Here is a 114,393-nt window from a genome sequence, read left to right on the forward strand (position 1 = left end):
GGTGATGAAGCGCTTCGCAATCGCTCCATCCTCGCCATGCCCGGGCTTGCCCCGGGGCATCCATGTACTTTGACCCGACCCAAGAACGTGGATGGCCGGGACAAGCCCGGCCATGACGAAAGATAAGGATCAGCGTCAGAGGCGACCGACGCCAGCAGCCTACCGCGACGACGGCTTGTTGGCCGAGGCCTGCGCGTCCAGGTAGCAGGGCTTGTACATGGCCTGGAGCTGCTTGCCCTTCAGGAAGAGCATGTGCGGCGTGAGGCCGCCGCGCTGACTGATCCAGCGCTTCACCTGCGACGGATACATCGCATAGAGCATCTGGGTCGCCTCGGAGTTGGTGACGGCGCGGCCGTTGCTGCCGAAATCCCAGGCGGCGTGGAAGCCGAGCGTTGCGTGCGAGGTCACACAGATGCGGTCGTGCGGGATGGCGCCGAGGACGATGGTGCAGGCCGAAGCGCACAGGCCGTCGATGATGACGGTATCGCCTGATTGTCGCAGGTCCTGGTATTTGTCGACGTAGGTTCCGATTCGGCCGCCGCGGTCATCCGCGATCCGAACCACTGCGTGAGAAGCCCCCATGCCCGCGATCAGGAGAACCGCCGCAAGCAACCCCGTCAGAAACTTCATTGTCCCCCGCCCCAGTCGAATTCGAATCTGCGTGTCAGGTGGTGATGCATGCGTAGCGTCGGTCCAATCCGCGATTTTGTCTAGGCAGGCCGGCTCGCTCAAAACAAATTCAAATCCAGTGTTGCGTCGGCGCTGCACCCGGACGGACTTCATCCCAAAGTGGAACAAGTTAACGATGTCTTACGCGCCAAACCCTTGATCTCAGCTGCAACCGCTGGCTTCAATCCCGGTCAACTACAGGGGGAACTCATGAGTGAGCAGGCGGACGTCATCGTCGTCGGTGCAGGACTGTCAGGACTGGTGGCGGCGACCGAAATCGCCGACGCCGGCAAGCGCGTGATCGTGGTCGACCAGGAGGGCGAGCAGTCGCTCGGCGGTCAGGCGTTCTGGTCGTTCGGCGGATTGTTCCTGGTGAATTCGCCGGAGCAGCGCCGGCTCGGCATCAAGGATTCCTTCGACCTCGCGATGCAGGACTGGCTCGGCACCGCCGGCTTCGACCGCGACGAGGATTTCTGGCCGCGGCAATGGGCCGAGGCCTATGTGGCGTTTGCGGCGGGCGAAAAACGCGACTGGCTGCGTGCGATGGGCCATCGCATCTTCCCCGTGGTCGGCTGGGCCGAGCGCGGCGGCTATGACGCGATGGGCCACGGCAATTCTGTGCCGCGCTTCCACGTCACCTGGGGAACCGGGCCGGGCATCGTCGAGCCGTTCGAGCGCCGCGCACGCGAAGCCATGAAGAGCGGCCGCCTCACCTTCAAGTTCCGCCATCGCGTCGATGCACTCTCCATCACCAACGGCACCGTGGATGGCATCAGCGGCGCGATCCTGGCGCCTGATCATGTCGAGCGCGGCAAGAGTTCATCGCGCAAACTGGTTGGCGAGTTCGCGCTGAAGGCGCAGGCCGTGATCGTGGCGTCCGGCGGCATCGGCGGCAACCATGATCTGGTGCGGCAGAACTGGCCGGAGCGGCTGGGCACACCGCCGAAATTCATGATCTCCGGCGTCCCCGAGCACGTCGACGGCCGCATGATCGGGATCACCGAGGCATCAGGTGCGCGGCTGATCAACCGCGACCGCATGTGGCATTATGTCGAGGGCATCCAGAACTGGTCACCGATCTGGCCGCGCCACGGCATCCGCATCCTGCCCGGCCCCTCCTCGATGTGGTTCGACGCCACGGGCACGCGCCTGCCGGCGCCGCTCTTCCCCGGCTCAGACACGCTCGGCCAGCTCAAATACATCATGTCCACTGGCTATGATTATTCCTGGTTCGTCCTGACCCAGAGCATCATCAAGAAGGAATTTGCCCTGTCGGGTTCGGAGCAGAATCCTGATCTGACCGGCAAGAGCTGGCGCATGACGATCAAGCGCGCCACCAACAAGGGCGCGCCGGCACCGGTCGAGGCGTTCAAAAGCCATGGTGTCGACTTCATCGTACGGGACAAGATCGAGGATCTCGTCGCAGCCATGAACAAGCTCGCCGGCAGCGACCTCCTCAAGCTCGAGCACGTCAGGATGCAGATCGAGGCGCGCGACCGCGAGATTGCCAACCCTTACGTCAAGGATGCGCAGGTGATGAACATCCACAATGCGCGGCGCTATATCGGCGACAGACTGATCCGCACCGCCGCGCCGCACCGCATTCTCGATCCCGCGCAGGGGCCGCTGATCGCGGTCAAGCTGAACATCCTCACCCGCAAGACTCTGGGCGGCTTCGAGACCGATCTCGACTCCCGCGTGTTCGGCGCCGAGGGCAGCGTCATTCCCGGACTCTATGCGGTCGGCGAAGCCGCCGGCTTCGGCGGCGGCGGCGTGCACGGCTATCGTTCGCTCGAAGGAACCTTCCTCGGCGGCTGCCTGTTCTCGGGACGCAACGCGGGGCGCGCCGCAGCAAAGGCAGTGGGATAGATCATGTGGCGGTGGATGCAGTTCGGGGTGTGTCTTGCGGCATTGGCCGCGACCTCGGCCGCATCCGCCGATACGATCGACGTCGACGGCGCTAAGCGCTCCTACACCGCGCAGCTGCCGGCGAAGCGGCTGGTGCCGCTCGTGGTCGTGCTGCACGGCAAGACCCAGCGCGGCGCCGACATGGTGGCGCGGACGGCATGGCCGCAGGTCGCCAAGCGCGAAGGCTTTGCCGTGGTGTTTCCTGACGGCCTCAACCATGCCTGGGCCGATGCGCGGACCAAGGCGGGACCCGCGTTGCGTGGCCCGCCGCCGGGCACGGACGACGTCGCCTTCATCGCCAAGCTCGTCGAGAAGCTGGTGACGAACGGCACGGCCGACCCCAAGCGCGTCTATGTCGCCGGCATCTCCAATGGCGGCGCCATGGCGATGACGCTGGTTTGCGCCCGCGCCGATCTGTTCGCGGCTGGCGCGAGCGTGATCATGAACCTCACCGATGAAGCGGCCGTCACCTGCCATCCCTCGCGGCCGCTGCCGATGCTGCTCATGAACGGCACCGCCGATGCGCTGGTGCCTTACGAGGGCGGACGCGGATCGAGCTATTTTGCCGCGGACGGATTCTGGTCGACCGGGGAGACGCTGGCCTTCTGGCGTAAGCTCAACGGCTGCGAGGCCGACGACGCCGAAATGACCGAGCTGCCCGACAAGGCGCCCGCAGACCAGTCCACGGTCACGCGCATTTCTTCGCGCTGTCCGAGAGGGCACGACGTCGTGCTCTATCGCATCAACCATGGCGGCCACCGCATGCCGGGATTTTCGCCGGATGCCCGCTTTCCGAAGGTCGCAACCAGCCTGCTCGGACCGCAGAATAACGACATCGACGGCGCCGAGACGATCTGGTCGTTTTTCAGCCAGTTTCCGTAAAGCCCGCATGCATCGCGGGCAACACATGCGTGCGGGCAACGCATGCGTGCCGGGGGTGGCACAGCGCAAAGCGCTGGGCTAGACAGGGCCGCCATTCCAGCAGGAGATCCCCAATGAGCATTCAGCGTTTTGAAACCGGCCCGCGCATGAGCCAGGCCGTCGTGCACGGCAACACCGTCTATCTCGCCGGCGTCGTCGCCAACAACGCGGCCGGCGAAAGCGTGACCAAGCAGACCCAGGACATCCTGAAGACCATCGACAGCCACCTCGCCAAGGCCGGCACCGACAAGTCGAAATTGCTCTCCGCCACGATCTACATCACTGACATGAAAACCTTCAGCGAGATGAACGCCGTGTGGGACGCCTGGGTCTCGCCCGGCAACACCCCCGCGCGTGCCACCGTCGAGGCCAAGCTGGCGGCGGCGCAGTACACCGTCGAGATCATGGTCACCGCGGCGAAGTAAGTCGCGCTGAAATTGTCGAGAGCCTCCGAAGCGCGATGAGATCATCATCGCGCTTCATTTTTTGTTGCGCATGACGTCCGAGGTAATCGATCTGCGCGCGCAATCCTTCGATCATTGGGACAGCCGAACACGGCGCCATCGAAGGAGAGCACCATGACCGACCATGTCACCATCGCCCGCCGCTACATCGAGCTCTGGAACGAGCGCGCGAGCGGCCGCCGCCGCGAGCTGCTCAGCGAGAACTGGACGGCGGATGCGAGCTACGTCGATCCCCTGATGAAGGGCGACGGCCCTGATGGCATCGACGCGCTGATATCAGGCGTGCAGCAGCGATTTCCCGACTTCAAGTTCAAGCTGATCGGCGAGCCCAACGGCTACGGCGACCATGTGCGTTTTTCGTGGGAGCTTGGCCCTGACGGTGTCGACAGCCCGATCAAAGGGACGGATTTCGCGGTGCTGAAGGACGGGCGGATCAGGAGCATCACGGGATTCCTGGACCAGGTGCCCGCGGGCGCGTGAGAGGCGAAGAGTGCCAGCAGCACAAACAAAAAGGGCGGCCTCGCGGCCGCCCTTTCGTATTTCAACCGATCCGAACTTACTCTGCCGCGAGCTTCACGTCCGGCGCGGCGGCACGCACCTCGGCATCGACCTGGGCTTCGAACTTGGCAAAATTCTTCTGGAACATGCCGACCAGCGCACGCGCAGTCTTGTCGAACTCGTCCTTGTCCTTCCAGGTGTTGACCGGGTTGAGGATCTCGGCCGGAACGCCCGGCAGCGCGGTCGGGACCGCGAAGCCAAAGTACTTGTCGGTGCGGAATTCAACGTTGCGAAGCGAGCCGTCGAGCGCGGCAGTCAGCAGCGCGCGCGTCACCTTGATCGGCATGCGCGAGCCCGTGCCGTACTTGCCGCCGGTCCAGCCGGTGTTGACCAGCCAGCAGTCCACATTGTGCTGGGCGATCAGGTCACGCAGCATGTTGCCGTAGACGGAGGGGTCGAGCGGCAGGAAAGGCGAGCCGAAGCAGGTCGAGAATTCCGGCTGCGGCTCGTTGCCGAGACCGCGCTCGGTACCCGCAACCTTGGCGGTGTAGCCGGAGAGGAAGTGATACATCGCCTGCGCCGGTGACAGTTTTGCGATCGGCGGCAGCACGCCGAAGGCGTCGGCGGCGAGCATCACCACGTTCTTCGGCTGCGGCGCGCGGCCGGTGCGCGAAGCGTTCGGGATGAAGTCGAGCGGATAGGCCGACCGCGTGTTCTCGGTCTTGGAGCCGTCGTCGAAATCCACCACGCGGGTGTCTTCGTCGAGCACGCAGTTCTCGAGCACCGCGCCGAAGCGGGTCGAGGCTGCGTAGATCTCGGGCTCGGCTTCCTGCGACAGCTTGATGCACTTGGCGTAGCAGCCGCCTTCGAAATTGAAGACGCCGTTCGGGCCCCAACCGTGCTCGTCGTCACCGATCAGCGTGCGGTTCGGATCGGCCGACAGCGTGGTCTTGCCGGTGCCGGATAGCCCGAAGAAGATCGCGGTGTCGCCGTTCGCGCCGACATTGGCCGAGCAGTGCATCGGCATCACGCCGCGCTCGGGCAGATAGTAGTTCAGCGTGGTGAACACCGACTTCTTCATCTCGCCGGCATAATAGGAGCCGGCAATCAGCACGATCTTGCGGGCGAAGTCGATGGCGACGACGTTCTCGGACTTGCAGCCATGGCGCTTCGGATCGGCGCGGAAGCTCGGCATGTCGATGATGGTGAGCTCGGGCGTGAAGCTCGACAGCTCGACCGCCTCGGGGCGGATCAGCAGCGTGCGGATGAACAGGGAGTGCCAGGCGAGCTCGGTGAAAACGCGGGTCTTGATCCGGTAGGCCGGATCGGCGCCACCATAGAGGTCCTGCGCGAACAGGCTCTTGCCTTCGGCATGCTTGAGGAAGTCCTGGTACAGCGTCTCGAACTGCTCCGCGGTGATCGACTGGTTGCCGGCCCACCACATCTTCTTGTCGGTGGTGGCATCGCGCACCGTGAACTTGTCCTTCGGGCTGCGGCCGGTGAACTCGCCGGTGTCGGCGCAGAGCGAACCGTCAGCCGACAGCACCGCTTCGCCCGCGGAGAGCGAGTATTGATAGAGTTGCGGCGCGCCGAGGTTCCAGTGAACCTGTTTGAGATTCTTTAAGCCGAATTTGTCGGCGCCGAAGGCACCGTTGCGCACGCCCGTCTCTTGCACGAAAAATCCTCCTAGAACCCGCGACACTCAGCGCGACCAAGCTTTGGCGCCATCGCGGTCACCGTGAATTACAGGCCGTCCGGCCTCGGTTGGACGACCTAATAATGGTGAACGCTGGCGTTGCCAAGCCGATCCCGCAGGATTTGGTTTATTCAAGGACCGCGCCAAACGTCGCGCATGTCAGCCTTGAATGGGCGCATCGGAAAAACGCGAATGATCGCGCAACCAAATGCGCGATTCGGCGTTTCCTGGGGTTGTTGCGACGCACAATCCGTGTGGCGGTCTATCGTACCTCTCCCTCGCCGATCAACGCGAACGGTCCCCACATCGCGGGATAGGCGTTGCGCGGCGACGAGGTGTCGTCAACGTAGGTCAACATCGCGCGGCGCAAAGCTTCGGCACGACCGATTTTTGGTTCGTTTTTGAGCAACTCGAAAGTCGTCGTGGTCAAGCGGGTGGCAGCCTCCGAATCCACGGCCCAATGCGAGACCAAAAGCGCGCGGGCACCGGCATAGAAGAACGAGCGCGCCAATCCCGACAACGCCTCCGCGCCGGGCTTGTCGCCTGCGATGGTGTTGCAGGCCGACAGCACGACCCAATCCGCGTTGAGTTTGAGCTGGGCAACTTCGCTGGCCGTGAGCAGGCCGTCATCAAGGTCCGTGGGCTGGTCGGGGATGGAGAGCGCGAGCGATGGCTCGCCCAGTCCCTTGATATCGCCGGCAACGAGGCCGTGCGTGGCAAAGTAGATGATGCTGTATTGAGCAAGCGCTGCGCGCTTCAGCGTCGTTTCACTGGCATCGCGGCCGAGATGGATATCGGCATCGGCGGCGCCGACATCCTTGGCCACCGCGCTCAGCTCGTCGGCCGTATCGGGCAGTTGCGGCAGCGCTTGCGCCAGCCGCGCGCGGTCGACGCCGGCGCCACGCCAGAAGTCGGTATAGGCAATGGTCGCGATGCTGCGCGCCGCCACCTTGCCGCGCGCGGCGCGACGATCGGCCGGTCCTTCCAGCGCGGGATTGAACACGGGGTCGCCAAAGCCGGTCATCGGCTTCACGCCCTGATCCCGGCGCGCAAAGGCGCGCAGCGATTTTAGGCTGACCACCGAGGGCAGCACCGAGACGGCTTGACGCCGCAACAGCCAGGCGGCGCTGCGATAGCCTTCAAGCGTGTCCGGGATCGCAGCTTGCGGCGCCTCCGTGACGAGCAGATGAAACGGCAACGCCGTCAGCGCGGCCGAGGGCACCACCAGCAAATTGCGCTTGTCCTTGGTCAGCGCTTCGACCGGGCCGAGCAGCGCGGCATAGAGCTCGTTGGCGAGGGCGAGATCGAACAATCCCGATTTGCCGGAGGCATCGCGCGCCTTGCCGACATCGAGCCCCTTGCGGAAGGCCGTCACCTTCTGCGCCAGCGCATCCGCACCGAGCGGGATCGCTCTCCAGTCGGCGCCCTCGCGCGTGATCGCGATGACGTAGCTCTGCTTGTCGACGACGGAATAGAGCACCATCGCCTCATCGGCCGACAGCAGCGGCTGGATGTCCCTCACGGCCAGCGGCAGCGGGTTGGAGAGCGAGGCGTAGTCGGGAAATTCGACGGCGAGCGTCTTCTGCAAGCCGGCGCGCTCGCTTGCGATCGCCGTGATCCGCGCGCGGCTGCGCCGTTCGGCCGCGAGATCGCGCTGGGCCGATTGCCTGGACACCGCCGTGATGATCGCCTTGTCGAGCGCCTCGGACTCGGCGGCAAGATCCTGCTCCTTGCGCACGAGTTCGGCGAGCCTGTCGCTGCCGGCGGCGAGCCGCACCGCGAGCTTGTTCACGGCAGAGGCGGCGGAAGATTGCGTACCGCGCTGGATTGCGGCCAATGCTTCGTCGAGCGCCTTGTCGTCCGGCAGGAGATGCTGCTGCCGCGCGGAGAACAGGACCGGTAGCACCACACGCAGCTGCGTGCGGCCGCTGCGAAGCGTTCGCTCGGCAAGCGGCAGCGCATCGGCGGTGCGGCCGGAGACGTAGAGGAAATAGGTGAGATTGCTGGTCGAGGTCACCACGTCGGGGTGATCCGGCCCGAGCGCACTTTCGCGGATCGACAGCGCACGGCGGTAGAGCGGCTCGGCATCGGCATAGCGCTGCTGGTGCTCGTAGAGACCGGCGAGATTGTTCAGCGAGCGCGCAACGTCGGGATGATCCGCTCCAAGCACCTTTTCGCGGATCGCGAGCGAGCGCTTGATCGGCGCCTCGGCGTCCGCATCGCGCTTGAGATCGCGATTGACCTGACCGATGTTGTTCAGGACCGTGGCGACCGCGGGATGCTCCGGCCCGGCGGCCTTTTGATAGATCGCGAGTGCGCGCTGGAACAGCGGCGCGGCCTCGGCCTGCCGTTCCTGCTTGACGTAGAGCGTGGCGAGATTGTTGAGGGCACGGCCGACATCGGGATGCTCGCGCGACAGGCCCTTTTCACTCACGGCCAGTGCACGCTTGAACAGCGGCTCGGCCTCGGTGAAGCGGCCCTGTCTCTGATACAGCGCGGCGAGATTGGTCAGTTCGGCCGAAACCAGCGGCGTGTCGAGACCGAGCGACTTTTCCATCAATGCGATCGAGCGCTTGTAGAGCGGCTCGGCCAGATCGTCGCGGCCTTGGCCGGCATGGACCTGGCCGAGATTGTTCAGCGCGGCGGCGAGTTCGCGACCATTGTCCTTCTCCAGGCTCGCGACCATCGCCTGTGCGAGCGGCAGCGCTTCCGAATATTTGCCGGCGGTCATGAGCGCGTTGATCCGCGCGCTCTCCGCCGCGAGTCCTTTCTGGGCAACACCGGGCGTGGCCCATGATGCCGTGATCGCGAGCGCCAAACCCGCAACCAGTGTCAAACGACGGCGTGTCATGAACCCTCTCGCTGCGCACTTTGAGACCATTACGGTCTTGGGTCGCAGCGATCGGCGGCAGCGTTCAAAGGCTTGCGCCCTGGTCCACCCTGGTGCGCGCTTCGCCAGCGAGGCGGACCAGCATCTTGCGCAGCGCCGTACCGTTGGTGACCCGCTCCGGGAAGTCGAGCCGAAGTGCGGTCTGGCCATCCTGCATATCGAGGCCTTCAGGGTCGCAGCCGGTACAGCGCCAGTCTCCTTCGGCCGCGCCGAGGAGCCTGGTCGCATAGAGGCCCATGGCATCGCGGTGATCGGCATTCATGTGCTCGACCGCCCCCTCCTCCGCCGCCAGCAAATCCTCGGCGCCGCCGAGGTCGGTGAGGAATTGCCCGGGCTCGAGGTCGACGATGCGGCCAAAGCCGGCGACCAGATGGGTTCCCGTGGCCCGGATCCGAAAGAAAGAAAAATCCTTAAACGAAACAAAGGCTTCGGCCGACGGATGGGCATTGAGATACCTCCGCTGGAGGAGATCCTTGTCGGCCTCGGCCTGCTCGGCCCGGCCGGACAGCATGATCCGGGCGCCCTCCAGCGGGTCCCCCGCGGCGCGCTCGTCCAGCATCAGCGAGACCCGGTTATCGGCCAGGATGTTCCTGGTGTGCACGGCCAGACCGGAGATCAGCAGGATCGGCGACCCGTCGGGGTGACTGGCCAGATTGACCAGGGAACAATAGGGATCGCCGGAGCCCACCTTCAGCGTCGCCAGCGCCCCCTGGCGCGAGCGCCGCAGCAGCGATTTGGCAAGCTTTCCGGGGTCGAAATCGGGGGTCGGTTGCATCGGCTTTCTCGGGTCAGGTGGTTGCATGGAGGGTCTTATTTCGGGTAAACGGGGGTCAGGTTATGGGTCGAAACGCGGCGAATCTGCCGTGTTTCGTGGAACTTGGTCACACTTCAGCCCAGCTTGCATTGCTCGGTGACAAGGTTCGAACGCCAACTTCGGCACCCATCTATGCGGCGCATCAGTGGATTGCTCGCCGTTTAACCACGACCCAAACGGACAGCAGAAAGCAGAGGCTCATGCCCACAATCGCTTTGGTCGACGACGACCGCAACATTCTCACATCCGTCTCGATCGCGCTGGAAGCCGAAGGCTACCGCATCATGACCTACACCGACGGCGCCTCCGCGCTTGACGGTTTCCGCACGACCCAGCCCGATCTTGCCATCCTCGACATCAAGATGCCGCGCATGGACGGCATGGAGACGCTGCGCCGCCTCAGGCAGAAATCCGACCTGCCGGTGATCTTCCTGACCTCCAAGGACGAAGAGATCGACGAGCTGTTCGGCCTGAAGATGGGCGCCGACGATTTCATCCGCAAACCGTTCTCGCAGCGCCTGCTGGTCGAACGCGTCAAGGCGGTGCTGCGCCGCTCGGCGCCGAAGGACCCGACCGTCGCGCCGAAGGAAAACGACGCCAAGGCGCTCGACCGCGGCCTGCTGCGCATGGATCCGGAGCGGCATACCTGCACCTGGAAGAACGAGCCGGTGACGCTGACCGTCACTGAATTCCTGATCCTTCAGGCGCTCGCGACCCGGCCCGGCGTGGTGAAGAGCCGCAACGCGCTGATGGACGCCGCCTATGACGACCAGGTCTATGTCGACGACCGCACCATCGACAGCCACATCAAGCGGCTGCGCAAGAAGTTCAAGGTCACCGACAACGAGTTCGAGATGATCGAGACGCTCTACGGCGTCGGCTACCGCTTCAAGGAAGCCTGAGGCGCAAGGCGTCTTCGCCAAAGTCGCCTTCACGAAAGACTGGGAGCATCGCCGGTTCTCGTTCCATCGGGACCGGGATGGCTCTAGGATGCGGGGACCCTTCGCACGAGATGTCCTAACGCGGGCGTAAGCATTGCTTGACCGAACGCAGCCTGACGAGAACCAGAACGCCGGCGACATCGCGTCCGACGGCGTTCCGGAGCACGTTGAAGACAAGCCAGCCAAGCAGGGCTGGCGGCCGCTGTCGTGGCTGACGCGCGCCGGTCAGTATTTCTTTGCGCTGTCCTTCTCGAGCCTGACCCGCCGCATCGTCTCGCTCAACCTCGCGGGCCTCGTCGCGCTGGTCGCGAGCATTCTCTATCTCTCGCAGTTCCGCGCTGGCCTGATCGACGCCCGCGCGCAGAGCCTGCTGGTGCAGGCCGAGATCATCGCCGGTGCGATCGGCGCCTCGGCGACGGTGCAGACCAACGCGATCACGGTCGATCCCGACCGGCTGCTCGATCTGAAGCTGGGCGACAGCTACGGCGAAAACGACGATTATTCGGCGCTGAACTTCCCGATCAGCCCTGAGCGCGTGGCCCCCGTGCTGCGTACCCTGATTTCGCCGACCAAGACCCGCGCGCGGATCTTCGACCCCAACGGGACGGTGCTGCTCGACAGCCGCGACCTCGAGAACGTGCTGATCTTCCCGTTGCCGCCGCCATCGTCGAAGCCCGGCGTGATCGAGCGCGGCTTGACCTCGGTGCGCCTCTGGATCAACCGCGGTGACCTGCCTTTGTATCGCGAGCTCGGTCGCGAGAACGGCAACGGCTATGCGGAAGTCGCCGATGCGCTCCAGGGCCAGAAGCGATCGATGGTGCGGGTCAATTCGCGCGGCGAGGTGATCGTCTCGGTCGCGGTGCCCGTGCTGCGCTCGCGCGCCATCCACGGCGCGCTGATGCTGTCGACACAGGGCGACGACATCGACCAGATGGTCACCGCCGAGCGCCTCGCCATCCTGAAGGTCGGCGGCGTCGCGGCCGCCGTCATGATCATGCTATCACTGCTGCTGGCGAGCACGATCGCGGGTCCCGTGCGCCGGCTCGCCGACAGCGCCGAGCGCATCCGTCGCCGCATCAAGACTCGCGTCGAGATTCCCGACTTCACCCGTCGTCGCGACGAGATCGGTCACCTCTCCGGCGCGCTGCGCGACATGACCAGCGCGCTCTACAGCCGGATCGAGGCGATCGAGATGTTCGCCGCCGACGTCGCGCATGAACTGAAGAACCCGCTGACTTCGCTGCGCTCCGCGGTCGAGACGCTGCCGCTGGCGCGCAACGAAACCAGCCGCGCCCGCCTGCTCGAGGTGATCGAGCACGACGTCAAGCGGCTCGACCGCCTGATCACTGATATCTCCGACGCCAGTCGCCTCGATGCCGAATTGCAGCGCCAGGACGCGATCCCGGTCGATCTGCGCCGCCTGCTGACGACGCTGGTCTCCGTCGCCAACGAAACCAAGCTCGGCCACGACGTCGCGGTCGAGCCCCGCTTCGAGGGCCGCGGCCCGAACGACACATTGTCTGTGACCGGCCACGATTCACGGCTCGGTCAGGTGGTATCCAACCTGCTCTCCAACGCGCAGTCTTTCTCCGAGCCCGGCAGCAAGGTGCGCCTCATTTGCCGCCGCGTCCGCTCCGAAATCGAGATCGTGGTCGACGACGATGGCCCCGGCATCCGCGACGACGCCCTGGAACGCATCTTCGAGCGCTTCTACACCGACCGTCCGCATCAGGGCTTTGGCCAGAACTCCGGCCTCGGCCTGTCGATCTCGAAGCAAATCATCGATGCCCATGGCGGACGAATCTGGGCCGAGAACCGCGCAGGTCCGCCGGACGATGAGGGCGTCCCGACTGTATCGGGCGCGCGCTTCGTGGTGAGGCTGCCGGCGCTATGAGCCAAGGCGGCTTGAACGAAGGCAGCCTGAACGAGGGCAGCTTGAACGAAGGCGGGCCCAGCGTTCACGCCTCAGCGGTCAAGGTGGGAAATCTGGCGGTGCTGATCCGCGGGCCCTCGGGCTCCGGCAAGTCGCGCCTTGCCTTCGATTTGATCATGGCGGGACGCACGGGGGTGGTCGAGAGCGCCGTTCTGGTCGGGGATGACCGTGTCCATCTGGCGACAGTCGGCGATGAAATTCAGGTTCGTCCTGCCCGCATGCTGACCGGCCTGATCGAGATCAGGGGCCTCGGAATCCGCCGCTGCGACTTCGTGGAGCATGCGACCGTCGGCCTCGTGGTCGATCTGGACGCAGCGGACGCGGAACGCCTGCCTGCGACAGAATCGCTGAAAACAAGCATTTCCGGTGTCGAAATACCGAGAATCCCTGTCGGTTGCGGCTATTCGCCCCTCCCATTGGTTGTCGCGGCCTTGACCACTACCAAGAGTTAACCTCCGACTAACCCTTGAGGCAATTGTTTGAAGGGAAATGGTAACCATATGAACCCCACTATCGCGACCGAATAGACCGGCGCAGCTCCCCTTATCCATCCGTCTAGATTCAGGGAGATACGCAACATCCCCCCTTGCGCGGGGGCTCTGGATGGTCAAAGTGGCGCGTTCGTGCGGTGCACCAAAAGCGCCCGCGGGAGTTTTCCGATGATTGGTCTAGTACTTGTGACCCACGGGCGCCTTGCCGACGAATTCAAGGCAGCGCTTGAACATGTCATGGGCCCACAAAAGCAAATCGAAGCGATCACGATCGGCGCCGAAGACGATTCCGATCTCTGCCGAAGCGACATCATCGAGGCGGTTAACCGCGTCGATTCCGGCGATGGCGTTGCGATTCTCACCGACATGTTCGGCGGCACGCCGTCGAACCTTGCGATTTCCTGCATGAGCCGGCCGAAGGTCGAGGTGCTCGCGGGCATCAACCTTCCCATGCTGGTGAAGCTCGCCAAGGTGCGCGAGGAGCGTCCGCTGCCCGACGCGATCGCAATGGCCCAGGAAGCGGGCCGCAAATACGTCACCATCGCCAGCCGCGTGCTCGCCGGCAAATGAGCGACGACGCGCCGCAAGCCGGGTCTGGCGTGCCCGCGGGCGCGATCTCCAAGGATCTCCTCATCATCAACAAGCGCGGCCTGCATGCGCGGGCCTCGGCGAAATTCGTCCAGGCGGTCGAGCGCTTCAATGCGCAGGTCTGGGTGACGCGCGGCGGCGAGACCGTCGGCGGCACCTCGATCATGGGCCTGATGATGCTCGCCGCAGGACCGGGCACGACGATCACCGTCGCCGCTGCCGGCGATGAAGCGCAAGCCGCGCTCGCGGCGATCACCGAACTCGTTGAAAGCAAGTTCAACGAGGAGGGGATTTAGTTTCTCCAGGCGCTGAGTGCCGTAGGGTGGGCAAAGCGAAGCATGCCCACGTCTTTCTCGCGAATAGCGAGAGATGGTGGGCACGGCGCTTCGCACCTTTGCCCACCCTACGAGATCTGCAACTCCGCGATCACTTCGCCGGCGGCGCGATGTAGATGTTCCAGCTCATCGCCGGGCCGGCCTTGCCGTGGATGAAGCGGCGCGTCGTCATGACGATGCGCTCGGCGTTCGGCGCGGTCTCCGACACCCATTTCTCGAACGCCGGCAAACGACCGTCGGTCGGATCGAACACGCCGATGAAGCCGTATTTTTTGGCGTCGTCGCGCGAGGTCAGCCCGGAATCCCAGGCCTCCAACGGCATCAATGCGGCCGGATGATCCGGGCTGTAGAACACCAGCGGCTGGATCGACTCCATGGTGCCGGCGACGACGGCCCAGCGCGAGGCAAAACGCGTGTGCCAGGCCTGAGTCAATTCGTGCGCCAGTTCCGAGCGCGCGCCGTAGGTCGCGGTGTTGCCGGCATTGGCCGCCATCTCGCGCGCGGCGATCCAGGGTGAGGCGGCCAGCGTCGCGGCGCTGAGCACCAGCCAGATCGCGGCGATGTTGAACAGCACCGCGCTCTGCACCCGCAGCGCCGGAATTGCGACCAGCGCGAGCGGCACCAGGAAGAACAGCGAGATGCCCCAATCGGTCTTCATGTAGATGCTGAAGGCCAGCGCGCCGAGCGGCGGGCCGACCGCAACGATGATCTGGATGATCCAGACATTGCGCGCCTGCGAAGCATTGACGCCGGGATTGGGACCACGCGCCCAGTCACGTGTGACGATGCGTAACGGCGCGCGCAGGAGCAGCGTGAACCAGGGCGGCACCAGCGCCATGGCGAGCGCGGCCAGCGCCACCGGCAGCGCCAGCAGTGCAAAATTATGCAAGGCATAGCCTGCGACGAGCTGATGCACGAGGCCGGCGTCCTCGAGGCTGTAGGTGTCGCCGGCATAGGCCAGCGGCACGAAATGCACGCCTGCCAGCCACACGATATGCGGGATCATCGCCACCACCATCGTCACGATCGCCACCCACGGCGCCGGCGACAACAGGAAGCGCAGCCGCTCCGGATGGATCAGCGCGGCAAGACCGATGGCGCCGATCATGGTCAGCACCCAGTATTTGGTCATCAGCGCCAGCGCGCCGGCAAGCCCGAACCAGATCCCGGATTGCCAGCTGCGCTTCTCGAGAGCATTGAGATAGGCGAGCACGAGCAGCGGCAGCGTGACCAATTGGAGCAGGTCCGGGTTGTACTTGAAACCCTTGAAATTGAAGATCGGGTAGAGCGCGATCATCACCACGACCAGGAACGCGCGGCGCGCATCGACGACGCGCAACGCGAGCAGCCAGCAGATCACCATGCCGACGCCGATGGTCGCCATCGCCAGCGCATAGGTCGCCCAGTCCGTCGCCGGGAACGCTGTGAACCAGAGGCCCGCGACCCAGCCCGACAAAGGCGGATGCTTGCCGTAGCCCCACAGGAATTTCTGGCCCCAGCCATAGGCTTCTGCGACGTCCATGTGAACGTCCTGCGCCGCCTTCAGATTGATCAGGATGAAGGTCCAGAGCACGGCGTGCAGGATGGCGAGCTGGATCACCAGCCACAGCCGCGCCTCCGGCCGGGTCGCACTGGCGACCAGCCAGGCCCGGAAGCGGTCAAAGCTCACCCGGGGTTTTACGCGTGTTCGGGCGGAGGGGATCGAGGTGGTGGACATCGGCCTGGACATGGGGCGTTGCGTAGCGCGTTTTGGCCGCTCGTGGAATCAGCTTGGCGTGAACAAAGGCCCTGAAAATACAGCAATAAGGTTGCCGCACGGGGGTGTGAGTGGTATCCCGCGCCCATGACGACCGTCCCCATTTCCAACATCCGCAATTTCTCCATCGTCGCCCATATCGACCATGGCAAATCGACGCTGGCCGACCGTCTGATCCAGATGACCGGCGGCCTCTCCGACCGCGAAATGGCGGGCAAGGAGCAGGTGCTCGATTCCATGGACATCGAGCGCGAGCGCGGCATCACCATCAAGGCGCAGACGGTCCGCCTTGCGTACAAGGCCAAGGACGGCAAGGACTACATCTTCAACCTGATGGACACGCCCGGCCATGTCGACTTCGCCTACGAAGTCTCGCGGTCGCTGGCGGCCTGCGAAGGTTCCCTGCTGGTGGTCGACGCCAGCCAGGGCGTCGAGGCGCAGACGCTCGCCAATGTCTACCAGGCGCTCGACAACAATCACGAGATCGTCCCGGTCCTGAACAAGGTCGACCTTCCCGCGGCCGAGCCCGAGAAGATCAAGCAGCAGATCGAGGACGTCATCGGCATCGACGCCTCCGACGCGGTGATGATCTCGGCCAAGACCGGCCTCGGCGTTCCCGACGTGTTAGAGGCCATCGTCACCCGCCTGCCGCCGCCGAAGGGCGACCGCGATGCCACCTTGAAGGCGCTGCTGGTCGACAGCTGGTACGACGTCTATCTCGGCGTCGTCGTCCTGATCCGCGTCGTCGACGGCGTCATGAAGAAGGGCAGCCGCGTCCGCATGATGGGCACGGGTGCGGCCTACGACGTCGAGCGCGTCGGCTTCTTCACGCCGAAGATGACACAGGTCGACGAGCTCGGCCCCGGCGAGATCGGCTTCATCACCGCCGCGATCAAGGAAGTCGCCGACACCCGCGTCGGCGACACCATCACCGACGACAGGAAGCCTGTCACGGAAATGCTGGCGGGCTTCAAGCCTGCGATCCCCGTGGTGTTCTGCGGCCTGTTCCCGGTCGACGCCGACGACTTCGAAACGCTGCGCGGCGCCATGGGCAAGCTGCGCCTCAACGACGCCAGCTTCTCGTTCGAGATGGAGACCTCGGCCGCACTCGGCTTCGGCTTCCGCTGCGGCTTCCTCGGCCTGCTGCACCTCGAAATCATCCAGGAGCGGCTGTCGCGCGAGTTCGACCTCAATTTGATCGCGACCGCGCCGAGCGTCATCTACAAGATGAAGCTCAACGACGGCTCCGAGATCGAGATCCACAATCCCGTCGACATGCCCGACGTCGTCAAGATCGCCGAGATCCAGGAGCCCTGGATCGAGGCGACGATCATGACGCCCGACGAATATCTCGGCAGCGTGCTGAAGCTGTGCCAGGACCGCCGCGGCTCGCAGAAGGAGCTGACCTATGTCGGCTCGCGCGCGATGGTGAAATACGATTTGCCGCTCAACGAGGTCGTGTTCGACTTCTACGACCGGCTGAAGTCGGTCTCCAAGGGCTACGCCTCGTTCGACTATCATCTCACCGACTACAAGCCGGCGGATCTCGTCAAGATGCAGATCCTGGTCAACGCCGAGCCGGTCGACGCGCTCTCGATGCTGGTTCACCGCACCCGCGCGGAAGGGCGCGGCCGCGCCATGGTCGAGAAGATGAAGGAGCTGATCCCGCCGCACATGTTCCAGATCCCGATCCAGGCGGCGATCGGCGGCAAGGTGATCGCGCGCGAAACCGTACGCGCCCTGCGCAAGGACGTCACCGCGAAGTGCTACGGCGGCGACATCACCCGTAAGCGCAAACTTCTGGAGAAGCAGAAGGAAGGCAAGAAGAAGATGCGGCAGTTCGGCAAGGTCGACATCCCGCAGGAAGCTTTCATTGCCGCGCTGAAGGTGGATAACTGAGGCGAGGCCGGCTTGTTGCCGGCCTGCTTGGAGCGATGCGAGCCCCGCCTCGAACAAAAATTGCGAAAACAACCCCATGCACAGTAGCCACCCCGTTGGCGGCGTGCGATTTTCGTTTTTTACGAATCCGGTTTGACTCGTCGGGCAAAACAGGGGTATGGTGGCATCATCGCAGGGTGCGTGATGCAGGCATCCTCCCACCGTTGACCGATCACAGCTTCTGCTTCGTCTCGACGTAGCGCGCGAAATTGTCGAGGATCGCCTGCCAGCCGCCTTGCTGCTGCTCGACTGAATGCGTGTCTTCGCCATCGAAGACGACGCGGACGACAACGCCCTTCGGACCGGGCACGAATTCGACCTTGGCCTTGCGATCGCCGAACGCATATTCGATGAGCTTGTGTTCAACGATGGTCGTGTAGGTGCCGGCGAAGTCAAAGCCCATGCTGCCGTCCTTGGCTTCCATCCGCGACGAGAATGCACCGCCTTCCCGCAGATCGACCGTGGCCTTGGTCGTATGCCAGTCGTCGGACGCAGCATTCCACTTCACGATGTCGGCAGGATTCGTATAGGCGCGCCAGACCTGATCGATGGGGGCTGCGACGCTGGTTTCGACGGTGATCCTCATGGGCATTGCTCCAGTTCGATTTTGGAAGTCAAGGTGACGACATCGCTTCCTATTGCGGGCCACCCACGGCGCGTTCGGGAAGTCGCCAACCAAGGACGAACGGGATCAGTCCATACCGACATGACAAGCCGTTAAAATTTGGAAAGATTTGCGGTCGGAATAGTTCGCAGGATAGGCCACCATCCCTTCCGCGCGCTGCGCAAGGACGTCACCGCGAACTGCTACGGCGGCGACATCACGCGTAAGCGCAAACTTCTCGAGAAGCAAGAAAAAGGCAAGAAGAAGATGCGGCAGTTCGGCAAGGTCGACATCCCGCAGGAGTCGTCTCATTGAGGAGTGCCGCCGGTAGGGGTAGCGGTCAGTAGAGATTGCGTATTCGCGCCCGACGTAAGAGACGTCGTTGATGTTTGGCTCTTGCATGGTAAGCCGTCACTATGCGGCCCGTCGCGAGGACCAGACGCTTGCCCCGCATCAGCCTCACGCGTGTGAGAAAGGATCTAAGTATCCGCTCTATTTCCTGATAGTCGCGGTCGCGCACCAGATATCCACCCTCCACTTCCGTTCCCCACATCGCAATTAGTTCAGCGTCGCTCAAGGTGACGGCCCGTTGCGCCATACGTAACGCGCCATGGCCAGTCGGCACAATTGCGCTCACCTTATCGCCTCCTTTTTCTTACGCGACGAATTCTCTCTCAGAGTTTCCAAGAATTCCCTCTCTTTTTCTCGGACCCAATCAGCGCGGGCAGAAGAATCATGCGAATCGAAGAGTTGATCCGGCATCTCCTTTAACGACACAACACCTTGGATAATCCTCCTCGCAAGTAGTTCATCACCTCCCACAAAGCGCGCAGCTTCTTCGGCGCACACGACGTAACCAGGAAAATCAATTGAAGAGAAATCTTGAAACTCTATCACTTCGCTAAAGTCATCTGCCAAGCGCTCTAGAAATCTCGCAAAGGGATTTTCAATCCCGTCGTGTCTATAGGAGGCAAAGCCCGGATCCTCTAAAAAATACCCCCACAAATCCTGTTGCTCGATAGATTCTCTTTCCGCTCTGATTTTCTCGTCTAGGTTTCCGGCATCCGATTCGCACATGTGCTCGAGAGATTTCTCGCTAACTCGGACGGCTTGGCGCGCGACCTCCAAGTCCTGGAGGCGTTTTCGACGATCTCTAAGACTTGCCTCGGCGGCCCAACAAAAAAGAAACGGCGCGAACTCTACTACTTGCCAAGGACGAACGTGATAACGCTCATAGATAAGATAGAGCGCGTTCCAAGTAGATGAACTGATTTGCATGGCTGAACGAAAAGTTGTCGGAGCTTGCCGCCTGTTCTCGGGTATCGGCGCATCCCCCGTCAATACAGCTTGCTCAACGCCGAGCGCTCGAGCGATCTGCCGAATGGTGCGCGGGTGAGTGCTATTTTGTTTGCCGCGCTCCAATCTTGAGATTGTCCGCTTATCGATCTTTGGATACCGGTCAAACTTTGTTTCGTTAGCCAACTCGTCTTGTGTCCAACCCTTAGCTTCGCGCAACTGTTTGAGCCTGGCAGGATCAATCTTGAGCATCGACGCCTCCTCTATGGAGGAAACAATGTCGTATGATTTCGTGGGGAGAAATAGACAAGTTGCCTGCATCTACTCCGACTGCCCTATTGAGGAGGGCTGCAGTGAGACATTTTGTGGACAATCGACAGAAATGCCGTGTTGCCGATGGAGGGAATTTCTTGGAAGAAAAAGCGAAAAGGCGCGGCAGAAAAACTTCGTTTCTGCCTACGACAGATCGTCAGAATTCCCGCTCAATTCCGTCCAAGCAGATACAGAAAAATAGCAGCTTAGCAGACAACGCCGCAAAAACCTCGCTTGCGTATCAAGCGTGAATGACCGGACCTTGCTAGTCGCTGGGAGAGCCGTCACCGGGTTTCCGAAAATTCTGCGCATCCGCGGCGATCAACCGCCTCACTTGTTGGCGCGCCAACAAGAAGTTCTCCAAGCAATCGTTTAGCTCAGCAGGCGTAAGCAAGTCGTAGTCTCCCCGCCGCCACACCTCCGCCTCGCGGTCCAGCGTTCCATCGCCAACCTTGGGGAAGAACAATATTTCCGCAGGCGAGTTCTGATAGTCGGTCAACGAAAAGAATGCGTCTTCATACATGGTCATAAGCAGCCGCCGCTGAAGCAACGACAACGACAACGAACTCCAGCCACACATGAAGATCGGCACAAATTTTCCTCGCTCCCGTATTACGGAGACAGGGGAAATTGGGACCACGATTTCTCTAGAAACACGAAAATACTCGACATCGAATCCAATAGGATTCTGAGCAGCAAACCTTCTCTGCTCATCATATTCTAAGAACGCTCGAATGAGAGCCTCATTGTGTGGGCGGCCGAGCGGCGCGCCTCTAGCCACAGCAACTCGAATGGCCGCCTCAGCCGGAATTCCCAGCTCGATTCGGTCTCGTACGGCCTTGTAAGCTTGGAGATAGTTGAAGGGCGGAAGCCCCTTAATGAACGACATTACCGCTTTGGCGGTGCGAATCGGGTCATCGTGGATGAAGCGCGCAAAATTCGGCCCACCTGGCGGGCGATCCAATTTTCGTAACAACCTCATATGCTTGTCGACCATTAGTGCCTCGCAGCCGCTTTATGCCACGCCAAAATCAGGTCATCACTAATACGCATCGATGGTTGTGTAACTGTACCATGATTCCAAATTTGGTCCCACGGTCCTCCCGGAACATGGGACATTGAGACCAACGTACTCGCAGAAAAGCGAACGTAACGCCGAATCATCGGCTCAAGAAACGATTGCTCCAGCTCTGACAGCTCGCAATTGCAGGTCTCCGAATTTCCAGTTTCAACACTTATTCGCTGAGCACGCCCCGAGATCGCTCTTTCGCCGTACTTCTTGAACTCGCGATAGAGCTCACGAAACACAGGCCCATATTCCCAAGCTTCAATCTTGGCGGAAACAAGCGGTTTGCCGAATTCAACAAGGTAGTTGCTGTGTAGAAAGTAAACGATCTTGTTGATGCTTAAGTTTGATACCGGCCGCCCCTCAACGTCGGCAACATCAAGAACGAAATTCGAGATTGAACGGACGTCATAAGCCATCGCGACCTCCGTACGGACCAATTGCAATCCCGGACAAATATTCGCTCTGGCCCCCTGAATCCAGTCAACACTTCTGTGGCAGGCAAGGAACGGTGGAAAAGAGATGAAACGCTGTTCGTGGGATACAACTCACAATTTGCTGCCTTGCACGAAAGAGGACCGCTCATCTTCTTGCCCCCGCTCCGCGGATAGGCCACCATTCCCACGCGCACCACGAACAAGACCAAAAGCGCGAGGAAACGCATGAGCAAGCAGTCCCGCTTCGACTATGGCTGGGTCGTGGTCGCCGCGGGTGCGCTGATGACCTGCGTCGGGTTCGGCACGATGCTGTCGCTGGCGGTGTTTTTGCAACCGATTTCGGAAGCGATGGGATGGTCGCGGGCCGGTGTGTCGGCGGCGGCGACGCTTGATTTCCTCTGCATGGGCGTGGCCGCGTTCCTGTGGGGCACGCTGTCGGACCGGTTCGGCACCCGCATCGTGGTTCTCTCGGGAAGCGTCCTGCTGGGACTTGGCCTCGTGACGGCGAGCCAGGCGCAAAGCCTGTGGCAGTTCCAGCTGTTCTTCGGTGTGCTGATCGGCGTCGCCGCCGGCAGCTTCTACGCGCCGATGATGGCGCTTGCGAGCGCGTGGATCGAGAAGAATCGCAGCCTCGCGGTGGCGCTGGTCTCCGCCGGCATGGGCGTGTCGCCGGTGACGATCGCGCCGACCGCAAGCTGGCTGATCACGGCCTATGACTGGCGTACCGCGATGCTGGTGATCGGCATCGCCGCATGGGCGCTGCTGATCCCCGCCTGCTTCCTGGTGCGGCCGGCGCCGCACGCGACGGGCGCTGCAAATGCGGACGCAGCACCGGACGTCGAGTTGACCGCATCACAGGCGTTGCGCACGCCGCAATTCATCGCGCTCGCAGCAGCGCATTTCGCCTGCTGCGCCGCGCATTCCGGCCCGATCTTCCACATGGTGTCCTATGCAATGGTGTGCGGCATCGCCCCGATCACGGCGGTGACGGTCTACAGCCTCGCCGGCGTGTCCGGTCTCGGTGGACGCCTGGTGCTCGGTACGCTTGCCGATCGCATCGGCGCCAAGCCGGTACTGGTCGGCGGCCTGTTCGTGCAGGCGATGTGCATCGCGACTTATCTGGCGGTGGCCCAGCTCGGCGAGTTCTACGCGCTCTCGGTCGTGTTCGGCCTCGCCTATGGCGGCGTGATGCCGCTCTATGCGGTGCTGGTCCGCGAATATTTCGGCGCGCGCATCATGGGGACGGTGTTCGGCGCGGTGTCGGCCTTTGCCAGCCTCGGCATGGCGCTCGGGCCCTGGGCCGGCGGGCTCGTGTACGACAATTTCCATCAATATACCTGGCTGCATGCCGGCTCCTTCGCGATCGGACTTGCCGCCGTCGCGGTGGCGCTGAGTTTTCCGAACCGGCGCAGGACATCTCTCGCCCTTGGCCGCGCGGCGGCCTGACGAGGTGGCGCATGAACACGCCGCAAGTTTTCGATCAAGGCCCTGACCTCGTCGAACGTGCCCGTGCCGTCGCGCCACTCATCGCGGGCGAGGCTGACGAGATCGAACGCACCCGGCGGCTGACGCCGGCCGTCGTCAACGCGCTGATCGAGAACGGGCTCTACCGCGCGCTGCTGCCGCAAAGCCTCGGCGGTGCTGAAGCCCCGATCGAAACCTTCATGCAGATGCAGGAGGAGATCGCGAAGGCGGATGCCTCGACCGCCTGGTGTCTCGGCCAATGCTCGGTCTGCGCGATGATCGCGGCCTCGCTCGACCACGAAACCGCGCACGAGATCTTCAACACGGCGCCCGGCATTCTCGCCTGGGGTGCGATCGCGCATGAGGCGCGCGCGGTCGAGGGCGGCTATCGCGTCACGGCGCGCTGGGATTTTGCTTCGGGCTCACGGCAGGCGAGCTGGCTGGGAGCGCATGTGCGCATCCTCAATGCCGATGGCACGCCGCGCAAAAATGCCGACGGCTCGCCGGAGGTGCGCACCATCCTGTTTCCGGCCGCGAGCGCGACGTTGCACGACGTGTGGCAGGCGATCGGGCTCGCCGGCACCGGTACGGATTCGTATGAGGTGGCCGACCTCTTCATCCCCGAACGGTTCACGGCGTTCCGCGACGTACCGCATGCGCTGATCGAGAAGGCGCCGCTCTACAAGATCGGCACGGGCTCGACCTTCAGCCTCGGCTTCGCCGCGGTCTCGCTCGGTGTCGCGCGCGCGACGCTGGATGCTGCCATCGCACTGGCGCGTGGAAAGCACCAGTCGCTGACGGTGAACGCCATGCGCGACAACCAGGCGGTCCAGGGCCTGATCGGCCGCACCGAGGGCGATTTGCGCGCCGCGCGCGCCTACCTCTATGCGACTGCGAATGCGATGTGGCGCGACCTCGTCGCGACCGGCGAGTTCAGCGCGGCGCATCGCAGCGCCGTCAGGCTCGCCGCGACCTGGACCATCCATCAATCCGCAAAAGTGGTCGACACCGCCTATCACATGGCCGGTGCGACGGCCGTGTTCCGAAAGCATCCGTTCGAGCGGCGGTTTCGCGACATGCACGCCATCGCCCAGCAGATCCAGGCGCGGGATACGCATTACGAGGATGTGGGGAAGGCGATTTTGGCCGGCAAATGAGCGGTGGCCGCGACCGCAGCTGCGCTCCCTCGCCCCGCCCTTCGCGGGGAGAGGGTTGGGGTGAGGGGCTGCCTCCACAATCACGGAAACAGTTGGGTTCGCGGAGAGAGGCCCCTCACCCCCACCCTCTCCCCGTAAGAACGGGGCGAGGGAGTGAGAGAGACGACGTCCCTCACATCGGGATCCGCAAACGGCCAGTCCGCCTCACGCCACCAGCGCCGCTTGCTCGCCGCCGTCGATGCCGCGCTGCGCCGCCAGCAGGCTGATGATCTCGAGATTCGGCCGGGCCTTGCTGAACAGGAAGCCCTGGCCCTCGTCGCAGCCCTCGGCACGGAGGCAGCTCAACTCGGCTTCGGTCTCGACGCCTTCGGCGGTGATGGTGACGCCAAGACCTTTGCCGAGGCTGACGATGGAGCGGATGATGGCCTGGGCCTCGCGGTTGGCGCCGAGATCGCGCACGAAGGACTGGTCGATCTTGATCTTGTCGAACGGGAAGCTGCGGAGATAGCTGAGGCTGGAATAGCCGGTGCCGAAATCGTCCATCGAGATGCGGACGCCGAGCGCGCGCAGCGCATGCAGGGTCGCCAGCACCTGCGCGCTCTTCTCCAGCAGCAGCGTCTCGGTGATCTCGAGCTCGAGCCGGCGCGGCGGCAGGCCTGAATGTTTCAGCGCGTCCGTCACCACCGACAGCAGATTGCCGCTGCGGAATTGAAGTGGCGACAGATTGACGGCGACGCGAACGTCGTCCGGCCAGGTCGCAGCATCCAGGCAGGCCCGGCGCAGCATCAGCCCGCCGAGCGGATTGATCAGGCCGGTTTCCTCGGCAACCGGGATGAACTCGGCCGGCGAGACCATGCCGCGCTCGGCATGCGGCCAGCGCACCAGCGCCTCGAAGCCTGTGATGCGGCCGCTCTGGAGGTCGATCAACGGCTGATAGTAAGGACGCAGCACGTCGTTCTGGATCGCATCGCGCAGCTCGACCTCGATCTTGCGCCGGCTCTGCGCTTTCGCATCGAGCGCGGCCTCGAAAAATGCAAAAGTGCCGCGCGCATCCAGCTTGGCGCGCGACAGCGCCATGTCGGCGTTCTTGAGCAGCTTTTCGGAATCATCGCCGTCGCCGGGCGCCATCGCGATGCCGATGGAAGCACCGATCACCACGGAATGGCCGTCGAGCAGATAGGGATCGGCGATGGCTTCCAGCAGGCGTTTGGCCAGCAGCACGGCGTCCTCGGGACGCATCAGCCCGCTCTGCACGATCGCGAACTCGTCGGAATTGAGCCGCGCCAGCGCGTCGTCCTCGCGCAAGGTCGAGCGCAGCCGCTTGGCGACGCCGCGGAGCAGCTTGTCGCCGATCGCATGTCCCAAGGTGTCGTTGACCGCCTTGAAATTGTCGAGCCCCAGCATCAGCAGCGCGACCTTGTCGGAGCTGCGCCGCATATGCAGCAGCATCTCGTCGACCTGCTGGCGCAGCAGATTGCGGTTGGGAAGGCCGGTCAGCCCGTCATGCTGCGCCATGAAGGCGAGCCGCGCCTCGGCGCGCTTGCGCTCGGTGATGTCCATCAGCGCGAGCAGCACCGCGGGCCGCTCGGCATAGGTCAATTCGCGCGAATAGATCGCAAGATCAATCAGCGCGCCGTCGGCCTTGACGTGCTTCCAGGTCCGCGCGGCCTGCTCCTCGCTGGATCGGTCGGTGGTCCAGGGCGGCTCGCTGTCGAAGGCCTGCAACGAGCGGATCTTCAGCTTCTCGAATTCGGCGCGGCTATAGCCGTAATGCGCGATCGCGGCATCGTTGACGCCGAGGATGCGCTCGTCGTCCAGCGCGCAGACGATCATGGGGACGGGATTGCCGTCGAACAGCAGGCGGAACGAAGCCTCGCGCTGCTTCAGCTCGGTGATATCGACGCGCAGGCCGACGACGCCGCCATCATCGGTGCGGCGCTCCTCGATCAGGATGACGCGGCCGTCCGACAATGTCTGCTCGTGGCGCTTGCCGGGCTCGTGGAGCTTCTTCAGCCGCTGCGCGATCCATTCTTCCTCGTGGCCGGCGGCCTCCGGATAATCGCCGCGGGCGACGCCGATGCGCAGCGTGTCCTCCAGGCGCGCGCCTTCGGCGAACAGATCGGCGGTCTTGCTGTAGATTTCCGAATATTGCTTGTTCCAGAGAACGTAGCGGCCTTCGGGGTCGAGGATCACGATGCCCTGCGGCAGCAGGTCCACGGCCTGGCGCAGCCGCTCATGCGATTTGCGCGCGTCGGCGATGGCGGCTTCGGCTTCCGCGCGGCTCTGCACGAGCTGGTCGCGTTCGACAGGATGAGGCGCGCGCGCGAAGCGCGGCTTGCGCGGCGCTCGGCCGGCCCGCCCGGGCACGCTGTTGTTTCGCTTTCCTGGTTTTCGAGACCCCAAACTCAACTTCACTCGTCCTCGCTGCGCCCAGCGGCTGCGAGTTTTGGGGCAAGTGTCTGAAAAAAAAGTAATCTTGGGCGGGCTCGTCGTCCGGCGCCGCGCCTTGCGACGCCGTGAGCCCGGCCGTTCTGCCTGTTTGAGAGGCGCAGATTGTATCAACCCGCGCGCCAAACCCGTTGCCTCGCCGCAATCGGCGCGAGTGGTGCTGTAAAACGCGCGCTCTCCATGAATCAATTCCGGACGCGCATCCGCTTGCATGCAGGACCGAAGCCAAACCCGCGCCGCGCACGAATTTTGGTCAATGCAGGACACGGTTATCGCGCCGTTAAAAACGCGGCCGATCCCCGGTAAAATCTACGACTTTCGGAGGAGTTGGCTGGAGATGCGAATCGTCGTGTTCCGCGCGGTCCCCAACGTCGCGGCGGCGGCTGTCAAGACGACGTGAGTTTGCCGCCGGCTCACAGCCTAATTCTTAACCCTGATGCGGCGTTGGGTTATAAGGATGCAGCATGAGTCCCCGCCGCATCGCCCCTCTCCTGCTCGTCATGACGCTCGCCGTCATAAAAATCCTGGCCGCCGGCGACGCGCTGGCTCAGGACAAGGGCAGCGTGAACGCAAAACCGCTGCCGCCGCTGGCCAATCCCAACGATCCCACGATCGGCGCCAGGGAGCTGTTCGCGCGAAAACTGCTGCCCTCGAAGGGATCGGCCCATGTCATCGGCTCCTACACCAGGGGCTGCATCGGCGGCGCGGATCAGATGCCGCTCAACGGCGACAATTGGCAGGTGATGCGGCTGTCGCGCAATCGCAGCTACGGCCACCCCGACATGATCGCGCTGATCAAGCGCCTTGCGGCCAGGGCGCGCAAGGACGCGGGATGGCCGGGCATTCTGGTTGGCGACATCGCCCAGCCGCGCGGCGGGCCGGCGCTGTCGGGCCATGCCAGCCACCAGATCGGTCTCGACGCCGACATCTGGCTGACGCCGATGCCGGACCGACGTCTGTCGCGCGAGGAGCGCGAGGAGATGTCGGCGGTGATGATGGTGCGGCAGGACCGTCTCGACATCGATCCCAAGGTGTTCACGCCCGCCCATGTGCTGGTGCTGCGCGATGCGGCACAGGAGCCGGCGGTGCAGCGCATCTTCGTCAACGCCGCGATCAAGAAGGCGCTGTGCCGCGAGGCCAAAGGCGACCGTTCCTGGCTGTCGAAGATCAGGCCGTGGTGGGGCCACGATTATCACTTCCATATCCGCATGCGCTGCCCGGCGGGCGCGGGCGAATGCGAGGGCCAGCCGTCGCAATCCGAGGACGAGGGCTGCAAGCCCGCCGATCTCGCCTACTGGTTCTCCGACGGCGTGCTGCACCCCAAACCGCCGCCGGAGCCGCCCAAGCCGAAACCGCCGATGACGCTGGCCCAGATGCCCGCCGCCTGCAAAGCGGTGCTGCACGCGGGCGATGCGAAGCCGTAAGGCGTGCTGCAGCCTATTAACGTACGGTGCCGCCTCACCCACCGCTGTCGTCCCGGGGCGCGAAGCGAGCCCGGGACCCATAGCCACAGGGAGTGGTTGTGGCGCGAAGCAGGTCACTCCGGGTCTTCGCCAAATTTCTCTCTGTGGTTATGGATCCCGGGCTCGCGCTACGCGCGCCCCGGGATGACGAACTAGTTGTTTGGTTCGCACCACCCAAATGCGCTAGGATTGCCTTGCCGCCAGGCCGTAAGCCCGCGGCGTCCCGGGACGCGCATCCCGTCGTTCAAAAAAGCCCAACCGCAAGCCCCGCGTCTTCCGCGTGGCCAACGATGAGATTTGACATGCGCGTCCTCACCTTCCTCGCTGTGCTCTCGCTCGGCGCGACCTCCGCTCTCGCCGCCGAGGAGCCGAGCGGCTGCGATAAGTTCAAATGGCCGATCGAGCGCGAGCGCGCCGCGCTCACGGCGCCGGATCGCGCGAAGCTTGCATCCGGGAGCGAACAGGCAGCCCTGCCCTCGTCCGCCATCACGCTGGGTCTGGTCGCACCCGCGGACGCAAAGCTGCCGACGCCGCCGGAACGGGCCCCGAAGGACGGCACCTTTGCCGGCTTCACCGGCATCAAGGCGCCGAAGGCGGGCCTCTACACGATCAGCCTGTCCAGCGGGGCCTGGGTGGACGTGGTCCAGGACGGGCATGTCCTCAAGCCGGTGGCCTTCAGCGGCGCCACCGATTGCGACGGCATCCGCAAGACCATGAAATACGAGCTGTCGGACAAAGCGTTCGTGGTTCAGGTCAGCGGGGCCAGGGACAATTCGCTCTCGATCGCGATCCTGCCGGCGCAATAGGCCGATCTGGCGGGGCAAACGGCCGCCTTTGACCTGAGGCGCCGGCCTGCTATCTTCGCAATTGCGATATCCCTGCCGGCCGTAAGCCGTCGCAGGGACCCGTGGAACAGCGCGTCCGCCCGTCGCGACCTGACTTAACCCAACGCCAGATTTGCGTGTGCATTTGTACGCGCGAGCTCGCACGGAGCGCTATCTCATGATTCGTATTGCCGGACTTTTCACCGCCTTCGTGATCCTCGCGGGCGCGAGCCTTTCGCCCGCCGCCGCCGAGGACAAGACCATCACCGTGTTCGCTGCGGCGTCGATGAAGAACGCACTCGACGAGGTCGACGCCGCCTACACCGCCAAGACCGGAATCAAGTTCAGCGTCAGCTATGCCGCGAGCTCGGTCTTGGCAAAACAGATCGAGCAGGGCGCGCCGGCCGACGTGTTCGTCTCCGCCGACACCGACTGGATGGACTACGCGGCGAGCAAGAAGACCATCAACGAGCCTTCCAGAGTCAATCTGCTCGGCAACAGCATCGTGCTGATCGCCCCGAAGGATTCCAAGATCGACAGCGTCACCATCGCGCAGGGCTTCGACCTCGCAAAACTCGCCGGCGACGGCAGGATTGCGACCGGCGACGTCAAGTCGGTTCCCGTTGGCAAGTATGCCAAGGCGGCACTGGAGAAGCTCGGCGCCTGGCAGGCGGCCGAGCCGAAATTCGCGATGGCCGAGAGCGTGCGCGCCGCTCTGACGCTGGTCGCGCGTGGCGAGGCCAATCTCGGCATCGTCTATTCGACCGACGCCAAGGTCGAGCCGGGCGTGAAGATCGTCGGCACGTTCCCGGCGGAATCGCATCCCGCGATCATCTACCCCGTCGCGGCGACCACGACCGCGAAGCCCGAGACCAACGACTATCTCACCTTCCTGCGCTCGACCGCAGCCAAGACCATTCTGGAAAAATACGGCTTCAAGTTCCTGGTGAGCCCCACGACTTAATTTTTGCAACCTGAATTTTCGTGTTCGACATCTCTCCCGCCGAATGGACGGCGATCCTGCTCTCGCTCAGGGTCGCTGTCATTGCAACCCTGGTCGCAACGCCGTTCGGCATTGCGCTGGCGTGGCTGCTCGCCCGCAAGAATTTCTGGGGCAAGTCGGTGCTCGACGCCGTCGTGCATCTGCCGCTGGTGCTGCCGCCCGTCGTCACCGGCTATCTCCTGCTGCTCACCTTCGGCCGTCGCGGCCTCGTCGGCGGCTTCCTCGCTGACACTCTCGGCATTGTCTTCGCGTTCCGCTGGACCGGTGCAGCACTCGCCTGCGGCATCATGTCGTTTCCGCTGCTGGTGCGTCCGATGCGGCTGTCGATCGAGGCGATCGACCGCCGGCTCGAGCAGGCCGCCGAGACGCTCGGCGCCGCTCCCTGGAAAGTGTTCTTCACGGTGACCTTGCCGCTGGCGCTGCCCGGCGTCCTCGCCGGCATGGTGCTCGGCTTTGCCAAGGCGATCGGCGAGTTCGGCGCCACCATCACCTTCGTCTCCAACATCCCCGGCGAGACCCAGACGATTTCGTCGGCGATCTATTCGCTGATCCAGACGCCTGATGGCGACAGGGCTGCAGGGCGGCTCGTGATCGTCTCGGTCGTGCTCGCGATCGGCGCGTTGATATCAGCCGAATGGTTCGCCCGCCGCGCCACGCAACGCCTGCACGGGAACTGACCATGCTGCGCGTCGACATCGAGAAACAGCTCGGCGAGTTTTCGCTGTCTGCCTCCTTCACCAGCGAGGGACGCGTCATCGGCCTGTTCGGTGCATCCGGTGCGGGCAAGAGCTCGCTGGTCAACATGATCGCCGGCCTGCTGCGGCCCGATCGCGGCACCATCGTGATCGACGGCGAGACGGTCGACGACACCGCGGCCGGCATTCACGTTCCGACCTTTCGCCGCCGCATCGGCTATGTGTTCCAGGACGCGCGGCTGTTTCCGCATCTCAACGTCGCGCAGAACCTCGACTACGGCCGCCGCATGAACGGCCTCGCGACCGATCCTGCCCAGCACAAGCGCGTCATCGATTTGCTCGACATCGGCGCACTGCTGGACCGCCGCCCCGGAAAACTCTCCGGCGGCGAACGCCAGCGCGTCGCGCTTGGCCGCGCGCTGCTGTCGAAGCCGCGCCTGCTGCTGCTCGACGAGCCGCTCGGCGCGCTCGACGAGGGCCGCAAGCTGGAGATTTTGCCGTACCTGGTGCGGCTGCGCGACGAGGCCAATGTCCCCATGGTCTATGTCAGCCACGACGTCGCCGAGCTGCGCCAGCTCGCGACGCAGATCGTGATGCTGAAGCAGGGGCGGGTGACGTCGTTCGGCGGGGTGAAGGTGCTGACGTGAGGGGTCTGTAGCCCACCACCGCTGTCATGCCCCGCGAAGGCGGGGCATCCAGTACGCCGCACCGTCTCGACTCTAACATGACTGCCTCTGGAATACTGGATCGCCCGCCTCCGCGGGCGATGACACCGAGATTGTGGCGGCGGCTCGCAAACGAGCCTCTCTCAAACCCCCGCCACCGACGTCCACACCTCGGCAAGCTTCTTCCGCAGCGCCTGGCGGCGCGTCAGCGGGGCCGGCGTCTCGTCGTCTTCCGGCAGGCGGAGGCCGACGACGCTGACGCGGCCGCCGGAGATGTTGCGCGCGACCAAAACGATCTCGTCCAGCGGCAGCTCGGCACCCTCTTTGGGCGCGCGGTCGAGATGGACGTCGAACCAATCCGCCAACGTCAATACACTCTCGTCCTCGCTCACCTTCACGCCGTAGATCCCGGCGAGTTCGGCAAGCGTGTGCTCGGCGGAGACCATGAAGTCGCCGAGCAGATGCGGATCCGGCGCCGAGCTCGGCTGCATATCGACGAAGAAGCGATCCAGCGCCTCGGCCTTTTCCGGCGGTGCCAGCAGATAGATGTAGTCGCCCGGCGCGATCGGATCGGCCTCGGTGGGCGTCAAGATGTTCTCGTTGCGGATCACCAGCGTCGGCTTGGACCAGGACGGGATCAGGCCACGGCGGAAGTACAGGCTCTTCGGCCGCACCGGATAGCCGACGAGCTGCTGCTCGAGCTGGCCGGGCAGATCCAATTCGACACGCCGCGGGCCGCGCTCGGCGCGCGGCAATGCGACGTGCAGCTTGCGCGCGGCCGGCGCCAGCGTCCAGCCTTGCAGCAGCAGCGAGATGATGACGACGACGAAGGCGACGTCGAAATAGAGATAGGCCTTCGACAGGCCGACCAGCATCGGAATCGAGGCCAGGAAGATCGCAACGGCACCGCGCAGGCCCGTCCAGGCGATGAAGATCTTCTCGCGCCAGTTGAAGCGGAACGGCGCCAGGCACACGAACACCGCGATCGGCCGCGCGACCAGCATCAGCACGAATGAGACCCCGACCGCCGGCAGAATGCTGGCGCCGAGCCGGCTCGGCGAGACCAGCAGGCCAAGCAGCACGAACATCACGATCTGCGCCAGCCAGGTCGCTGCATCGAGGAAGGCCACCACCGAATTATGCGCGCGCGTCGGCCGGTTGCCGATGATGATGCCGGCGAGATAGACCGCGAGGAATCCCGACGCGTGCATGATCTGCGAGCCGCCGAAGATCACGAGCGCGGCCGTGGTCACAAACGGCGCGTGCAGGCCTTGCGGCAGCGCGACCTGGTTGAGGGCGATGACGACGAGGCGCCCGCCGAGGAAGCCGACGGCGGCGCCCAGCACCGCCTCCTGGATGAACTCCATCGCCACGTGGCCGGCCGAGCTCGATCCCAGCGAGATGTATTCGACCAGCATCAGGGTGAGGAAGATCGCGAAGGGATCGTTGGTGCCGGATTCGGCCTCCAGCGTCGCACCGACGCGCGGGCGCAGGCGCAAGCCCTGGGTATGCACCAGCAGGAACACTGCGGCGGCATCGGTCGAGGCGATGACGGCGCCGACCAGCAGCGATTCCGTCCAGTTGAGGTCGAGCGCGTATTTGGCGAACGGCGCCGTGATCAGCGCGGTCAGCAGCACGCCGACGGTCGCGAGCACCACGGAGGGGGCGAGCACGGTGCGGATGCTGGCAAAGCGCGTCTTCAGGCCGCCGTCGAACAGGATCAGGGCCAATGCCACCGAGCCGACCAGATAGGTGGTGCGGACGTCGTCGAACTGGAGCTGCCCGGGACCGGAATCGCCCGCGAGCATGCCGATCGCAAGGAAGACCAGCAGCAGGGGTGCGCCGAAGCGCAGCGCGAGCAGGCTCGACAGGATACCGGCCATGACGAGGACGGCGCCGAGCAATATGGCGAGGCTGACAGAGTCGAGGGAAGCCATCCACCTTCCGGGTCAAATTTGCTGGATAAGCATCCTTATCGTCGGCAGACTCCCGCGCCAACCCATTTTCTCCAGTTCGCGGCAATCTGCCCGTATTTTGCGGCCTTAACGCGCTTCACTTCGCGGTGTATCGGTGGCCCGGCCGCGGCCTTTGTGGGATTCTGCGGCTCCCTCGAATCAATTCCTCCCGCCCGCTTCCCCGACGAGACCGACAGACATGGACCTCAAAGACTTCATGGAGTTCGTGCAGACCACCGCACGCAGCGTCGGGGCGGAAATCTCCTCACCCTGGTTCTACCTGCAATTCGGCCTGATCCTGGCCGCGGCCGGCATCGCCTATGCCGCCGAGACCGCCGTTCGCAACCGCATCGACATGAGTTCGCTGGCGATGCGCTGGCCGCTGCCGCTTCGGCACTTCGCCCGGGTGATGGTGACCAGCGCCTCCACGGCGGTGTTCACGCTGCTCGTGATCGTCTCCCGCGTGGTGATGTACCATGCGACCTGGCCGAGCCGCTCCTACCTGCTGATGGTTGCCGCCAAACTGGGACTGGCCTGGCTCGCGATCCGGCTCGTGACCTCGGTGCTGCGCAATGCCTCCATCGTCAAGCTGGTGTCGATCACGGCGTGGTTCGTCGCCGCGCTGTCCATCCTCGGCCAGCTCGATGCGACGGTGGATCTGCTCGATTCCTTCGCCATCGTGCTCGGCGGATTGCGGCTGACGCCGCTGCTGGTGATCAAGGCCGGCGTGCTGCTGCTCATCGCGCTCTGGGCCACCAACATCGCCAGCAATTTCGCCGAGAGCCGGATCAATTCGACCACCGACCTGACGCCGTCGGTGCAGGTGCTGCTGGTCAAGATCATCCGTATCGGGCTGCTGGCCATCGCAATCGTCATTGCGCTGGGCGCGGTCGGCATCGACCTCTCCGCGCTCGCCGTGTTCTCCGGCGCGGTCGGCGTCGGCATCGGCATCGGCCTGCAGAAGATCGTCGCCAATTTCATCTCGGGGATCATCCTGCTCGCCGACAAATCGGTGAAGCCCGGCGATCTCGTCACCATCGGTGACAACACCGGCCGCATCAGCGCGATGAAGACGCGCTATATTTCCGTCGCCGCCGGCGACGGCCGCGAATTCCTGGTGCCGAACGAGGATCTGGTGACGCAGAAGGTCGTCAACTGGACCTACACCGACAAGAACACGCTGGTGAAGATCTCCTTCGGCACCAATTACGACGCCGACCCCAGGCTCGTCTGCAAGCTCGCGGCCGAGACCGCGGCCGCCCATCCGCGTGCACAAAAGGGCAAGCCGCCGAACAGCATCCTGACCGAGTTCGCGGAAGCCGGAATGAAGTTCTCGCTGACCTTCTGGATCGCGGATCCCGACGGCATGGACGGCGTCAAGAGCGACGTCATGCTGGCGCTGTGGGACGCCTTCAAGCGCGAGGGCATCCGGGTTCCCTACCCCGTCCGCGAGATCCGCGTCCGTGGCGGCGCCCTGCCGGTGGAAACCACCGTGGAAGTCCCGAATTAGGCCCGCTTTCGGGCCCAACGGGCTCGCTCCGGGCACGCTTTGCTTGCATGACAGCCCGCGATCATTAGATTAGGGCCTCAAATCAAGCCTTTTCCGCCGACATCGAGCCCGCAAAGACCTGACACGCATGAGCTACGTCGAAGCCTCCGATACCTCCCTGCGCAAGACCGGACAGATCAAGCTGCATGGGCCGAGCGCCTTTGCCGGCATGCGCAAGGCCGGCGCGCTGGTGGCGAAGTGCCTTGACGAGCTCACCGACATCGTCGGGCCCGGCGTGCCGACCGATCGCATCGACGAGTTCGTCCGCGACTTCGCCTTCAGCCACGGCGCCTATCCGGCGACGCTGATGTATCGCGGCTATCGCTATTCGACCTGCACCTCGCTCAACCACGTGGTCTGCCACGGCATGCCCGGCGACCGCCCGCTGAAGGACGGCGACATCGTCAATATCGACGTCACCTTCATCGTCGACGGCTGGTACGGCGATTCCAGCCGGATGTATGCGGTCGGCCCGATCGCGCGCAAGGCGGAGCGGCTGATCGAGGTGACGTATGAGGCGATGATGCGTGGCATCGCCGCCGTCAAGCCCGGCGCCACCACCGGCGACATCGGCCACGCCATCCAGAGTTTTGTCGAGCCGCAGGCCATGAGCGTGGTGCGCGATTTCTGCGGCCATGGTTTGGGCCGCATGTTCCACGACGAGCCGAACATCATCCATATCGGCCGGCCTGGCGAGGGCGTTCAGCTCAAGCCCGGCATGTTCTTCACCATCGAGCCGATGATCAATCTCGGCAAGCCGCATGTGAAGATCCTCTCCGACGGCTGGACCGCGGTGACCCGTGACCGCTCGCTGTCGGCGCAGTTCGAGCACTCGGTCGGCGTGACCGCGACGGGCGTCGAGATCTTCACGCTGTCGGAACGGCACGGCGAGAAACAGATCGGGTGATCATTACCACCTGATCTAAATTGGATTTGCCGCCGCAATTGACGGTTGCAAAAGCAGGGTTCCCCGGCAATGCTGGCGGCCGATGCCCGCCAAGCCCGACCACGACAAGAACAAGCCTGACGACGCGCCGCATTATCTCGGCCATCGCGAACGGCTGCGCGAGCGCTTCTACAGCGCCGGCGCCGATGCGCTCAGCGATTACGAACTGCTCGAGATGGCGCTGTTTCCGGCGCTGCCGCGGCGCGATACCAAGCCGCTGGCGAAGATGCTGATCAAGATTTTTGGTTCATTCGCCGAAGTGGTGCACGCGCCGGTGGCGCGCCTGCGCGAGATCGACGGCGTCGGCGAAGCCACGATCAACCAGCTCAAGCTGATCGCAGCCGCTGCAAGCCGGGTGACAAAGGGCGAGGTCAACAGCCGCAACGCGCTGTCGTCCTGGAACGAGGTGATCGACTATTGCCGCTCCAGCATGGCCTTTGCTGAGAAGGAGCAATTCCGCCTGCTCTTCCTCGACAAGCGCAACCAGCTGATCGCCGACGAGGTGCAGCAGACCGGCACCGTCGACCACACCCCGGTCTATCCGCGCGAGGTGATCAAGCGCGCGCTGGAATTATCCGCGACCGCGCTGATCCTGGTGCACAACCACCCCTCCGGCGATCCCTCGCCCTCGCAGGCCGACATCCAGATGACGAAGGCGATCATCGACATCGCCAAGCCGCTGGGCATCGCCGTGCATGATCACATTATTGTGGGCAAGAGCGGGCATGCGAGTTTGCGCGGAATGCGGCTGATCTAAAGCGCGATCAGATTCGGACGAATCGTCATCGCGCTTTAGGTTGTTGTTTGAGCATGATCTTTTCGAAAAACCGCTTCGCACTTTTCCGGATCATGCTTTTGCGACTGGCCGCGCAATCTGCCTAACGCGCGGTCTGGCCATCCCGCTTGATGGGATCGCTGCAAATCCATGCAGCCCCCTGCATCGCGCGATCGATCGCATCACCGGATGCGAACATGCATTGATCAAACGCCCGTCAAGGCGGCGCGCTGCTTCGCGCGGAAGGGATCGTAATTCCACCGGAATGTTGGTGCATCCTGGCGATGCATGTTTCGTCATGTTCGCTTCACGACCGTGACGCAATTGTCGAAACGGCAACTCTCATTGTGCAAATCTCAGGAAGTTGATCAATGTCCGGCGGCATACCTCTGCGTTTTGGTGAACGTGTATTCAACGTGAAGGATTTTGGAGCGATCGGCGATGGACTGGCGCATCCATTGAGTGCGTTTTTTGCCAATCTTGCTGCGGCTCAAGCCGTGTATCCGCGGGCGACAGCCCTCACGGAATCGATCGAGTGGCATGCTCATCAATTGGCCATCGATACGGCGACGACCGCCGGCGGCGGCATCATCTATTCACCGGCCGGCACCTACATCATGTCGGCTGCGACGGCCACAGCTCCGGGTTCACTCAAGTTTCCTCTTCGCATCGACAATGCCACGACTGCTCCGGGCGTAAACAATGCGCAGGTCCACTGGATGGGTGACGGCGATATCATCACTCAACTTCAATGGACCTTGGACATGGGCTCATCGCCCGGGACTGCGTATGCCGTCATGTGCGGGCAGCAAGCCGGAAGTCCGAGCAACACGACCGACTCACGCTACTTGGCGACCAACTTCGCAACCAGCGCTGCCTGGTTTCGCGACCTGTGCCTGATCGGACCGGCCGTCAGCATAAATACGATTGGCGCGACCGGGTGCAATGTGAGCGGAATCTGCTGGGCGGCCCATCGCATGCTGACCAATGTTCGAATTTCGGGGTTCTATGCCGGCCTCGATATCGTCGGCGATCACACCGCATTCAGGCATGTGCAGGTCGATCGCTGTTACTATGGCTGGTACATCAATCAGAATTCGCCGTACCTCTATGGAGACCTTGCTGTCGACGGCAAATGTTCGATCGGCAACTGTCGAATGGCATGCATCGGTTTTGCGTATGGCGGCGCCATGGGCACCTGGCAAATATCCGGCCGCATGTTCATGGGCACGTCCCCGTTCGGCTTTTTCAAGGAAGCGACGCCGGCTTCCCCCCCCCATGACGCCCGCCGGGACGTTCCTTTCAGGAATTGCGTTCGATGCGTTGTTCGTCGAGGCCTTGGGCAATGCCTTCATCTGGGACGACAACCAGCGGGCCAATGGCAATACCAACGCCACGACTCTGGATCGATGCGTCTTCCGCAATTTGACCCTGCCGGGCTGGAATGACGCGCTCCGTCTGCCAGGTTACGACCGGTGCCATATTCTGATCGGCAACATGAATGGCTGCCGGTTCGAGAACGTCACCAAACTGGATGCGAACGGATGCACCCGCCCTCTCATCGATGTTCAGGGATCGATGTATGGTGAGAGCGTTCTCACGGGAGACATTGAGGCGATTATCACCAGTTGCGGTGCCGTCGGCGGCCAGGGTATCTATTCCGCCGTTACGGTCGCAACCGGAGGCTCGAATTATGCCGTTGGCGACCTCATCGTGCTGGCTGGCGGCACTCTGGTCGGCAGCGCAAATGCCGCGATCCTGCGTGTCGCCACCGTCACGGGGACCGCGATCGCATCAGTCACAATTTGGGGTACCGGCCTTTATTCGACACTGCCGACGACCGCGACGCAGGCGTCAACAAGTGGTTCGGGTTCGGGCGCAACCTTCACGATCGGAGGAACCGCCGGGTCTACGCCCCTCTTGTTCAGGGCGGTCGACATTGCCTGCAAGCGTATGGCGGTCGAGCATACGCATGGAGATGGCGCACTCGGTTGTTACAAGGGACATGTGTGGGCAGTTTACAACGGCCACGCGGTCACAGCGCAGCAGGCCGTCTGCAACCTGTTTTACGGCGTTCAACCGGCGACAGATACGGCTGTGGGGGCGTTCATCGGATTGGCGCGAACAAGCTGCTCATTTTCGGGAGGCAATGTGATCGTGGCCGAGGAAGGCGACGACATTCCCTATCTTGCGACGGGCACGAATACGGGCCAGACCCTCAAGAAGCTGACCTCGACCGCCGGCGCGGTGACAGATGCGACCGGCATTTCCGACGGACGCGTCGTCGGGTTCGCCAATTTTTCCAGCAAGATGCAGCTCTTCAAGAGACGAAACTAGGCTGAACCCGCTCCGCGGAAGGACGGATTACCGGGGGGCATTTCGCGTGCGCCGCATCGTCGTCGGCGAGATCGGCGATGCGGCTGATCTCGCCACCCCAAATCACGTAGCAAGAGCGGCATGTGAGCGACTGGCTGCACAATCTGCCGGTGCCTGTGATGGCGCTGGCGATCTTCGGATTCACCTATCTCCTCGCCGCGGCGATCTTCGCGGGCACCGAGCCCGTGGCCCCGTCAGTTCAACGCGAGACAGTGACGTCCGGGAGCATGATGCCCCGCGAACCCGGCAACGCCTACTGACGCAGCATGATCAGGGGATCGGCGGTGTCGGGGACGCGCCGCCATTGCGCGTTGTCGTCGGCCTCGAACTGCCAGACGTCGCCTGATTTCGACATCAGGATGATCTGGCCGCGCTCGAGGCGCCATTGCGTCGGGTTGAACTGCGCGATGGTCGCGTCGCATTTCGGCTTGAGGAAGACCTGGAAATTGTCGGGCCCGGCCTCGGTGTTGGTCAGCGTCAGCCCGCACACCGGCTGGCCGTTGCCGCGCACCATCGACCAGTCGCCGATCATCTGGTCCATCGACTTGGCCATCGAGCGGGCCGCGGCGAGATCCTGGAGGATGTAGACGCCTTCGCCCTGCCGCAGGCCTTCGAAGATGCCGGCCTCGACCTCGGTGAAGTCGATCACCGATTCACCGGTCGCATCCTGCAAACGGACGATGTCGAGCCCCCTGACGCTCCAGGCCACGATGTCCTTGGTGAAGGGCAGCGCGGTCTTGCAGGCCGGCTCCAGCTCCAGCTTGAAGGCCTGGCCCGCGGCGTCGCCTTTCATCGTGACGACGCAGGTCTTGCTGCGCTCGGTGGTCGAGAGCTCCCACTGCCCGAGCATCTCCTTCTTCAGGGTCGTCGCATCCTGTGCATGCGCGATGCCGATCGCGGCCACGCAGGCCGCGATCGCGAATGCGACGCCCCGAAGAAGGTTCATCAGCGCCCCTTGAACGGCGTTTCGGCAACCGGCGTCAGCGGCGCCTTGCCTGAGAACCAGGACTTGAGGTTGTCGACCACGAGCTGATCCATCGCGTTGCGCGTGACGACCGACGCCGAGCCGATATGCGGCAACAGCACGACGTTCTGCATGGTCTTGAGCTCGTCCGGCACGTTCGGCTCGGCCGCGAACACGTCGAGGCCGGCGGCCAGGATGGTGCCGGACTTGAGCGCCTGCACCAGCGCCGCCTCGTCAACGACGGAGCCGCGCGCCACGTTGACCAGCACGCCGCGCGGGCCGAGCGCCTTGAACACCTCCGCATTGATCATCTTGTTGGTCGAGGCTCCGCCGGGGACGATCACCATCAGCGTGTCCACCGCCTTCGCCATCTCGATCAGGTCGGGATAGTGCTTGTAGGAGACGTCCTTCGAGGGATTGCGGGAGTGGTAGACCACCGGCACCAGCGAGGCATCGAGCCGGCGCGCAATGGCCTGGCCGATCCGGCCCATGCCGACGATGCCGACCTTGCGGTCGCGCAGCGAGCCGACGCTGAGCGGGTAGTTCTGGGTCTGCCACAGGCCGGAGCGCACATAGCGATCGGCCTTGATGAACTCACGCACGGTGGAGATCAGGAGGCCCATCGCGACGTCGGCGACCTCCTCGGTCAGCACGTCGGGCGTGTTGGTGACGATGATGTTGTGCTCGGCCGCGTATTTGGCGTCGACGTGGTCGTAGCCGACGCCGAAGCTCGCCACCATCTCGATCTTGGGCAGCTGCGACAGCGATTCCTTGTTGGCGTGGACCGTGTGATAGGTCACCGCCACGCCGCGGATCTTGTCGCGGACCGCCGGCGTCAGCCGCTCGAGGTCGCCGCGCGTCTCGGCCTTGTGCACGACGAAATGATCGGAAAACCCGTTCTCGAGGATCGGCCGCACCGGACCATAAATCAGAAGGTCGATCTTTTCGGACGAAATCGAACCGGTAGACATCAGTTTTCCTTTCCAAGCGCGCTTTCGTGCCAGCGCCGTAAAACGAGGTGGGAAACTAACGCCAGCACCCCATAGATGACAATCCCGGCCAGCGACAACAAAAGCAGCGCTGCGAACATGCGGGGTATGTTCAATCGATAGCCGGATTCGGCGATCCGGTAGGCAAGCCCGGAGCCCGCACCGGCCGTTCCCGCCGCGATTTCGGCCACGACCGCGCCGATCAAGGACAGGCCGCCTGCAATGCGCAGGCCCCCGAGAATATAGGGCAACGCCGCCGGCAGCTTCAGAAAGCGCAGCGTCTGCGGCGGCGAGGCGCCATAGAGCTGGAACAGGCCCGCAAGGTTGCGATCGACCGAATTGAGCCCGAGCGTGGTGTTCGACAGCACCGGGAAAAAGGCGACGATGAAGGCGCAGACGACGACTGCGGTCTGCTGCTCCAGATAGATCAGCAGGAGCGGCGCAATCGCGATCACCGGCGTCACCTGGAGCACGATTGCATAGGGGAAGAGCGAATATTCGACCCATTTCGACTGGTTGAACAGCAGCGCCAGCGCGATGCCGCCGATGCTGGCGGCGACGAAGCCTTCCAGTGTCGTCAGAAGCGTGGCCGCGAGCGATTGTGACAGCACCGCCCAGTCCTTGATCAGTGTCAGGACGATGACCGAGGGCGCCGGCAGCACGTAAGGCGGGATGTCCTTGATGCGGACCAGCAGTTCCCAGGCGAGCAGTCCCGCCGCGAACACGATGACGGGCAGCACGAAGGGCATCGCGCGCTGCACGCCTGACGGCCTTGCGGTGACGGCGGCTTGCGGGTTCATAGCGTCGACTGCTCCGAATAGGCCGGCGCCAGCGCGGCCGACACGCGCCGGCAATAATCGGAATAGGCGGCCGAGGTGCGAAACGCCTCGCCGCGCGGCTCGACCGTCTCGATGCGGATGTCGGCCTGGATGCGGCCGGGCCGCGCCGTCATGACCACGACGCGCTGCGACAGATAAACGGACTCGAACACCGAATGGGTGACGAAGATGACGGTCTTGCCAAGGCTGCGCCACAGCGCCAGCAGATCGTTGTTGAGACGGAAGCGCGTGATCTCGTCGAGCGCGGCGAACGGCTCATCCATCAGGAGGATATCGGGATCGGTGACGAGCGCGCGCGCCAGCGATACCCGCATCTTCATGCCGCCGGAGAGCTCGCGCGGGTAGGCATCGGCGAAATCGGCAAGGCCCACGCTGGCCAGCACCCGATCGGCCCGCGCACGCGCGTCCGCCTTCGGCACGCCGGCGAGCTTCAGCGGCAGCCGCACGTTCTCGCGCACGCTGGTCCAGGGCATCAGGGTCGGCTCCTGAAACACGAAGCCGATGCCGTGCCCCGGTTGCGGCGCGCCCTCGTGGCGCGCCACCCGCACGATGCCTGACGACGGCGCACTGAGCTCTGCAATGATGCGCAGCGCCGTCGACTTGCCGCAACCGGACGGGCCCAAAAGCGAAATAAACTCGCCTTTGCGCACGGCAAGATCGAACGGACCGAGCGCCGTGACGCCATTGTCATACGCCTTCGTCACGCCACGCAGGCTGACGGCCACGGCCGTCAGGCCGGTCTCGACACCGGAGGTTTTGGCTGACGACATCGACCTTGCGCTACGGCTTGCTCGGGCGCAGCTCGACGCCGACGCCCTTGTTGACGAAGCGCAGCGTGTAGGACTTGCGGAAGTCGAGATCAGGCTTCACGACGCCGGCCTTCACCATCTTGTTGAAGAAGGAGGTGTAGCGATCGTCGCTCATCGCGCCGATGCCGTTCCTCAAGGACTCGCCGGAATCGACGATGCCGTATTCCTTCATCTTGGCGACGGAGTATTTCAGCAGCTCGTCGGTCATCTCCGGATTGAGCTTCTTGATCAGGGCATTGCCGGCGGAATTGTCGCGGTAGATGTAATTGTACCAGCCGATCATGGAGGCATCGACGAAGCGCTGCACCAGGTCCGGCTTCTTCTCGACGACATCGCGCCGGGTCTCGATCAGGGTCGAATAGGTGTTGAAGCCGGAATCGGCGAGCAGCAGCACGTTGGGCTTGAAGCCGGCGGCCTTCTCGACCGCGAAAGGCTCCGACGTCACGTAGCCCTGCATCGCGCTCTTCGGGTTGGCAATGAAGGGCTGCGGATTGAAATTGTAGGGGCGGACGTTCTTCTCGTTGAAGCCGTATTCCGACTTCAGCCACTGGAAATAGCTGGTCATGCCCTCCTTGGACACGAACAGCGTCAGCGGCTTGAGATCCTCGATCTTCGCGACCTTCGCGTCCGGCTGCGTCAGCATCACCTGCGGATCCTTCTGGAACACCGCGGCGATGGTCACGACGGGAACGTTGTTGGCGACCGCGTCGAACGACATCAGCGTGTTCGCGGCCATGAAGAAATCGATCTTGCCGGCAATCAGCAGCATCCGGTTGTTCTCGTTCGGACCGCCGGGAACGATGGTGACGTCGAGGCCGTATTTCTTGTAGGTGCCGTCGGCGACTGCCTGGAAGAACCCGCCATGCTCGGCCTCGGCGACCCAGTTGGTGCCGAAGGTGACCTTGTCCAGCGTCTCGGCGCGCGCCGCTACAACCGAGACCAGAGCGGCCATCAGGCCCGCCGCAAGTGCTCGCCGCAGATGAGAGGGGGTCATAATGGCACTCCGTCGATCGCTTCCAGCCCAATCGCGTCTGGCTCACGTGAGCGCAACGCGATAGAACCGCATGAAGTTCGGGGACGCGAGCCGGCCTGGCCCGCGTCCCCTCATACACCCAAAATACGTGACAAATTCGGGCAAAGAAACCTCGATGATGCCTTCCCGCGACTGGTCCGATATCCGCTGGGCCGAGACCGCCCTTTCGGATGCGTCGCGCTGGATCGCGGTGCTGCCTCTTGCGGCGACCGAGCAGCATGGCCCGCATCTGCCACTGACCACCGACGTGCTGATCGCGGACGCGTATCTTGCGCGTGTGCGCGAGCTCTTGCCCGATACCATTCCGGCGACGTTCCTGCCGGTCGAACCGATCGGGATTTCCACCGAGCATATCGACTATCCGGGCACGCAGACGCTGCCGACCGACATCGCGCTGAAGCGATGGACTGCAATCGGCGAGGACGTCGCGCGGCGCGGCGTGAAGAAGCTCGTCATCATCACCAGCCATGGCGGCAACAGCGCGGCCATGATGCTGATTGCGCAGGATCTGCGCGCCCATCGAAAAATGTTCGTGGTGACGACGTCGTGGTCGCGGCTGTCGGGTGCGGACAGGCTGTTCGCGGCGGATGAAGTGCGGCACGGCATTCATGGCGGCGCGGTCGAGACGTCGATCATGCTGGCACGCTATCCCGATCAGGTGCGCAGGGAGGCGATCGCGGATTTTCCCGCGAGCAGCATCGCGCTGGAAAAACAATATCGCTGGCTGTCGACGCAGCGTCCCGCGCCGTTCGCCTGGCAGGCGCAGGATCTCAACGCCTCCGGCGCAGTCGGCAATGCGACGCTCGGCGTGGCTGCGAAGGGCGAGCAGTTGCTCGACCAGGGAGCGACGGCCTTCTGCGAGCTTTTGGCCGAGGTCGATAACTTCGACGTGAACAGGCTCGCCAAAGGCCCTCTCGGCTAGCACCCATCATCCTGGAATTATTCAGGAAAAGGCCGAACTTCACGGCCGCTTTTCGCGCATTCGAACCCGACGCGAGGAGCCTCCGTCCAACTGAGCACGCGGGCCACAACGGACCGCCTCAACCCGGATGGAGTTTCACATGTCGATCAAGACCAAGATTGCCGCCGTCGCTCTCGCGACCCTCGCCGTCACCGGCAGCATCGTGTCCACCACCTCTTCGGCCGAAGCCAAGCAGCCCGGCTGGGTCTGGGGTGTGGGTGCCGGCATCGCCACCGCCGCCGTCATCGGCTCCGCGGTCGCCGCCAGCAACGACCCCTATTACAACGGCTATCACCGCTGCGGCTGGGTCGCCCAGTACAACGCCTTCGGCCAGTACGTCGGCCGCGTTCGCAGCTGCTACTGATTTGAGTACCTGAGGCCGATCTCACGTGGATCCTGCGTCCGACACGGGCGCCTCATCCACCCCGTGTCGTGCCCCGACCCCGCCCGGCTGTCCCCCCGGGCGGGGTCATCTATTTTGGGCCCTGCGAATTTGTTGCAGCTCCGTCACACAAGGGTGCCAACCATCATCAGCGGTCACCCGGATTAGTTGCTATTGCGAATTAATCGCAATAAACTTTGGAACAAGCAGAGGGGCTTGGGAAGAAATCTCGTCGAATCGGCATCGTCTGGGTCTGGCCGGTCAGCACCCAAGACCTGATGACAGGGGCGCCGCGAATCAGCAGGGATATCGCGGCGGGTGACATTTCGCGTTTGGGGGCGTGCGTTTTGAAGTTGAGCGGTCATCGACACCGGTACATGCGGACGGCCGCGGCGATCGCCTCGGGCGTGCTGGCCCTGCCAGGCGCGAGCCTTGCGGCAGATCTCCCGCTCAAGGCGCGGACGGCAAAAACCCTCTACAACTGGACCGGCTTCTATGCCGGCGGCCATTTCGGCTACGGCGATTCAAGCTTCGGACCCGGCACCCATTCGCTGCCGCTGCAAGGCGTGATCCTGCCGCCCAGCGCCACCGGCTTCAACGGCGGCTATCAACTCGGCTACAATCGCCAACTCGCGAACCGTATCGTGCTCGGCATCGAGGCGGACGCCACGTTCACCGGTGCGCGCGATATCGTCGCGCATGAGCGGTCGCCAACTCCGTTCAACACCACGCTTGATTACGTCGGCACCGTGCGTGGCCGCATCGGTTATGCCTTCGACCGCTTCTTGCCCTTCGTCACCGGAGGGTTTGCCTGGGGCCATACGCACATCAACGTCAACGATGCCGATGGAGTCTCCGAGCTGTTTCCGGTCGGAAAGTACCAGGCCGGCTGGACGGCGGGACTCGGCCTCGAATTCGCGGTCAGCGGCAACTGGACCGCAAAGGCCGAGTACGATTACGTCGCGCTGTCGCGCCGAACCTATGATCTCAGCGGGTTTGGCCTCGCCAATGTCGATGTCGAGCCGCGCGTTCACCTGTTCAAGCTCGGCCTCAACTACCAGTTTGGCGATACGCCCTGGATGCCTGTTATCAACGGCAAGACCAAGCTGCCAGAATCCGCTGACTGGAACGTTCACGCCCAGACGACCGTGCTGCCGCAGGGCTATGGGCCGATCCGCTCGCCCTATGCGAGCCCGCAAAGCCTGCCCGGCAGCGGCCAGTTTCAGGCGACATGGACCACGACCGCGTTCCTCGGCGCGCGGCTATGGGACGGCGGCGAGTTCTATTTCAATCCTGAGCTGGCGCAGGGCTTCGGCATCAACGGCACGCTCGGACTTGCCGGCTTCTCCAACGGCGAGGCGCAGAAAGCCGGCGCCCCGTTCCCGAAAATCCGCGCGCAGCGCTACTATTTCAAGCAGACGTTCGGCCTCGGCGGCGAGCAGGAAGAGGTGCCCGACGCGCCGAACCAGCTTGCCGGCAAGCGTGATATCGACCGGGTCACGCTGATCGTCGGCCGTTTTGCCGTCGGCGATTTCTTCGACGGCAACTCCTACGCCAAGGATCCGCGCGCAGACTTCATGAACTGGGCGATGTGGTCGTCGGGGGCGTACGATTTCCCCGCCGATCTGCCCGGCTACACGCGCGGCGCCGTGGTCGAGCTCAATCGCAAGGATTGGGCCGTGCGCGGCGGCCTGTTCCAGGTGCCCGATGCGCCCAACAGCGATACGCTGGTCTACAAGAAGGGCGGCGCGGTCCTGGAATTCGAGGAGCGCCATGCGATCTTCGAGCAGCCCGGCAAGCTGCGCGTCGGCGTCTTCGCCAATGAGGGCAACACCGCGAACTACAACGAAGTTGTTGCGCAGGCCGCCGCGAACCCCGCACTCGACATCAACGACATCGCGGTCGCGAACCGGCGTACCCGCTCCAAATACGGCTTCTACGTCAATCTCGAGCAGCAGCTCGTCACCGATGTCGGTCTGTTCGCGCGCGCGAGCTGGAACGACGGCCAGAACCAGATCCTGTCCTTCACCGACATCGACCGCAGCGTTTCAGCCGGCCTGTCGATCAAGGGCAGCCGCTGGGGCCGGCCGGACGACACGATCGGCATCGGCGGCGCCATCAACGGCCTGTCGGCCGCGCATCGCGACTTCCTCGCAGCCGGCGGCGTCGGCCTCCTGATCGGCGACGGCCGTCTCAACTACAGCAACGAGCGGATCCTCGAAGCGTATTACGCCTACTCGGTGATCAAGGGCGTCACTCTCACCGCCGATTATCAACTCATCACCAATCCGGCCTACAATGCCGATCGCGGGCCGGTCTCGATCTTCTCGGGACGTCTGCACGCCGAGTTCTGACCGGCATAACCGGGGTTCCGCTGCGACAATTTGGGGCGGAACCGGGCATATCGCGCATGGAGTTCATATATAAAGGCCTCGGCCCGGCGTCCGCCGGGCTCGATATCCCTCTCCATTGCGCAAAATGTTGTCCGTCGAAATCATCATCGTCGTCGTCCTGATCGTCATCAACGGCCTTCTCTCCATGTCCGAGCTGGCCGTGGTCTCGTCCCGCCCGGGCCGGCTGTCGCTGCTTGCGGCCAAGGGCGTCCGCGGCGCCGAGCGGGCGCTGACGCTCGCGGCCGATCCCGGCAAATTCCTCTCGACGGTGCAGATCGGCATCACGCTGGTCGGCGTGCTCTCGGGCGCCTTCTCCGGCGCGACGCTCGGGCAGCGGCTGACGCAATGGCTGGTCGAGGTCGGCCTGTCCTCGGGCGTCGCCGACATCGTCGGCGTCGGACTCGTCGTCACGATGATCACCTATGCGACGCTGATCGTCGGCGAGCTGGTGCCGAAGCAGGTGGCGCTGCGCGACCCCGAAAGCATCGCGGTGAAGGTTGCGCCGGCGATGCACTTGCTGGCGAAGGTCTCGCTGCCGCTGGTCTTCCTGCTCGATCTCTCCGGCAAGCTGATCCTCACTTTGCTCGGCCAGGGCGGCAAGTCCGAAGAGAAGGTATCGGAAGACGAGATTCATCATCTCGTCACCGAGGCCGAGAACGCGGGCGTGCTGGAGTCGGGCGAAAAGGAGATGATCGCCGGAGTGATGCGGCTCGGCGACCGTCCGGTCGGCGCGATCATGACGCCGCGCACGGAGGTCAACGAGATCGACCTGCGAGATACGCCGGAAGCCATTCACGAGACCATCGTCAAGAGCCCGCATTCGCGCTTTCCCGTCTCGGACGGCGATCGCGACAAGCCGATCGGCGTGCTCCAGGCCAAGGATCTGCTGATCGCCTATATGAGCGAACGCACGCCGGATCTGCGCGCGCTGGTGCGCGAAGCGCCCGGCATCCCGGCCTCGGCGGACGCCCGCGATGTGCTCGCCATCCTGAAAGCCGCGCCGGTTCACATCGGTCTCGTCTACGACGAATACGGTGCCTTCGAAGGCATGGTGACGACGGCCGACATCCTCGAATCGATCGTCGGCGCCTTCCATTCCGAGGAAGGACCGCCGGAGCCGGCCTATGTCAGGCGCGACGACGATTCGCTGCTGATCTCCGGCTGGATGCCGGTCGACGAGTTCGGCGAGCTGCTCGGCATCGCGCTGCCGCCGCACCGCTACAACACGGTGGCGGGCCTCGTGCTGCAACAATTCAACATGCTGCCCAATGTCGGCGATGCCTTCGACTTCGCCGGCTGGCACATCGAGGTGATCGATCTCGACGGGCGGCGAATCGACAAGATTCTGGCCAGCCGGCTGAGCGAGGTGGAGACGGGTTAGTTCGAGCGATAGAGCGAGCCTCAATTACCGCTGTCGTCCCGGACAAGCGTAGCGCAGCGGAGCGCTGATCCGGGACCCATAACCACAGGATTGAATTTGGTGAAGACTCGGAGTTGCCAGCTTGCGCGGCAACTCCTCCCTGGGGTTATGGGTCCCGCATCTGCGCTTCGCTTGTCCGGGACGACAGTGGCGTTTGTTGCGTGAGTTTGCGCAACACTAAGACCTCACCCGAACCTCACCCCGATCCGCTTCTCCTTGCGCCAGACCACGGTGCAGGCGAGATGCGTTCCATCGGCCTGGATGAACAAGGTGAAGTGCTCGGGAATTCCGACCGGACTGGTAACGTCGAGGGCAGCGCCGGTGTCGGAGAAATTGCGGACGGTGCAGGAGATCGCGCCGCCGCCGAACTCGATCGTTCCGGCTTTCAGCACGCGATGCCTGGCTTTGTCACGCCGCTCGTCCATCGGGTCAATTTACACCCGAAGCTGACGCAGACGTTAAAACACAACCTGGTCCAAGCTGAATTTTTGCCGCCGCGAAAAAGCGGCGGTATCATGCGGTGGAATAGCCCTTACAGCGCCGGCTGGAACGTCGCCGCCTGCGCCATCCGCCAGGCATCGCGGAAGCGCGGGTCCTCGGTGCCTTCGAGCAGCTCGCCGGGGCGCAGCGCCGGATAGAGCTGCGCAAAGGTCTGCACCTGGGTCGTCGACGTCCGCTGGCTGAAGTGGATCGGGCGCAGCTGCTGCGGATGTTCGAGGCCGGCGGCGGCGATCAGCTCGGTCAGCGAGTGCAGCGTCGCGTGATGATAATTGTGCACGCGGTCGATCTTGAGCGGCACATAGAGCGCGCGCGCCCGCGTCGGGTCCTGCGTGGCGACGCCGGTCGGGCAGCGGTCGGTGTGGCAGCTCAGCGACTGGATGCAGCCGAGCGAGAACATGAAGCCCCGCGCCGCATTGCAATAGTCGGCGCCGATCGCCATCGCCCGCGCCATGTCGAAGGCGGTCGCGATCTTGCCGGACGCGCCGATCCTGATGCGGTCGCGGGCGTTGATGCCGATCAGGGCGTTGTGCACGAAATTGACGCCCTCGCGCATCGGCATGCCCAGATGGTCCATGAACTCCAGCGGCGCGGCGCCGGTGCCGCCTTCATTGCCGTCGACGACGATGAAATCGGGATAGATGCCGGTCTCCAGCATCGCCTTGCAGATCGCCAGAAACTCCCAGGGATGACCGATGCAGAGCTTGAAGCCGGCCGGCTTGCCGCCGGAGAGCTTTCGCATCTCGGCGATGAACTGCATCATGCCTGTTGGCGTGGAGAAGGCGCGATGCGAGGCCGGCGAGATGCAATCCTCGCCCATGGCAACGCCGCGGATTTTCGAGATTTCCTCCGAGACCTTCGCCGCCGGCAGCACGCCGCCATGTCCGGGCTTGGCGCCCTGGCTGATCTTGAGCTCGACCATCTTGATCTGATCCTGGCCTGCGACGCGTGCGAATGCCTCTGGATCGAACGTGCCGTCGAGATGGCGGCAACCGAAATAGCCGGAGCCGATTTCCCAGATGATGTCGCCGCCCATCTCGCGGTGATAGGGGCTGAAACCGCCCTCGCCGGTGTCGTGCGCGAAGCCGCCCTTCTTCGCGCCGGCATTGAGCGCACGCACGGCGTTCGGGCTCAGCGCGCCGAAGCTCATCGCCGAAATGTTGAACACCGAGGCGGAATAGGGCTGCTTGCAATCGGGGCCGCCGATGGCGATGCGGAATTTGTCCTCCGCATGCGACTTGGGCGAGACCGAATGATGCATCCACTCATAGCCCTCGCGATAGACGTCCTCCTGGGTGCCGAACGGGCGCTTGTCGAGCTCCATCTTGGCGCGCTGATAGACCAGCGAACGGGTGTCGCGCGAGAACGGCATGCCGTCCTTCTCGCTCTCGAAGAAATACTGCCGCATCTCGGGGCGGATCTCTTCGAGCAGGAAGCGGATATGCGCGGAGATCGGGTAGTTGCGCAGCACCGCGTGGCTCTTCTGCAGAAGGTCGCGCACGCCGAGCAAAGTGAGCGCGCCAAAGATCAGGATCGGGATCAGCAGGATGTCGAAAATCTTGCCATCGGCGAAGCCGATGCCGGTCAGGAGCGCGGTGACCACCGCGCAGATCGTCAGCACGATGAAGCGCGGCGAGAACGGCAGGAGCAGCGTCTCCATCAGCCCTTCGGGCGAAGCTTGCGTCTTGTTATCGTTGGCCACGACCACATCCCTCTCGTCAGAATGACGGGGTAAGATACGCCCGCGCCACGTCCATGGATATGACGAGGAGCTGGCTTGAGGCTACCGAATCCGGATGCCGCAAATCAATCCGTTCGGAGGCGTGCTTTTGCAGTGCAATAGATTCAAATGAGGTGACAAATCAGTGACCATGAGGCTGCGCCTCGTGCGGAATCACGCCGTGCTGCTCGAGGCCGCCTTGCGCCAGCCAGGCGTCGGTGCTGGCGACCGCGCGCTCGATATGGTCGTCGGTGCGCGAGAAATCATAGGGCGAGCCGACCAGCGGACAGAGCGGCGGCACCACGACATATTCGATGTCCGAGGAGAGCCCTTCGAGCTCGGCCACCAGTTGCCGCGCGATCAGCAGCGTCAGCGCATGCAGCGCATTTGCGACCGCGCCGACCGGCGGATCCTTTACCGCGCAGGCATGCCCGGTCGGCAGCACCACCAGCCGCTTGGCGCCTTTCTGGATCGCGACCCGGACCGGCGTGTTCGAGGAGAGCGCGCCATCGGCGAGGAACCGATTGCGGTAATGGACCGGCGTGAACGCGCCGGGAATCGCAGTGGACGCCAGGATCGCTTCCACCGTCGACCCCTCCGACAGCACCACGCTCTCGCCGGAGACGAAATCGGTGGTGACGATGTGCACGGGCAGCGCAGCATCCTCGAGCTTGCGATAGGGGATGTGGTCCTCGACCAGCTTGCGGATGCCGTCATGGGGAATCAGGAAATCGCGCCGCCACATGAATCCGGCAAGGCTCTTCCAGGTGACCGGGAAGACATCATGACGCTTCAGGCCGCGCCAGACCGCCTCAAGCCCGAGCACGCCCTTGAGCGAGGGATCGCCGGCATAATAGGCACCGTTGATCGCGCCCACGCTGGAGCCGACCACGAGATCGGCGACGACCCCGTGCCGCGCCAGCGAATGCATCATCCCGACCTGGATCGCCCCGAAACTGCCGCCGCCCGCCAGCACGAAGGCGGTCGGTTTCGGCGGGCCATGATCAATCACGGACAAGATGTGCGCAGCTCCCCCCGTTCTCGCGTTGCAACATCAAGGCGAGATTTTGGCGGGAGCATATAGCAGCGTTCAGTGACGCCGCGCCAATAACAAAGTCGGGGGAGGATGGTGAGAGGACGCGTGGTGTGAGGCGAGATGCCGGTCACACCACCAGTGTCGTCCCCGCGTAAGCGGGGACCCATAACCACAGGGAGATATTATTGCGCGAGCTGGTAACCACGCGTCTTCCCCAAACCACTTCCTGTGGTTATGGGTCCCGGATCGGCGCTCCGCTTCGCTGCGCTTGTCCGGGACGACACCTGTGGTGTGGTAAAGGCCGAGCGGCGCTTACCTCTCGACGAACGCCTTCTCGATCACGAAGTGGCCGGGCTTGTTGCCGCTTCCTTCGATGAAATCGCGGCCCTCGAACATCACCTTCAGCTCTTCGAGCATCGCGGGGCTGCCGCACATCATGACGCGGTCGGTCTCGATGTTGAGGGGGCCCTGGCCGATGTCGTTGAAGATCTGCTCGGAGTTGATGAGGTCGGTGATGCGGCCGCGGTTCTTGAACGGCTCGCGGGTCACGGTCGGATAATAGATCAGCTTGTCCGCGAGCAGCTCGCCGAACAGCTCGTCCTCGCGCAAACTGGCGACGAGCTTCTCGCCATAGGCGAGCTCGGAGACCTGGCGGCAACCGTGCACCAGCACGATGCTGTCGAACTGGTCATAGACCTCGGGGTCCTTGATCAGGCTGGCGAAGGGGGCAAGGCCGGTGCCGGTCGAGAGCAGCATCAGCCGCTTGCCGGGGATGAGGTTGTCGGTGATCAGCGTGCCGGTCGCCTTGCGGCCGACCAGGATGGTGTCGCCTTCCTTGATCTTCTGGAGGCGCGAGGTCAGCGGGCCGTCCTGAACCTTGATCGAGAAGAACTCGAGCTCTTCCTCGTGGTTGGCGCTCGCCATGCTGTAGGCGCGCAGCAAGGGACGGCCGTCGATCTCGAGGCCGATCATGGCGAACTGGCCGTTCTGGAAGCGGAAGCCGGTGTCGCGCGTGGCGCGGAAGCTGAACAGCGTGTCGGTCCAGTGCTGGACGGACAGAACCTTCTCTCGGTAAAACGCGCTCATGATTTTCGATATTCCGAATAATTGCGGTTTTAGGGCAAAAGCGTTGCCCGGCCCTGAAAACGGGCGGACACCATTGCCATGGCGGAGGATTTCGCGTGTGTGATCTACGCCATTGAGACCAATAATCAACCTCGTTCCGGGTGCAATTGATGCCGGGCTATCAGGCATTTGCCCCCGAACTGGCCGCATCATTAACGGATGTGCTGTCCCGACAGCCTCAAGGGCAATTTCTTTTCCCATTCGGGGTCGAATGCAGCACTTAATTTCCGTGGTGCTCGCGATAATTTCATTAAGAATAGCTCTGATTTTCACTTCGGCTTGGCGCCGATTCCCGCATTTTTGCGGCTTTTGACGCCAGGAACGATCGAGACCCCATGGCAAGCAGTGAACGGACATTCGTGCAGGCCATCAGGCGCTATGGCGCACGCCATGGCATCGACGTCGATGTCCGCGCCGGTGGATGGCTGATCGCGATGCGGCGAGGGAATGAGCACCGCTTCGCGTTCGGCTACGATATCGGCCTCAACAGCGCCATCGCGCACCGCCTCGCCAACGACAAATCGGCCACCGCCGAAGCGCTGACGCTGGCGGGCGTGCCCTGCATTGCTCATCACCTCTTCCTCAATCCGAAGCTGGGCGCGCATGTCGTCGGCTCCATTTGGCGAGAGGACATGCTCGCGCTGCTTGCCGATCATCCGCAAGGTGTCGTGGTGAAGCCGAACGAGGGCACATCGGGTCGATCTGTCTTCAAGGTGACGACGGAGGCGCAACTCGACCACGCGGTTGTCGAGGTCTTTTCGATGAGCGCCGGGCTCGTGATCTCGCCCTACGTCGCGATCGAGGACGAGGTCCGTGTGATCCTGCTCGATGACGTGCCTCTCGTCGTCTACAGCAAGCAACGCGGCACAGATTGGCGACACAATCTCGATGCCGGCGCAAAACCGGTGTTGCTGGAGAACGGCGAGGTCCGCGCGGCTTGCGTGAAGCTCGCGATCGACGCTGCGCGCGCGATCGGCATCGCCTTCGCGTCGATTGACCTGGTGCGCGTCGACGGTCAGTGGCGCGTGCTCGAGATCAATTCCGGCGTGATGATGGAAGCGCTGGCGAAGCTGCATCCGGAGCTGGTGCAGGCGACCTATGACGCCGCGCTGGATCGGGTGTTCGGGGAAACGCACTGAGCGCCCCGATCTATCGCCGTCACCCTGAGGTGCCGAAGCGCAGCGGAGGACTCGAAGGGCGACGGCCCGGCTGCACCAGCGGGGCCGCTCATCCTTCGAGGCTCGCCCAACGGTGCTATGCACCGCCGGGCTCGCACCTCAGGATGACGGAACAGCGGCCTAATTATTCGCGCTGGCGGAATCGTCCATCGCCTTGAAAGCTTCTTCCAGTTGCAGCGAGATCGGCACGTTCAGGCGTTCGCCGGTCGGAAGCCGCGCGGTGAACCATTTGTTGTAGAGCGGGACCAGATCGCGATTGGAGCCGAGCTTGCGGAAGGCGCGCTCGACCACGGCCGCGAGTTGCGGCTCGCCCTTCCTGAACATGATGCCGTAGGGATCGTAGGACAAATAATCGCCGGTGACGCGATACTTGTCCTGCGCCTTGTGGCGCGCGATCAGGCCCGACAAGAGGATGTCGTCGGTGGCAAAGGCATCGGCCTTGCCGTCGACGAGCATCTGGTAGGACTGCTCGTGGTCGGCACCGACGGCGATGTTCAGCGCGAGCGACAACTTCTTGTCGGCGGTCTGGATCGCCTGCTCGTTGGTGGTGCCTTTGGTCACCACGACGGTCTTACCCTTCAGATCGGCGAGCTGTTGGACGGGGGAGGCCTTCGGCACCATCAGCTTGGTGCCGGCGACGAACATCAGCGGCGAGAACGCGACGCGCTTGCCGCGCTCGGCATTGGCCGTGGTCGAGCCGCACTCCAGGTCGATCTTGTTCTGGACCACCGCGTCGATGCGGTCGTCGGAGGTGACCTTGACGTAGTCGATCTTCAGACTGACATCGTCGACCTCGATGCCGATCTCCTCGACGATGGCCTCGCAGAGCTCGAGGCTGTAGCCGATCGGGCGATTGGACTGATCGAGGAAGGAGAACGGCGGCGAGCTCTCGCGATAGCCGAGCCGCACGGTGTGCGCTTTCTTGATGGCCGACAGCGTCGGGCTGAGCCCTTCGCTGCTGGTCTGGGCGAACGCCGCGGTCGCGAGCAACGATGCCGCGAGCCACACGCAACCGCGGCTCAATGACCTCGCCAACGACTTGTCCATGGTGCGCTCCTAACCATGGCCGGCCATCGCGGGCACTTCGCCGGGCACCATATCGCCCGGCACAGCGTCGTCGGGGCCGAGCTCATGCTCGGGCCCCAGCTCGCCTTCCCACTTCGCCACGACCGAGGTCGCAAGCGTGTTGCCGATCACGTTGGTGGCGCTGCGGCCCATGTCGAGGAAGGTGTCGATGCCCATGATCATCAACAAGCCCGCCTCGGGGATGCCGAACTGCGACAGCGTCGAGGCGATCACCACGAGGGAGGCACGGGGCACGCCGGCGACGCCCTTCGAGGTGATCATCAGGGTTGCCAGCATCGCGAGCTGGGTGCCGAGCGGCATGTCGATGTGATAGCTCTGCGCGATGAAGACGGCTGCGAAGGTGCAGTACATCATCGTGCCGTCGAGGTTGAAGGAATAGCCGAGCGGCAGCACGAAGCTCGAAATCCGCGACGAGGCGCCGAACTTGTTCAGCGCCTCCAGCGTCTTCGGATAGGCCGCTTCCGAGCTCGCGGTCGAGAAGGCGATCATCAAGGGCTCGCGCACCAGCTTCAACAGATGGCCATAGCGCGGGCCGATCACGATGAAGCCGACGACCACCAGGATGCCCCACAGAATCGCGAGCGAGAGGTAGAAGCCGCCCATGAAGACGATGAGCTTCCAGAGCACCAGCAGGCCGTTCTTCGCGACCGTCGCGGTGATGGCAGCCCACACCGCGATCGGCGCAAACAGCATCACATAGCCCGTGACTTTGAGCATGATGTGACCGATGTCGTCGATCAGCGCCAGGATCGGCTTGGAGCGCTCGGGCATCGATCCCATCGCCACCGAAAAGAACACGGCGAAGATAACGATCTGCAAAATCTCATTTTGCGCCATCGCGTCCGCGATCGAGGTCGGGATCAAATGGGTCAGGAATTTTTCGATCGAGAAGGCCGAGACCGGCAGACCGGTCGATTGTCCCGCCTGCGGCAGCGTACCGGGGAAGTTGGCGCCGGGCTGCAGCAGATTGACCATGATCAGGCCGAGCAGCAGCGACACGAAGGAGGCGCTGATGAACCAGCCCATGGTCTTGGCGAAGATACGGCCGAGCTTGGAGCCCGAGCCCATGTGCGCGATGCCGCCGACCAGGGTCGCGAACACCAGCGGCGCGATGATCATCTTGATCAGGCGCAGGAACATCATGGCGATCAGGTTGATGGATGAGGCCCAGTCTCCGCGCGTCTCGGGCAGGAAGTTGTAGATCGCGGAGCCCATGACGATGCCCAGCACCATCGCGGCCAGAATGTATTGCGTAAACCTGTTCGACATTGAAAGGACCCCCACGCTACCGGCCGCTTCATGATGTCGCAGATATGACAGCGACGCAACACGCTTTGCGTGCATTCGTGTTGCGAGATGTTCCCGTTGCGAAACCAACGCGCGCGCTCTAGCCTTCACGCAGCGCACAACGAATGCGGCTTGCACGTTTTGTTTGCGGCACCTGCATCAATAATCGTCAAAACACACGAAGAGGAAACGTCATGAGCGGCAGCGTCAATCGCCAGATTCTTCTGGTGGAAAAGCCCAGCGGCAAGCTCGGCGCCGAGCACTTCAAGATGGTCGATGGTGCAATGCCGGAGGCGAAGGACGGCGAGGCGTTGCTGCGAGTGCGTTACATCTCGCTCGACGCCGCCAACCGGGCCTGGATGCACGGCGCGACGTATCGTTCGGCCGTCGAAGCCAACAGCGTGATGGCCGGCGGCGGCATCGCCGAAATCGTCAGCTCGAAGGCCGAGGGGCTTGCGCCGGGCGACATCGTGTTCGGCGATACGGGCTGGCAGGAATATGCGGCGGTGCCCGCAAAGCATTTGACGAAAATGCCGAAGCTCGAACCGATGACGCATCTGCTCAGCGTGTTCGGCATCGCCGGTCTCACCGCCTATTTCGGCCTGCTCGAGGTTGGCAAGCCCAGGGAGGGCGAGACGGTCGTGGTGTCGGCGGCCGCAGGTTCGGTCGGCTCGATCGTCGGGCAGATCGCCAAAATCAAGGGATGCCGCGTGGTCGGCATCGCCGGCGGCGCCGACAAGTGCAACTGGCTGACCTCCGAGCTCGGCTTCGATGCCGCCGTCGACTACAAGGACGGCGCGGTGTTCAAGGCTTTGCGCGCTGCGGCGCCCAAAGGCATCGACGTCTATTTCGACAATGTCGGCGGCGACATACTGGAAGCCTGCATTCCCCAGATGAACAATTACGGCCGGATCGCCTGTTGCGGCGCGATCTCGCAATATGACGGCGCGCCCTCCGCGCACGGACCGCGCGGCGTGCCCGGACTGATCGTGGTGAAGCGGCTCGTCATGCAGGGCTTCATCGTGATGGACTACATGAAGGACAGCCAGCGCGCGCTCGCCGAGCTTCAGGCCTGGGTGAAATCCGGCAAGCTGAAGGTGCAGGAAGACATCATCGACGGATTGCAGAACACGCCGCAAGCTTTGATTGGATTGCTTGCGGGCGAGAACCGCGGCAAGCGCATGATCAAACTTTGACGACGTAGTTACGTCGCAATTGCCGAGGTAATATCTACTTGCGGTAGTGGCCAAAGCGGCCAATGATGCCGCACGCGGCATCACCCGCGGCGATTGCTTGCATCACATTCAATTTAAAAAATCGTCGGCGTTATCGACAGGGCAGGAATTCACTCAAATGTTCAACACGTTGAAACATGCTTCAACGCGTAGCGCGTTGCTTGCCGCAACTCTCTTCGCAACTGCAACAGGCGCATTGGCGCAAGCACCGACCGAGGCGCAGAAGAGCGCCATCCGTTCCGCCTGCCGCTCGGACTTCATGGCGCACTGCGCGAGCGTGACGCCCGGCGGCGTAGAAGCGTATCAATGCCTCCAGAAGAACATGTCCAGCCTGTCGTCGGGATGCCAGACCGCAGTTCGCGCCGTCGAGCCCGCTGCGGCGCCGAAGACTGAAGCTGCTCCTGCCAAATCTGAGCCAGCAAAAACGGAAGCCGCGCCGGCCGCCGAGGCGAAGCCGGCTGCTGCAGCTGCTCCGAAAGCGGCCGCCGCAAAGCAGCCGAGCAGCGCGCAGGTCGCTGCGGTCAAGAGCGCGTGCCGTGCCGATTATCCCAAAGTGTGCGCCAGCGTGCCGCCGGGCGGTGCCCCCGCGCTGCAATGCCTGGAGAAGAACAAGGCCAAGGTTTCGCCGGCCTGTGAGAAGGCCGTGACCGCTGCGGTTGGCGGCGGCGGCGCAGCAGCGACGGCAGCGCCCGCGGGCGCTGCTCCTGCCGCGGCAGCACCGGCGGCGGCGCCGACCGTGATCGTTCTGCGTCCCTTACGGCCGCGCGAAGAACTGTTCATCGTGCGCTCGGCATGCGGTGCCGACGTCCGCACGCTCTGCGCTGGCGTCCCGCCCGGCGGCGGCCGCATCATTCAGTGCATCAGCAGCAACGCTGCATCGCTGTCGCCCGCCTGCAAGGACGTGCTGGCGCCCTTCGCGGCGCGATAGCCGGGGCGCACCTGGACGACGATGAATTGCGGCGTGCGCGAATGAATTTTCGCACGCCTGCCGCGACAAACGATTTGCCGACATCCGATTTCAATCACGACAAGACCTCACGACAAAGACCCCATTCAAGATCTGGAGAAAGCCATGCGTTCATTGCTGCTCATCGCTTCCGCGCTCCTCGCTTTCGGGGCGACCATGACCTTTGAGGCCACCGACGCCAACGCGGTGGTCTGCGCCCGCGGCGTCTATCGCGCCGGTTGCGCCGGACCGAATGCCGCCGTCGTGGTCCGCAAGCCGGTTCCGGTGGTCCGCTGCACGCGGGTACTGGTGAACGGGGTCTACGTGAAGCGTTGCGTCTGACGCGCGAATAGCCAAGCCGCCGCGGTTTGGCTATGCTTCGCAACGTCACTGCTTCGGACACGTATCAAACATGTGTCCGGGGATGGGTTTCGGTGGGCCTCGCGCTGTGCCGATAATTCCGCTGGCGCGGGAAGCCGGAGCCCATTAGTCTACCCCTAGATAGTAAGTATACTGTCAATTAGGGAGGCAGACGTTGCGGATCGCCGTGATTGGCGGGGGGCCCGGTGGGCTCTACTTCGCCTATCTCTGGAAGAAGCGTCACCCCGAGGATCAAGTCGACCTGTTCGAACAGAACCCGGCCGACGCGACCTGGGGCTTTGGCGTCGTGTTTTCCGACCAGGCCCTGGAATTTCTGCGCGCCGACGACCCCGAGACGGTCGACGCAATCGCGCCGCACATGGAGAGCTGGGAGAACATCACGCTGAACCTCGGCGGCGACAGCGTCGCCATCGACGGCGTCGGCTTCTCCTCGATCGGCCGGCTGGAGCTGTTGCAATTTCTTCAGCAGCGCGCGCTCGACGTCGGCGTCACGCCGCGCTTCGACACCCAGATCCACGCGATCGACCAGCTCAACGGCCACGATCTGATCGTCGCCGCCGACGGGTTGAACTCGCTGGTGCGCCGCGCCTTCGAGGGCGATTTCGGCACGTCGCTGTCCTACTCCTCCAACAAATTCGTCTGGTACGGCACCTCGAAGCGCTTCGACACGCTGTCGCAGACCTTCGTGAAGACCGATCGCGGCGCCTTCAACGCCCACCACTATCGCTACTCGCCGACCATGAGCACCTTCCTGGTCGAATGCGATCACGCGACGTGGCAGGCCTATGGCTTCGCCTACAAGGACTCCGAACAATCCAAGGGCGTCTGCGAGGAAGTGTTCTCGGACACGCTCGGCGGCCGCTCGCTGGTCTCGAACAAATCGGTCTGGCGCAATTTTCCCTGGGTCTGGAACGAGCACTGGTCGTTCAAGAACATGGTGCTGATCGGCGACGCCTTGCACTCGGCACATTTCTCGATCGGCTCGGGCACGCGGCTCGCGATCGAGGACGCCATCGCACTGGTGAAGGCGCTGGAATCGGACGCGCATCTGTCGACCGCGCTGCATCGCTACCAGGCCGCGCGCAAGCCCGTGGTGCAGAAGCTCGTCAATGCCGCACGCACCTCGGCCTTCTGGTACGAGCATTTTGCCCAGCACATGCATCTCGACCTCATGGATTTCGCCTACAGCTACATCACCCGCTCGGGCCGCATCGACGATGCACGCCTGCGCCACATGTCGCCGGCCTTCATGGCGCGCTACGAGGCCGCCAAGACCAGTGGAGACAGCGGCGGAGACGCGGCATGAGCAACGAGATTCGCGACCAGGTGCCCGCCGACGGCGTGGGGGCACGGGAGATCGGCTTTGCGATTCCCGATATCTACAACGCCAGCCGCGTGCTGTTCGACAATCTCGGCAAGGGGCGTGGCGACAGGCTCGCACTGATCGGCCCGGCCGGCACACGAACCTATGCCGAGCTCTGTGCGGAGGCCTGCCGCTGGGGCAACGGTTTCGCGTCGCTCGGCCTCAACCGCGGCGACCGCGTGCTGCTGTTCCTGGACGATACGCCGGCCTATCCGGCCGCCTTCTTCGGCGCGGTGCGCGCCGGCTTCGTGCCGCTGCTGATCAACACGCTGACGCCGCCGGATCTGCTGCAATTCTATCTCGCCGATTCCGGCGCGCGTGTTGCGGTGGCGGATGCCGAGTTTGGCGCGCGCTTCAACGCCGAAGCCTGCAAGGACACGCGCCTGCATACGCTGATCGTCGTGAACGGGACGGCAGGCGAGCACGCCGCACCGAATGCCGTGGCCGCCACAAGCTGGCTGACGCAATTCCCGGCCGAGCTCCCGGAAACCCCGACGCATCGCAACGAGATGGCGTTCTGGATGTACTCGTCCGGCTCGACCGGCCGGCCCAAGGGCATCGTGCATCTCCAGCACGACATGGCCTATAGCGAGGCCGCCTTTGCGCAAAATGTCTTGAAGCTGACGCCTGATGACATCTGCTTCTCAGTGCCGAAGATCTTCTTCGCCTATGGTTTTGGGAATTCCGTCACCTTCCCGTTCTCGGCCGGTGCGGCGGCGCTGCTGCTGCCGGGCCAGCCGAAGCCCGCGTCGATCTTCGCTGCCATCGGGCAGTACAAGCCGACGCTCTTCTTCGGCCTGCCGACGCTCTACACATCGCTGACCAAGGCCGAGGGCGCGGGCAAAACGAACTTTTCGTCGCTGCGCCTGGCGCTCTCCGCGGCCGAGGTGCTCTCGGCCGAGGTCTTCAACGGCTGGAAGACGCTCACGGGCCTGGACATCGTCGAAGGCCTCGGCTCGACCGAGGTGTTGCACATCTATCTCTCGAACCGCCCCGGGCAGACAAAGCTCGGCGCGGCGGGCCTGCGCGTGCCCGGCTACGAAGTCGCGCTGCGCGACAAGGACGGACGCGAGGTCGGCGACAACGAGGAAGGCATTTTGTGGGTGCGCGGCGATTCCAATACGCCGCTTTACTGGAACAGGCCGGATAAATCCGCCGAGACGATCCGCGAGGGCGGCTGGATCTACACCGGCGACCGTTTCGTCAGGGATGCCGACGGCTTCCACTTCTTCCGCGGCCGTGCCGACGATCTCATCAAGATCTCGGGCCAGTGGGTGTACCCGCTCGAGGTCGAGCTGTGTCTCGCCGATCACCCCGACATCCGCGAATGCGCGGTGTTCGCCGCCGAGCTGCCGGACCGGCGCATGACGCTGAAGGCGGTGGTGGTGATGAACAGCCACACCGCCGACCAGCACGAGGCGACGCGGCGGCTGCAGGATTACGTCAAGGGCAAGCTGCTGCCCTACAAATATCCGCGCGAGGTGATTTTCATCGACGAGCTGCCGAAGACGGGCACGGGGAAGATCGACCGGCAGGCGTTGTTGCGGATGTGAGTGGCCGCTGCCGCCATACCCTCGCTGTCGTCCCGGCGAAGGCCGGGACCCATACGCCGCAGCAATCGTTGTTGCGCGAGATGGTCATTGCCTGTCTTCGCCAAACTATTGCTGCGGCGTATGGGTCCCGGATCTGCGCTTCGCTTGTCCGGGACGACGGCGGTGTATGACGCCCCGCCCTCACCCGCCCTTCCCCAGATGCTCCAGCGCATCCTCTGCCCGCAGCGGCACGCGTGACGCCTCGTTGTTGAGGTCGACCAGCTGTGCCATCAGCCCCATCAGCGCCCTGCGGTCCGCGGGCTTCAGCGGCTCCAGCATCCGCGCCTGGGCGCGTTCGACGGCGGGGATGATCTCGCGCAGGATGGCCGCACCGGATTTGGTCAGATAGAGCAGCTTGATCCGCTTGTCCTCGGGCGCCGGCTTGCGCTCGACGAACTCCTTGGCCTGGAGCCGCTCGATCACGCTGCCGAGCGTGGAGCGGTCGAAAGCGATCACCGCCGACAGCCGCGTCGCGTCGATGCCAGGATGGGTGTGGATCGCGATCAGCGCCGCATATTGCACCGGCGTGAGGTCGAACGCCTTGCACTCCTCCATGAAGATCGAGACCGCGATCTGCTGCATGCGCCGGAACAGATAGCCCGGCGCGGCATAGACCGCGTCGATCGTAATCGGAGCAGGCTTACTCGGCATCGGGCTGCTTCTCCGGGGCGGCGCCAGCGAAGGCCGGCAGCGCTTTCGCCGCAGCTTCCGCCTTGAGCAGGCGCGGATAGGCCGAGACATCGACGCCGAAGCGTCGCGCGTTCGCAAGCTGCGGCACGAGACAGAGATCGGCGAGCGTCGGCGTATCACCGAAGCAAAATGGCCCGGGCTCATTCCTGATCAGGGTCTCGCAGGCCGACAGCCCCTCGCGGTTGACCCACGCGGCCCAGTCCTGGACCTTTTCTTCGGCAAGGCCGAGCTCGCGCAGCCGCGCCAGCACTTTCAGATTCTGAACCGGATGGGTGTCGCAGGCGATCGCCAGCGCGAACGCCCTCACCTTGGCGCGTTGCAACACATCCTTCGGCAGCAGCGGCGGGTTGGGATGCGTCTCGTCGAGCCATTCGATGATCGCGACCGATTGGGTCAGCACCGTGCCGCCGTCGTTCTCCAGCGCCGGCACCAGGCCCTGCGGGTTGATGGCGAGATAGGCGGGCGCGCATTGCTCGCCCTTGCGAAGATGATGCGGCAGGTGCTCGGCACCGAGGCCCTTGAGGTTGAGCGCGATCCGCACGCGATAGGCGGCACTGGAACGGAAATAGCCGTGCAGCTTCATCGGAACCCTCCCATTGTTTTCTGTCATTCCGGGGCTCGCGAAGCGAGAGCCCGGAATCCATACTCCCGATCGTGGTTATGGATTCTCAGGTGCGCAATTGCGCACCATAGCTCGACGCTGGCGCGTCGCCCCGGAATGACGACGACCTTGTATGCTGTTCGTCACGTTGACGCTACCTAGATCGTCAGTATACTGTCAATCAACAAAATGACGGGAGCAGCGACCATGGAAGCCGTGACCAAGACGCCGGAACGCGAGGCCTTCTACAAGAAGATCGACGGCGAAAATCTCACCGCGCTGTGGACGGTGATGAGCGATCTGATCACGCCGGAGCCGAAGAGCGCCTGCCGCCCGCACCTCTGGAAATTCGATGTCATCCGCGACTACATGACCGAGGCGGGCAAGCTGATCACCGCCAAGGAAGCCGAGCGGCGCGTGCTGGTGCTGGAGAATCCGGGCCTGCGCGGACAATCCAAGATCACGACCTCGCTCTATGCCGGCGTGCAGATGGTGGTGCCCGGCGACGTCGCGCCCGCACACCGGCACAGCCAGTCGGCGCTGCGCTTCGTGCTCGAAGGCAAGGGCGCCCATACCGCCGTCGACGGCGAGCGCACCGCGATGGCGCCTGGTGACTTCATCATCACGCCGTCGATGACCTGGCACGATCATTCCAACGAAACCGATGAGCCGATGTTCTGGCTCGACGGGCTCGACATCCCGCTGGTGCAGTTCTTCGACTGCTCCTTCGCGGAGGGCTCGAAGGAAGACCAGCAGAAGATCACGAGGCCCGCCGGCGACAGCTTTGCACGCTACGGCCACAATCTCTTGCCGGTCGACGTCAAGCGGTCGTCGAAGACCTCGCCGATCTTCAGCTATCCCTATGCCTATACCCGCGAGGCACTGGAGAAGGCGCGCACGAGCCAGGAGTGGGATGCCTGCCACGGGCTGAAGCTGAAGTTCAGCAACCCTGAAACCGGCGACTTCGCGATGCCGACCATCGGCACCTTCATCCAGTTGCTGCCGAAGGGGTTCAAGACCGCGCGTTATCGGTCAACCGATGCAACGGTGTTCTGCCCGATCGAGGGCCGCGGCCGCAGCCGCATCGGGGACGCCGTTTTCGAATGGGGCCCGCGCGATCTGTTCGTGGTGCCGAGCTGGCAATGGGTGACGCACGAGGCGGATGACGACGCCGTGCTGTTCAGCTTCTCGGATCGGCCGGTGCAGCAGAAGCTGGATTTGTTTCGCGAGGACAGGGGCAACGCGTGATGGCCTCGTAGGGTGGATTAGCCGAAGGCGTAATCCACCTCTTTCATCTCCGCGGCGACAGAAGTGGTGGATTACGCCCGCGGATCGCGCTTCGCGCGACCGCGAGCTAATCCACCCTACGGCAGCGGTGATTGCGGCTAGCGCCAGTGCAACAGCCGAACCTCGAGCCAACCGATCACCTTGCCGACCACCAGCCCGAACACCGATAGGATCACCACGCCCGCGAGCAGCTGATCCGTCTGCATCAGATTGCCCGCTTGCAGCACGAACGCGCCGATGCCGTATTGCGCGCCGATCATCTCGGCGCTGACGACGAGCAGCAGCGCAACCGACGCCGTGATGCGGAAGCCGGCGAGGATCGCGGGCAGCGCACCCGGCCAGATCACCTTGCGCACGATGGTGGCGAAGGGAACGTTGAAGCTTTGCGCCATGCGGATGAGGTTGCGCGGCACCGCATCGACGCCGCTATAGACCGAGATCGCGGTCGAGAAGAACACGCCCAGCGCGATGGTCGCGATCTTCGGCTCTTCGCCGATGCCGAGCCAGAGGATCAAGAGCGGCAACAGCGCGATCTTCGGAATCGGAAACAGCGCCGAGATGAAGGTGATGCCGACGCTGCGCGCAAGCCGTGACAGGCCGATGGCAAAGCCAACGGCGATTCCGGCCGCGGTCCCAAGCAGCCAGCCGACGCCGATGCGCAGCAGCGACGCCGACAAATGCTGCCACAGCGCGCCCGACACCGCGAGCTGATAGATCGCGCGCGCGATCGCCAACGGCGGCGGCAGAAACAGCGGATTGACGAGGCCCGCACTGCCGGCCGCCTGCCAGATCGCAATGACGAGCGCGAGCGCAATCCAGCCGCCGAAGCGACTACTCGCAGGCACGAAGCCCGCGCCGCGGAAGCGAACGCGCCGCGTCGCCTCGTCCTTTACAGACCCACCCGCGCGGTCAAGCATGCTGAACCTCGCGCTCGGCATCGATCGCCTCGTTGCGGATCAGCGACCAGATCTGATTCTGAAGCGCGAGCAGCTTCTCACGCGCAGCCGGTTCGCCGCGCGCGGCCCGCGTCATCGGCACGCTCACGACTTCGCGAATACGGCCCGGCCGCCGCGACAGCACCACGATGCGGTCGGCAAGGCGCGCAGCTTCTTCGAGATTATGGGTGACATAGACCGCGCCCATGCCGCCGTCGGCGAGCAGGCGAACGAAATCCTCCATCAGCAGTTCGCGGGTCTGCGAATCCAGTGCCGACAGCGGCTCGTCCATCAGGAGAATGGCGGGCTTGACCGCAAGCGCGCGCGAAATGCCAACGCGCTGGCGCATGCCGCCGGAAAGTTGCTTTGGATAAGTTTTGCGGAAGTCGGTCAGGCCGGTGCGGCGCAGGGCATCGTCGACCAGCGCGCGGCGCTGCGCCGCCGAGAGTTGCGCGTGCAGCAGCGGAAATTCGACATTCTCCTCGACCGTCGCCCAGGGCAGCAGCGCGAAATCCTGGAACACGAAGGTCAGCGGATTGAGGCTGTCCGCCGGCGGCGCACCACGCAGCTCGGGCGCGCCCGAATTCGGCTGCAACAGCCCGCCGAGGATCGACAGCAGCGTGCTCTTGCCGCAGCCGGAAGGACCGACGATCGCCACCACCTCGCCGGCGCTGACGGTGAACGAGACATCGTCGAGCACCGCGAGATCGCCGAAGCGATGTGAGATGTGGTTGGCGATCAGGTCCATCTCACATCCTAAACCGTGATCCGTCACCCTGAGGTGCCGGAGCCTTGCGGCGCAATTGCGCCGCTGGGCGGAGGCCTCGAAGGGCGACGGCCCCGCTACATCCGGGCCGTGCATCCTTCGAGGCTCGCTTCGCGAGCACCTCAGGATGACGGGGTGAGAGGGGTGCTCGCATCAATCAATCCGCCTTCACATAGTCCTTGGCGACGATCGTATTCACGTCAAAGCCCTTGTCCGCGAAGCCCTGCTCCTGAAGCCACTTGATCTGGTTGTCGACATTCTTGACGTCGAGCTTGCCGTCGGGATCGATATAGGCGCAGTTGCCGACCACCTGCTCGACCGGCAGGTTGGTGTACTTGGCGATGATCTCCAGCAGCGATTTTGTCTGCTCGTTGATCGGGGCGACGCCGTCCTTCATCGCGGCGAGGATGGTGTCGTGATATTCGCGGTCGGCCTTGGCAAGCGCGCCGAGCAGCTTTGTCACCAACGCCTTGTTGGTCAGCGTCTTCGGCGAGGCGAACACCGCACCCAACTGCCACGGCGTCTCGTCGCCGACCCAGCCGAGAAACTTTGCGCCGCCCTCGTCCACCAGCTTGCGCGCCGTCGAGATCGGCAACAGCGCCGCATCCACGGTCTCACCCTTCAGCGCGGCGGCCGCATTCGACAGCGATTGCAGCGGCACGATCTTCACGTCCGCGAGCTTGAAGCCGTATTTGTCGGCGAGCAGGCCGAGCGAATAGTGAAAGCTCGATCCGACCTGCGTCATCGCCACGCGCTTGCCCGCGAGGTCCTTTGGCGTCTTCAGCCCGGCCGAATAGGCGTTGTTGCTGGCGAAATAGCCGATCAGGGGATAGCCGGCCTTCTCCCGGCTCATGCCGCCGATCACCTTCAGCGTGCCCTTGCCGGCAAGATTGTAGAGACCGGCGGTAAAGGCCGTGACGCCGAAGTCGACGTCACCCGATGTGGTCGCGACCGCGATCGGCTGCGCCGCGTCGAAGAATTTCAGCTCGACGTCAAGACCGGCCTCGCGAAAGTAGCCCTTGTCCTGCGCGATGAAGACGGGCGCGGACGACGACAGCCGGAGCACGCCGATTTTCGCCTTGAGCGCATCCTCGGCCTGCGCCGTGCCCATCGCCATGACCGCCATCAGGCCCGCAAGCGTGAACCGCACCATCCCGATCATCCCGTTTCCTCCGCCGTCATTGCCTTGGTCGTTCTTGCAGTCCGTTACAGGCCCTCGGGCACCGCCTGGTCCCGCCCGATGAACGCGCCCTGTTGTTTCAACGTTTCCTGCAATTTATCAACCGGGATTTCGCGTGGAATCCGGTTACCCGACAGCGCCAGCGCGGCAGCGGAACCCGCGGCCTCCCCCATCACGAAACAGGCACCGGACACCCGCGCCGCCGACTGGCCCTCATGGGTCATCGAGGCGCAGCGGCCGGCGACCAGCAGATTGTCGACGCCTTCGGGCACCAGCATCCGGTAGGGCAGCTCGTTATAGCCGCGCGATTCCGGGATTGGCGGGAAGGTGAAGACGACATCGCCAGCAACATGGGCCTCGATCGGCCAGCCATTGACGCCGATGGCGTCCTCGAACGAGGCGCAGCCGAGCACGTCCTCGCCGCTGAGCTGATAGCCGCCCGTGATGCGGCGGGTCTCGCGGATGCCGAGTTGCGGCGGCAAATCGACAATGTAGGACTTTTCGAAGCCCGGCACGGTGCCGCGCAGGAACTCGTAAGCCGCCAGCGCCTGCTTGCGGCCTTCGATCTCGCCGCGGGTGAGATCGTCGGGCTCGATGCCGTTGATGGCATGGCCGTCCTCGCGCGCGACCTGCGTGAAATTCACCCGCCATTCGATGCCGGATTTTTGCGGCCGCACGATCGCGCTTTTCCGCGGAAATTGGTGCGTGCCGGCGGCGGTGGCCTTCTCCATCAATTGCGGAATGGTCCGCCAGGCGTCGCCGGCCTTCTCGGGATCGATGCCATTCAGACGCAGCATCATCGAGGGATACATGGGATGGCCGTGCGCGTCGCCGATCTCGAACGGCGCGCCGGCCCAGACCGCGAGATCGCCGTCGCCCGAGCAGTCGATGAAGATCTCCGACCGCACCGCCTGCCGGCCGGCCTTGGTCTCGACCATCAACGCGTCGATGCGGTTGTTGTCGCCCATCACCACGCCGGCGCCGAGCGCATGGAAGAGCAAGTGCACCTTGTGGCTGGCGAGCAGCTCGTCGGCCGCGATCTTGTAAGCCGCGGTGTCATAGGCCTGGGCAAACACCTTGCCGAGGATCAGATGCGGCGCGTTGAGACCGTTCAAGCGATCGATCCGCGCCAGCAGCTCGGACGCCATGCCCTGCACCAGCCGGTGGGCTTGCCCATACACATTGCCATGAAGGCCGCAGAAATTGGTGACGCCGGCAGCGGTGCCCATGCCGCCGAGGAAGCCGTAACGTTCGATCAGCAGGGTTTTCCGCCCGGCGCGCGCGCTTGATGCCGCAGCGACGATGCCGGCTGGTCCGCCGCCGAGCACCACGACTTCATATTCGCCATAGAGCGGCACCTGGCGTGCCGGTTCTTCGATCATCGTGGCCCGCATGACGCGTCCTGCTCCCAAAATCTCTTGCTTGGATCCGACTATGAATTAGCGCACCTCAGGGTACAATCTATCAAAATGAGCGATCATCTTTCGCGAATCGAGAAAGGTCGGACATGGACATCCTCGTGAACCTCCAGGCTTTTCTCGCCACCGCGGATGCCGCCGGTTTCTCCGCCGCGGCACGAAAGCTTGGCGTTTCCACCTCGGTGGTCGCCAAGCGCGTCACGCAGCTGGAGGCGCGGATCGGCACGGCGCTGTTTCACCGTTCGACCCGGCAATTGCGGCTGACCGAAGCCGGACAGCGTTACGTTCATCGCGCGCGCGGCGTCGTGACTGACGCGACCGATCTGCTGTCACGCATGGGCGAGAAGGGCCACGACCTCGTCGATCACCTCCGCATCAAGGCGCCGACCTCGCTGACGGTGGCGCATCTCGCCGACGCCTTCAGCGCGTTCCAGACCGAGAACCCGCGGCTCAAGCTCGAGATCGTGCTGATCGACCGCCCGGTCGATCCCGTCGCCGAAGGGTTCGACATCGCCATCGGCGCCTTCCCGCATTCGTTCGGCGGCGTGGTCGATGAGCCCTTGTGTCCGCTGAAGCGTTTGCTCTGCGCCTCGCCGGCCTATTTGAGGAAGCACGGCACGCCGAAGCATCCGCGCGACCTCGTCGAGCATCGCTGCCTCAGTTTCTTGCCGACCGGTCCAGAATGGATCTTCGACGGGCCGCGCGGCCGCATCAGCATCCAGGTCAGCCCGCTGCTCTCGTCCAACGAAGGACACGTGTTGGCCCGCAGCGCCATCGCCGGCAACGGCATCGCGCTGATCTCGCATTATCTCGTGGCGGATGCCTTGCGCGACGGCACGCTCAAGCCGGTGCTGCGCGACTTTCCGATTCCGGAATTGTGGGTGAAGGCCGCGATCCCCGAACGGCGGCGCAACGCCGCCGCGGTGCAGGCGCTGCTGACTTTGCTGAAAACGTCACTCGCGCCGTCGCTGTAAGCCGTGTCGCGCGCCTGTCACAACATCGCGGTTGCTCTCGCGTAAGGGACCTGAGAGAAGAGCCGCCACCTCCGCTGTCATCGCCCGCGAAAGCGGGCGATCCAGTATTCCAGAGACGTCGACGTATACGGAGAAGCCGCGGCGTACTGGGTCGCCCGGTCAAGCCGGGCGACGACAGCAACTTGGTTCAGCGATATGGATTCGATGCTTTTGAAATTCGCCCTGCCCGCCCTGACCGCGCTCGCGATCTCCACCACGCCCGTCGCAGCCCTGGAGCAAAATTGCCGCTTCATCCAGGCCAAGGCTGATCGCGAGGCCTGCTACAAGCGGCAGGAGGATGAGCTGGCGGCCAAGCGCAAGCCGCCCGCGCCAGCCGGCGCGAGCGACAATCTCCAGTCGCTGCGCCAGATGCGGCAAGACGACGACGCCGTCTATCGCAGCATCAATAATATCTGCCGGGGCTGCTGAGCGACTAGCGCTCAGCTTTTCCCGCCGCCCCAATTGCCCGCCCGCTTCTCCGCGAACGACGCCAGCCCCTCCGCAGCCTCCGCGCTCTGGCGCTTGAGCGAATGCAGCTGCACGAGCCGCTTGTAGGCGGCATCGTCCACGGCCATCCCGCCGAACGAGCTTTCCAGCGCCAGCCGCTTGGTCTCGGCCATCGCGTCGGGTCCATTGGCGAGCAGCTGCTCGACCACTTTGGCGCCGGCGGTTTCGAGATCGGCGAGCGGCACCACCTCGTGGACGAGACCGATGCGGCGGGCGTCCTCGGCGCCGAAGCGTTCGCCGGTCAGCGCGTAGCGGCGGACCTGCCGCACGCCGATGGCATCGCAGAGCTGCGGAATGATGATGGCGGCGGTCAGGCCCCAGCGCACCTCCGTGATCGAGAACAGCGCGTTGTCCGCCGCGATCACGACGTCGCAGGCCGCAATCACGCCGGTGCCGCCGCCGAAGCAGCCGCCCTGCACCAGCGCGACGGTCGGAACGGCCAACGTGTTGAGGCGCTGCACGGCCTCGAAGGTCGCCTGCGAGGCTGCTTCGTTCGCATCAGGCGATTGCGGCCGCACGCCGTTGATCCATTTGAGGTCGGCGCCGGCCTGAAAATGCTTGCCGTTGCCCTTGAGGACGACGACGCGCAAATTCGGCTTCTTGCCCAGCTCGTCCATCGCCGCGAGCACGCCCGCGATCAGCGCACCGTCATAGGCATTGTTCACCTCCGGCCGGTTCAACGTGACGGTCGCAACCCCACGCGCGTCGAGGGTCCACAGCACGGGGTTGGCGGTCATCGGAGATCCCTAGGTCGTTTGTTTGGCGCGCACTATGGCCGAGGCAACGCGTCTCGATCCATATCTTTCCAGCGTGGGGCGGCCGCGTCCACCGCATGGCGGCTTGTGTCATGCTGCTGCCGGGCGGCATCCAGGGACCAGGGACGGGACATTACATGCGCATCTGCATTTTCGGCGCGGGCGCCGTCGGCAGCCATCTTGCGGTACGGCTGGCGCGCGCCGGCCACGAGGTCAGTTGCGTGATGCGCGGCGCGCATCTGGAGGCCGTCCGGGCCAATGGCCTGAAGCTGCGCGTCGGCGATTCCGAGGTCTCCGCCAAGGTCAACGCCTCGGGCGATCCGGCCCAGCTGGGGCCGCAGGACGTGGTGATCTCGACGCTGAAGGCCACTGCATTGACCGGGCTGGTTGCCAGCCTCAAGCCGCTGCTCCAGGACGACACCGCGATCGTGTTCGCGCAGAACGGCATTCCCTGGTGGTACGGCATCGGCCTGCCGCCGCGGCATCCGACGCCGCCGGACATCTCCTTCCTCGATCCCGGCGGGCGCCTGCGCGCCTGCATCCCGAAAGAGCGGATCATCGGCGGCGTCATCTTCTCCTCCAACGAAGTCACTGCGCCCGGTGTGGTGCAGAACCTGACACCCGACCGCAACCGCCTCCTGATCGGCGAATGCGACGACCGCAATTGCGAACGGATCACGAAATTGCGCGGCGTCTTCAACGATGCGCGGCTGGAATCGCCGCCGGTGGCCGAGATCCGCGAGGCGATCTGGTCAAAGCTGCTGACCAACATGTCGCTGTCGGTGCTGTGCCTGCTCACCGGCCAGACCGCGCGCGGCGTGCGCGACGACCCCGCCTTCGCCGAACTCATTCCGCGCATGCTGAACGAGGCCAACGACATCGCGCAGCACTTCATTCCCGAGGTGAAGCGCGTGACCCGCAGCGGCCCCGCCCCCAATCACAAGCCGTCGCTGCTGCAGGATTACGAGCTCGGCCGCGCCATGGAGATCGACGTGCTGGTGAGAGCGCCCGCCGCTTTCGCGCGCACCGCCGGGCTGTCGACGCCGACCCTCGATCTGATTGCGGCGCTCGCGATCCAGAAGGCGCGCGACAAAGGGCTTTATTCAGCCTGAGCCTCAGGCGAGCTTGTCGATCCAGGCGGCCAGCGTGTCGAGCACCTCGGCGAGTGCCTCGTCGTTGCTGCGGCCGGACTTCTTCAACACCGCGAAGGAATGATCGCCGCCTTCGATCTCATGCAGCGTCGCCTTCGCCCCGAGCGCCGCGATGACGGGCTTGAGCAGGCCGAGATCGGCAAGCCCATCGCGCGTGCCTTGCAGGAACAGCATGGGGATCGCGATGCCGGCGAGGTGTTCGGCGCGCTCGGTCGACGGCTTTTTGTCCGCATGCAGGGGAAAACCGAGGAAGGCGAGCCCCTTCACGCCAGATAGTGGCGCCTTCGATTGCGCCTGCGAGGTCATGCGCCCGCCGAACGACTTTCCGCCGGCGACAAGCTTGAGCCCGGGGCACAGCCGCGCTGCCTCCTCGATTGCCGCGCGAATGGCGGCGTGCGCGACCGCCGGCTGGTCGGGACGGCCCTGCTTGTTCTCCATGTAGGGAAAATTGAAGCGGAACGTCGCGATGCCTCGCTCGCTGAGGCCCTCGGCAATCTTGTCCATCGACGCATGCCGCATGTCGGTACCCGCGCCGTGCGCCAGCACATAGCAGGCGCGCGCCTTGTCTGGCTGCGTCAGGATCGCCGAGACCGCGCCGATGCGCTCGATGTCGAGCTTGAGTTCTTTGGTTTTGACGGCTTGGGTTTTGACAGCCACAATCAGGCATCCTTACAGACGCGACTACGGCCGTCTTGGTAGCGGCACCGGCGCAGCCTGAAAACACAATAATTGCAGCGCCCGCCCGGCCTACCAAGCCGGAAAGCTGAATCAATCGAGGTACTCATGTCCTACCGCTCCTCCTGGATGACCGAAGAGCTCGACGTCTTCCGCGACCAGTTCCGGAAATATCTCGCCAAGGATCTGGCGCCGCATGCCGAGAAATGGCGCGAGCAGAAGATGGTCGACCGCTTCGCCTGGCGCGGGCTCGGCGAAATGGGCGCGTTGCTGGCGAGCGTGCCAGAGGAATATGGCGGCCTGGGCGCAAACTTTGCCTATGACGCGGCGGTGCTGGATGATCTCGAAAGCACGGTGCCGGAGCTGACCACCGGCGTCTCCGTGCACAGCGCCATCGTCGCGCACTACATCCTCAATTACGGCTCGGAGGAGCAGAAGAAGCGCTGGCTGCCGAAAATGGCCTCGGGCGAGATGGTCGGCGCCATCGCCATGACCGAGCCCGGCACCGGCTCGGACTTGCAGGCGGTGAAGACCACGGCCAAGAAACAGGGCAATTCCTACGTCATCAACGGTCAGAAGACGTTCATCACCAACGGCCAGGCCGCCGATCTCGTCGTCGTGGTCGCGCGCACGGGCGAGGCCGGCGCGAAAGGCATTTCGCTGCTCGTGGTCGAGACCGCAGGCGCTGATGGCTACAAGCGCGGGCGTAACCTCGACAAGATCGGCCTGCATGCCTCCGACACGTCGGAACTATTCTTCGACAATGTCACGGTGCCGCCGGAGAATCTGCTCGGCAAGGAAGAGGGCCAGGGCTTCGTCCAACTGATGCAGCAGCTGCCGCAGGAGCGCCTCGCGCTCGCGGTCGGCGCCGTCGCGGCGATGGAGCGCGCCGTCAAGCTCACCGTCGACTACACCAAGGAGCGGAAGGCCTTCGGCAAGCCGCTGATGGAGTTCCAGAACACCGCCTTCACGCTCGCCGAGCGCAAGACCGAAGCGATGATCGCACGCGTCTTCGTCGACTGGTGCATCGAGCAATTGGTCGCAGGCGACCTCGACACCGTCACCGCGTCGATGGCGAAATACTGGTGCTCGGACAAGCAGGTCCAGACCGCCGACGAATGCCTCCAGCTGTTCGGCGGCTATGGCTACATGCAGGAATACCCGATCTCGCGTATCTTCATCGATTCCCGCATCCAGAAGATCTATGGCGGGACGAACGAGATCATGAAGCTGCTGATTGCCAGATCCTTGTAATCAGGTCGTTGTAGAACCCCAGCGACGGGCGGGTGTCATGGGAAATCGACGCACGGCCAAGATGCCTTCCCCGGGCGAATCACCGTCCGGCAGGACGTCCTCGGAAACGGCTTTTGTCTTCATTCCAAAGCTCGTCTGCCCCGGCGACATCCTGCTCACCAGAGTGCCGTTGAATCTGCTTGATCCTTCGACGCTCACAAGCACCGCGATCCGGGTGGGGAGCCGGACGCCCTTCAGTCACGCGGCTCTCTGTATCGAGCCGGGCTTGATGATCGAAGCGGTTGGCACCGGGGTCTGCAGATTTGCGCTCGCTCCAACCGGAGTACGTTCAAGGAGCAATTTGAAGCTCCTCAGGCTCAATCTCGACGTCGTGGATGGGCCTTGGCGCGCACAATTGGCTGCAGATCGGGGGCACCAATATCTGTCGCGCGGCTATTCACTGTCCGGGGCAATCGGCGCGCGGATCGCCGCCTTCCGCAAGAAGGGCCGCGGAGACCTGTTTTGTTCGGAGCTCGTTGCGCAGGCCTATGTGGAGGCCAAATGCCCGCTATTGACCGGCAAGACGCCGGGTGAGATCGCGCCCGGGGATCTGTTGAAATCCGACATTCTGCGGGACGTCACCGACCTCGCGCTGAGAGCCATCAGGATCGACAGTCCATTGATGTATTATCTGGATGATGGTTCGCATTTTGAACGAACAGCGCATTGGGAAGTGCGCACGAAACTCAAGATATTGCAGAGCGAGCCGGTCCAGCGTGAACTGGCCGCCCTCGGCGTTAGCGCTCAGAGCTTTTTCGACCTCGAGAAGGTGCTGAGGAACGGTACGTCTCCCGATCTCGATCGGGCCGTCCATGACGAGCTGGTTCGGCACGACTTCTGCGGGGAGTACATGCGCCGGAGGCTTGCATCGATCGACATCGCGGACGCGAGCGAGATCGCGGAAGCGGCATTCGTCGCGCGTTTCGAGCCGAATGAGGACCAACTCGCGCGCCTGGACACGGATTCCCTGAATTTCCTCAAGCAGGATAGCGAGTCCTCAATCATCTCGTTTCAAAACGACGTCATGTCACGAAAAGCGGACATCCAGACATGGGCACGGTATCGGGGCCGCGGGAATTCGCTGACCTTCGACTATCTCACGGCCCTGCAGCAGCCTTTGCTTGATGTCAGCGAGCAATTGCTCGGCCTCTTCCGCAAGGATAACGACTGTCTCGCGGCCGAGCAACGCAAAAGGGCCGCGCAATAGCAGGCAGACAACGCTGCGGCTTGCCAACCCGCAGCACCTGAAATCCCGGCCGGCGCCGCTTCGTTCGGATGCCGCCAACGGCCGCCGATGACGACGCCCTCGGATGCGATCCAGTCGATCGCCGACTATCTCGCCGAAAATAATCTGAAGGACGATGCCTCAACTACATGGTGCCGCGGCACTTTATCGGGCTGTTCGATGCCATCGCGGCCGAACGTGGCGACAGCTCTGTGGTGCTGCCCTTCCCGATCTGGCGCGAAGCGGGACGCGACTGAACGATGTAACCTGACTATCTCATCCGCCTGTCGGCGGCGACGAAGTCGATGAAGGTTCGCACCTTCGCGGAGAGGTATTTGCGGCTCGGATAGACCGCGAACAGCCGCCCCTCGAAGACGATGTCGTCGGGCAGGACGTGCACGAGACGCCCAGCGGCGATGTCCTCGGTGACCAGCCATTTCGGCAGGAAAGCGAAGCCCATGCCTTCCAGCGCGGCCATGTGCAGCAGCGTCTCGTTGCCGCTGCGCAGGACCGGGGTGAGCTTGACGGTTTCGACCGTGCCGTTCCTGTTCAAGGAGAAACTTTCGCCCGGATAGAGTGCGTAGTGCAGCAGCGCCTGGCCGGCGAGGTCGGCCGGCCTGGTCGGGCGCCCGGCGCGATCCAGAAAGGCGGGCGCAGCGACCAGGTGGAATGCGACCCTGGTGATGGGCCGCGCGATCAGCGCCTCGTCGGGCGCGCCGGTCGCGCGCAGGGCGAGGTCAAAACCCTCCTCGACCAGATTGACCAGCCGACCGCTGAGATCGACATCGAGGCAAACTTCCGGATAGCGGGCCTGGTAGTCCGCGAGCACGCCAGCGAAGATCGTGTTCGCCATCCAGACCGGCGCGGTCAGCCGCAGCGTGCCGCGCGGAACGACGGTCGCGTTGCTGACGGCGGCCTCGACCTCGTCGAGCGAATCGAGCATCTGCCGCGCCTGCTCGAAATAGAGCGCACCGCTCTCGCTCAGGCTGACGCGCCGGCTGGTCCGGTTGAGCAGCCGCGTGCCCAGCCGCTTCTCGAGCTGCATCACATGCTTGCTTGCCATCGCGGGTGAGAGGCGCAGGCGCTCCGCCGCCGCCGCAAAGCTCTTCAGCTCCGCGACCAGGCAAAACACCCGCATGCTGACCAGGGAATCCATGAGATCATCAATATCCAGGAAAGGAATTCATCCCGGAACACATAATGATCAAATACGGCGAAACCATCAAATGGTGGCAACCCTCACCTTCTGGAGAACCACCATGTCCACCACGACCTTCGAGACCGCCACCCCCGGCCGCGCCCTTCGCATCGGCCTCTGGGTCGCGCAGGGCCTGATCGCCTTCGTTTTCATCTCGGCCGGGTTCGTCAAGCTGACCACGCCTATCCCCCAATTGGCCGCGATGATGCCCTGGGCGGGGCAGTATTCCGAAACCTTCGTCCGCGCCATCGCGCTGGTCGATCTCGCCGGCGGGATCGGCATCCTGCTGCCGGCGCTGACGCGGATCCTGCCGCGGCTGACGGTGCTGGCCGCGCTCGGCTGTTCAGTGCTGCAGGTGTTCGCGCTCGTCTTCCACGTCTCGCGCGGCGAGGCTCCGGTCACGCCGCTCAACCTCGTCCTGCTCGCGCTCAGCCTGTTCGTGCTGTGGGGACGCGGCCGCAAGGCTCCGATTGCCGCCCGGCAATTTTGAGCAGCGGGACAGCGCGGCCATGATCTCAGCCAATGGATGGTCCCGGAGGGGCCGGCTTGCGGGCACCGCGATCCTCACGGCCGGCGGCACCGCCGTGACCAAGGAGGATCGTCTCGCCGACGGCGTCGTGATCCTGATCGACAGCAACGAGCCCTACGTCATGGGCCACGCGATCAGCTATTCGGCCAACCTCTCCAAGCATTTTGCCGACAGGGGGGCGAGATTGCTGATCGAGGTCGTCGCCAACGGCAAGGGCATCGACGTGTTTCGCGCCGACAAGACGCCGCTGATCGAGCCGCTCGCGACGCTGCGGCAGTCGCTGCCCAACCTCACCTACAGCATGTGCGCCTCGTCCAAGGCGATCGCGGAGGCCAAAGAGCAGATTTCGATTCCGCTGGTCGCAGGCGCGAGCCTCGTTCCCTTCGGAATCGGACGCGTGGTCGACCTGCAACTCAAGGGTTTTGCCTATATCCATGCGTGAGGCGCGCGAAAGCGGTCCGGTGCTGTCGCGGCGATCGATCCTGATGGCTGCGCCGGCGCTTCTTGGTTCCTTGCACGCTGCCTGCGCGCAGGAAGGCTGGCCGCCGGTGTTCGAGGCCGGCCGCAGTCAGTTCACGGTGGTGCGGCCGCGCACGTTGATGCCACAGCTAAGGCTTCAAGACATTGGCGGCAGGGACATCGTGGTGACCGCGAAACCAGGCCGCATCACCCTCGTCAATTTCTGGGCGACCTGGTGTGCGGCCTGCCGGCTCGATCTACCGACGCTGGCAAGCCTGGTGGGATCACGGCCCGACCGGCTCGACATCGTCGCGATCTGCACGGACACCAAAGACCTGCGCAAGATCCGCAGCTTCCTCGGCGGCCTCGCCGTGCCAAACCTCGCCTGCTATGTCGATGCCTATGGCGCGGCGGCCGAAGCGTCCAGCGCGATGTTCAGCCTCGTCGGCATGCCCATCACCTATCTGGTCGGAGCGAGCGGTCGCGTCGAGGGCTACATCGCAGGAGCGCCCGACTGGCTTTCGCCGGCAGGCGCGCGCCTGCTGCAATTCTATCGCGAGCAGGGCTAGCGCGGCGACCGGCCGTCGCGAAACCGGCCTCCGGCGACGCTCGCGCGACGGCAACGAATTCAGATGTTCGAGACAACCCGTCATTGCAAGGTGCGGCGTGAAACCATACGCTGCGCCCAAACGGGCAATCGCCATCCGGTTTCGTTTGGGTCCGGTCGGGAGGATAGCGAATGGTTCACGTCTCGCGACGGAAATTGCTTCAGCTTGCGGCTGTTGCGCCATCGGCACTTCCCATGGCCTGGACGTCGGTTGCGTCTGCCGCGACCGGAAAGAAGATCCTGACTGCGGTGATGCAATCGGACCTTCGCGTCACCGATCCCGGCTTCACGACGGCCATCATCACCCGCGACCATGGCTACATGGTCTACGATACGCTGGTCGGCATCGATTCCAGCTTCAAGGTGCGGCCGCAGATGGCCGACTGGGCGGTGTCCGCGGACAAGCTGACCTACATCTTCACCTTGCGCGACGGCCTGAAGTGGCATGACGGCGCGCCGGTGACGGCGGAGGACTGCGTCGCCTCGCTGAAGCGTTGGGGATCGAGCGTCGACGGCATGGCGCGCAAGCTGATGGACTTCACTTCGGGCATCGAAGCGGCGGACGCCAAAACCATCGTCTTCAAGCTGAAGGAGCCCTATGGCCTGGTGCTGGAGACGATCGCCAAGCCGTCGGCCGTTGTCGCCTTCATGATGCCGAAGCGGTTGGCCGAGACCCCGATCACCAAGCAGATTCCGGAGCAGATCGGCTCCGGCCCGTTCAAATTCGTGGCGGGCGAATTCCAGCCCGGCGTGAAAGCCATCTACGAAAAGAACACCGATTATGTGCCGCGCAAGGAGCCGGCCGAATGGACATCGGGCGGCAAGGTGGTCAAGGTCGATCGTGTCGAGTGGATCACGATGCCGGACGCGCAGACCGCCCTCAACGCGCTGCAATCCGGTGACGTCGATTTCGTTGAAACGCCACCGTTCGACATGCTGCCCGCGCTCGAGTCCAATCCGGACGTCACTGTTTCCATCCTGAACAAGTTCGGCTTCCAATCGTTCGGCCGGATGAATTTCCTGCATCCGCCGTTCGACAATGTGAAAATCCGCCGCGCCGCGCTCCTCGCGATCAACCAGAAGGACGTGCTCGACGCACAGATCGGCAATCCCAAATACTACAAGTTCTGCGGTGCATTCTTCATCTGCGATACGCCGCTGGCCAGCGACGTCGGCGGCGAGACCCTGATCAAGGGCAACGGCATGGCGGACGCCAAGAAGGCGTTGGCCGAGTCCGGCTATGACGGCACGCCCGTGGTGATCCTGGCGCCAGGCGACCAGATCCTGCTGAAAGCGCAGCCGATCGTGGTCGCACAGCTGCTGCGCGAGGCCGGATTCAAGGTCGACCTTCAGGCGATGGACTGGCAGACCGTGGTCACCCGCCGCGCCAATCAGAAGTCGCCGAAGGAAGGCGGCTGGAACATGTTCTTCACCTACCAGGGCGCCGCCGACTCCTTGAACCCGCTGGTCAACGTCCCGATGGGCGGCAAGGGCACAAGTGGCGGCTGGTACGGCTGGTCCGAGGACCCCAAGATCGAGGAGCTGCGCGACGCCTTTGCCCGCGCCACCTCACCGGAAGAGCAAAAGAAGATCGCCTTCGACGTGCAGAAGGAGGCCTACGACCAGGTGATCTACATTCCGCTCGGCCAGTTCCAGGCGCCGAGCGCATGGCGCAAATCGCTCACCGGCGTGATCGACGGCCCCGCGACGCCGATGTTCTGGAATGTCGACAAGAACGAGTAGGCTTACGGCCTCTCCCAGGCGGGGAGAGGCGAAGCTCTAGTTCGGATGCCACCAGCGGCCGCCGATGACGACGCCCTCGGATGCGATCTTGCGATCGCCGATCAGGTGCTCGCCGACGACGTCCTCGTAGTCGAACTGGCCTTGCTTGACCGTCACAAGTGTGGCGTCGCCAACGCAGCCGGGCTTGAGGCTGCCGAGCTCCGGACGGCGCAGCGCCATCGCCGCGTTCACCGTCGAGGCGGCGACGACGTCGGACAGCTCCATGCCCATGCACAGGAATTTCGACATGGTCGTCACCTGGTCGAAGGCCGGGCCGTCGATGCAGAGCTGGTGAATGTCGGAGGAAATCGTGTCCGGATAAAAGCCGTTGGCGAGCATGGCGCGCGCGGTCTTGAACGCGAACGAGCCCTTGCCGTGTCCGATGTCGAACAGCACGCCGCGCTCGCGCGCGTCCAGCACGGCCTTCTTCACCGTGCCCTGCGCGGTCGCCGGCGTGTTCGGGAACGGGCGGAACGCATGGGTCAGCACGTCGCCGGGGCGCAGGCGCGCCAGCACGTCCTCATAGCTCGGCGGCGGGTGGTCGATATGCGCCATCAAGGGCATGCCGACCTCGTTGGCGACCTCCAGCGCGATGTCGAGCGGCACGGCCCCCGAGGTGCCCGAGGAATGCAGCCCGACGCGGACCTTGATGCCGACGATGAGGTCGCGGTTGGCATCCGCCACCTTGGCCGCCTCGATCGGATTCATCAGCCGCAATTCCTCGCTCTCGCCGACCATGATCCGGTGCGAGAAGCCGAAGATGCCGGCATGCGAGACATGCAGATAAGCGAGGATGCGGACCTGGCTCGGCTCGATCACATGCTTGCGGAAGCCGGCGAAATTGCCGGGCCCGGCGCTGCCGGTGTCTACCGCCGTGGTGACGCCGGAGAGCCGGCAGAATTCTTCGGCATCGATACCGAGCGAGGTGCCGCCCCAATAGACGTGGGTGTGAAGGTCGATCAGCCCAGGCGTCACGATATAGCGGGAGACATCGCGCACGTCGGTGCCCGGATCGGCCTTGAGCCCGGTGCCGATCGCGGCGACCTTGCCGTTTGCAAAGGCGACATCGGTCACGGCATCGAGCTTCTGCGAGGGGTCAACTACGCGGCCACCGCGCAGGATCAGGTCGAAAGGCATCATGGTCTCCGACAACGAGGCACTCAACTGGTGGACGTCAGTCGGGCCGAGGGATCATTGCCTATATCAGCGCGTCCCCCGGAGAGGCAAACAGCTCGCGCGATCACGTTTTTTCAGGGGCAACCGTGCTGACGCTGGGCAGGGGCGACCGGCCAAGACGCGCGATCCCCGGGTCGTCGCCCTGACGGTTGCGTTCCGGGCGTTGAGCAATCATAGTGACACTTGTTTCGCCCATTGCTGATTTTTCGCACGACCTGTGCCGCATTTCGCCGGAATCGGCATCGCCGCCAAATCACTGCTCTGAACAACTTGCTGGTCTGAATTGGGGTGCCTGTGGCCATGACCAAGATTTCGAATATCCTCTCGTTGCCCTTGTTTTCGATTGCACTGATCTCGCTTGCTTCGACCGGCACGTCGCGGGCCGACGACTATTCCTGCGGTGCCGTCGCCGGGCTGCTGACCACGACCACCGCCGAGCAGGAACTGTTTTACTTGGATTCTGACAAAGCATGGAAGGCGGTCCCGGCCACCGGCCTCGACCTGACGACATCCGAAGCCAGGCTGATCTATGTTGCACGGGAGCTGTTCGCGAACGATCAGAGATCGGGCGCGATCGTCGTCAAGACGGGCCGGACCATTGCGAGCGGCGCGATCGATCCCCCACCCATCCGCAAGCGGATCAGCCTCAATCGCCTGAGGCAGGAGGAGTTCGAAACCTGCCAAAGGTCACGCGACTTGACGTCGTTCCAGGGCTCGGTCTCGGCGCTCGAGTACGACTGGCATCATGATTACGGCTATGACGCGAGCAACAACAATGACGGTTACCGCCTGACCCAATTCCACACCGGATATGCCGGCCGGCGTGACCGGTGCAAGGAGACCGACAACACCACGTTCGACGCGCCCCTGCGCTGGGACTGGCGCAGCAACAGGTCCCAGTTCTCGTTCGATCAGGGCGTCGTCAGGGGCGGCTTCAACAGCCAGATCATGGCCGGGCTGAACGTCAGGGGAGCCGCAGCCGTGGGATCGGTGGGGCTTGCCGATCAGCGGGTCGAAATCATCAAATACCGCACCAATGCCCAGAATGTGGCCTGCATTCCCGTCAGGGTAAAGCTCACCGGCGCCAATTTCTTCGTTCGAATCAATGACTTGGAAGGAGCCCCGGCGGGCAGCCGGCTGATCCGCGCGGACGAACTTTCGCGACAGTTGAGGCGTTAATTCGTCCTTAGCCATGCCTGCTTAGAATTCTTGCCGGCGTGGTGTACGGTGTGGCCGAGGATCGCGATGATGGCAAACGGACTGGCAATGACATCGGCGAGCCATCGCGGCCCCGAGGGAAGCCACGAGACGCGTGGCCTTCCGTCACCGGTTTCCGCGATCTTCAACATCGGATTGTTGCTCGCAAGCTGCGTCGCCTTCGTCCTCGCCAAGTCCATCACCACGCACGGCCGGGTGCACATCGACGACGTCGAGTATCTGCTCGTCGGCATCCTGCCGCCCGTGCTGCTTTATGGGCTGTCCGTCGTGGCCGAGCGGCTCATGCCAGACGCCGGCCGGGATTCCGTTGCGCGAAGGCTCCTCACGGCATGGCTGCTTGCGCTCGCCGTGTTCTGCCTCGGCAAAGAGCTTCATGTCTATGAAGCCCTGAGGAGCGTGGTCGAAGCGGCCGTCGGGATCGGACGCGACGGGGCCGAGTTCGCCATGGCGTTCCTGCTCGCCAGCCTCGCCTCGATGGCGACGCTGACCGGTTTCGTAGTGAGGGCGCCTGAGAAGCGTAGTGCCATCGCCGTCAGCCTGGCGGCGCTCGTCGCGATCAGCGTGATGATGCACCTGCTGCTTTTGCTGCGCTGAGCTTCAAATAGTTCTGCCAGATCTTGTCCTGGGTCGGGAAGCCATTGGCGCCCGCGAGCTTCAGTTCCTTGATCATCAGCGCAGCACTGCGGAAACCGAGATCACGATAGGCCTCGAACTGCGTCGGATCGAAAAACTGATCCAGCGTGGTCTGATGCGGGAAATCCGGATTGCCGGCGCGGTATCCCGAGGTCGTGAAATCGAGATCCCGGATCAACGTCGCCTTCAGATAGACGACGGTGCTCGGCGGCGACCCATCCTCGTACTCGACGCGTCCCACGACGTAGGGTGCCTGCGCGAAATGCGCGCCGGCCGGGTAGCCGACGGCCTTGTCGACCGGCACGAGACGGTCGACGCCCAGGCCTGCGGGGAACGTCAAGGTCGCCTTGAAATCCTCCTTGATGCGGACCGCAGCCGACACCAGCGCCGGCAGCGCGATGGTCGCATCCGCTTCGCCGTCGATCAGGATGATGACGCCGAGCTTGCGCCGCACCAGTTCATAGAGCCCGAGATTCTCGAAGTTCCCGCCGTCCGAGACCTCTATGAAAGCGCTCGTCCGCGCGTGACCATAGCCGAGCAGACCGGCCGTCAGCGTCGGGCTCCAGTAGAGCGGCGTGCGACGCCGCTTGCCCTCGCGCCCGGGATTTCCGACCCAGACGCCGAGCCGCATATTGAGGATGGTCATCACCGCGGAGACGAGGCGATCGCGCGTCAATCCGGTGCCGATATATCCGGCGTTCGAATTGACCGCGGCGCCGGATGCAGCCATGGCCGTCGCAAGCGTGAGTGGACCGTAGCGCTTGGAATAGGATTCGGCGTCCTCCCAACCCGTCGAGCGCGAACCGACATAGAAGGGAGACATGATGAAGTTTTCGCCGCCCCTGTTGACGATTTTCGGGTCCTTGTCCCGGACGATGCGTCCGAACGTGTTGATGATCGGATAGGGGACCGGTCCCACCGTATGGGTCGCCGGGGAAAAAGAAGACCTGAGATCGAAGACATTGAGACTGTCGGCCACGGGCGAATAGGTGGACCAGCCTTTGGACACCGCGAGCGGTGACGGCATGAAGGCCTCCATCAGCCGGTCGCGATAGAAGCGATGCAGTCCAACCTGGTTGACGTTGGCAAGACAGCAGAGAACAAGCGCAATGAGCAGCGAAAGCACCGTGCCGTAACCGACCGCGGCCTTGGATATCTCGACGAGTGGTTCGTGGCTTCCCAGGACATCGAACACGAAGACTGCGGCCATGTAGGTGACCGTCAGTGTGCCGTAGAGAAAGATGCCCGCCCCGATCGGCGGAAAGACACGCCCCGCCACTCCTTCATCAACTTTCTTCGCAATAGAGAAATATCCGTAAAGAGCCGAGGCCGCGCCGCTGAGGATCGAGAACAGCGCGGCGAATGCGACCAAGGGTCCACCGGCCGCACCGGCAGCAAGGCTTGCCGCCTTTGCATCTGAAGGTCCGGCGGACTGCGCGCAACTGTCCCCCGCCTTCGCAGAACAACTTGCGGCCTGCGACGCTTTGGCAGCCGCCGCGGCCAGCGTGGCGCTTTGCTCCGCCTTATGCACGGCCCAATACGGCAGCACGGGCAGCGAGCCAATGATGAGGAGGACGACGCCGATCTTGAAGGTGAGTCCAAACCATTCCTCGAGTGTCCGCCGCCACCAATAGCTGCCGCTCATCCGTCGCACCCTAGCGAACAGGTCGAAGCAGAATTTCATCACGAGAAACAAGCCGATCAGCGCCGACAAGACGACAACGGGAGCTGTCGTGATGCTGATGATCTTCCAGAACATCGCGGGCGGCCCTATCACCATGGCAAGGCCGAGCAAAGCGGGGGCAACACTCTTGAGGCTCAGCTTGTTGGTCGAGCGGGTCTCACTTGGAACCCTGGTGAGAAGGGCAAAAACCAGAGACGCCACCACGAAGCACGCGAGGATCAGGACGTAGAGTGCAAGCGCCGTCGCATAGATCGGCGGCAGCGCGAATTTGCACGACATTATCTTATCGTCGCACGTCCCCCGGAAATATTGGCGGTACCCAGGGTTCAGGTCGGACAGCCAGGAGTGCAATGTCTCGAACGAACCGGACGACAGCGTCTGCACTATCCACAAGACCGCTTCATTCACGCCGTAGATGATCAGAAACAGTCCGAGCAGCAGCGGCAGCCAGACGATCAGGCTGATCAGCAACGTCCGGAGGACGACATAGATGCCGGACAAGGCCGTTATTCCGTCGCCGGGCGTCAGATAATTGCCGTGGTTTCGGAGAAAGGCGAGGTTGCGCTTCTGGACCTCGCTGTCCTGAATTTTGGGATCGGAGAGGTGACTGCAACCATAGGGAAAACTGTCGGCATCGGCGCCGTAGGTTTCTGGCGGCGCAGTCGATTTGCCCGCGGGCTGCGCCTCGGCGGCTTCATCCAAGCGGGCCTTGCTCCACCACCATTGCAACGATGAGCCGATATAGCCGCCGCCCGATACGGAGGACATATAGTCGATCTTGGTCAGCAGCCGGTGCGCCACCAGCGCCTGCAACGCGCCGAGACTGAAGGTCGCGGAGCGAATACCGCCGCCTGACAGGCCCATGCCCTTCCAGTCGCGATTCTCGTCGTCCTCCGACCTCTGGTCGTGAGCCCAGGTAAGATTTTCCCGCTCGCGCGTCAGGACGTCCGTTTCATGCTGCTCTTCGGGCGTGGCCGCTTTTTTCACGATGAGCGCGGGTAACAAACCGCTGCTGGACGACGCGGACATGGGCAAATCGGCCATCGGGATTCTCGAAATGCAGACGGGAAAAACAATGCGTCACGCTAACAGCGGCCAAATGTGATTGCAACTTAGGCAGGAAGACAATCCACGCACCACTTGGTGGTACGACCGCAGTGCCCGAACGGGACGCGGCGATCATGGAGCACCGCACTCACAAGGCGGCGACTTGCCCGGGGGCGATGTCTTGGGTCTTTGCGAAAATGGCGATCCCGGGATGACTCGAACATCCGACCTACGGTTTAGGAAACCGCCGCTCTATCCGGCTGAGCTACGGGACCGCATTGAAGTTATTGGCGAATTTTCGAAGCACCGGTTTCGTGCCTCGAGTTCGCGCGGCTTCACGATCCATTCTCTAAAGAAAGAGGGGCCGCACATCAAGCGAACGCGTTCGGCAAAGGGGGCTGGGAACGGCAGCGGACGCCATCCTGCTGGCGCAGGCGGCCGCGACCTGCCGCCTTCTCGTCATTGCGCAACTGAACTTGACACATCCTCGATTGCGTCAAAAATCCAGCCGTGACATTGGCCGCTGTTGTTGTCCGTCCCGACCGCGCGCAGCCGACGCTGCGTGCCTGGGCGGGGTTGCAGAATGGCGACGGTGCCGAGAGCTGAAAAAAAGGCGCCGTCCCGTACCTGGGACGGCAGTTCCGGGAGGATCATGAAAATGGACGTCTCCGGCAGATCCATCGTGCGTTGCGCGTAGACACGACTTCCGGGACTGCCGTCCGCGCCGAGCGCGGTTACCGTCAGAAAGTCGCCGCGCAACTCGACAAGGATGATCTCTTCATGAGTCTTGCTTGTCGGAACGTGCGGAGCCTCGCAGGTCGAGAATTGAAGTCTGTTCGTCATGCGGATCGAAAAGTCGGCCATTCCATTGCCCCGGCTGATTGGCTGGAACTGAGAGATTGCAGGGGCTGGCGGATAGACCGGCCGGGACAATGCCCGGGCACCAAAATGTCTTGCTTGGGGTCGCGCATTGTTTCCTCCCGGTGCGCTGCTCATTGTATCGACGGGAGTACGATGCACGCGTGAGGGGAGCGTGAAGGGCCTCCAGGCGGCCATGAAAGACCATTTCACGCTGGGTTAACGGGAGATATCCTTAGACTTGGACGAGTAGATGCGAGGACGCCATGGCATCACATGGGACGATTTCTCCTACGCGATTTCGCAAGGCCGCAAATTTCATCTCGCCCTCGACGGACGAACATCGCTTCACGCCTGGCGGCATCCGGTTCGCCGCATCGGGCCCCGATCAATGCTGTTTCCGGCAGACGATCACGCATGCACCTCGCGCTGCCTGACGACACTTCGGCAATTTCTCGACGATCGACGACGCCTTAACCCATCACGGCAATCACATACCATGAAGGAGAAGAGCGATGACCTACTATCCGAGAATCAACGTCAGAAACACCGACGGTAATCACGAGAGGTGGGGGAAACTGGTCAAGACCTGGGCCACCGGCAAGAACTATGTTCGGCATGTCATTACGGAGGATCGTCCGTATCCCACGGAAGTCGAGCTCACCCCCGAGTTTCCCAAGCCGACGACTTTCCGCATTTTCGTGGACCAGGCCCGGCTTGCCGGCGTTGCGCTGTTCTTCGACGACGGCGTCAAAAATCCCGATGTCACGGGCGACGAAGACCTGCTGTTCGCGATGTACGACGTTCCGCCCGGCACGGCATACGTGAAGCTTCCGCAGAACGAGAAGATCCTGGAGTCCGAAGACCGGCTGCGGAGTTCTTCATTGCCCTATCCCTTCCTGGCGGATTTCTACGAACGCATCCATGGGACGGCGGCACTCCCTTCAAAAACGAGCAGCCAGAGCCAGAAGGCGATACTCCACGCCGAGCGGGTCGGCGAGTACACGATCAACACCTGCGGCTGAAGCGGGATCGGCCTTCACAAGAGGCCGAACTCGATCCCCTCGACAGGAGCGCCGGCTGCGGCAAGACCGCTGGCCAGGCGCTCCCAATCCGTCCGGATCGCGATCGGAAAGACGTGCAACAGCCAACGCGTGATATTCTCACGCGTCGGTGCCTGCTGGCCGTGCCAGTCTTCTGCGGCGATCCTCTCCACCGCCCTGTCGAAGTCCGCCTTCGCCTCGCCGAGGCGACCGAGATGTGCCTTGGCCGCGCAGTCCCATATGAAGAAGGCCGGAGACATTCCGAGATCCTCGCGGGCGGCCTCGCAACATCCCGCATAGTCCGAGCACAGGAACTTGATTGCGCCGGAATAGGCGATCTGCGGTGCCGTGGGGACCGGCGTGATCCGCAGCGATGTGGCCGAGAGGCTGGCTGCACGCTCGTATTCGCCGCAATAGGCACAGATCTGGCCCGATGCCATCAAGGTCCAGGGATCGTTTTCGTTCAGATCGACCGCAAGCACCGCATGCAACGACGATTCATCGATGCGACCCAGCAACTGGTAGGTCCACGCGAGCGCCAGCTGCGCGCGCGAATCGAGGGGATCGAGCTGGATCGCACGCTGCGCGATCCGCAGTGTCTCCGGATGCTTGGATGCATCCCGAAACCGGCCGGGAAGCGCGATATGCGCGATGTTGCGGTGTTGAACCAGGCCGCTCAACGCAGGAGAAAAATCGGGCGCGTCGGCGAGCAGGCTCTCGATCAACGAGGAGGCCGCCGGCCAGTCCCTGGAGGCCATGTGCAGCAGCAGCGACTGCCCGCGCAACCATCGATCGTGGATCTCGAGGTTGATCTCGCCTCCGGCCGCGAGACGGCGCAGCCGCTCGGCCGAGACGTGGATGTTCAACGCCATGGCGATCTGGCGGACGATGCGCTCCTGCGTCTCGAACCACGCGGTCAGCGTGATCGAATGGCGCGCGCTCCAGATGCAGACGGAGTTGGCCGCATCGCGCAGCGTGATGACGAGCCGAACCGTGCCGTTCAACTCGTAGGTACTGCCCTCGACGATATATTCCGGCGGCGAAGACCAGGTTCTGGGCTCGGATTCCCAAATGGGTGGCAAGGTCCGCACCGACCATTCGCGAAAGCGCGCAAGGCAGGCGACGAATTCGTGACGAAATCCATCAACGAGGTGGCGCATGCCTTCCGGCACGCCGCTCGCCTGGAACGTGCAGACGGAGATGAGCAGTCGCTTCGGAGCCGGGGCCAGCATTTGCGATACTCCGTGCAGGGTCTGTGCAATCGCCGGAGACGGCTGCTGCTCGATTGGACCCGACATCTGCTTGATGCGAACGATCAGCTCCTGGGTCTCCTTGGATGGCTCGATGTCGTAGTCGGCATCCAGGAGGTCCCAGAGGGATTTGTAGATCTTCAACGCTCCGCCGACATCGCCCCGTGCCGCGCGCACCCGAATGAGGTGCTGGCAGGCGATTTCGTGCGTTGGATCGAGATTGAGCAGAGCTTGAGCGGCATCGCTTGCTTCGTGAGTGTCTCCGCCAGGAGGCAACAGGCGCTCGAGCGCGAGAGTCAATCGGTCGTGGAACAGCTGACGCTTGGTCAGCAGCCAGACCTGGAAGGCCGGATCGAGGTTGTCGAGACCGGAGAGCAGGGTCTCGGTGATCCGCTGCGTATCGAGCAATCGCGGGTGCACCTTCCCTTGCGCGACGGCGGCGAGCACCTCGTCGACGTCACAGCAGCGCCGGTCGCGGGAGAGTGCCAGGGTTTGCTTGTCGGCCCGAAATCCGCCGAAGCCTACGCCGTCGAAGGCAAGCCTGAGATCATGCACGACCTGCCGCAATGAAGCCCGCGCATGGTCTTCATCGCTCTCGCTCCACAAAAGTCCGACCAGACGTTCGCGCGTGTCCTGCGTGTTGTCCGACAGAGCGAGATAGGCTGTGAGTGCCTTGGCTTTGCGCGTCGCAAGCGAAATCTCGCGCTCGTCGAGTTTCGCTGTGAAATCGCCGAGAAGGCGGAGGGCCAGTTGCCCGCTCGCCAGCGCTTCCTGAATGCCCGTTGCCACCTCTGACGCTCCACCAATTGCCGGAGTCATGGTCAACCACGCTTACCCAAGTCTACGAAACACAACCGAAGAGCGTCCAGCGATATCTTCGCTCCTAGAGCAGTGGGATATCCTGCCCGGCAAAATCCCGGCTCTCGCCATGACTGCGCGCCTGAGAAAAGCGCCTTGTCGAAACAGCCGCTGAAAAAGGTTGCAGGTCGGGCGAAACAGCCCTTGCGACGGCGACCCCGATGTCGGGCCGCGTGTGGTCAACCAGAAAGAGCCGAATACCGCGGCTCTGCAAATGGCCCGTCAATCCTTTCAGTCCGGAGATCGGCAGGCCCGGCGCGATTGAGGAAACAGCCCCCGGCTGAAGCAGCGCGCAATCGGCGGCCGCGAAGCCCGCGCGAAGCAGATGGCGACGATCTGCCGCGTTGAGCGCGGCATCGCCACGCTCGGCGCGCTTGGCCTCTGCGACGGGAGCGGCCATTTCCATCTGGCACATCTCCAGGACAGCGGCCCTTGCCGCATCGCTCGCGGTGAGGCGCGACGACAGCCCGCACGCCATGCCCCGGCCGTCCCGCCCCAGCGACACCGCCGCGACAGCCGGAACGTCACACTCGGTCGTAATGTCGAACAACATGGTCTGTCGCGCCGTCTCTCCCTGCCGCAACTGCGCGATCAGTTCAGCTCCGGCCCGGGTCACGGGATGCTCCGTCGCGAAGCGCTTCGGGTGACGGCCGCCCAGCCACCACATCGCGGCTGCGTCACGCTCACAGAGCTCCAGAACCGCACGAAGCGCGGCGGCTTCGAAGCTCGGTCCCGCAGCTGCCCCCGAAGACAATGCGCTGACCGGCTCGATCGCGCCTCGCTGTTGCGGCCGCCGCAGGCAGAGATCGGCCGGCAACAGTGCGATTTCTCCAGTCGTCGCATCAATCGCGTTGACGCAGTCGATGGCTCGGTCCGCACCCGACACAGCCTGGCCAACCCAGCCTTCGGAGACGAAGCCCGTTCGATCGCTCGCCGCGACCGTCGCTGCAACGTCGCCCGGCCGTTCGAATTGGGAGAGATATTCAGCCGCCTCCCCCAGACATGAGACCAGCGCCGTCGCCTGGGTCTCGCCATTTCCTGTGACGCTTAACCGCGTCACCTCGGCAGTCGCCGCGGCCGAACCGGCCGGGATGCCCACCTCGCCGCCAATGCAGTGAAGGCCCGGAGCAAAGGGAGATGCGATCGAGAACACGCGGCCCAGACGCCCTGCGAGCGCCATGAGCTCGGCCGATGCGCGGCCGGCGATGCTGTCCAGCAGTTGCTGGCCAGCGTGGGAATGCAGATCAAGGGCGACGAGATTCATTGTCGATCCCTGCCAATTTTCAGCAATTCGCAATCGTCATACTAGCTTAAGCCGCGAGCAAGCCAAACCGCTTGCTCGTCCGCGCGTGTTCTCTCGCACGGTGAAGCCCGGCGCTCAGAACGTCTGTCCGCGCGCGGCCATTCGTTCGGATCGCCAGCCACTGCATCATGACCATGCAATTATGGCGACAAATGCTGCCTCCGATCGAGGAGTCTCGGCCGAAGACTGAATCCGGCTCGTCAACCCTGCGCGAAAAGCCGGGCTGGCTCGCGGATTCGTACATGTCTTTCAATGTCGATGTGACGATACCATTGTCGGACAGCGAAAGAGCAGGAAGCAGCTGGACGGATTCCAGCAGCTTCCTCTCTTGAAACGCGTCCTTGTCGCGTTCGGCAGTCGGCCTACGGCTCCGTCACGCCCTGATATTGTTGTCCTTCACCACCTTGCCCCAATAGGCGACCTGCTTGTCGAAGAAGGTCTTGAAGGCGGGGCCCTCCTGGAGCAGCAGCGTCATCTGCTGGGTCTCCTTGAGCTGGGCGGCGGTCGCGGGCTCGCTCAGGATCTCCTTCGACGCCGCCGCGAGACCCGCGACGATGTCCGGCGGCGTGCCCGTGGGCGCGAAGATGCCCCACCAGGCCAGCGTCTCGAAATCCGGAAAGCCCGCCTCGATCGCGGTCGGCGTATCCGGCAGGCCGGGCAGCCGCTCGCGGCCGAGTTGCAGGATCGGTCGCAGCATGTTGGTGCCGAGCTGCGCTGCGACCAGCGCCGCCGATCCCGCGATGAGATCGACATGGCCGCCGAGCACGTCGTTCATGGCCGGGCCGCCGCCGCGATAGGGCACGTGCATGATCTCGACGCCGGCCTTGTTGCCGAGCACGGTCATGGCGAGATGGCCGAGCGTGCCGATGCCGACGGAGGCATATTTCACCGCGCCCGGCGTCGCCTTGCAGGCGGCGACCACGTCGGCAAAGCTCTTGTAGGGACGGCCGGCGCCGGCCGCGATCACGTAAGGCGCAGTACCGACCAGCAATACCGGCATCAGCTCGCGTTCGACGTCGAGCGGCGGCTTGTCGAGGATCGACGGGATCACCGCGTGAGAATCGAAGGTGACCAGGAATGTGGAGCCGTCCGCCGGGCTCTTGGCGACCTGCGCCGCGCCGAGCGCGCCGGCGGCGCCCGATTTGTTCTCGACCACGACGATGCGGTTGAGCTTGGTTTGCAAATTCGCCTGCAGCAGCCGCGCCATCGCATCGGTCGAGCCGCCCGGTGGAAACGGCACGACCAACGTGATCTTCGAGGCCTGGGCACTTGCCGGTGCCATCGCGAGGATGGCGGGCGCGGCCAGCAGCGCCCGTCTTGTGATCGTCATCGTTTTCTCCCTTTTGCTTTTGCGCCTGGCTTTTGCTCTTTGGCGCTTAAGTCGTTCCGAAACCCGACCCGGCTTTTTTATATTCTGGCCGTGGCGGACTGAAGATGTCCAGCACGCGGGCGCCATCCGGGCCGGCGCGCATGGTGTGCGGCACGTGGCCCGGCGTGCGCCAGAAATCACCCTTCTTCACGGGTATCTCCTCATCGCCCTGGACGCGGATGGCGGAGCCGTCGAGCAGCACGCCCCATTGCTCCTCGGGATGATGGTGCAGCGTGCCCTGCGCATGCGGCGCCAGCGTCACCACCGACAGCATCGCCTGCTCGCCGGAGAAGATGCGCGTGGTCACCCCCGCCGCGAGCTCACGAAACAGCCCATCGTCGGGATTATCGATATTGTGAAATTCGTCTTTCTGGCTCACGCCATTCTCCCCTTCGTTCTTGCTTGATCAGGATTTGCCGTAGGAGCCCTGGTAGCGGCCCTCGCGGATCGCCTTCATGGTCTCCTCCTCGCGTGCGACCTGGGCGCGCACGGCTTCCAGCAGCGCCGCTGCGCCTGCGGCCGGAAACGACACCACGCCGTCCTCGTCGCCGACCACGATGTCGCCGGGCGAGATCACGCTGCCGCCGATCGACACGGGTACGTTGATCTCGCCGGGACCGTTCTTGTAGGGGCCGCGATGGATCACCGCGCGGGCGTAGCAGGGAAAGTCGTCGGCCGCGAACGATGCCACATCGCGGATCGCGCCGTCGATCACATAGCCTTCGGCTTTGCGCCATTGCGCGATGTTCTTCATGATCTCGCCGACCAGCGCGCGCGTCTCGTCGCCGCCGCCGTCGACCACGATGACGTCACCCGGACCGACCAGCTCGAGCGCGCGGTGAATGGCGAGATTGTCGCCGGGACGGGTGCGCACCGTGAAGGCCGTCCCGACCAGCTTAGCCCCGCGATGATAGGGCTTCAGCCCCACCGCGCCCGGCAGCCGGGCGAGATTGTCCGAGATGACCGAGGTCGGCGCCCCGCGAAAGCCCTCGATGATCTCGCGGGACGGTTTGGGCACGCTGTTTGCTGCGATGGTGATCGTCATGTCAGAAAGTCCTTTCGTGAATTTTCTTATTCGGCGTGCGCCCGCGTCTTCGCCGGCATGATCCGGAAGGCGCGCCCTTCCTTCATCCACGACGCACGTTCGTCGCGCAACAGTGTTCTGCGAACCTTGCCTGAATCATCACGCGGCGGAGCGCTGACCATCTCAAAGCTCTCGGGATGCTTGTAGCGGCTGAGCCTGTCCTTCAGGAAGTCTGCCATGCCGTCCGCGATCGCCTGGCCGTCCGCATCCGGCTCCGGCTCGATGATCGCGTGCACGCGCTGGCCCAATTCCGGATCCGGCAATCCCACGACCACGCAGGAGCGCACGCCGGGGGCCTCCGAGACCGCCGCCTCGATCTCGGCCGGATAGATGTTGGCGCCGCCGCGCAGCACCATATCGGCGAGGCGGTCGCCGAGATAGAGATAGCCTTCCGCATCGAGCCGGCCGATGTCGCCGAGCGATTCCCAGCCGTCCGTGCGGCGCTTCGGCTCGGCGCCGAGATAATGATAGGTGGCGTCCTTGCCGTCATTGTTGAGGAAGTAAATCTCGCCGGTCTCGCCCGGCGCGACGTCGTTGCCGTCCTCGCCGACGACACGCAGCTTCGCCATCTCGCCGATCTTGCCGACCGAGCCCTTGTGCGTCAGCCACTCCGTGCCGGAGATGATGCAGGAGCCCTGGCGCTCGGTGCCGCCATAGAGCTCCCAGACGCGCTCAGGTCCGAGCCAGGCGATCCAGTTTTCCTTCAGCCAGGGCGGCATGGGCGCGGCCATGTGGAAGACGGTCTGCAGGCTCGACAAATCGTAGGCGTTGCGCACCTTCTCGGGCAGCGCCCAGATCCGGTGCATCATGGTCGGCACGAAGTTGATCCACTGCACGCGTTCTTGCGCGATCTGGCGCAACGTCTCCTCGGCGTCGAACTTGACGAGCCCCGTGAGCTGGCCGCCGGTGAACAGCGCGTAATGCGACACGATGAACGGCGCATTGTGGTAGAGCGGACCGGGATTGAGCAGCGAGACGCCGAAGGGAATATTGAGCGGCGGCGCGGCGACGGTGTCGAACACCGCCGGCTGATGATCGAGGATCACCTTCGGGCGGCCGGTCGAGCCGCCTGAGGTCATGGCCTTCCAGTAACGGGCCACCGGCGGATCGAGCGGCTCGTCCGAAAAGCCTTCCGGCGCGAAATCAGCAGGCAGACGGTTCGGGGCATTCCAGTCAGCCTCGCCGCCAACCACCAGCGCCGGCTTCAAAATGTCGAGCACCGCCGCGGCCTCGCCGCGCGGCAGCCGCCACGACAGCGAAGTCGGCGTCGCTCCGCACTTCCAGACCGCAAACGAGGTCTCGAAGAACGCATTGCCGTTGGGGAGACCGATTGCGACAAAATCGCCGGGCTTCACGCCCTTGGCCATGAACGCTCGCGCGCGCCGGTTGGCGCCGCGCTCGAGTTCGTCCCATGTCAGCGTGTCCTGCCCGTGACGGACGGCGATCGTGCCTTGCGGTTTGCGTTGAGCGTACCAGCGCGGCACGTCGGACAGGGGCAGCAGCATCAGGCGTTTCCACTTCGTCTTCTTGGCGCCGCCTCAGGATGAGGCCCATCGCAGAGTGAAGTGTAACAGCCGGAGCCGATGCTTCAAGGCATCAGCGCTCGGCCTCACAGCCCGGAATATCGAACAGCGCCGCGAGCCCGCATTTCGAGGTCAGCATCTTGTCGCCGTCGTGGCCGACGCCGGCGACGTCCCACACGCGGTGATTGGGCGTGCCGCGGTCGCGCTTGGCCATTGCGTCCGCATAGGCATGGCCGCGGGCGTAGCGAAAAGGGCCTTGCGCCTCGGCCATGCAGCTCTTGTCCAGCGCGGAATGCTTGGGATTGGTGTCGAGCGTGCCGAGCAGATAGATCACCTCGCGCTCGACATAGCGCTGCTCCAGCGCCGCCGGCGTGACGTTCGCAAGATAGGGCGGTCGCCCGTCCATGCCGTATTTCCAATTGTTGAAGCCCGGACAGGACGCGGCGATCTTGGGCACGGGCCGCTGGTCGCCGAAATAGGCGTAGGAGGAGGGATTGGCGACGACGTAGCGGATGTCGATGTGCTGGCGCGACAGCGCCGCCTCGCCTTTGCCGGCAATGGCGTAGCGCTGCACCACCTGGCCGCCGCCGGAATGGCCGGCGACGACGACCTGCTTCAGGTTCGGGAAGACGCGCCGGTCCGCGAGCTTTGCCAGGATCGCATCGAGCGCCTCGAACGACGACACCGGATTGGGCGCCAGCGCCGCGTCGCCGCCCTCCCATCCCTCCAGCGACCAGCGCAGCGTGTCCGCCGGCAGCTTGTACGCGTCGATGTCGACCTCCGCCAGGAACTGCGGCACGATCATCAACGCACTCTTGCCGAAGTCGCCCGCGGCACCCTGCGCGGTATGAGCCGACATGTAATACTCGTCGGCATTGCGCAGGCGTCCGTGCAGCACGATGATCGCCCGTGAGACCCCCGGCAGCGGCATCGACCAGTCGCTGGAGAGATAGAGCGGGAGCATGCCCTGACCGCCGACCGACAGCCGCGCATCGGCAATCGCCCTCACCGGCTTGCGATTGGGCGCATTCTCGTCGGCGGCGAACGCGTGGCTGGAAAGGAGCGCCACCGCGATTGCGGCGAGACGGGCCAACGCTCTCATGACGGATAGTCCCCTTCGAATTCAAATCGACAAGAGTCTAAGCGCATCGCGGGCCGCGCGGCTGTGACTCCGGGGCCACGTCAAGCAAAAAATGTCAGCATTGCAGCCATGGAATTCCCGGGTTCCACGGGTGACAAGCCGGCGATAAAGGGGCAAAAATCCGGCTCGACTCAGTTCGGGTTGAGTTTTCTAGGGAATGCTCTCGTAAAATGTCGTCCGTGGTTGCATCGCGTCGTGCGGCGCTTCTCGTTGCCGCAGCAGGATTTTTTCTGCTGACGCCGTCGCATGCCCAGGCACAATGGTGGAAGCGCGCGCCCGTCGACTTCGAGGAATGCGCGGATGCCGCCGAAAAGGCCGCAACCAAGACCGAGAAGACATCCGCGCTTGCCAGCTGCAATTCCAAGTTCGCCGGCCGCCGCAAGACCGGCGGCGGCTACTCCTATTACGATTTCCTCCAGGACCGCACCTTCGACATCGCCGGCCCCAATCCGACGCCGGAGGAGCAGAAGAAGATCGACGAGTCCTACACCGCCTATCTCGCCAGTCAGCGCCGCAGCAATGAAGTGGCCCAGGCCGCGATGCGTCAGCAGCGCGAGCAGCAGGAACAGCAAGCGCAGCAGCTTCAGCAGGTCGCACTCCGCACCGAGGTCGTCGCACGCGTCCCCGTCCCGGTGGAGCGGCCGAAGGTGCTGCAGACCGTAGGTCAGCGGCCGAAGGGTGCGTCCTGCGCCAAGGGCTCATTCTCCTGCGAATGGCCCCGGCTGTCGGAAAGCCTGAACGACCTGAAAAAGCTGTTCAACCCGACGCCGAGCAAGCCGGCGAAGAAGGGCTAGCCACAGCCACAGTCTTGTAGGGTGGGCAAAGGCGCGTTAGCGCCGTGCCCACGTGATCGATGTGGTGGGCACGCTTCGCTTTGCCCACCCTACGACAGCCAAGGGTGTGGCTTCAATTCGGCTGCTTCTTCTTGCTGCGCTTCGATTTGGCCACCGGCACACTCTCCGGCGCCGTTGTCGCCGGCGGCCCGCCCAACGCCTTTCGGCTCTCCTGCAATCGCGCGTCATAGCCGGGAGAGTTCATCACCGTCGGCGGCCGGGCGTGAGCGAGCGTCGATGCGACGCAGAGCGCGGCCAGCGCGAGAGCGGTCGTCCAACAACGCCTCATCGCATCCTCCATCGCACTCAAGCGACCCCGCGGATCTGCTGCGGTGTCAGCCCCGGCGGGCCCTTGCCCGCGACTTCTGCCTCCTTGATCAGCGCAACAATGCGGCGCATCAGCGGCACGGCGACATTGTTCTGCTCGGCAAGCGCAATGACCGCGCCTTGCAGATAGTCGATCTCGGTCTTGCGGCCCTGCTTCAGATCCTGCCACATCGAGGAGCGCGCCTCGGGATCGATCTTCATCGCGCGTCCCAGGATCGCCTTGAAGATTGCATCGGGCAGCCTCAGCATTGTCGGCGTCCAATTCGCCGGGATCGGCGTTGACGAGACCGGCGCAATGCCGGCGGCCTTCAGCGCTGCCAGCCCCTCGGCCATCTGGTCCGCGAACAATCTTCGCCAGTCGCGGTTTGCCAGTTGGGCTGCGAGCGGCATGTCGGAAAGCGCGCTGAGCGCGTTGTTCAGATTGATGATCAGCTTGCCCCATTGCACGCCGGTGATGTCCCGGCTTGCGCGCATGGCGAGGCCGGACACCGACAGCGCCGCGGCCGTATTTTCCGCGTCTTCGCCAATATGAATGTCGCCGGAGGTCGAGCGATGAAAACGTCCCTCGCCCATCGCGATCACGTTGAACGGCACCATGCCGGCGAGCACGCGGCGGCCGTCGAGGCGCTCGCGCAAGACGGCGACATTGCCGACGCCGTTCTGAAGCGAAACGATCACGGCATCCTCAGGCGCATGCTGGGCGATCTGGTCCGCGACATCGGCGGTGTCGGCGCTCTTCACCGTCACCAGCACGATTCCCGCGCTGTGGAAGATCGCGGGGTCCTCCGACAGCGCGAGCTGGCCTGGGTCGAGCTTGTTCTCGGAGCCGTCGAAATCGGTCAGCCGCAGGCCGAACCGCTCGATCTCGGTCTTCACCCGCGGCCGCACCAAGAGCGCGACGCGGCGGCCTGAGGCCGCCAGCCGGCCTCCGACGAAACAGCCGATGGCGCCCGCACCGGCCACCACGATCGATCGATCCGTAACCACGAGACCTCGCTCCCCTTAACGACCCGCCTTCGATAGCAGAGGCAACGCCGGCTGCCCATGGAACGGTTGCGGCGCAATCGCCTTGTAACCGTCATGAGAGCCCCATATGTTTTCGCCCTGGGGGCAGTCAGCGGCGAGCGATCGCCGACGAGCACGCCAAAGGAGAGCACCATGGGTCTACTCGACGTCCTCAACGGCATGCAGAACGGCCCGCGCGGCCAGAGCACGCCCAGCTCCGAGCAATCCTCCGGCGGCATGTCGCCGATGACGATGGCGATCATCGCCCTGCTCGGGTGGAAGGCATTCAAGCATTTGACCGCGGGCCAGTCCGGCGCAGCGCCGCAGCAATCCCCGACGCCGACGCACCTGCCCCCGCCGGTGAATGCGGGTGCGGGCGGCGGTCTCGGAGGCGCGCTCGCTGGCGGCGGCGGCCTCGGTGACCTCCTCAAGGGCGGCCTCGGCGGCCTGCTCGCCGGCGGTGCGGCCGGCAGCGTGCTCAGCGGCGGACTCGGCGACCTCCTCAACCAGCTCCAGCAGGGTGGCCACGGCGATGCCGCGAAGACCTGGGTCGGCAAAGGTGAGAACAAGGCGATTGCGCCCGGCGATCTCGCGAGCGCCCTCGGCGCCGACCAGATCGAGAGCCTGACCGCCCAGAGCGGCCTGTCGCGCGAGGACCTGCTTTCCGGCCTCAGCCAATACCTGCCGCAGGTGGTCGACCATCTGACGCCGGACGGGCGGCTGCCGACCGAGAACGAGCTCTCGGGTCGAATCTGATTTTAGTCAAAGCGAGGGGAGCATCGTCATGAGCATGGGCGGCCTGTTGTGGATCATCGTCGTCGGTTTCGTCGCCGGCCTCATCGCGCGCTGGCTGGCGCCGGGACCGAACAACCCGAGCGGCTTCATCCTCACCACCATCCTCGGTATTGCGGGTGCGTTTCTGGCGACGTTCGTCGGGCAGGCGATCGGACACTACAGTGCCGATCAAGGCGCCGGCTTCATCATGGCCACGATCGGCGCAGTGGTGGTGCTGTTCATCTGGCACCGCCTGGTCGCGAGTGGCGTGATCAAGGGGTGATACAAACTCGCTATCGTCCCGGGGCGCGCGTAGCGCGAACCCGGGACCCATAACCACAGGGAGAAGTTTGGTGAAGACTCGGAGTGACCAGTCTGCCGTCAAACTTCTCCCTGTGGCTATGGGTCCCCGCCTGCGCGGGGACGACATCTCGTGTGACGCGCGGAGCGCGCCATCACTCACGTAATCAAATGCATCCCCGCGTCCATGCGCACGACCTCGCCGGTCATGTTGCTGGAGGCTGGCATCGCCAGGAAGCAGACCAGCTGTGCGATGTCCTCGGCGGATGAGGCGACCTTCAGCGGCACCTTCGCCACCACGCTGTCGCGGACCTGCTTGGCGCCGGCCTCGCCACGGCCCTTGGTGAACCAGGGCGTGTCGATATAGCCGGGGCACACCGTGTTGACGCGGATCAGCGGCGCCAGCGCGCGCGACAGCGACAACGTCATGGTGTTGAGCGCGCCCTTGCTCGCGGCATAGGCGATCGACGAGCCGACGCCGCTGATGCCGGCGACCGAGGACACGTTGACCACCGCGGACGGCCGCTCCGAGGCCTTCGCACCGGCTTCGAGCAGGCTGCGCGCCGCGCGCACCATCTGGAACGGGCCGATGGTATTGACGCCGTAGAGGCGCTGGAAATCTTCCGCCGACAATCCGTCGAGATCGGCATGGGCAACATGCTTGGTAGTGCCGGCATTGTTGACGAGGATGTCGAGCCGGCCCCAGCCGCTGGCGGCCGCAACGATTCTGCGGCAATCCTCATCCTTCGACACGTCGCCCTGCGCGACCAGCACTTCGGCGGCACCGGCCTTGCGGCAGAGTTCTGCCGTGGCCTCGGCTTCGGTCTTGCTCGACGAATAGTTGATGACGAGCCGCGCCCCGCTCGCTGCGAGAATTTCAGCGGTCGCCGCACCAAGTCCGGATGCGGACCCCGTCACGATTGCGCACAAACTGTCCTTGGCCATCCGGATTTCCTTCCCCTTGATTGACTGCGAGCTTCTAGAGCTGGCCCTGTTTAGCGAGTTTGCCGCGCCCTGCAAATCGAGCAAACTCCGCTAAGCGGAATTAGTCCAGACCGCTCCTCGCCCCAGGGTTCTTGCCCATGCCGGAGCCGCAGATGGGCCTGCGATCAACGCTTGTCAGGGCCATGGCTTTTTCGGATCATCGGGCGCAAGAAGAGACCGCGCGCCACCGACCGGGCAGGACGCGCCAATGGCAAAACACGGGGAACGCTGTGGCGGAGAGTGACAATATCGTCGTCGAGACCGCGGAGAAGATCTTCGCCGATCTCGCCGATCCGCAAACCGTCAACAACGACAAGAAGGATTCGTGGCGAGCGCCGCTGTGGCAGGCGCTGAGCGAAGCCGGCTTGCCGCTCGCCTGGGTGCCCGATGATCTCGGCGGCTCCGGCGCGAGCCTCGCCGACGGCTTTGCGCTGCTCAACGCCGCCGGGCGTTTCGCCGTCGCGGTTCCCCTGGCCGAGACCATGCTGGCAGGCTGGCTGCTGGCGCAGGCGAAAATCGCTTCACCCGAAGGTGAGATGACGGTGCTACCGGCGAGCCCGAGGGACCGCATCACGCTCGATGCCGACGGCGCCCTTTCCGGCCGCGCGCGCGGCGTGCCCTTTGCGAAAGCGGCCAAGCACTTTGCGGTGCTCGCGCATGGCAAGAACGGCGTTTCCATCGCGCTGGTCGATGCCGCGAAAGGCCGGATCGAATCCGGCCTCAATGTCGGCTACGACCACAGCGATATCGTGACGCTCGACAAGGTCCAGCCCGTCACCATCAAAGGCGCGCCTGATGGCTTTGACCAGACCACGATGATGTTGATGGGCGGCGTCGCGCGCAGCCTTCAGATCGCGGGCGCGCTGGAAGCGATGCTCGACATCTCCGTGCGCTATTCCAACGAGCGCGTCGCCTTCGAGAAGAAGATCTCGAAATTCCAGGCGGTGCAGCACAATCTCGCCCGCCTCGCCGGCGAATCCGCCGCGGCGCTTGCGGCGGCGACATCCGCCGCCGATGCCATCGCGAATGCAACATCGTTCGACGACGAAGTCTATCTCGAAGCCGCCTCGGCAAAGATCCGCTGCGCCGAAGCCGCGGAGAAAGGCGGCGCGATCGCGCATCAGGTGCATGGTGCGATCGGATTCACCAACGAGCACATCCTGCATCGCTACTCGCTGCGCGCATTGGCGTGGCGCGACGATTTCGGATCGGAAAGCCACTGGGCCGTCGAGCTCGGCAAGTTGGTCGCCAACCGCGGCGCCGACGAATTGTGGCCGCTCGTGGCTTCGCGCTGACCGGGAGACGAAACACATGACCGCTGCCCTCCGTTTCGATCCGATCCGCCTGCCCGAGAAGTGCGAACAATTGCGCAAGGAAGTGCGCGCGTTCCTCGCCGAAGAGATCGCCGCCGGCACCTTCGATCCGCACAAGCCCAACCGCGAAGACACCGACGCGCCGGAATTCTCCCGCCGGGTCGGTGCCAAGGGCTGGCTCGGCATGACTTGGCCGAAGAAATATGGCGGCCAGGAACGCTCCTTCCTCGAGCGCTACGTCGTGACCGAAGAGATGCGCGTCGCCAATGCGCCGACGCGGCGCTTCTTCGTCGCCGACCGCCAGAGCGGGCCGGTGCTGATCAAATACGCGCCCGAGCATATCAAGATGGACATCCTGCCGCGGATCTGCCGTGGCGAGATCTGCTTCGCGATCGGCATGAGCGAGCCGAATTCGGGCTCAGACCTCTTCGCGGCCAAGACGCGCGCGACCAAGACCGACGGCGGCTATCTCATCAACGGCACAAAAATCTGGACGTCGTCAGCGCATATCGCCGACTACATGATCGCGATCTTCCGGACCTCGCAGCCGACCAAGGAAAACCGCCGGCACGGCCTGACGCAGTTTCTGGTCAAGATGAAGCAGCCGGGCATCCAGGTGAATCCGATCGGCCAGATCACCGGCCAGTACGAGTTCAACGAGGTCGTCTTCACCGACTTCTTCGTCCCCGAGGATCACGTGCTCGGCGAAGTCGACGGCGCGTGGAAGCAGGCCACATCCGAGCTCGCCTATGAGCGCTCCGGCCCCGAGCGCTTCCTCGAAACCTATTACGTGCTGACCGAGCTGGTCCGCGCGGTCGGTCCGAACCCGGACACGCGCAGTGCCGAAGGCATCGGCCGGCTGGTTGCGCAGCTCCACACCATGCGGCGCATGTCGGTCTCGGTTGCCGGCATGCTGCAGGCCGGCAAGGAGCCCGTGGTGGAGGCGTCCATCGTCAAGGACATCGGCACGGTCTGGGAGCAGCAGCTTCCGCACCGCGTGCGCGATCTCGCCGCCTTCGTCGAGGAGACCGCGACCAACCGCGAGACGCTGGAGCGGCAGCTCGACTTCGCCATCAAGACCGCACCGAAACTCACCATCCAGGGCGGCACCACCGAGGTGCTGCGCGGCATCATCGCGCGCGGACTTGGTTTGCGCTAGTCGCGCGGACCGGCCTCCATTAACATTTCGAGGACATCATGAGCACCTACACAGACATCGGCGTCGAGAAAGTCGGACACGTCGGCACCATCGAGATCCGCCGCCCGCCGCTGAACTTCTTCGACATCTCGCTGATCAACCAGATCGCGGATGCGCTCGACGAGTTCGACCGCGATATCGAAATCCGCGCCTCCGTTCTCTCGGCGCAGGGCAAGGCGTTCTGCGCGGGCGCGAACTTTGGCGATCCGGCGCGGCAGGCGCAGGAAGCGCGCGAAGCCGAGAAGAAGGGTGACCCCGCCGACAGCCTCGGCGCGATCAACCATCTCTACATCCAGGCCGTGCGCATCTTCCGCGCCAAGAAGCCGATCGTCGCCGCCGTGCAGGGCGCGGCCATCGGCGGCGGCCTGGGCCTCGCGGTATCCGCCGATTTCCGCGTCACCTGCCCCGAAGCGCGCTTCGCCGCCAACTTCACCAAGCTCGGCTTCCATCCCGGCTTCGGCCTGACCGTGACGCTGCCCGAGCTGATCGGCAAGAACAACGCCGAGCTGATGTTCTACACCAGCCGCCGCGTCACCGGCGAAGAAGCGGTGAAGTGGGGCCTCGCCAATGTGCTGGTGCCGCAGGACCAGGTGAAGGCGGGCGCGATGAAGCTCGCCGCCGAGATCGCTGAATGCTCTCCGCTCGGCCTGCTCTCCACCCGCGCGACGATGCGCGCCGGATTGGCCGATCGCGTGATGGCCCAGACCAACCACGAGCTCGCCGAGCAGACCCGGCTGCGTGCGACGGAAGATTTCAAGGAAGGCGTGAAGGCGACGGAAGAGCGGCGCGCGGCGAATTTCAAGGGAAGGTGATTGCAGCGGCGTTTCGCCGTATCACTGTAGCGCTTTCACAAACTCCCCTGTCGTCCCCGCGAAAGCGGGGACCCATAACCACAGGGAGTAGTCGTAGCGCGAGCGGACAACTCCGAGTCTTCGCCAAATTACTCCCTGTGGTTATGGGTCCCGGATCTGCGCTGCGCTTGTCCGGGACGACAGCCGGTGTGTTGGTAATCGCTCAAGCCACAAGCCGGAACGTCACGCCGCTCAGCAGGAACTCGTTCCCCGCGACCGCGAGCCCCTTCGCCTTGGCGGCATGCAGCACGCTCGCGACATCAGCCACCCGAAACTCCAGCGCGCTCATGATCTCGCTGGCGCCCTTCACGAAGCGAAAGGTCGCGTTCGGCAGCTTCAATTCGGCATCGCCACTCGGCGCAATCCCGATGATCTTGCCCCAATGCTCCGCCAGCCCCTGCGGATCCGGGCTCTGCATCTCCACCGCCGTCAGCGCCTGCGTCACGTCCTTGCGGATGGACTTTTGCCAATCCGGCCCGGCTGGCGGATATTCACCCAGAATGTCGTCGCTGCCTTCGGTGTGGTTGAACTCGATGAAGGCGGCACGGCAGTCGCGCGGGTGAAGCTGCACGCCATGATAGGGCGCGTGGTCGATGACGTTCGCCGTGCGCACGCCCATCGCATTGGCGTTGCGGCCGCGCTCGTCCGGATCGTCGCAGCAGAAGATCGCCATGTAGCCGCCGCGGCCGCCGGTCTTCTCGATGAAGCGGCCGGCCGTAGTGCCGTCCTGGAACGGCGCGACGACCTCCAGCATGATCGTATCGACCGGGAGCAGCGCGTTCTCCAGTCCGTATTTTGCGACATTGCCGTCCTGGTAGCAGACGGAAAGCCCCATGATCCCGGCGATATCGGAGATGGCAGGCGCCAACTGCGGCGCGACGAGACAGATCTGCCGCAGCCGCATGTAGGGCGCCATGGTCATGCCCCCTTGAAGGCGGGCTTGCGCTTCTCGACGAAGGCCTTCGCGGCCTCCTTGTGGTCCTCGGTATCGCTGCAGCGGGTGTGATGGATCGCCTCGCCGTCGAAGCAATCCTCCAGCGGCAGATGCTCGGCATTGTTGATGTTGCGTTTGATGAAGCCCAGCGCGATCGACGGGCCTTGCGCCAGCGACAGCGCGAGCTCGTGAGCTGCGGTTTCGATCTCGGCATCGGCAACCACCTTCGTCACCATGCCGATCGCATGCGCTTCCTTGGCCGTCAGCACCGGCGACATCAGATAGAGCTCGCGCGCCCGCGCGCTGCCGAGCAGCTGGGTCAGGAAATAGGTGCCGCCGTAATCGCCGGAGAAACCGACCTTGGCGAAGGCCGTCGTGATCTTGCAGGATTCGCTGGCCACGCGCAGATCGCACGACAGCGCCATCGAGAGGCCGGCCCCGGCCGCCGCGCCATCGAGCTGCGCCACCACGGGTTTCGGCATCTGGTGCAGGATGCGCGAGACCTCCATGCCGCGACGCAGGTTCGCCATCTTCACTTCGAACGGCAGCGGCGCACGGCCTGCCGCCATCGACTTGACGTCACCGCCGACGCAGAACGATCCGCCGGCGCCCTTGAGCAGCACGGCACGCACCTCGGGATCGTCGGCCGCGCGGCGCGCCGCCTCGACCAGGCCTGCGACCATCTCCGGGTTGAGCGCGTTCTTCCGCTCGGGACGGTTCATCGTGATGGTGAGCAGCCCGCCTTCGAGCTTTTGCAGGACCATGTCGTTGCTCATGGGACGTTTCCCTTGTTGTTGTTTGGCTCGTTCAATCGCCACACCCGTCATTGCGAGGAGCCCGCGACAAATTGCGAAGCAATTTTGCGCTGGCGACGAAGCAATCCAGAGATGTTTCTGTGGAGACAGTCTGGATTGCTTCGCTTCCGCCGTCGCTCTTCGAGCTATGGCGGACAAGTCGCTCGCAATGACGAGACCTATTTCTTCACCAGCGGGCAGCGCGACTGCTCGAGCGGCTGGAACGCTTCGCTGCCGGCCACGGTGGCGAGCAGCTTGTAATCGTCCCAGCGGCCCTTGGATTCCGACGGCTTCTTCACCTCGAACAGGTACATGTCGTGGATCATGCGCCCGTCCTCGCGGATCTTGCCGTTCTTGGCAAAGAAGTCATTGATCGGCGTCTCCTTCATCACCTTGATGACAGTGGCCGCGTCGGTCGTGCCGGCCGCCTTCACCGCCTTCAGATAGTGCGTGATGGAGGAATAGACGCCGGCCTGCGCCGAGGTCGGCACGCGCTTCATGCGCTCCATGAAGCGCTTCGAGAACGCGCGCGTGTCGTCGTTGAGGTCCCAGTAGAAGGCTTCGGCGAGCAGCAGGCCCTGCGCCGTCTCCAGCCCGATCGAATCGATGTCGGAGACGAAGGCGAGCAGCGGCGAGACCTTCTGGCCGCCCTTGGTGATGCCGAACTCGGCCGCCTGCTTGATGGCGTTGACAGTGTCGCCGCCGGCATTGGCGAGCCCGATCACCTTGGCCTTGGAGGCCTGGGCCTGAAGCAGGAACGACGAGAAATCCGAGGTGTTGAGCGGATGGCGCACGCTGCCGAGCACCTTGCCGCCGGTCTTGGCGACGACGGCGCTGGTGTCCTTTTCCAGATCCTGGCCGAAGGCGTAGTCGGCCGTGAGGAAGTACCAGCTGTCGAGACCCGATTTCACGGCCGCAAGGCCGGTCACGTTGGCCTGGCCGTAGGTGTCGAACACGTAGTGGATGGTGTAGGGACCGCAGGCCTCGTTGGTGAGACGGATCGAGCCCGGCCCGTTGAACATGATGATCTTGTTACGCGCTTTCGCGATCTCGCCGGCGGCAAGTGCGGTTGCCGAGGCCGCGACGTCGTAGATCATCTCGACGCCCTGATTGTCGAGCATGTCGCGGGCGATGTTGGCGGAGAGGTCGGCCTTGTTCTGATGGTCGGCCGCCAGCACCTGGATCTTGCGTCCGAGCACCTCACCACCAAAATCCTCGACGGCCATCTTGGCCGCCATTTCGCTGCCGGGGCCGGTGATGTCGGCATACAGGCTCGACATGTCGAGGATGCCGCCGATCTTCAGTGGCGGTTTGTCCTGGGCCTGCGCGGCGGCGCTCGCAGTCAGGGCAAACGCAGCGGCAAAAATGCCCGACAAAATATGCTTCATTGGAAAAGACCTCCCTTTATCGCCTGTCTCTGATGGCGGCTTGGTTATTGCTCTTGGCAATCGCTGTTGCCGCAATCATGCCGCATGAGCAAGTGCGCAGCAAGCGCGAGCGGCGTTGCAGGCATGCGATTGCCGCCATGTTTTCCGCAAAGCGGAATGGCGGCGTGCGACGAAATGTTTCCGCGTCGTCATTGCGAGCGCAGCGAAGCAATCCAGAGTCCCTCCGTGGAAAGATTCTGGATTGCTTCGCTGCGTTCGCAATGACGGAATGTGAGGAAGCCTCTTCGCGACCCGCCACGCTTGAGTTAAGACTGACGTGAACCGCAACCTCTCCGGGCAACGTGACGCGACTGCTTCATCTCATCGTCGCATTTCTGCTCATCGCGGGTCACAGCGCGTTCGCCACACCGTGCCAATTCGAAACGCAAGGCGATGGCCGCGTCGCAGGAATCGTCGATGCACGCAGCGTCCGCCTCGATGACGGCCGCGAGATCCGACTGACTGGAATCGAGTCCACGGCGACGACGAAGCAGGCGCTGATATCGTTGCTCGTCGGCCGCGACGTGTTGCTGCGCGGCACTGACGACACGCCGGACCGTTACGGCCGCCAGGGCGCATTCATCTTCATCGGCGAGAACGACACCTCGGTACAGGCCGCCCTCCTGGCCCAGGGCGACGCCATTGCCTCCGCCGAAATCACGGACAAGACCTGCGCGGCGGCGCTGATGGCGTCGGAGGCCGAGGCGCGGCGCCAAAAAAAGGGCAACTGGGCTGACCCGTCGGCCATAAAAAACGCGGAAAGTCCGGACGATATTTTGGCCGGGATAGGGCGCTTTATGGTGGTCGAGGGCAAAGTCCTGTCGGTCCGGCAAGCTGGGGCAATGACCTACCTCAACTTCGGACGGAACTGGACACGCGGCTTTGCCGTGACTATTTCAAAGCGCGTAGGTGCGACCTTCGAGGGCGCCGGGATCGCACTTAAGTCTCTGGAAAATCGACGGATTCGAGTCCGGGGCTGGGTCGAGGGGAATGCGGGGCCGCGGATCGAATTGCGCCTCTTGGGACAGATTGAATTGCTGGGCGCAAGCGAGCCTACTGGGGTACGGCCTTAACGGCCAGGCACGGGTTAAGCGACGTGAATGGGGTGCTAGAACGGCACGGACGAGGTGATTGCCGCCGCCTGCGAGCTGCGCCGGCCGTGCTTTGCCTTGTGCTGGGCACAGCCCTCGCCGGCTGCGGTGACATGAACCGGTTCCAGACCGCAGCCGCCCCGCCGACCGTGGCGATGCCGAAACCCAAGCCGGCCGTCGCCCAGACCCCCGCCACCGAGAAGGAGCACGAGCGCATCCTGGCGAGCTATGGCGGCACCTATGACGACCCCCGGCTCGAATCGCTCGTCAGCAAGACCGTCGACCGGCTGGTCGCGGCCTCCGACCGGCCCGACCAGGGCTACAGGGTCACCATCCTCAATTCCGGCGCGGTGAACGCGTTCGCGCTGCCGAACGGCCAGCTCTACGTCACGCGCGGATTGCTTGCGCTGGCGAGCGACACGTCGGAATTGTCCTCCGTGCTCAGCCACGAGATGGCGCATGTGCTGTCCAAGCACGCGGCCATGCGTGAGGACCAGGCCCGCCAGGCCGCGATCGTCACCCGTGTCGTCACCGACATGAGCAATGATCCCGATCTCACCGCGCTCGCACTCGCCAAGACCAAGCTCACCATGGCGAGCTTCTCGCGCAATCAGGAGTTCGAGGCCGACGGCATCGGCGTCGGCATTTCCGCCAAGGCGCATTTCGACCCCTATGGTGCGGCCCGCTTCCTCTCCGCGATGGAGCGCAATGCCGAGCTGAAGGCCGGCAAGACCTCGCTCGATCCGCGCGCGCAGGATTTCACCTCGTCGCATCCGGCAACGCCTGAGCGCGTGCAGAACGCGCAGACCATCGCACGGCAATATGCGGCGCCCGAAGGCGCGGAGCGCGATCGCGAGACCTACCTCGCCGCGATCGACAACCTCGTCTATGGCGAGGACCCCAGCGAAGGTTTCGTCCGCGGCCGGCGCTTCCTGCATCCGAAGCTCGGCTTCACCTTCCAGGCGCCGGACAATTTCACGCTCGACAACACGGCGCAGGCGGTGATCGGCGTACGCGACGGCGGCTCGCAGGCGATGCGCTTCGACGTCGTGCGCGTGCCGGCCGAGCAGTCGCTCGGCGATTACCTGAATTCCGGCTGGATGGAGGGCGTCGAGAAGGCATCGACCGAGGACATCTCGATCAACGGTTTCCCGGCCGCGTCCGCCACCGCCAAGGGCGACCAATGGTCGTTCAAGGTCTATGCGCTTCGCTTCGGCAGCGACGTCTATCGCTTCATCTTCGCGGCACGGCAGAAATCGACCGAGAGCGAGCGCAACGCCCGCGAGACCGTCAATTCATTCCGCCGCCTGACACTTGAAGAGATCCAGGCCGCGCGCCCGCTGCGCATCAAGGTGATCACCGTGCAGCCCGGCGACACCGTGGAATCGCTCTCGCACCGCATGGCCGGCGTCGATCATCCCGCCGAGCGCTTTCGCGTGTTGAACGGCCTCGATCGCAACGCGCAGGTGAAGGTGCGAGATCGCGTGAAGGTGGTGGCTGATTGAGGCGCATTATTGAGCCACAAACTCCGCTGTCGTCCCGGACAAGCGAAGCGCAGATCCTGGACTCATAACCACAGGACAGAGCTTGGCGAAGACTCGTGGTTGCCAGCTCGGCCCACAACCTCTCCCTGGGGTTATGGGTCCCGGCGTTCGCCGGGACGACACCCGTCGTGTGGCAGCTACTCGTGCTTAAGTGCCGGAGCCCGCGTCCATATCGCCGGCCTCGCGCTGGCCGCTGAGCCAGAGTGCGAGCAGGGTCCAGAACGCGCCTGACAGCAAATAGGCACCGGAGGCGATGACGCCGAGATTGGTGGCGAGCAGCAGCGCCACCAGCGGCGCGAAGCCGGCGCCGAACAGCCAGGCCATGTCCGAGGTCAGCGCCGAGGCCGTGTAGCGGTAAGCCTGCTTGAAGTTCGAGGCGATCGCGCCCGAGGACTGGCCGAACGACAGACCGAGCAGGATGAAGCCGATCACCATGTAGATGGTTTCGCCGAACGCGCCCGCATCGAGCAGCTGCGGCGCGAAGCCGCTGTAGATCGCGATCGCGATCGCCGATCCCATCAGCAGCGACTTGCGGCCGACGCGGTCGGCGATGACGCCGGACAGCACGATCGCGCCGACGCCGAACACGGCCGCGACGATCTCGATGATCAAAAAGCGCACGGGGCTTTCGCGGGTGAAAAGGAACACCCAGGACAGCGGAAACACCGTAACCATGTGGAACAGCGCAAAGCTCGCCAGCGGTGCGAAGGCGCCGAGCATGATGTTCTGGCCTTCGCGCGCAACGGTCTCCGAGATGCGCGAGGGCTGCAATTCACGGGTCTCGAACAGCGAGGCATATTCTTCCGTCGTCACCATGCGCAGGCGCGCGAACAGCGCGACCACGTTGATGGCGAAGGCGACGAAGAACGGGTAGCGCCAGCCCCAGTCGAAGAAGTCGTCGGCCGAGAGGTTGCCGGCGAAATAGGCGAACAGCGCGCTCGCCACGATCAGCCCGAGCGGAGCGCCGAGCTGCGGCACCATCGCGTACCAGCCGCGCTTGGAGGGCGGCGCATTCAGCGCCAGCAGCGAGGCCATGCCGTCCCAGGCACCGCCCCAGGCCAGACCCTGCGCGATACGCGCCAGCGCCAGCAGCCAGATCGCGGCGACGCCGATGTCGTGATAGCCGGGCAGGAACGCGAGCGCCACGGTGGCGGTGCCGAGCAGGAACAGCGCCGAGACCAGCTTGGCCGTCTTGCCGTATTCCCGGTCGACCGTCATGAAAATGACGGTGCCGATCGGCCGGGCCACGAAGGCCAGCGCGAAGATCATGAAGGAATAGAGGGTGCCGGTCAGTTCGCTCGTGAACGGGAACACCAGGCGCGGAAACACGATCACCGAGGCGATCGCGTAGACGAAGAAGTCGAAGAATTCCGAAGTGCGGCCGATGATGACGCCGATGGCGATCTCGCCGGGGCTGGCTTGGTCGTGGCCGTGCTCGCCCGAGTGGATATCCGCCATTGCGGGGGTCTGTGCCGTCGCCATGCGTGCGCCCTTAACGTCCTGAAAACCAAAGCCGACCGCCCGGCGGGGCGCCAAGCAGTCTGGACTTGTCTGGCGCAACATTCCGCACTGCAACATTGGACAAATTGTCCAATGTCCGGATTGCTGCGCCGCAGCTACCCCTTGGCCCCGCAAAGGAAACTCATTCTCATAAGGCTCGGCCCGTGTCCCGTTTCAAGATCCTGGCGCTGCTACCCCTGGCAGTTGCGCTCAGCGGCTGCAACTACGTCGTGCTGGCGCCCGCCGGTGATATCGCAGCGCAGCAGCGCGACCTCGTCATCATCTCCACCGTCCTGATGCTCCTGATCGTCCTCCCCGTGATGGCGCTGACGGTGCTGTTCGCCTGGCGCTACCGCCAGTCCAACACCTCGGCCCGCTACGAACCGGAATGGGATCACTCGACCAGCCTCGAACTGGTGATCTGGTCGGCACCGCTGCTGATCATCATCTGCCTGGGCGCGCTGACCTGGATGGGCACGCATCTGCTCGACCCCTATCGCACGCTCGGCCGCATCCATGCCGACCGCGCCGTGGACCAGTCCAAGGCTCCGCTCGAGGTCGACGTCGTCGCGCTCGACTGGAAGTGGCTCTTCATCTATCCGGACTACGGCATCGCCACCGTCAATGACCTCGCCGCGCCGGTCGATCGTCCGATCAATTTCCGCATCACCGCGTCCTCGGTGATGAACTCGTTCTACATTCCCGCGCTCGCCGGCCAGATCTATGCGATGCCGGGCATGGAGACGAAGCTCCACGCGGTGGTGAATCACGCCGGCACCTACAAGGGGTTCTCGGCGAATTACAGCGGCGCCGGCTTCTCCGGCATGCACTTCAACTTCCAGGGCCTCGACGACAAGGGCTTTGACGCCTGGATCGCGCAGGCCAAATCGGCCGGCGGCTCGCTCGGCCGCGCCGAATATCTCCAGCTCGAAAAGCCCAGCCAGAACGAGCCGGTGCGCCGCTACGGCACCATCGATTCCGATCTCTACCGCCTGATCCTCAACATGTGCGTCGAGACCGGCAAGATGTGTCAGAGCGAGATGATGGCGATCGACGCCAAGGGCGGTGCCGGCCATCAGGGCCTGAACAACACGCTGCCGCTGGCCTACGACAAATACGCCCGCCGCGGCACCGCGCTCGGGCCGGAGCCGACCTTCGTCGCCGGCACCTGCACGCCCGATGCGCCGCAGGGCAAGACCACGGCGTCCATCACGGCACCCCTCGACACCTCGCCATTGCTCGGCGCGGGCCTGAAGCGGCCGATCTTCACGCCGCTGAAGTCCTCGTCCTTCTTCCTCGGACAGCGTCCGAAGTCAGACTCCTAAAGAGATCCCGCATGTCTCCTGATTTTCTCAAGCTCATCTTCGGCCGGCTCACCATCGAATCGTTGCCATTGCACGAGCCGATCGTCGTCGGCACCTTCGCGGTGGTGGCAACCGGTGGCCTCGTCATGCTCGCCGGCCTGACCTATCTCCGCCTCTGGGGCTATCTCTGGCGCGAATGGTTCACCAGCGTCGACCACAAGCGCATCGGCATCATGTACATGATCCTCGGCATCGTGATGCTGCTGCGCGGCTTCGCCGACGCGCTCATGATGCGGTTGCAGCAGGCACTCGCCTTTGGCGGCTCCGAGGGCTACCTCAACGCCCATCACTACGATCAGGTCTTCACCGCCCACGGCGTGATCATGATCTTCTTCGTGGCGATGCCACTGGTCACCGGCCTGATGAACTATGTCGTGCCGCTCCAGATCGGCGCGCGCGACGTGTCGTTCCCGTTCCTGAACAATTTCAGCTTCTGGATGACGGTCGGCGGCGCGGTGCTGGTGATGGCTTCGCTGTTCATCGGCGAGTTCGCCCGCACCGGCTGGCTGGCTTATCCGCCGCTGTCGAACATCGGCTACAGTCCCGATGTCGGCGTCGACTATTACATATGGGGATTGCAGGTCGCCGGCGTCGGCACGACGCTCTCCGGCATCAACCTGATCTGCACCATCGTCAAGCTACGGTGCCCCGGCATGGGCATGATGAAGATGCCGGTGTTCACCTGGACCGCGCTCTGCACCAACGTTCTGATCGTGGCATCCTTCCCCGTCCTGACCGTCGTGCTCGCGCTGCTCTCGCTCGACCGCTACGTCGGCACCAACTTCTTCACGAATGATTTCGGCGGCAGCCCGATGATGTACGTGAACCTGATCTGGATCTGGGGCCATCCCGAGGTCTACATCCTGGTTCTCCCCGCCTTCGGCATCTTCTCGGAAGTGACCTCGACCTTCTCCGGCAAGCGCCTGTTCGGCTACACCTCGATGGTCTACGCCACGGTGGTCATCACCATCCTGTCGTACCTGGTCTGGCTGCACCACTTCTTCACGATGGGCTCGGGCGCCAGCGTCAACTCGTTCTTCGGCATCACCACGATGATCATCTCGATCCCGACGGGCGCGAAGATGTTCAACTGGCTGTTCACGATGTATCGCGGCCGTATCCGCTACGAGCTGCCGATGATGTGGACGATCGCCTTCATGCTGACCTTTGTGCTCGGCGGCATGACCGGCGTGCTGCTCGCGGTGCCGCCGGCCGACTTCGTCCTGCACAACAGCCTGTTCCTGATCGCGCATTTCCACAACGTGATCATCGGCGGCGTGGTGTTCGGCGCGTTCGCCGGCATCACCTACTGGTTCCCGAAGGCGTTCGGCTTCAAGCTCGATCCGTTCTGGGGCAAGCTGTCGTTCTGGTTCTGGGTCACGGGCTTCTACCTCGCCTTCATGCCGCTCTACGTGCTCGGCCTGATGGGCGTGACCCGCCGCCTGCGCGTGTTCGACGATCCGTCCCTGCAGATCTGGTTCATCATCGCGGGCATTGGCGCCTTCCTGGTGTTCCTCGGCATCTTGTCGATGCTGGTGCAGTTCGCGGTCTCCTTCCTCAGGCGCGAGCAGCTCAAGGACGTCAGCGGCGATCCCTGGGATGCGCGCACGCTGGAATGGGCGACCTCCTCGCCCCCGCCGGACTACAACTTCGCCTTCACCCCCGTCGTTCACGACAATGACGCGTGGTGGGACATGAAGAAGCGCGGCTATCAGCGTCCGCTCGCCGGGTTCAAGCCGATCCACATGCCCAGCAGCACCGGCACCGGCGTGATCCTCGCCG

At 63.9% G+C, this 114,393-nt stretch carries 105 protein-coding genes and 1 tRNA gene (1 of these 106 running past the window's edge); 56 read left to right on the forward strand and 50 right to left on the reverse strand.

All coding sequences use genetic code 11. The features are described from left to right. Positions 1–159 precede the first annotated feature (159 nt). A complete protein-coding gene (locus tag AB7532_RS33175; RefSeq protein WP_441238862.1) occupies positions 160–630 on the reverse strand; it encodes a hypothetical protein in 471 nt (156 codons plus the stop codon). 249 nt (positions 631–879) lie between these two features. Here AB7532_RS33175 and AB7532_RS33180 point away from each other — a divergent pair, with 249 nt between their 5' ends. The 4 genes from AB7532_RS33180 (at position 880) to AB7532_RS33195 (ending at position 4,442) form a co-directional block, all read left to right on the forward strand. After that, a complete protein-coding gene (locus tag AB7532_RS33180; protein ID WP_441238863.1) occupies positions 880–2,538 on the forward strand; it encodes an FAD-binding dehydrogenase in 1,659 nt (552 codons plus the stop codon). 3 nt (positions 2,539–2,541) lie between these two features. Next, positions 2,542–3,459, forward strand: coding sequence for an alpha/beta hydrolase family esterase (locus AB7532_RS33185; RefSeq protein ID WP_441238864.1), 918 nt, complete (start codon positions 2,542–2,544; stop codon positions 3,457–3,459). A 113-nt stretch (positions 3,460–3,572) separates the two neighbouring features. After that, the gene (locus AB7532_RS33190; RefSeq protein WP_441238865.1) at positions 3,573–3,923 is read left to right on the forward strand and encodes a RidA family protein; all 351 of its coding nucleotides are present in this window, start codon (positions 3,573–3,575) and stop codon (positions 3,921–3,923) included. Positions 3,924–4,076: 153 nt separating this feature from the next. Beyond that, complete coding sequence (locus tag AB7532_RS33195; protein ID WP_441238866.1) at positions 4,077–4,442, forward strand: nuclear transport factor 2 family protein; 366 nt, start codon at positions 4,077–4,079, stop codon at positions 4,440–4,442. Positions 4,443–4,518: 76 nt separating this feature from the next. Here the strand turns inward: AB7532_RS33195 and AB7532_RS33200 are convergent, their stop codons facing one another. From AB7532_RS33200 to AB7532_RS33210, 3 genes are all read right to left on the reverse strand, one after another. Then, complete coding sequence (locus AB7532_RS33200; RefSeq protein ID WP_441238867.1) at positions 4,519–6,135, reverse strand: phosphoenolpyruvate carboxykinase; 1,617 nt, start codon at positions 6,133–6,135, stop codon at positions 4,519–4,521. A gap of 283 nt (positions 6,136–6,418) precedes the next feature. Further along, on the reverse strand, positions 6,419–9,007 hold the full coding sequence (locus AB7532_RS33205; protein WP_441238868.1) for a CHAT domain-containing tetratricopeptide repeat protein: 2,589 nt from the start codon (positions 9,005–9,007) through the stop codon (positions 6,419–6,421). Between the two features lie 64 nt (positions 9,008–9,071). After that, on the reverse strand, positions 9,072–9,821 hold the full coding sequence (locus AB7532_RS33210; RefSeq protein WP_441238869.1) for a HugZ family protein: 750 nt from the start codon (positions 9,819–9,821) through the stop codon (positions 9,072–9,074). 239 nt (positions 9,822–10,060) lie between these two features. Here AB7532_RS33210 and AB7532_RS33215 point away from each other — a divergent pair, with 239 nt between their 5' ends. From AB7532_RS33215 to AB7532_RS33235, 5 genes are all read left to right on the forward strand, one after another. Next, positions 10,061–10,762, forward strand: a complete 702-nt coding sequence (locus AB7532_RS33215) for a response regulator transcription factor (protein WP_038952081.1) — start codon at positions 10,061–10,063, stop codon at positions 10,760–10,762. A 133-nt stretch (positions 10,763–10,895) separates the two neighbouring features. Next, positions 10,896–12,695 carry a stimulus-sensing domain-containing protein gene (locus AB7532_RS33220; protein WP_441238870.1) on the forward strand — a complete coding sequence of 600 codons (1,800 nt, stop codon included), beginning with the start codon at positions 10,896–10,898 and terminating at the stop codon, positions 12,693–12,695. A 41-nt stretch (positions 12,696–12,736) separates the two neighbouring features. Next, positions 12,737–13,186, forward strand: coding sequence for an HPr kinase/phosphorylase (locus tag AB7532_RS33225; protein WP_441239407.1), 450 nt, complete (start codon positions 12,737–12,739; stop codon positions 13,184–13,186). A 207-nt stretch (positions 13,187–13,393) separates the two neighbouring features. Continuing rightward, entirely contained in the window at positions 13,394–13,795 is a 402-nt protein-coding gene (locus AB7532_RS33230) for a PTS sugar transporter subunit IIA (RefSeq protein WP_007597752.1), read from the forward strand. Beyond that, a complete protein-coding gene (locus AB7532_RS33235; protein ID WP_441238871.1) occupies positions 13,792–14,109 on the forward strand; it encodes an HPr family phosphocarrier protein in 318 nt (105 codons plus the stop codon). The genes AB7532_RS33230 and AB7532_RS33235 overlap by 4 nt, the downstream gene beginning before the upstream one ends. Before the next feature lie 130 nt (positions 14,110–14,239). Here the strand turns inward: AB7532_RS33235 and AB7532_RS33240 are convergent, their stop codons facing one another. Continuing rightward, positions 14,240–15,865, reverse strand: a complete 1,626-nt coding sequence (locus AB7532_RS33240) for a glycosyltransferase family 39 protein (protein WP_441239408.1) — start codon at positions 15,863–15,865, stop codon at positions 14,240–14,242. Between the two features lie 126 nt (positions 15,866–15,991). Here AB7532_RS33240 and lepA point away from each other — a divergent pair, with 126 nt between their 5' ends. After that, a complete protein-coding gene (lepA, locus tag AB7532_RS33245) occupies positions 15,992–17,803 on the forward strand; it encodes a translation elongation factor 4 (RefSeq protein ID WP_441238872.1) in 1,812 nt (603 codons plus the stop codon). 211 nt (positions 17,804–18,014) lie between these two features. Here lepA and AB7532_RS33250 read toward each other — a convergent pair whose 3' ends face one another. From AB7532_RS33250 to AB7532_RS33270, 5 genes are all read right to left on the reverse strand, one after another. Next, positions 18,015–18,428 (reverse strand): SRPBCC family protein, encoded by a 414-nt coding sequence (locus tag AB7532_RS33250; RefSeq protein WP_441238873.1) that lies wholly within the window; start codon positions 18,426–18,428, stop codon positions 18,015–18,017. A 105-nt stretch (positions 18,429–18,533) separates the two neighbouring features. Beyond that, positions 18,534–18,848, reverse strand: coding sequence for a hypothetical protein (locus AB7532_RS33255; RefSeq protein ID WP_441239430.1), 315 nt, complete (start codon positions 18,846–18,848; stop codon positions 18,534–18,536). 231 nt (positions 18,849–19,079) lie between these two features. After that, positions 19,080–19,994, reverse strand: coding sequence for a helix-turn-helix domain-containing protein (locus AB7532_RS33260; RefSeq protein WP_441238874.1), 915 nt, complete (start codon positions 19,992–19,994; stop codon positions 19,080–19,082). Positions 19,995–20,319: 325 nt separating this feature from the next. After that, positions 20,320–21,051 (reverse strand): hypothetical protein, encoded by a 732-nt coding sequence (locus AB7532_RS33265; RefSeq protein WP_441238875.1) that lies wholly within the window; start codon positions 21,049–21,051, stop codon positions 20,320–20,322. Next, on the reverse strand, positions 21,051–21,539 hold the full coding sequence (locus AB7532_RS33270) for a Panacea domain-containing protein (RefSeq protein WP_441238876.1): 489 nt from the start codon (positions 21,537–21,539) through the stop codon (positions 21,051–21,053). Before AB7532_RS33270 ends, AB7532_RS33265 begins: the two co-directional genes overlap by 1 nt. 243 nt (positions 21,540–21,782) lie before the next feature. Here AB7532_RS33270 and AB7532_RS33275 point away from each other — a divergent pair, with 243 nt between their 5' ends. Both AB7532_RS33275 and AB7532_RS33280 read left to right on the forward strand, forming a co-directional pair. Then, positions 21,783–23,003 (forward strand): MFS transporter, encoded by a 1,221-nt coding sequence (locus AB7532_RS33275; RefSeq protein WP_441238877.1) that lies wholly within the window; start codon positions 21,783–21,785, stop codon positions 23,001–23,003. Between the two features lie 11 nt (positions 23,004–23,014). Next, entirely contained in the window at positions 23,015–24,178 is a 1,164-nt protein-coding gene (locus AB7532_RS33280; protein ID WP_441238878.1) for an acyl-CoA dehydrogenase family protein, read from the forward strand. 204 nt (positions 24,179–24,382) lie between these two features. Here AB7532_RS33280 and AB7532_RS33285 read toward each other — a convergent pair whose 3' ends face one another. Further along, a complete protein-coding gene (locus AB7532_RS33285) occupies positions 24,383–26,545 on the reverse strand; it encodes an EAL domain-containing protein (RefSeq protein ID WP_441238879.1) in 2,163 nt (720 codons plus the stop codon). 545 nt (positions 26,546–27,090) lie between these two features. Between AB7532_RS33285 and mepA the strand changes: the two genes are divergently transcribed. The 5 genes from mepA to modC all read left to right on the forward strand — a co-directional run bounded on the left by mepA (position 27,091) and on the right by modC (position 31,258). Further along, complete coding sequence (gene mepA / locus AB7532_RS33290) at positions 27,091–28,050, forward strand: penicillin-insensitive murein endopeptidase (RefSeq protein WP_441238880.1); 960 nt, start codon at positions 27,091–27,093, stop codon at positions 28,048–28,050. Between the two features lie 341 nt (positions 28,051–28,391). Beyond that, a complete protein-coding gene (locus AB7532_RS33295) occupies positions 28,392–28,895 on the forward strand; it encodes a hypothetical protein (protein WP_441238881.1) in 504 nt (167 codons plus the stop codon). 196 nt (positions 28,896–29,091) lie between these two features. Further along, complete coding sequence (gene modA, locus AB7532_RS33300) at positions 29,092–29,877, forward strand: molybdate ABC transporter substrate-binding protein (RefSeq protein ID WP_441238882.1); 786 nt, start codon at positions 29,092–29,094, stop codon at positions 29,875–29,877. A gap of 20 nt (positions 29,878–29,897) precedes the next feature. Next, entirely contained in the window at positions 29,898–30,593 is a 696-nt protein-coding gene (gene modB / locus AB7532_RS33305; RefSeq protein ID WP_441238883.1) for a molybdate ABC transporter permease subunit, read from the forward strand. Between the two features lie 2 nt (positions 30,594–30,595). Continuing rightward, positions 30,596–31,258 (forward strand): molybdenum ABC transporter ATP-binding protein, encoded by a 663-nt coding sequence (modC, locus tag AB7532_RS33310; protein WP_441238884.1) that lies wholly within the window; start codon positions 30,596–30,598, stop codon positions 31,256–31,258. Between the two features lie 161 nt (positions 31,259–31,419). Here the strand turns inward: modC and AB7532_RS33315 are convergent, their stop codons facing one another. Next, positions 31,420–33,213, reverse strand: coding sequence for a potassium/proton antiporter (locus AB7532_RS33315; RefSeq protein WP_441238885.1), 1,794 nt, complete (start codon positions 33,211–33,213; stop codon positions 31,420–31,422). A 217-nt stretch (positions 33,214–33,430) separates the two neighbouring features. On the opposite strand from AB7532_RS33315, the gene AB7532_RS33320 reads away from it, so the two are divergent. The 6 genes from AB7532_RS33320 to AB7532_RS33345 all read left to right on the forward strand — a co-directional run bounded on the left by AB7532_RS33320 (position 33,431) and on the right by AB7532_RS33345 (position 39,137). After that, on the forward strand, positions 33,431–34,741 hold the full coding sequence (locus tag AB7532_RS33320) for a mechanosensitive ion channel family protein (protein ID WP_441238886.1): 1,311 nt from the start codon (positions 33,431–33,433) through the stop codon (positions 34,739–34,741). Positions 34,742–34,868: 127 nt separating this feature from the next. Beyond that, positions 34,869–35,687, forward strand: a complete 819-nt coding sequence (gene map, locus AB7532_RS33325) for a type I methionyl aminopeptidase (protein WP_441238887.1) — start codon at positions 34,869–34,871, stop codon at positions 35,685–35,687. A gap of 82 nt (positions 35,688–35,769) precedes the next feature. Beyond that, complete coding sequence (gene radC, locus AB7532_RS33330) at positions 35,770–36,483, forward strand: RadC family protein (protein ID WP_441238888.1); 714 nt, start codon at positions 35,770–35,772, stop codon at positions 36,481–36,483. 389 nt (positions 36,484–36,872) lie between these two features. Next, on the forward strand, positions 36,873–37,949 hold the full coding sequence (locus tag AB7532_RS33335; RefSeq protein ID WP_441238889.1) for a hypothetical protein: 1,077 nt from the start codon (positions 36,873–36,875) through the stop codon (positions 37,947–37,949). After that, complete coding sequence (locus AB7532_RS33340) at positions 37,927–38,838, forward strand: hypothetical protein (RefSeq protein WP_441238890.1); 912 nt, start codon at positions 37,927–37,929, stop codon at positions 38,836–38,838. The genes AB7532_RS33335 and AB7532_RS33340 overlap by 23 nt, the downstream gene beginning before the upstream one ends. A gap of 122 nt (positions 38,839–38,960) precedes the next feature. Next, positions 38,961–39,137: a hypothetical protein gene (locus AB7532_RS33345; RefSeq protein WP_441238891.1), complete on the forward strand. Its 177-nt coding sequence runs from the start codon at positions 38,961–38,963 to the stop codon at positions 39,135–39,137. Here the strand turns inward: AB7532_RS33345 and AB7532_RS33350 are convergent. Genes AB7532_RS33350 through AB7532_RS33370 form a run of 5 tightly spaced genes read right to left on the reverse strand, consistent with a single transcriptional unit; the run spans position 39,131 to position 43,472 of the window. Continuing rightward, positions 39,131–39,823 (reverse strand): AprI/Inh family metalloprotease inhibitor, encoded by a 693-nt coding sequence (locus AB7532_RS33350; RefSeq protein WP_441238892.1) that lies wholly within the window; start codon positions 39,821–39,823, stop codon positions 39,131–39,133. The genes AB7532_RS33345 and AB7532_RS33350 overlap by 7 nt on opposite strands. After that, positions 39,823–40,812 carry a 2-hydroxyacid dehydrogenase gene (locus AB7532_RS33355; protein WP_441238893.1) on the reverse strand — a complete coding sequence of 330 codons (990 nt, stop codon included), beginning with the start codon at positions 40,810–40,812 and terminating at the stop codon, positions 39,823–39,825. Before AB7532_RS33355 ends, AB7532_RS33350 begins: the two co-directional genes overlap by 1 nt. Then, positions 40,812–41,630, reverse strand: a complete 819-nt coding sequence (locus tag AB7532_RS33360) for an ABC transporter permease (RefSeq protein ID WP_441238894.1) — start codon at positions 41,628–41,630, stop codon at positions 40,812–40,814. Before AB7532_RS33360 ends, AB7532_RS33355 begins: the two co-directional genes overlap by 1 nt. Continuing rightward, the gene (locus AB7532_RS33365) at positions 41,627–42,439 is read right to left on the reverse strand and encodes an ABC transporter ATP-binding protein (RefSeq protein ID WP_441238895.1); all 813 of its coding nucleotides are present in this window, start codon (positions 42,437–42,439) and stop codon (positions 41,627–41,629) included. Before AB7532_RS33365 ends, AB7532_RS33360 begins: the two co-directional genes overlap by 4 nt. A 10-nt stretch (positions 42,440–42,449) precedes the next feature. Next, positions 42,450–43,472 (reverse strand): ABC transporter substrate-binding protein, encoded by a 1,023-nt coding sequence (locus tag AB7532_RS33370; RefSeq protein WP_441238896.1) that lies wholly within the window; start codon positions 43,470–43,472, stop codon positions 42,450–42,452. 154 nt (positions 43,473–43,626) lie between these two features. Here AB7532_RS33370 and AB7532_RS33375 point away from each other — a divergent pair, with 154 nt between their 5' ends. From AB7532_RS33375 to AB7532_RS33390, 4 genes are all read left to right on the forward strand, one after another. Then, positions 43,627–44,433 carry a creatininase family protein gene (locus AB7532_RS33375; protein ID WP_441238897.1) on the forward strand — a complete coding sequence of 269 codons (807 nt, stop codon included), beginning with the start codon at positions 43,627–43,629 and terminating at the stop codon, positions 44,431–44,433. A 139-nt stretch (positions 44,434–44,572) separates the two neighbouring features. Continuing rightward, positions 44,573–44,836, forward strand: coding sequence for a hypothetical protein (locus AB7532_RS33380; protein WP_441238898.1), 264 nt, complete (start codon positions 44,573–44,575; stop codon positions 44,834–44,836). A gap of 395 nt (positions 44,837–45,231) precedes the next feature. Further along, positions 45,232–47,208 carry a carbohydrate porin gene (locus tag AB7532_RS33385; protein ID WP_441238899.1) on the forward strand — a complete coding sequence of 659 codons (1,977 nt, stop codon included), beginning with the start codon at positions 45,232–45,234 and terminating at the stop codon, positions 47,206–47,208. A gap of 124 nt (positions 47,209–47,332) precedes the next feature. Continuing rightward, on the forward strand, positions 47,333–48,628 hold the full coding sequence (locus tag AB7532_RS33390; RefSeq protein WP_441238900.1) for a hemolysin family protein: 1,296 nt from the start codon (positions 47,333–47,335) through the stop codon (positions 48,626–48,628). Between the two features lie 224 nt (positions 48,629–48,852). Here AB7532_RS33390 and AB7532_RS33395 read toward each other — a convergent pair whose 3' ends face one another. The 4 genes from AB7532_RS33395 to AB7532_RS33410 form a co-directional block, all read right to left on the reverse strand. Then, positions 48,853–49,092 carry a PilZ domain-containing protein gene (locus AB7532_RS33395; RefSeq protein WP_441238901.1) on the reverse strand — a complete coding sequence of 80 codons (240 nt, stop codon included), beginning with the start codon at positions 49,090–49,092 and terminating at the stop codon, positions 48,853–48,855. Positions 49,093–49,199: 107 nt separating this feature from the next. Beyond that, positions 49,200–50,825 carry an FMN-binding glutamate synthase family protein gene (locus AB7532_RS33400; protein WP_441239409.1) on the reverse strand — a complete coding sequence of 542 codons (1,626 nt, stop codon included), beginning with the start codon at positions 50,823–50,825 and terminating at the stop codon, positions 49,200–49,202. A 202-nt stretch (positions 50,826–51,027) separates the two neighbouring features. Continuing rightward, complete coding sequence (locus AB7532_RS33405; RefSeq protein ID WP_441238902.1) at positions 51,028–51,903, reverse strand: patatin-like phospholipase family protein; 876 nt, start codon at positions 51,901–51,903, stop codon at positions 51,028–51,030. Positions 51,904–52,233: 330 nt separating this feature from the next. Next, entirely contained in the window at positions 52,234–53,007 is a 774-nt protein-coding gene (locus AB7532_RS33410; protein WP_441238903.1) for a ferredoxin--NADP reductase, read from the reverse strand. A gap of 374 nt (positions 53,008–53,381) precedes the next feature. Here AB7532_RS33410 and AB7532_RS33415 point away from each other — a divergent pair, with 374 nt between their 5' ends. Continuing rightward, positions 53,382–54,185: an ATP-grasp domain-containing protein gene (locus AB7532_RS33415; RefSeq protein WP_441238904.1), complete on the forward strand. Its 804-nt coding sequence runs from the start codon at positions 53,382–53,384 to the stop codon at positions 54,183–54,185. A gap of 159 nt (positions 54,186–54,344) precedes the next feature. Here the strand turns inward: AB7532_RS33415 and AB7532_RS33420 are convergent, their stop codons facing one another. Beyond that, positions 54,345–55,271: an amino acid ABC transporter substrate-binding protein gene (locus tag AB7532_RS33420; RefSeq protein ID WP_441238905.1), complete on the reverse strand. Its 927-nt coding sequence runs from the start codon at positions 55,269–55,271 to the stop codon at positions 54,345–54,347. A gap of 9 nt (positions 55,272–55,280) precedes the next feature. Next, on the reverse strand, positions 55,281–56,579 hold the full coding sequence (locus AB7532_RS33425; protein WP_441238906.1) for a dicarboxylate/amino acid:cation symporter: 1,299 nt from the start codon (positions 56,577–56,579) through the stop codon (positions 55,281–55,283). A gap of 212 nt (positions 56,580–56,791) precedes the next feature. Between AB7532_RS33425 and AB7532_RS33430 the strand changes: the two genes are divergently transcribed. The 5 genes from AB7532_RS33430 to AB7532_RS33450 all read left to right on the forward strand — a co-directional run bounded on the left by AB7532_RS33430 (position 56,792) and on the right by AB7532_RS33450 (position 62,075). Next, the gene (locus AB7532_RS33430) at positions 56,792–57,793 is read left to right on the forward strand and encodes an NADP-dependent oxidoreductase (RefSeq protein WP_441238907.1); all 1,002 of its coding nucleotides are present in this window, start codon (positions 56,792–56,794) and stop codon (positions 57,791–57,793) included. Between the two features lie 157 nt (positions 57,794–57,950). Further along, entirely contained in the window at positions 57,951–58,760 is an 810-nt protein-coding gene (locus tag AB7532_RS33435) for a cysteine rich repeat-containing protein (RefSeq protein WP_441238908.1), read from the forward strand. A 144-nt stretch (positions 58,761–58,904) separates the two neighbouring features. Next, positions 58,905–59,120 carry a hypothetical protein gene (locus tag AB7532_RS33440; protein ID WP_008132706.1) on the forward strand — a complete coding sequence of 72 codons (216 nt, stop codon included), beginning with the start codon at positions 58,905–58,907 and terminating at the stop codon, positions 59,118–59,120. 193 nt (positions 59,121–59,313) lie between these two features. Beyond that, the gene (locus AB7532_RS33445; protein WP_441238909.1) at positions 59,314–60,465 is read left to right on the forward strand and encodes an FAD-dependent monooxygenase; all 1,152 of its coding nucleotides are present in this window, start codon (positions 59,314–59,316) and stop codon (positions 60,463–60,465) included. After that, positions 60,462–62,075 (forward strand): benzoate-CoA ligase family protein, encoded by a 1,614-nt coding sequence (locus AB7532_RS33450; protein ID WP_441238910.1) that lies wholly within the window; start codon positions 60,462–60,464, stop codon positions 62,073–62,075. Before AB7532_RS33445 ends, AB7532_RS33450 begins: the two co-directional genes overlap by 4 nt. Before the next feature lie 180 nt (positions 62,076–62,255). On the opposite strand, the gene AB7532_RS33455 is transcribed toward AB7532_RS33450, so the two are convergent. Both AB7532_RS33455 and maiA read right to left on the reverse strand, forming a co-directional pair. Continuing rightward, entirely contained in the window at positions 62,256–62,765 is a 510-nt protein-coding gene (locus AB7532_RS33455; RefSeq protein ID WP_441238911.1) for a MarR family winged helix-turn-helix transcriptional regulator, read from the reverse strand. Next, positions 62,755–63,387, reverse strand: a complete 633-nt coding sequence (gene maiA, locus AB7532_RS33460) for a maleylacetoacetate isomerase (RefSeq protein WP_441238912.1) — start codon at positions 63,385–63,387, stop codon at positions 62,755–62,757. Before maiA ends, AB7532_RS33455 begins: the two co-directional genes overlap by 11 nt. 225 nt (positions 63,388–63,612) lie before the next feature. On the opposite strand from maiA, the gene gtdA reads away from it, so the two are divergent. Then, positions 63,613–64,653, forward strand: coding sequence for a gentisate 1,2-dioxygenase (gtdA, locus tag AB7532_RS33465; protein WP_441238913.1), 1,041 nt, complete (start codon positions 63,613–63,615; stop codon positions 64,651–64,653). 137 nt (positions 64,654–64,790) lie between these two features. Here the strand turns inward: gtdA and AB7532_RS33470 are convergent, their stop codons facing one another. The 4 genes from AB7532_RS33470 to AB7532_RS33485 all read right to left on the reverse strand — a co-directional run bounded on the left by AB7532_RS33470 (position 64,791) and on the right by AB7532_RS33485 (position 68,967). Next, on the reverse strand, positions 64,791–65,609 hold the full coding sequence (locus AB7532_RS33470) for an ABC transporter permease (RefSeq protein WP_441238914.1): 819 nt from the start codon (positions 65,607–65,609) through the stop codon (positions 64,791–64,793). Next, positions 65,602–66,375, reverse strand: coding sequence for an ABC transporter ATP-binding protein (locus AB7532_RS33475; protein WP_441238915.1), 774 nt, complete (start codon positions 66,373–66,375; stop codon positions 65,602–65,604). The genes AB7532_RS33470 and AB7532_RS33475 overlap by 8 nt, the downstream gene beginning before the upstream one ends. Before the next feature lie 175 nt (positions 66,376–66,550). After that, positions 66,551–67,555 carry an ABC transporter substrate-binding protein gene (locus tag AB7532_RS33480; RefSeq protein WP_441238916.1) on the reverse strand — a complete coding sequence of 335 codons (1,005 nt, stop codon included), beginning with the start codon at positions 67,553–67,555 and terminating at the stop codon, positions 66,551–66,553. A 44-nt stretch (positions 67,556–67,599) separates the two neighbouring features. Continuing rightward, on the reverse strand, positions 67,600–68,967 hold the full coding sequence (locus tag AB7532_RS33485) for an FAD-dependent oxidoreductase (protein ID WP_441238917.1): 1,368 nt from the start codon (positions 68,965–68,967) through the stop codon (positions 67,600–67,602). A gap of 113 nt (positions 68,968–69,080) precedes the next feature. On the opposite strand from AB7532_RS33485, the gene AB7532_RS33490 reads away from it, so the two are divergent. Together AB7532_RS33490 and AB7532_RS33495 are read left to right on the forward strand one after the other, a co-directional pair. Further along, positions 69,081–69,965 (forward strand): LysR family transcriptional regulator, encoded by an 885-nt coding sequence (locus tag AB7532_RS33490; protein ID WP_441238918.1) that lies wholly within the window; start codon positions 69,081–69,083, stop codon positions 69,963–69,965. A gap of 204 nt (positions 69,966–70,169) precedes the next feature. Beyond that, entirely contained in the window at positions 70,170–70,433 is a 264-nt protein-coding gene (locus tag AB7532_RS33495) for a hypothetical protein (RefSeq protein ID WP_441238919.1), read from the forward strand. Between the two features lie 11 nt (positions 70,434–70,444). Here the strand turns inward: AB7532_RS33495 and AB7532_RS33500 are convergent, their stop codons facing one another. Then, positions 70,445–71,248, reverse strand: coding sequence for an enoyl-CoA hydratase-related protein (locus AB7532_RS33500; protein ID WP_441238920.1), 804 nt, complete (start codon positions 71,246–71,248; stop codon positions 70,445–70,447). A gap of 155 nt (positions 71,249–71,403) precedes the next feature. Here AB7532_RS33500 and AB7532_RS33505 point away from each other — a divergent pair, with 155 nt between their 5' ends. Continuing rightward, positions 71,404–72,378, forward strand: coding sequence for a ketopantoate reductase family protein (locus AB7532_RS33505; protein WP_441239410.1), 975 nt, complete (start codon positions 71,404–71,406; stop codon positions 72,376–72,378). A 3-nt stretch (positions 72,379–72,381) separates the two neighbouring features. Here AB7532_RS33505 and AB7532_RS33510 read toward each other — a convergent pair whose 3' ends face one another. Beyond that, positions 72,382–73,080, reverse strand: coding sequence for an alpha/beta hydrolase family protein (locus tag AB7532_RS33510; RefSeq protein WP_441239411.1), 699 nt, complete (start codon positions 73,078–73,080; stop codon positions 72,382–72,384). A 120-nt stretch (positions 73,081–73,200) separates the two neighbouring features. Between AB7532_RS33510 and AB7532_RS33515 the strand changes: the two genes are divergently transcribed. Both AB7532_RS33515 and AB7532_RS33520 read left to right on the forward strand, forming a co-directional pair. Next, a complete protein-coding gene (locus tag AB7532_RS33515) occupies positions 73,201–74,346 on the forward strand; it encodes an acyl-CoA dehydrogenase family protein (protein WP_441238921.1) in 1,146 nt (381 codons plus the stop codon). Between the two features lie 37 nt (positions 74,347–74,383). Then, complete coding sequence (locus tag AB7532_RS33520) at positions 74,384–75,592, forward strand: hypothetical protein (RefSeq protein WP_441238922.1); 1,209 nt, start codon at positions 74,384–74,386, stop codon at positions 75,590–75,592. 289 nt (positions 75,593–75,881) lie between these two features. Here the strand turns inward: AB7532_RS33520 and AB7532_RS33525 are convergent, their stop codons facing one another. After that, positions 75,882–76,766, reverse strand: a complete 885-nt coding sequence (locus tag AB7532_RS33525; protein WP_441238923.1) for a LysR family transcriptional regulator — start codon at positions 76,764–76,766, stop codon at positions 75,882–75,884. A 103-nt stretch (positions 76,767–76,869) separates the two neighbouring features. On the opposite strand from AB7532_RS33525, the gene AB7532_RS33530 reads away from it, so the two are divergent. From AB7532_RS33530 to AB7532_RS33545, 4 genes are all read left to right on the forward strand, one after another. After that, positions 76,870–77,298, forward strand: a complete 429-nt coding sequence (locus AB7532_RS33530) for a DoxX family protein (protein ID WP_441238924.1) — start codon at positions 76,870–76,872, stop codon at positions 77,296–77,298. A 19-nt stretch (positions 77,299–77,317) separates the two neighbouring features. Next, complete coding sequence (locus AB7532_RS33535; protein WP_441238925.1) at positions 77,318–77,779, forward strand: DsrE family protein; 462 nt, start codon at positions 77,318–77,320, stop codon at positions 77,777–77,779. Further along, entirely contained in the window at positions 77,772–78,365 is a 594-nt protein-coding gene (locus AB7532_RS33540) for a TlpA family protein disulfide reductase (protein WP_441238926.1), read from the forward strand. The genes AB7532_RS33535 and AB7532_RS33540 overlap by 8 nt, the downstream gene beginning before the upstream one ends. Positions 78,366–78,535: 170 nt before the next feature. Next, the gene (locus AB7532_RS33545) at positions 78,536–80,146 is read left to right on the forward strand and encodes an ABC transporter substrate-binding protein (protein WP_441238927.1); all 1,611 of its coding nucleotides are present in this window, start codon (positions 78,536–78,538) and stop codon (positions 80,144–80,146) included. A gap of 36 nt (positions 80,147–80,182) precedes the next feature. Here AB7532_RS33545 and AB7532_RS33550 read toward each other — a convergent pair whose 3' ends face one another. Further along, positions 80,183–81,322: an amidohydrolase/deacetylase family metallohydrolase gene (locus tag AB7532_RS33550; protein WP_441239412.1), complete on the reverse strand. Its 1,140-nt coding sequence runs from the start codon at positions 81,320–81,322 to the stop codon at positions 80,183–80,185. 339 nt (positions 81,323–81,661) lie between these two features. Here AB7532_RS33550 and AB7532_RS33555 point away from each other — a divergent pair, with 339 nt between their 5' ends. Both AB7532_RS33555 and AB7532_RS33560 read left to right on the forward strand, forming a co-directional pair. Further along, on the forward strand, positions 81,662–82,540 hold the full coding sequence (locus tag AB7532_RS33555; RefSeq protein WP_441238928.1) for a hypothetical protein: 879 nt from the start codon (positions 81,662–81,664) through the stop codon (positions 82,538–82,540). Positions 82,541–82,606: 66 nt separating this feature from the next. Then, complete coding sequence (locus AB7532_RS33560; protein WP_441238929.1) at positions 82,607–83,173, forward strand: hypothetical protein; 567 nt, start codon at positions 82,607–82,609, stop codon at positions 83,171–83,173. Here AB7532_RS33560 and AB7532_RS33565 read toward each other — a convergent pair. The 3 genes from AB7532_RS33565 to AB7532_RS33575 form a co-directional block, all read right to left on the reverse strand. Further along, a complete protein-coding gene (locus AB7532_RS33565; RefSeq protein WP_441238930.1) occupies positions 83,136–85,883 on the reverse strand; it encodes a patatin-like phospholipase family protein in 2,748 nt (915 codons plus the stop codon). The genes AB7532_RS33560 and AB7532_RS33565 overlap by 38 nt on opposite strands. A 258-nt stretch (positions 85,884–86,141) precedes the next feature. Then, positions 86,142–86,218: transfer RNA gene (locus tag AB7532_RS33570), tRNA-Arg, on the reverse strand. Positions 86,219–86,402: 184 nt separating this feature from the next. Then, positions 86,403–86,807: a hypothetical protein gene (locus tag AB7532_RS33575; RefSeq protein WP_441238931.1), complete on the reverse strand. Its 405-nt coding sequence runs from the start codon at positions 86,805–86,807 to the stop codon at positions 86,403–86,405. A gap of 509 nt (positions 86,808–87,316) precedes the next feature. Here AB7532_RS33575 and AB7532_RS33580 point away from each other — a divergent pair. Then, positions 87,317–87,826 (forward strand): hypothetical protein, encoded by a 510-nt coding sequence (locus AB7532_RS33580; protein ID WP_441238932.1) that lies wholly within the window; start codon positions 87,317–87,319, stop codon positions 87,824–87,826. 14 nt (positions 87,827–87,840) lie between these two features. Here AB7532_RS33580 and AB7532_RS33585 read toward each other — a convergent pair whose 3' ends face one another. The 7 genes from AB7532_RS33585 to AB7532_RS33615 all read right to left on the reverse strand — a co-directional run bounded on the left by AB7532_RS33585 (position 87,841) and on the right by AB7532_RS33615 (position 96,333). Further along, positions 87,841–89,883: a BTAD domain-containing putative transcriptional regulator gene (locus AB7532_RS33585; protein ID WP_441238933.1), complete on the reverse strand. Its 2,043-nt coding sequence runs from the start codon at positions 89,881–89,883 to the stop codon at positions 87,841–87,843. A 94-nt stretch (positions 89,884–89,977) separates the two neighbouring features. Further along, positions 89,978–91,216, reverse strand: coding sequence for a YcaO-like family protein (locus AB7532_RS33590; RefSeq protein WP_441238934.1), 1,239 nt, complete (start codon positions 91,214–91,216; stop codon positions 89,978–89,980). 412 nt (positions 91,217–91,628) lie between these two features. Beyond that, positions 91,629–92,585 (reverse strand): tripartite tricarboxylate transporter substrate-binding protein, encoded by a 957-nt coding sequence (locus AB7532_RS33595; protein ID WP_441238935.1) that lies wholly within the window; start codon positions 92,583–92,585, stop codon positions 91,629–91,631. A gap of 46 nt (positions 92,586–92,631) precedes the next feature. Beyond that, positions 92,632–93,003 (reverse strand): cupin domain-containing protein, encoded by a 372-nt coding sequence (locus tag AB7532_RS33600; protein ID WP_232953197.1) that lies wholly within the window; start codon positions 93,001–93,003, stop codon positions 92,632–92,634. A gap of 27 nt (positions 93,004–93,030) precedes the next feature. Further along, positions 93,031–93,669, reverse strand: a complete 639-nt coding sequence (locus AB7532_RS33605; protein ID WP_441238936.1) for an RraA family protein — start codon at positions 93,667–93,669, stop codon at positions 93,031–93,033. Between the two features lie 26 nt (positions 93,670–93,695). Continuing rightward, on the reverse strand, positions 93,696–95,213 hold the full coding sequence (locus tag AB7532_RS33610) for an AMP-binding protein (protein ID WP_441238937.1): 1,518 nt from the start codon (positions 95,211–95,213) through the stop codon (positions 93,696–93,698). A gap of 91 nt (positions 95,214–95,304) precedes the next feature. Beyond that, positions 95,305–96,333: an alpha/beta hydrolase gene (locus AB7532_RS33615; protein ID WP_441238938.1), complete on the reverse strand. Its 1,029-nt coding sequence runs from the start codon at positions 96,331–96,333 to the stop codon at positions 95,305–95,307. Positions 96,334–96,542: 209 nt separating this feature from the next. Between AB7532_RS33615 and AB7532_RS33620 the strand changes: the two genes are divergently transcribed. Further along, the gene (locus AB7532_RS33620) at positions 96,543–97,166 is read left to right on the forward strand and encodes a hypothetical protein (protein ID WP_441238939.1); all 624 of its coding nucleotides are present in this window, start codon (positions 96,543–96,545) and stop codon (positions 97,164–97,166) included. A 112-nt stretch (positions 97,167–97,278) separates the two neighbouring features. On the opposite strand, the gene AB7532_RS33625 is transcribed toward AB7532_RS33620, so the two are convergent. Both AB7532_RS33625 and AB7532_RS33630 read right to left on the reverse strand, forming a co-directional pair. Next, positions 97,279–97,494 carry a hypothetical protein gene (locus tag AB7532_RS33625; RefSeq protein WP_441238940.1) on the reverse strand — a complete coding sequence of 72 codons (216 nt, stop codon included), beginning with the start codon at positions 97,492–97,494 and terminating at the stop codon, positions 97,279–97,281. 17 nt (positions 97,495–97,511) lie between these two features. Beyond that, positions 97,512–98,519, reverse strand: coding sequence for a 2-dehydropantoate 2-reductase (locus AB7532_RS33630; protein WP_441238941.1), 1,008 nt, complete (start codon positions 98,517–98,519; stop codon positions 97,512–97,514). A gap of 171 nt (positions 98,520–98,690) precedes the next feature. Here AB7532_RS33630 and AB7532_RS33635 point away from each other — a divergent pair, with 171 nt between their 5' ends. Both AB7532_RS33635 and AB7532_RS33640 read left to right on the forward strand, forming a co-directional pair. Continuing rightward, complete coding sequence (locus tag AB7532_RS33635) at positions 98,691–99,293, forward strand: YidB family protein (RefSeq protein ID WP_441238942.1); 603 nt, start codon at positions 98,691–98,693, stop codon at positions 99,291–99,293. Between the two features lie 28 nt (positions 99,294–99,321). After that, complete coding sequence (locus AB7532_RS33640; RefSeq protein WP_441238943.1) at positions 99,322–99,594, forward strand: GlsB/YeaQ/YmgE family stress response membrane protein; 273 nt, start codon at positions 99,322–99,324, stop codon at positions 99,592–99,594. A 176-nt stretch (positions 99,595–99,770) separates the two neighbouring features. Here the strand turns inward: AB7532_RS33640 and AB7532_RS33645 are convergent, their stop codons facing one another. After that, positions 99,771–100,556 carry an SDR family NAD(P)-dependent oxidoreductase gene (locus AB7532_RS33645; protein WP_441238944.1) on the reverse strand — a complete coding sequence of 262 codons (786 nt, stop codon included), beginning with the start codon at positions 100,554–100,556 and terminating at the stop codon, positions 99,771–99,773. Positions 100,557–100,825: 269 nt separating this feature from the next. Here AB7532_RS33645 and AB7532_RS33650 point away from each other — a divergent pair, with 269 nt between their 5' ends. From AB7532_RS33650 to AB7532_RS33660, 3 genes are read left to right on the forward strand one after another with little or no spacing between them, the layout of a single operon-like run. Continuing rightward, complete coding sequence (locus tag AB7532_RS33650) at positions 100,826–101,890, forward strand: acyl-CoA dehydrogenase family protein (RefSeq protein WP_441238945.1); 1,065 nt, start codon at positions 100,826–100,828, stop codon at positions 101,888–101,890. A 16-nt stretch (positions 101,891–101,906) separates the two neighbouring features. Then, the gene (locus AB7532_RS33655) at positions 101,907–103,067 is read left to right on the forward strand and encodes an acyl-CoA dehydrogenase family protein (protein ID WP_441238946.1); all 1,161 of its coding nucleotides are present in this window, start codon (positions 101,907–101,909) and stop codon (positions 103,065–103,067) included. A gap of 38 nt (positions 103,068–103,105) precedes the next feature. Next, positions 103,106–103,918 (forward strand): enoyl-CoA hydratase/isomerase family protein, encoded by an 813-nt coding sequence (locus AB7532_RS33660; RefSeq protein ID WP_441238947.1) that lies wholly within the window; start codon positions 103,106–103,108, stop codon positions 103,916–103,918. A 202-nt stretch (positions 103,919–104,120) separates the two neighbouring features. Here the strand turns inward: AB7532_RS33660 and AB7532_RS33665 are convergent, their stop codons facing one another. From AB7532_RS33665 to AB7532_RS33675, 3 genes are all read right to left on the reverse strand, one after another. Further along, the gene (locus AB7532_RS33665; RefSeq protein WP_441238948.1) at positions 104,121–104,873 is read right to left on the reverse strand and encodes a hypothetical protein; all 753 of its coding nucleotides are present in this window, start codon (positions 104,871–104,873) and stop codon (positions 104,121–104,123) included. 2 nt (positions 104,874–104,875) lie between these two features. Next, complete coding sequence (locus tag AB7532_RS33670; protein ID WP_441238949.1) at positions 104,876–105,667, reverse strand: enoyl-CoA hydratase; 792 nt, start codon at positions 105,665–105,667, stop codon at positions 104,876–104,878. A 197-nt stretch (positions 105,668–105,864) separates the two neighbouring features. After that, entirely contained in the window at positions 105,865–107,073 is a 1,209-nt protein-coding gene (locus AB7532_RS33675) for an ABC transporter substrate-binding protein (protein WP_441238950.1), read from the reverse strand. A 341-nt stretch (positions 107,074–107,414) separates the two neighbouring features. On the opposite strand from AB7532_RS33675, the gene AB7532_RS33680 reads away from it, so the two are divergent. Both AB7532_RS33680 and AB7532_RS33685 read left to right on the forward strand, forming a co-directional pair. After that, on the forward strand, positions 107,415–108,185 hold the full coding sequence (locus AB7532_RS33680) for a thermonuclease family protein (protein ID WP_441238951.1): 771 nt from the start codon (positions 107,415–107,417) through the stop codon (positions 108,183–108,185). 131 nt (positions 108,186–108,316) lie between these two features. Next, entirely contained in the window at positions 108,317–109,708 is a 1,392-nt protein-coding gene (locus AB7532_RS33685) for a M48 family metalloprotease (protein WP_441238952.1), read from the forward strand. Positions 109,709–109,894: 186 nt separating this feature from the next. Here the strand turns inward: AB7532_RS33685 and AB7532_RS33690 are convergent, their stop codons facing one another. Then, positions 109,895–111,229, reverse strand: a complete 1,335-nt coding sequence (locus AB7532_RS33690) for an MFS transporter (RefSeq protein ID WP_441238953.1) — start codon at positions 111,227–111,229, stop codon at positions 109,895–109,897. Between the two features lie 182 nt (positions 111,230–111,411). On the opposite strand from AB7532_RS33690, the gene cyoA reads away from it, so the two are divergent. Together cyoA and cyoB are read left to right on the forward strand one after the other, a co-directional pair. Further along, positions 111,412–112,572, forward strand: a complete 1,161-nt coding sequence (gene cyoA / locus AB7532_RS33695; RefSeq protein ID WP_441238954.1) for a ubiquinol oxidase subunit II — start codon at positions 111,412–111,414, stop codon at positions 112,570–112,572. Positions 112,573–112,583: 11 nt separating this feature from the next. Next, positions 112,584–114,393: the 5' portion of a cytochrome o ubiquinol oxidase subunit I gene (cyoB, locus tag AB7532_RS33700; protein ID WP_441238955.1), read on the forward strand. Its footprint extends 188 nt past the window's final position; 1,810 of the gene's 1,998 nt are visible here — the first part of the coding sequence; its start codon is at positions 112,584–112,586; its stop codon lies off the right edge, out of view.

The organism is Bradyrhizobium sp. 930_D9_N1_4 (genome assembly GCF_052076015.1).
In the GTDB taxonomy this organism is placed as follows: Bacteria; Pseudomonadota; Alphaproteobacteria; order Rhizobiales; family Xanthobacteraceae; genus Bradyrhizobium.

Coding starts and splice junctions, on each gene's coding strand:
- AB7532_RS33175 (WP_441238862.1), bottom strand. CDS start 630: ATGAAGTTTCTGACGGGGTTGCTTGCGGCGGTTCTCCTGATCGCGGGC.
- AB7532_RS33180 (WP_441238863.1), top strand. CDS start 880: ATGAGTGAGCAGGCGGACGTCATCGTCGTCGGTGCAGGACTGTCAGGA.
- AB7532_RS33185 (WP_441238864.1), top strand. CDS start 2,542: ATGTGGCGGTGGATGCAGTTCGGGGTGTGTCTTGCGGCATTGGCCGCG.
- AB7532_RS33190 (WP_441238865.1), top strand. CDS start 3,573: ATGAGCATTCAGCGTTTTGAAACCGGCCCGCGCATGAGCCAGGCCGTC.
- AB7532_RS33195 (WP_441238866.1), top strand. CDS start 4,077: ATGACCGACCATGTCACCATCGCCCGCCGCTACATCGAGCTCTGGAAC.
- AB7532_RS33205 (WP_441238868.1), bottom strand. CDS start 9,007: ATGACACGCCGTCGTTTGACACTGGTTGCGGGTTTGGCGCTCGCGATC.
- AB7532_RS33210 (WP_441238869.1), bottom strand. CDS start 9,821: ATGCAACCGACCCCCGATTTCGACCCCGGAAAGCTTGCCAAATCGCTG.
- AB7532_RS33215 (WP_038952081.1), top strand. CDS start 10,061: ATGCCCACAATCGCTTTGGTCGACGACGACCGCAACATTCTCACATCC.
- AB7532_RS33230 (WP_007597752.1), top strand. CDS start 13,394: ATGATTGGTCTAGTACTTGTGACCCACGGGCGCCTTGCCGACGAATTC.
- AB7532_RS33235 (WP_441238871.1), top strand. CDS start 13,792: ATGAGCGACGACGCGCCGCAAGCCGGGTCTGGCGTGCCCGCGGGCGCG.
- AB7532_RS33240 (WP_441239408.1), bottom strand. CDS start 15,865: ATGTCCACCACCTCGATCCCCTCCGCCCGAACACGCGTAAAACCCCGG.
- lepA (WP_441238872.1), top strand. CDS start 15,992: ATGACGACCGTCCCCATTTCCAACATCCGCAATTTCTCCATCGTCGCC.
- AB7532_RS33250 (WP_441238873.1), bottom strand. CDS start 18,428: ATGAGGATCACCGTCGAAACCAGCGTCGCAGCCCCCATCGATCAGGTC.
- AB7532_RS33255 (WP_441239430.1), bottom strand. CDS start 18,848: ATGCAAGAGCCAAACATCAACGACGTCTCTTACGTCGGGCGCGAATAC.
- AB7532_RS33260 (WP_441238874.1), bottom strand. CDS start 19,994: ATGCTCAAGATTGATCCTGCCAGGCTCAAACAGTTGCGCGAAGCTAAG.
- AB7532_RS33265 (WP_441238875.1), bottom strand. CDS start 21,051: ATGGTCGACAAGCATATGAGGTTGTTACGAAAATTGGATCGCCCGCCA.
- AB7532_RS33270 (WP_441238876.1), bottom strand. CDS start 21,539: ATGGCTTATGACGTCCGTTCAATCTCGAATTTCGTTCTTGATGTTGCC.
- AB7532_RS33275 (WP_441238877.1), top strand. CDS start 21,783: ATGAGCAAGCAGTCCCGCTTCGACTATGGCTGGGTCGTGGTCGCCGCG.
- AB7532_RS33280 (WP_441238878.1), top strand. CDS start 23,015: ATGAACACGCCGCAAGTTTTCGATCAAGGCCCTGACCTCGTCGAACGT.
- mepA (WP_441238880.1), top strand. CDS start 27,091: ATGAGTCCCCGCCGCATCGCCCCTCTCCTGCTCGTCATGACGCTCGCC.
- AB7532_RS33295 (WP_441238881.1), top strand. CDS start 28,392: ATGCGCGTCCTCACCTTCCTCGCTGTGCTCTCGCTCGGCGCGACCTCC.
- modA (WP_441238882.1), top strand. CDS start 29,092: ATGATTCGTATTGCCGGACTTTTCACCGCCTTCGTGATCCTCGCGGGC.
- modC (WP_441238884.1), top strand. CDS start 30,596: ATGCTGCGCGTCGACATCGAGAAACAGCTCGGCGAGTTTTCGCTGTCT.
- AB7532_RS33315 (WP_441238885.1), bottom strand. CDS start 33,213: ATGGCTTCCCTCGACTCTGTCAGCCTCGCCATATTGCTCGGCGCCGTC.
- AB7532_RS33320 (WP_441238886.1), top strand. CDS start 33,431: ATGGACCTCAAAGACTTCATGGAGTTCGTGCAGACCACCGCACGCAGC.
- map (WP_441238887.1), top strand. CDS start 34,869: ATGAGCTACGTCGAAGCCTCCGATACCTCCCTGCGCAAGACCGGACAG.
- radC (WP_441238888.1), top strand. CDS start 35,770: ATGCCCGCCAAGCCCGACCACGACAAGAACAAGCCTGACGACGCGCCG.
- AB7532_RS33335 (WP_441238889.1), top strand. CDS start 36,873: ATGTCCGGCGGCATACCTCTGCGTTTTGGTGAACGTGTATTCAACGTG.
- AB7532_RS33350 (WP_441238892.1), bottom strand. CDS start 39,823: ATGAACCTTCTTCGGGGCGTCGCATTCGCGATCGCGGCCTGCGTGGCC.
- AB7532_RS33355 (WP_441238893.1), bottom strand. CDS start 40,812: ATGTCTACCGGTTCGATTTCGTCCGAAAAGATCGACCTTCTGATTTAT.
- AB7532_RS33360 (WP_441238894.1), bottom strand. CDS start 41,630: ATGAACCCGCAAGCCGCCGTCACCGCAAGGCCGTCAGGCGTGCAGCGC.
- AB7532_RS33365 (WP_441238895.1), bottom strand. CDS start 42,439: ATGTCGTCAGCCAAAACCTCCGGTGTCGAGACCGGCCTGACGGCCGTG.
- AB7532_RS33370 (WP_441238896.1), bottom strand. CDS start 43,472: ATGACCCCCTCTCATCTGCGGCGAGCACTTGCGGCGGGCCTGATGGCC.
- AB7532_RS33375 (WP_441238897.1), top strand. CDS start 43,627: ATGATGCCTTCCCGCGACTGGTCCGATATCCGCTGGGCCGAGACCGCC.
- AB7532_RS33380 (WP_441238898.1), top strand. CDS start 44,573: ATGTCGATCAAGACCAAGATTGCCGCCGTCGCTCTCGCGACCCTCGCC.
- AB7532_RS33385 (WP_441238899.1), top strand. CDS start 45,232: ATGCGGACGGCCGCGGCGATCGCCTCGGGCGTGCTGGCCCTGCCAGGC.
- AB7532_RS33390 (WP_441238900.1), top strand. CDS start 47,333: ATGTTGTCCGTCGAAATCATCATCGTCGTCGTCCTGATCGTCATCAAC.
- AB7532_RS33395 (WP_441238901.1), bottom strand. CDS start 49,092: ATGGACGAGCGGCGTGACAAAGCCAGGCATCGCGTGCTGAAAGCCGGA.
- AB7532_RS33400 (WP_441239409.1), bottom strand. CDS start 50,825: ATGGAGACGCTGCTCCTGCCGTTCTCGCCGCGCTTCATCGTGCTGACG.
- AB7532_RS33410 (WP_441238903.1), bottom strand. CDS start 53,007: ATGAGCGCGTTTTACCGAGAGAAGGTTCTGTCCGTCCAGCACTGGACC.
- AB7532_RS33415 (WP_441238904.1), top strand. CDS start 53,382: ATGGCAAGCAGTGAACGGACATTCGTGCAGGCCATCAGGCGCTATGGC.
- AB7532_RS33420 (WP_441238905.1), bottom strand. CDS start 55,271: ATGGACAAGTCGTTGGCGAGGTCATTGAGCCGCGGTTGCGTGTGGCTC.
- AB7532_RS33425 (WP_441238906.1), bottom strand. CDS start 56,579: ATGTCGAACAGGTTTACGCAATACATTCTGGCCGCGATGGTGCTGGGC.
- AB7532_RS33430 (WP_441238907.1), top strand. CDS start 56,792: ATGAGCGGCAGCGTCAATCGCCAGATTCTTCTGGTGGAAAAGCCCAGC.
- AB7532_RS33435 (WP_441238908.1), top strand. CDS start 57,951: ATGTTCAACACGTTGAAACATGCTTCAACGCGTAGCGCGTTGCTTGCC.
- AB7532_RS33440 (WP_008132706.1), top strand. CDS start 58,905: ATGCGTTCATTGCTGCTCATCGCTTCCGCGCTCCTCGCTTTCGGGGCG.
- AB7532_RS33450 (WP_441238910.1), top strand. CDS start 60,462: ATGAGCAACGAGATTCGCGACCAGGTGCCCGCCGACGGCGTGGGGGCA.
- AB7532_RS33455 (WP_441238911.1), bottom strand. CDS start 62,765: ATGCCGAGTAAGCCTGCTCCGATTACGATCGACGCGGTCTATGCCGCG.
- maiA (WP_441238912.1), bottom strand. CDS start 63,387: ATGAAGCTGCACGGCTATTTCCGTTCCAGTGCCGCCTATCGCGTGCGG.
- gtdA (WP_441238913.1), top strand. CDS start 63,613: ATGGAAGCCGTGACCAAGACGCCGGAACGCGAGGCCTTCTACAAGAAG.
- AB7532_RS33470 (WP_441238914.1), bottom strand. CDS start 65,609: ATGCTTGACCGCGCGGGTGGGTCTGTAAAGGACGAGGCGACGCGGCGC.
- AB7532_RS33475 (WP_441238915.1), bottom strand. CDS start 66,375: ATGGACCTGATCGCCAACCACATCTCACATCGCTTCGGCGATCTCGCG.
- AB7532_RS33480 (WP_441238916.1), bottom strand. CDS start 67,555: ATGATCGGGATGGTGCGGTTCACGCTTGCGGGCCTGATGGCGGTCATG.
- AB7532_RS33485 (WP_441238917.1), bottom strand. CDS start 68,967: ATGCGGGCCACGATGATCGAAGAACCGGCACGCCAGGTGCCGCTCTAT.
- AB7532_RS33490 (WP_441238918.1), top strand. CDS start 69,081: ATGGACATCCTCGTGAACCTCCAGGCTTTTCTCGCCACCGCGGATGCC.
- AB7532_RS33495 (WP_441238919.1), top strand. CDS start 70,170: ATGCTTTTGAAATTCGCCCTGCCCGCCCTGACCGCGCTCGCGATCTCC.
- AB7532_RS33500 (WP_441238920.1), bottom strand. CDS start 71,248: ATGACCGCCAACCCCGTGCTGTGGACCCTCGACGCGCGTGGGGTTGCG.
- AB7532_RS33505 (WP_441239410.1), top strand. CDS start 71,404: ATGCGCATCTGCATTTTCGGCGCGGGCGCCGTCGGCAGCCATCTTGCG.
- AB7532_RS33515 (WP_441238921.1), top strand. CDS start 73,201: ATGTCCTACCGCTCCTCCTGGATGACCGAAGAGCTCGACGTCTTCCGC.
- AB7532_RS33520 (WP_441238922.1), top strand. CDS start 74,384: ATGGGAAATCGACGCACGGCCAAGATGCCTTCCCCGGGCGAATCACCG.
- AB7532_RS33525 (WP_441238923.1), bottom strand. CDS start 76,766: ATGGATTCCCTGGTCAGCATGCGGGTGTTTTGCCTGGTCGCGGAGCTG.
- AB7532_RS33530 (WP_441238924.1), top strand. CDS start 76,870: ATGTCCACCACGACCTTCGAGACCGCCACCCCCGGCCGCGCCCTTCGC.
- AB7532_RS33535 (WP_441238925.1), top strand. CDS start 77,318: ATGATCTCAGCCAATGGATGGTCCCGGAGGGGCCGGCTTGCGGGCACC.
- AB7532_RS33540 (WP_441238926.1), top strand. CDS start 77,772: ATGCGTGAGGCGCGCGAAAGCGGTCCGGTGCTGTCGCGGCGATCGATC.
- AB7532_RS33545 (WP_441238927.1), top strand. CDS start 78,536: ATGGTTCACGTCTCGCGACGGAAATTGCTTCAGCTTGCGGCTGTTGCG.
- AB7532_RS33550 (WP_441239412.1), bottom strand. CDS start 81,322: ATGCCTTTCGACCTGATCCTGCGCGGTGGCCGCGTAGTTGACCCCTCG.
- AB7532_RS33555 (WP_441238928.1), top strand. CDS start 81,662: ATGACCAAGATTTCGAATATCCTCTCGTTGCCCTTGTTTTCGATTGCA.
- AB7532_RS33560 (WP_441238929.1), top strand. CDS start 82,607: ATGATGGCAAACGGACTGGCAATGACATCGGCGAGCCATCGCGGCCCC.
- AB7532_RS33575 (WP_441238931.1), bottom strand. CDS start 86,807: ATGGCCGACTTTTCGATCCGCATGACGAACAGACTTCAATTCTCGACC.
- AB7532_RS33580 (WP_441238932.1), top strand. CDS start 87,317: ATGACCTACTATCCGAGAATCAACGTCAGAAACACCGACGGTAATCAC.
- AB7532_RS33590 (WP_441238934.1), bottom strand. CDS start 91,216: ATGAATCTCGTCGCCCTTGATCTGCATTCCCACGCTGGCCAGCAACTG.
- AB7532_RS33595 (WP_441238935.1), bottom strand. CDS start 92,585: ATGACGATCACAAGACGGGCGCTGCTGGCCGCGCCCGCCATCCTCGCG.
- AB7532_RS33605 (WP_441238936.1), bottom strand. CDS start 93,669: ATGACGATCACCATCGCAGCAAACAGCGTGCCCAAACCGTCCCGCGAG.
- AB7532_RS33610 (WP_441238937.1), bottom strand. CDS start 95,213: ATGCTGCTGCCCCTGTCCGACGTGCCGCGCTGGTACGCTCAACGCAAA.
- AB7532_RS33615 (WP_441238938.1), bottom strand. CDS start 96,333: ATGAGAGCGTTGGCCCGTCTCGCCGCAATCGCGGTGGCGCTCCTTTCC.
- AB7532_RS33620 (WP_441238939.1), top strand. CDS start 96,543: ATGTCGTCCGTGGTTGCATCGCGTCGTGCGGCGCTTCTCGTTGCCGCA.
- AB7532_RS33625 (WP_441238940.1), bottom strand. CDS start 97,494: ATGAGGCGTTGTTGGACGACCGCTCTCGCGCTGGCCGCGCTCTGCGTC.
- AB7532_RS33635 (WP_441238942.1), top strand. CDS start 98,691: ATGGGTCTACTCGACGTCCTCAACGGCATGCAGAACGGCCCGCGCGGC.
- AB7532_RS33640 (WP_441238943.1), top strand. CDS start 99,322: ATGAGCATGGGCGGCCTGTTGTGGATCATCGTCGTCGGTTTCGTCGCC.
- AB7532_RS33645 (WP_441238944.1), bottom strand. CDS start 100,556: ATGGCCAAGGACAGTTTGTGCGCAATCGTGACGGGGTCCGCATCCGGA.
- AB7532_RS33655 (WP_441238946.1), top strand. CDS start 101,907: ATGACCGCTGCCCTCCGTTTCGATCCGATCCGCCTGCCCGAGAAGTGC.
- AB7532_RS33660 (WP_441238947.1), top strand. CDS start 103,106: ATGAGCACCTACACAGACATCGGCGTCGAGAAAGTCGGACACGTCGGC.
- AB7532_RS33665 (WP_441238948.1), bottom strand. CDS start 104,873: ATGGCGCCCTACATGCGGCTGCGGCAGATCTGTCTCGTCGCGCCGCAG.
- AB7532_RS33670 (WP_441238949.1), bottom strand. CDS start 105,667: ATGAGCAACGACATGGTCCTGCAAAAGCTCGAAGGCGGGCTGCTCACC.
- AB7532_RS33675 (WP_441238950.1), bottom strand. CDS start 107,073: ATGAAGCATATTTTGTCGGGCATTTTTGCCGCTGCGTTTGCCCTGACT.
- AB7532_RS33685 (WP_441238952.1), top strand. CDS start 108,317: ATGAACCGGTTCCAGACCGCAGCCGCCCCGCCGACCGTGGCGATGCCG.
- AB7532_RS33690 (WP_441238953.1), bottom strand. CDS start 111,229: ATGGCGACGGCACAGACCCCCGCAATGGCGGATATCCACTCGGGCGAG.